The organism is Microbulbifer sp. THAF38, from assembly GCF_009363535.1.
Lineage (GTDB): Bacteria > Pseudomonadota > Gammaproteobacteria > Pseudomonadales > Cellvibrionaceae > Microbulbifer.
Window position 1 is genome coordinate 2,527,463 of record NZ_CP045369.1, and the last position, 115,343, is coordinate 2,642,805.

Annotated in this window: 106 protein-coding genes and 2 pseudogenes (1 of these 108 cut by a window edge); 34 read left to right on the top strand and 74 right to left on the bottom strand. The window is 48.2% G+C overall.

Annotation, left to right across the window (positions count from 1 at the left end):
* Window positions 1-263 precede the first annotated feature (263 nt).
* The 3 genes from FIU95_RS10690 to FIU95_RS10700 are packed head-to-tail and all read right to left on the bottom strand — an operon-like array spanning window position 264 to window position 3,424.
* Window positions 264-1,097 (bottom strand): SDR family oxidoreductase, encoded by an 834-nt coding sequence (locus FIU95_RS10690; protein WP_152453758.1) that lies wholly within the window; start codon window positions 1,095-1,097, stop codon window positions 264-266.
* A 1-nt stretch (window position 1,098) separates the two neighbouring features.
* Complete coding sequence (locus tag FIU95_RS10695) at window positions 1,099-2,067, bottom strand: SDR family oxidoreductase (protein WP_152453759.1); 969 nt, start codon at window positions 2,065-2,067, stop codon at window positions 1,099-1,101.
* A gap of 13 nt (window positions 2,068-2,080) precedes the next feature.
* Window positions 2,081-3,424: an NAD(P)/FAD-dependent oxidoreductase gene (locus FIU95_RS10700; protein WP_152453760.1), complete on the bottom strand. Its 1,344-nt coding sequence runs from the start codon at window positions 3,422-3,424 to the stop codon at window positions 2,081-2,083.
* A 117-nt stretch (window positions 3,425-3,541) separates the two neighbouring features.
* On the opposite strand from FIU95_RS10700, the gene FIU95_RS10705 reads away from it, so the two are divergent.
* Together FIU95_RS10705 and FIU95_RS10710 are read left to right on the top strand one after the other, a co-directional pair.
* The gene (locus FIU95_RS10705; protein ID WP_152453761.1) at window positions 3,542-4,561 is read left to right on the top strand and encodes an AraC family transcriptional regulator; all 1,020 of its coding nucleotides are present in this window, start codon (window positions 3,542-3,544) and stop codon (window positions 4,559-4,561) included.
* 508 nt (window positions 4,562-5,069) lie between these two features.
* Complete coding sequence (locus FIU95_RS10710; protein WP_216646235.1) at window positions 5,070-5,624, top strand: BON domain-containing protein; 555 nt, start codon at window positions 5,070-5,072, stop codon at window positions 5,622-5,624.
* A gap of 179 nt (window positions 5,625-5,803) precedes the next feature.
* Here the strand turns inward: FIU95_RS10710 and FIU95_RS10715 are convergent, their stop codons facing one another.
* The 12 genes from FIU95_RS10715 to FIU95_RS10765 all read right to left on the bottom strand — a co-directional run bounded on the left by FIU95_RS10715 (window position 5,804) and on the right by FIU95_RS10765 (window position 16,134).
* On the bottom strand, window positions 5,804-6,691 hold the full coding sequence (locus FIU95_RS10715) for an SMP-30/gluconolactonase/LRE family protein (protein ID WP_152453762.1): 888 nt from the start codon (window positions 6,689-6,691) through the stop codon (window positions 5,804-5,806).
* 83 nt (window positions 6,692-6,774) lie between these two features.
* Window positions 6,775-8,148 carry a glutamate decarboxylase gene (locus FIU95_RS10720; RefSeq protein WP_152453763.1) on the bottom strand — a complete coding sequence of 458 codons (1,374 nt, stop codon included), beginning with the start codon at window positions 8,146-8,148 and terminating at the stop codon, window positions 6,775-6,777.
* A 14-nt stretch (window positions 8,149-8,162) separates the two neighbouring features.
* On the bottom strand, window positions 8,163-9,680 hold the full coding sequence (locus FIU95_RS10725; protein WP_253868565.1) for an amino acid permease: 1,518 nt from the start codon (window positions 9,678-9,680) through the stop codon (window positions 8,163-8,165).
* Between the two features lie 74 nt (window positions 9,681-9,754).
* Complete coding sequence (locus tag FIU95_RS10730) at window positions 9,755-10,147, bottom strand: hypothetical protein (RefSeq protein ID WP_152453764.1); 393 nt, start codon at window positions 10,145-10,147, stop codon at window positions 9,755-9,757.
* 293 nt (window positions 10,148-10,440) lie between these two features.
* Window positions 10,441-11,244: a class I SAM-dependent methyltransferase gene (locus FIU95_RS10735; RefSeq protein ID WP_152453765.1), complete on the bottom strand. Its 804-nt coding sequence runs from the start codon at window positions 11,242-11,244 to the stop codon at window positions 10,441-10,443.
* Between the two features lie 35 nt (window positions 11,245-11,279).
* Entirely contained in the window at window positions 11,280-11,669 is a 390-nt protein-coding gene (locus FIU95_RS10740) for an STAS/SEC14 domain-containing protein (RefSeq protein WP_253868567.1), read from the bottom strand.
* 48 nt (window positions 11,670-11,717) lie between these two features.
* Window positions 11,718-12,266: a hypothetical protein gene (locus FIU95_RS10745; protein ID WP_152453766.1), complete on the bottom strand. Its 549-nt coding sequence runs from the start codon at window positions 12,264-12,266 to the stop codon at window positions 11,718-11,720.
* Window positions 12,267-12,559: 293 nt separating this feature from the next.
* Window positions 12,560-13,015 (bottom strand): hypothetical protein, encoded by a 456-nt coding sequence (locus FIU95_RS10750; protein ID WP_152453767.1) that lies wholly within the window; start codon window positions 13,013-13,015, stop codon window positions 12,560-12,562.
* A gap of 354 nt (window positions 13,016-13,369) precedes the next feature.
* Window positions 13,370-14,017 (bottom strand): OmpA family protein, encoded by a 648-nt coding sequence (locus tag FIU95_RS10755; protein WP_152453768.1) that lies wholly within the window; start codon window positions 14,015-14,017, stop codon window positions 13,370-13,372.
* 565 nt (window positions 14,018-14,582) lie between these two features.
* Entirely contained in the window at window positions 14,583-14,747 is a 165-nt protein-coding gene (locus tag FIU95_RS21145) for a hypothetical protein (RefSeq protein WP_172975379.1), read from the bottom strand.
* 17 nt (window positions 14,748-14,764) lie between these two features.
* A complete protein-coding gene (locus FIU95_RS10760) occupies window positions 14,765-14,992 on the bottom strand; it encodes a SlyX family protein (protein ID WP_152453769.1) in 228 nt (75 codons plus the stop codon).
* The gene (locus FIU95_RS10765; protein ID WP_152453770.1) at window positions 14,992-16,134 is read right to left on the bottom strand and encodes a serine hydrolase domain-containing protein; all 1,143 of its coding nucleotides are present in this window, start codon (window positions 16,132-16,134) and stop codon (window positions 14,992-14,994) included. Before FIU95_RS10765 ends, FIU95_RS10760 begins: the two co-directional genes overlap by 1 nt.
* A gap of 32 nt (window positions 16,135-16,166) precedes the next feature.
* Between FIU95_RS10765 and FIU95_RS10770 the strand changes: the two genes are divergently transcribed.
* Window positions 16,167-16,709, top strand: coding sequence for a PaaI family thioesterase (locus FIU95_RS10770; RefSeq protein ID WP_253868569.1), 543 nt, complete (start codon window positions 16,167-16,169; stop codon window positions 16,707-16,709).
* A 59-nt stretch (window positions 16,710-16,768) separates the two neighbouring features.
* Here the strand turns inward: FIU95_RS10770 and FIU95_RS10775 are convergent, their stop codons facing one another.
* Entirely contained in the window at window positions 16,769-17,602 is an 834-nt protein-coding gene (locus tag FIU95_RS10775; protein WP_152453771.1) for an ion transporter, read from the bottom strand.
* 200 nt (window positions 17,603-17,802) lie between these two features.
* On the opposite strand from FIU95_RS10775, the gene yciH reads away from it, so the two are divergent.
* Window positions 17,803-18,126, top strand: coding sequence for a stress response translation initiation inhibitor YciH (gene yciH, locus FIU95_RS10780; protein WP_152453772.1), 324 nt, complete (start codon window positions 17,803-17,805; stop codon window positions 18,124-18,126).
* Here the strand turns inward: yciH and FIU95_RS10785 are convergent.
* The gene (locus FIU95_RS10785) at window positions 18,123-20,720 is read right to left on the bottom strand and encodes a hypothetical protein (protein WP_152453773.1); all 2,598 of its coding nucleotides are present in this window, start codon (window positions 20,718-20,720) and stop codon (window positions 18,123-18,125) included. The genes yciH and FIU95_RS10785 overlap by 4 nt on opposite strands.
* Window positions 20,721-20,940: 220 nt before the next feature.
* On the bottom strand, window positions 20,941-21,594 hold the full coding sequence (locus FIU95_RS10790) for a TetR/AcrR family transcriptional regulator (protein ID WP_152453774.1): 654 nt from the start codon (window positions 21,592-21,594) through the stop codon (window positions 20,941-20,943).
* A 215-nt stretch (window positions 21,595-21,809) separates the two neighbouring features.
* Between FIU95_RS10790 and FIU95_RS10795 the strand changes: the two genes are divergently transcribed.
* The 7 genes from FIU95_RS10795 to FIU95_RS10825 all read left to right on the top strand — a co-directional run bounded on the left by FIU95_RS10795 (window position 21,810) and on the right by FIU95_RS10825 (window position 30,779).
* Window positions 21,810-22,703 (top strand): SDR family oxidoreductase, encoded by an 894-nt coding sequence (locus FIU95_RS10795; RefSeq protein WP_152453775.1) that lies wholly within the window; start codon window positions 21,810-21,812, stop codon window positions 22,701-22,703.
* Entirely contained in the window at window positions 22,703-24,310 is a 1,608-nt protein-coding gene (locus tag FIU95_RS10800; RefSeq protein ID WP_152453776.1) for an acyl-CoA carboxylase subunit beta, read from the top strand. The genes FIU95_RS10795 and FIU95_RS10800 overlap by 1 nt, the downstream gene beginning before the upstream one ends.
* A gap of 83 nt (window positions 24,311-24,393) precedes the next feature.
* Window positions 24,394-25,560: an acyl-CoA dehydrogenase family protein gene (locus FIU95_RS10805; RefSeq protein WP_152453777.1), complete on the top strand. Its 1,167-nt coding sequence runs from the start codon at window positions 24,394-24,396 to the stop codon at window positions 25,558-25,560.
* A 9-nt stretch (window positions 25,561-25,569) separates the two neighbouring features.
* Window positions 25,570-26,373 (top strand): enoyl-CoA hydratase/isomerase family protein, encoded by an 804-nt coding sequence (locus tag FIU95_RS10810; RefSeq protein ID WP_152453778.1) that lies wholly within the window; start codon window positions 25,570-25,572, stop codon window positions 26,371-26,373.
* Entirely contained in the window at window positions 26,373-28,397 is a 2,025-nt protein-coding gene (locus tag FIU95_RS10815) for an acetyl-CoA carboxylase biotin carboxylase subunit (protein WP_152453779.1), read from the top strand. Before FIU95_RS10810 ends, FIU95_RS10815 begins: the two co-directional genes overlap by 1 nt.
* 11 nt (window positions 28,398-28,408) lie before the next feature.
* Entirely contained in the window at window positions 28,409-29,572 is a 1,164-nt protein-coding gene (locus tag FIU95_RS10820; RefSeq protein ID WP_152453780.1) for an acyl-CoA dehydrogenase family protein, read from the top strand.
* A gap of 550 nt (window positions 29,573-30,122) precedes the next feature.
* Complete coding sequence (locus FIU95_RS10825; RefSeq protein WP_152453781.1) at window positions 30,123-30,779, top strand: YrbL family protein; 657 nt, start codon at window positions 30,123-30,125, stop codon at window positions 30,777-30,779.
* A gap of 203 nt (window positions 30,780-30,982) precedes the next feature.
* Here the strand turns inward: FIU95_RS10825 and FIU95_RS10830 are convergent, their stop codons facing one another.
* The 5 genes from FIU95_RS10830 to FIU95_RS21725 all read right to left on the bottom strand — a co-directional run bounded on the left by FIU95_RS10830 (window position 30,983) and on the right by FIU95_RS21725 (window position 37,236).
* Window positions 30,983-32,752 (bottom strand): DUF885 family protein, encoded by a 1,770-nt coding sequence (locus FIU95_RS10830; protein ID WP_152453782.1) that lies wholly within the window; start codon window positions 32,750-32,752, stop codon window positions 30,983-30,985.
* Window positions 32,753-33,002: 250 nt separating this feature from the next.
* Entirely contained in the window at window positions 33,003-33,374 is a 372-nt protein-coding gene (locus FIU95_RS10835; RefSeq protein WP_152453783.1) for a VOC family protein, read from the bottom strand.
* 589 nt (window positions 33,375-33,963) lie between these two features.
* Window positions 33,964-35,463: a vanadium-dependent haloperoxidase gene (locus FIU95_RS10840; protein WP_152453784.1), complete on the bottom strand. Its 1,500-nt coding sequence runs from the start codon at window positions 35,461-35,463 to the stop codon at window positions 33,964-33,966.
* Window positions 35,464-36,456: 993 nt separating this feature from the next.
* Window positions 36,457-36,915 (bottom strand): hypothetical protein, encoded by a 459-nt coding sequence (locus FIU95_RS10845; RefSeq protein ID WP_152453785.1) that lies wholly within the window; start codon window positions 36,913-36,915, stop codon window positions 36,457-36,459.
* 93 nt (window positions 36,916-37,008) lie between these two features.
* Window positions 37,009-37,236: a GNAT family N-acetyltransferase gene (locus tag FIU95_RS21725; RefSeq protein ID WP_152453786.1), complete on the bottom strand. Its 228-nt coding sequence runs from the start codon at window positions 37,234-37,236 to the stop codon at window positions 37,009-37,011.
* Between the two features lie 69 nt (window positions 37,237-37,305).
* Here FIU95_RS21725 and FIU95_RS10855 point away from each other — a divergent pair.
* A protein-coding gene (locus tag FIU95_RS10855) for an IS3 family transposase (RefSeq protein ID WP_152453787.1) occupies window positions 37,306-38,444 on the top strand; the annotation gives its coding sequence in 2 pieces (ribosomal slippage) (window positions 37,306-37,555 and window positions 37,555-38,444; 1,140 coding nt in all).
* Between the two features lie 304 nt (window positions 38,445-38,748).
* Here FIU95_RS10855 and FIU95_RS10860 read toward each other — a convergent pair.
* The 7 genes from FIU95_RS10860 to FIU95_RS10890 form a co-directional block, all read right to left on the bottom strand.
* Complete coding sequence (locus FIU95_RS10860; protein ID WP_152453788.1) at window positions 38,749-39,210, bottom strand: N-acetyltransferase; 462 nt, start codon at window positions 39,208-39,210, stop codon at window positions 38,749-38,751.
* 168 nt (window positions 39,211-39,378) lie between these two features.
* Window positions 39,379-39,846 carry a Cys-tRNA(Pro) deacylase gene (ybaK, locus tag FIU95_RS10865; RefSeq protein ID WP_152453789.1) on the bottom strand — a complete coding sequence of 156 codons (468 nt, stop codon included), beginning with the start codon at window positions 39,844-39,846 and terminating at the stop codon, window positions 39,379-39,381.
* A gap of 611 nt (window positions 39,847-40,457) precedes the next feature.
* Complete coding sequence (locus tag FIU95_RS10870) at window positions 40,458-40,871, bottom strand: hypothetical protein (protein ID WP_152453790.1); 414 nt, start codon at window positions 40,869-40,871, stop codon at window positions 40,458-40,460.
* Window positions 40,872-41,116: 245 nt separating this feature from the next.
* The gene (locus tag FIU95_RS10875) at window positions 41,117-41,623 is read right to left on the bottom strand and encodes a hypothetical protein (protein ID WP_152453791.1); all 507 of its coding nucleotides are present in this window, start codon (window positions 41,621-41,623) and stop codon (window positions 41,117-41,119) included.
* A gap of 513 nt (window positions 41,624-42,136) precedes the next feature.
* Complete coding sequence (locus FIU95_RS10880) at window positions 42,137-42,601, bottom strand: DUF2489 domain-containing protein (protein WP_152453792.1); 465 nt, start codon at window positions 42,599-42,601, stop codon at window positions 42,137-42,139.
* On the bottom strand, window positions 42,601-43,530 hold the full coding sequence (locus FIU95_RS10885; protein ID WP_152453793.1) for an AEC family transporter: 930 nt from the start codon (window positions 43,528-43,530) through the stop codon (window positions 42,601-42,603). The genes FIU95_RS10880 and FIU95_RS10885 overlap by 1 nt, the downstream gene beginning before the upstream one ends.
* Before the next feature lie 5 nt (window positions 43,531-43,535).
* On the bottom strand, window positions 43,536-44,933 hold the full coding sequence (locus tag FIU95_RS10890) for a DNA recombination protein RmuC (protein WP_152453794.1): 1,398 nt from the start codon (window positions 44,931-44,933) through the stop codon (window positions 43,536-43,538).
* Window positions 44,934-45,170: 237 nt separating this feature from the next.
* Here FIU95_RS10890 and murI point away from each other — a divergent pair, with 237 nt between their 5' ends.
* The 3 genes from murI to FIU95_RS10905 all read left to right on the top strand — a co-directional run bounded on the left by murI (window position 45,171) and on the right by FIU95_RS10905 (window position 52,241).
* Complete coding sequence (gene murI, locus FIU95_RS10895) at window positions 45,171-46,004, top strand: glutamate racemase (protein WP_152453795.1); 834 nt, start codon at window positions 45,171-45,173, stop codon at window positions 46,002-46,004.
* A gap of 82 nt (window positions 46,005-46,086) precedes the next feature.
* Window positions 46,087-48,786, top strand: coding sequence for a PD-(D/E)XK nuclease family protein (locus FIU95_RS10900; protein ID WP_152453796.1), 2,700 nt, complete (start codon window positions 46,087-46,089; stop codon window positions 48,784-48,786).
* Window positions 48,783-52,241 carry an exodeoxyribonuclease V subunit beta gene (locus FIU95_RS10905; RefSeq protein ID WP_152453797.1) on the top strand — a complete coding sequence of 1,153 codons (3,459 nt, stop codon included), beginning with the start codon at window positions 48,783-48,785 and terminating at the stop codon, window positions 52,239-52,241. The genes FIU95_RS10900 and FIU95_RS10905 overlap by 4 nt, the downstream gene beginning before the upstream one ends.
* Window positions 52,242-52,655: 414 nt before the next feature.
* Here the strand turns inward: FIU95_RS10905 and FIU95_RS10910 are convergent, their stop codons facing one another.
* Window positions 52,656-52,889, bottom strand: a complete 234-nt coding sequence (locus FIU95_RS10910; RefSeq protein WP_253868571.1) for a hypothetical protein — start codon at window positions 52,887-52,889, stop codon at window positions 52,656-52,658.
* Window positions 52,890-52,891: 2 nt separating this feature from the next.
* Window positions 52,892-53,353: a hypothetical protein gene (locus FIU95_RS10915; RefSeq protein ID WP_152453798.1), complete on the bottom strand. Its 462-nt coding sequence runs from the start codon at window positions 53,351-53,353 to the stop codon at window positions 52,892-52,894.
* Window positions 53,354-54,067: 714 nt separating this feature from the next.
* Here FIU95_RS10915 and csrA (FIU95_RS10920) point away from each other — a divergent pair.
* Window positions 54,068-54,256 (top strand): carbon storage regulator CsrA, encoded by a 189-nt coding sequence (csrA, locus tag FIU95_RS10920; protein ID WP_152453799.1) that lies wholly within the window; start codon window positions 54,068-54,070, stop codon window positions 54,254-54,256.
* Window positions 54,257-54,460: 204 nt separating this feature from the next.
* Here the strand turns inward: csrA (FIU95_RS10920) and FIU95_RS21150 are convergent, their stop codons facing one another.
* The 4 genes from FIU95_RS21150 to FIU95_RS10935 all read right to left on the bottom strand — a co-directional run bounded on the left by FIU95_RS21150 (window position 54,461) and on the right by FIU95_RS10935 (window position 57,203).
* Window positions 54,461-54,622, bottom strand: coding sequence for a hypothetical protein (locus FIU95_RS21150; protein ID WP_172975380.1), 162 nt, complete (start codon window positions 54,620-54,622; stop codon window positions 54,461-54,463).
* Window positions 54,619-55,152, bottom strand: coding sequence for a hypothetical protein (locus tag FIU95_RS10925; RefSeq protein WP_152453800.1), 534 nt, complete (start codon window positions 55,150-55,152; stop codon window positions 54,619-54,621). Before FIU95_RS10925 ends, FIU95_RS21150 begins: the two co-directional genes overlap by 4 nt.
* Window positions 55,153-55,200: 48 nt before the next feature.
* Entirely contained in the window at window positions 55,201-56,172 is a 972-nt protein-coding gene (locus tag FIU95_RS10930) for a 5'-nucleotidase (RefSeq protein ID WP_152453801.1), read from the bottom strand.
* A gap of 797 nt (window positions 56,173-56,969) precedes the next feature.
* A complete protein-coding gene (locus FIU95_RS10935; protein WP_152453802.1) occupies window positions 56,970-57,203 on the bottom strand; it encodes a hypothetical protein in 234 nt (77 codons plus the stop codon).
* 755 nt (window positions 57,204-57,958) lie between these two features.
* Here FIU95_RS10935 and csrA (FIU95_RS10945) point away from each other — a divergent pair.
* Complete coding sequence (gene csrA, locus FIU95_RS10945; RefSeq protein WP_152453803.1) at window positions 57,959-58,129, top strand: carbon storage regulator CsrA; 171 nt, start codon at window positions 57,959-57,961, stop codon at window positions 58,127-58,129.
* Window positions 58,130-58,312: 183 nt separating this feature from the next.
* On the opposite strand, the gene FIU95_RS10950 is transcribed toward csrA (FIU95_RS10945), so the two are convergent.
* From FIU95_RS10950 to FIU95_RS10985, 7 genes and pseudogenes are all read right to left on the bottom strand, one after another.
* Window positions 58,313-58,948, bottom strand: a complete 636-nt coding sequence (locus FIU95_RS10950) for a hypothetical protein (RefSeq protein ID WP_152453804.1) — start codon at window positions 58,946-58,948, stop codon at window positions 58,313-58,315.
* Between the two features lie 583 nt (window positions 58,949-59,531).
* Window positions 59,532-60,479: an IS30 family transposase gene (locus FIU95_RS10955; protein ID WP_152453805.1), complete on the bottom strand. Its 948-nt coding sequence runs from the start codon at window positions 60,477-60,479 to the stop codon at window positions 59,532-59,534.
* A gap of 101 nt (window positions 60,480-60,580) precedes the next feature.
* Window positions 60,581-61,015 (bottom strand): hypothetical protein, encoded by a 435-nt coding sequence (locus tag FIU95_RS10960; protein ID WP_152453806.1) that lies wholly within the window; start codon window positions 61,013-61,015, stop codon window positions 60,581-60,583.
* A gap of 137 nt (window positions 61,016-61,152) precedes the next feature.
* Window positions 61,153-61,863: pseudogene (locus FIU95_RS21460) on the bottom strand (DUF4386 domain-containing protein).
* Between the two features lie 780 nt (window positions 61,864-62,643).
* Complete coding sequence (locus FIU95_RS10975; RefSeq protein ID WP_152453809.1) at window positions 62,644-63,096, bottom strand: hypothetical protein; 453 nt, start codon at window positions 63,094-63,096, stop codon at window positions 62,644-62,646.
* The gene (locus FIU95_RS10980; protein ID WP_216646236.1) at window positions 63,083-63,757 is read right to left on the bottom strand and encodes a response regulator transcription factor; all 675 of its coding nucleotides are present in this window, start codon (window positions 63,755-63,757) and stop codon (window positions 63,083-63,085) included. The genes FIU95_RS10975 and FIU95_RS10980 overlap by 14 nt, the downstream gene beginning before the upstream one ends.
* A complete protein-coding gene (locus FIU95_RS10985) occupies window positions 63,757-65,028 on the bottom strand; it encodes a sensor histidine kinase (protein WP_253868573.1) in 1,272 nt (423 codons plus the stop codon). The genes FIU95_RS10980 and FIU95_RS10985 overlap by 1 nt, the downstream gene beginning before the upstream one ends.
* Before the next feature lie 190 nt (window positions 65,029-65,218).
* Between FIU95_RS10985 and FIU95_RS10990 the strand changes: the two genes are divergently transcribed.
* Window positions 65,219-66,046: a DUF2306 domain-containing protein gene (locus tag FIU95_RS10990; RefSeq protein WP_152453811.1), complete on the top strand. Its 828-nt coding sequence runs from the start codon at window positions 65,219-65,221 to the stop codon at window positions 66,044-66,046.
* A 306-nt stretch (window positions 66,047-66,352) separates the two neighbouring features.
* Here the strand turns inward: FIU95_RS10990 and FIU95_RS10995 are convergent, their stop codons facing one another.
* The 5 genes and pseudogenes from FIU95_RS10995 to FIU95_RS21730 form a co-directional block, all read right to left on the bottom strand.
* Window positions 66,353-67,495, bottom strand: a complete 1,143-nt coding sequence (locus FIU95_RS10995) for a serine hydrolase (protein ID WP_152453812.1) — start codon at window positions 67,493-67,495, stop codon at window positions 66,353-66,355.
* 277 nt (window positions 67,496-67,772) lie between these two features.
* Window positions 67,773-69,131 carry a serine hydrolase gene (locus tag FIU95_RS11000; protein ID WP_152453813.1) on the bottom strand — a complete coding sequence of 453 codons (1,359 nt, stop codon included), beginning with the start codon at window positions 69,129-69,131 and terminating at the stop codon, window positions 67,773-67,775.
* 716 nt (window positions 69,132-69,847) lie between these two features.
* Window positions 69,848-71,014 (bottom strand): acyltransferase, encoded by a 1,167-nt coding sequence (locus tag FIU95_RS11005; RefSeq protein WP_152453814.1) that lies wholly within the window; start codon window positions 71,012-71,014, stop codon window positions 69,848-69,850.
* A 564-nt stretch (window positions 71,015-71,578) separates the two neighbouring features.
* Window positions 71,579-72,100 (bottom strand): HD domain-containing protein, encoded by a 522-nt coding sequence (locus tag FIU95_RS11010; RefSeq protein ID WP_152453815.1) that lies wholly within the window; start codon window positions 72,098-72,100, stop codon window positions 71,579-71,581.
* A gap of 353 nt (window positions 72,101-72,453) precedes the next feature.
* Window positions 72,454-72,828, bottom strand: a pseudogene (locus tag FIU95_RS21730) (ketopantoate reductase family protein).
* A gap of 471 nt (window positions 72,829-73,299) precedes the next feature.
* On the opposite strand from FIU95_RS21730, the gene FIU95_RS11025 reads away from it, so the two are divergent.
* Both FIU95_RS11025 and FIU95_RS11030 read left to right on the top strand, forming a co-directional pair.
* Complete coding sequence (locus FIU95_RS11025; protein WP_152453817.1) at window positions 73,300-74,379, top strand: 3-deoxy-7-phosphoheptulonate synthase; 1,080 nt, start codon at window positions 73,300-73,302, stop codon at window positions 74,377-74,379.
* 920 nt (window positions 74,380-75,299) lie between these two features.
* A complete protein-coding gene (locus tag FIU95_RS11030; RefSeq protein WP_152453818.1) occupies window positions 75,300-75,908 on the top strand; it encodes an OsmC family protein in 609 nt (202 codons plus the stop codon).
* A 339-nt stretch (window positions 75,909-76,247) separates the two neighbouring features.
* On the opposite strand, the gene tnpA is transcribed toward FIU95_RS11030, so the two are convergent.
* Complete coding sequence (gene tnpA, locus FIU95_RS11035; protein WP_152453819.1) at window positions 76,248-76,682, bottom strand: IS200/IS605 family transposase; 435 nt, start codon at window positions 76,680-76,682, stop codon at window positions 76,248-76,250.
* Window positions 76,683-77,358: 676 nt separating this feature from the next.
* Between tnpA and FIU95_RS11040 the strand changes: the two genes are divergently transcribed.
* From FIU95_RS11040 to FIU95_RS11060, 5 genes are all read left to right on the top strand, one after another.
* Window positions 77,359-77,814, top strand: coding sequence for a hypothetical protein (locus FIU95_RS11040; protein ID WP_152453820.1), 456 nt, complete (start codon window positions 77,359-77,361; stop codon window positions 77,812-77,814).
* 307 nt (window positions 77,815-78,121) lie between these two features.
* Entirely contained in the window at window positions 78,122-78,541 is a 420-nt protein-coding gene (locus FIU95_RS11045) for an ester cyclase (RefSeq protein ID WP_152453821.1), read from the top strand.
* Window positions 78,542-78,637: 96 nt separating this feature from the next.
* Window positions 78,638-79,306, top strand: a complete 669-nt coding sequence (gene pcp, locus FIU95_RS11050) for a pyroglutamyl-peptidase I (RefSeq protein ID WP_152453822.1) — start codon at window positions 78,638-78,640, stop codon at window positions 79,304-79,306.
* A 224-nt stretch (window positions 79,307-79,530) separates the two neighbouring features.
* A complete protein-coding gene (gene hrpB, locus FIU95_RS11055) occupies window positions 79,531-82,107 on the top strand; it encodes an ATP-dependent helicase HrpB (RefSeq protein WP_152453823.1) in 2,577 nt (858 codons plus the stop codon).
* Window positions 82,108-82,285: 178 nt separating this feature from the next.
* The gene (locus FIU95_RS11060; RefSeq protein WP_152453824.1) at window positions 82,286-83,284 is read left to right on the top strand and encodes an endo alpha-1,4 polygalactosaminidase; all 999 of its coding nucleotides are present in this window, start codon (window positions 82,286-82,288) and stop codon (window positions 83,282-83,284) included.
* Window positions 83,285-83,352: 68 nt separating this feature from the next.
* Here the strand turns inward: FIU95_RS11060 and FIU95_RS11065 are convergent, their stop codons facing one another.
* The 13 genes from FIU95_RS11065 to FIU95_RS11125 all read right to left on the bottom strand — a co-directional run bounded on the left by FIU95_RS11065 (window position 83,353) and on the right by FIU95_RS11125 (window position 95,728).
* A complete protein-coding gene (locus tag FIU95_RS11065; RefSeq protein WP_152453825.1) occupies window positions 83,353-83,787 on the bottom strand; it encodes a nuclear transport factor 2 family protein in 435 nt (144 codons plus the stop codon).
* Window positions 83,771-84,646 carry a patatin-like phospholipase family protein gene (locus tag FIU95_RS11070; RefSeq protein ID WP_152453826.1) on the bottom strand — a complete coding sequence of 292 codons (876 nt, stop codon included), beginning with the start codon at window positions 84,644-84,646 and terminating at the stop codon, window positions 83,771-83,773. The genes FIU95_RS11065 and FIU95_RS11070 overlap by 17 nt, the downstream gene beginning before the upstream one ends.
* A 360-nt stretch (window positions 84,647-85,006) precedes the next feature.
* The gene (locus tag FIU95_RS11075; protein ID WP_152453827.1) at window positions 85,007-86,182 is read right to left on the bottom strand and encodes a CaiB/BaiF CoA-transferase family protein; all 1,176 of its coding nucleotides are present in this window, start codon (window positions 86,180-86,182) and stop codon (window positions 85,007-85,009) included.
* Window positions 86,179-87,366 (bottom strand): CaiB/BaiF CoA-transferase family protein, encoded by a 1,188-nt coding sequence (locus tag FIU95_RS11080; protein ID WP_152453828.1) that lies wholly within the window; start codon window positions 87,364-87,366, stop codon window positions 86,179-86,181. Before FIU95_RS11080 ends, FIU95_RS11075 begins: the two co-directional genes overlap by 4 nt.
* Window positions 87,363-88,157: an enoyl-CoA hydratase-related protein gene (locus FIU95_RS11085; protein ID WP_152453829.1), complete on the bottom strand. Its 795-nt coding sequence runs from the start codon at window positions 88,155-88,157 to the stop codon at window positions 87,363-87,365. Before FIU95_RS11085 ends, FIU95_RS11080 begins: the two co-directional genes overlap by 4 nt.
* 31 nt (window positions 88,158-88,188) lie before the next feature.
* Window positions 88,189-88,992, bottom strand: coding sequence for an enoyl-CoA hydratase-related protein (locus FIU95_RS11090; protein ID WP_152453830.1), 804 nt, complete (start codon window positions 88,990-88,992; stop codon window positions 88,189-88,191).
* 223 nt (window positions 88,993-89,215) lie between these two features.
* A complete protein-coding gene (locus tag FIU95_RS11095) occupies window positions 89,216-89,686 on the bottom strand; it encodes a MaoC family dehydratase (protein ID WP_152453831.1) in 471 nt (156 codons plus the stop codon).
* Window positions 89,687-90,168: 482 nt separating this feature from the next.
* Complete coding sequence (locus FIU95_RS11100; protein ID WP_152453832.1) at window positions 90,169-91,068, bottom strand: patatin-like phospholipase family protein; 900 nt, start codon at window positions 91,066-91,068, stop codon at window positions 90,169-90,171.
* A gap of 123 nt (window positions 91,069-91,191) precedes the next feature.
* The gene (locus tag FIU95_RS11105) at window positions 91,192-92,070 is read right to left on the bottom strand and encodes a patatin-like phospholipase family protein (RefSeq protein ID WP_152453833.1); all 879 of its coding nucleotides are present in this window, start codon (window positions 92,068-92,070) and stop codon (window positions 91,192-91,194) included.
* 35 nt (window positions 92,071-92,105) lie between these two features.
* Window positions 92,106-92,966, bottom strand: coding sequence for a patatin-like phospholipase family protein (locus FIU95_RS11110; protein ID WP_152453834.1), 861 nt, complete (start codon window positions 92,964-92,966; stop codon window positions 92,106-92,108).
* A 298-nt stretch (window positions 92,967-93,264) separates the two neighbouring features.
* Window positions 93,265-93,855, bottom strand: coding sequence for a Fe-S biogenesis protein NfuA (nfuA, locus tag FIU95_RS11115; protein ID WP_152453835.1), 591 nt, complete (start codon window positions 93,853-93,855; stop codon window positions 93,265-93,267).
* A gap of 118 nt (window positions 93,856-93,973) precedes the next feature.
* Complete coding sequence (locus FIU95_RS11120; protein WP_152453836.1) at window positions 93,974-94,654, bottom strand: type 1 glutamine amidotransferase domain-containing protein; 681 nt, start codon at window positions 94,652-94,654, stop codon at window positions 93,974-93,976.
* Between the two features lie 42 nt (window positions 94,655-94,696).
* Window positions 94,697-95,728: an NADP-dependent oxidoreductase gene (locus tag FIU95_RS11125; protein WP_305848660.1), complete on the bottom strand. Its 1,032-nt coding sequence runs from the start codon at window positions 95,726-95,728 to the stop codon at window positions 94,697-94,699.
* Window positions 95,729-95,977: 249 nt separating this feature from the next.
* On the opposite strand from FIU95_RS11125, the gene metH reads away from it, so the two are divergent.
* Window positions 95,978-99,673 carry a methionine synthase gene (gene metH / locus FIU95_RS11130; protein WP_152453837.1) on the top strand — a complete coding sequence of 1,232 codons (3,696 nt, stop codon included), beginning with the start codon at window positions 95,978-95,980 and terminating at the stop codon, window positions 99,671-99,673.
* A 10-nt stretch (window positions 99,674-99,683) separates the two neighbouring features.
* Entirely contained in the window at window positions 99,684-99,905 is a 222-nt protein-coding gene (locus tag FIU95_RS11135) for a DUF2970 domain-containing protein (RefSeq protein ID WP_152453838.1), read from the top strand.
* Window positions 99,906-100,816: 911 nt separating this feature from the next.
* Here FIU95_RS11135 and FIU95_RS11140 read toward each other — a convergent pair.
* Window positions 100,817-101,782, bottom strand: a complete 966-nt coding sequence (locus FIU95_RS11140) for a polysaccharide lyase (protein WP_152453839.1) — start codon at window positions 101,780-101,782, stop codon at window positions 100,817-100,819.
* A gap of 379 nt (window positions 101,783-102,161) precedes the next feature.
* On the opposite strand from FIU95_RS11140, the gene FIU95_RS11145 reads away from it, so the two are divergent.
* The gene (locus FIU95_RS11145) at window positions 102,162-102,464 is read left to right on the top strand and encodes a hypothetical protein (protein ID WP_152453840.1); all 303 of its coding nucleotides are present in this window, start codon (window positions 102,162-102,164) and stop codon (window positions 102,462-102,464) included.
* Window positions 102,465-102,760: 296 nt separating this feature from the next.
* Here FIU95_RS11145 and FIU95_RS11150 read toward each other — a convergent pair whose 3' ends face one another.
* From FIU95_RS11150 to FIU95_RS11160, 3 genes are all read right to left on the bottom strand, one after another.
* A complete protein-coding gene (locus FIU95_RS11150) occupies window positions 102,761-103,195 on the bottom strand; it encodes a hypothetical protein (RefSeq protein WP_152453841.1) in 435 nt (144 codons plus the stop codon).
* A gap of 320 nt (window positions 103,196-103,515) precedes the next feature.
* The gene (locus tag FIU95_RS11155) at window positions 103,516-104,076 is read right to left on the bottom strand and encodes a hypothetical protein (protein WP_172975381.1); all 561 of its coding nucleotides are present in this window, start codon (window positions 104,074-104,076) and stop codon (window positions 103,516-103,518) included.
* Window positions 104,077-104,242: 166 nt separating this feature from the next.
* Window positions 104,243-104,509, bottom strand: a complete 267-nt coding sequence (locus FIU95_RS11160; protein ID WP_152453843.1) for a hypothetical protein — start codon at window positions 104,507-104,509, stop codon at window positions 104,243-104,245.
* A 3-nt stretch (window positions 104,510-104,512) separates the two neighbouring features.
* On the opposite strand from FIU95_RS11160, the gene FIU95_RS11165 reads away from it, so the two are divergent.
* From FIU95_RS11165 to FIU95_RS11175, 3 genes are all read left to right on the top strand, one after another.
* Window positions 104,513-104,800: a hypothetical protein gene (locus FIU95_RS11165; RefSeq protein WP_152453844.1), complete on the top strand. Its 288-nt coding sequence runs from the start codon at window positions 104,513-104,515 to the stop codon at window positions 104,798-104,800.
* A gap of 124 nt (window positions 104,801-104,924) precedes the next feature.
* A protein-coding gene (locus tag FIU95_RS11170) for an IS3 family transposase (protein ID WP_152453845.1) occupies window positions 104,925-106,063 on the top strand; the annotation gives its coding sequence in 2 pieces (ribosomal slippage) (window positions 104,925-105,174 and window positions 105,174-106,063; 1,140 coding nt in all).
* An 80-nt stretch (window positions 106,064-106,143) separates the two neighbouring features.
* Window positions 106,144-106,488 carry a hypothetical protein gene (locus FIU95_RS11175; RefSeq protein ID WP_152453846.1) on the top strand — a complete coding sequence of 115 codons (345 nt, stop codon included), beginning with the start codon at window positions 106,144-106,146 and terminating at the stop codon, window positions 106,486-106,488.
* A 233-nt stretch (window positions 106,489-106,721) separates the two neighbouring features.
* Here FIU95_RS11175 and FIU95_RS11180 read toward each other — a convergent pair whose 3' ends face one another.
* Window positions 106,722-107,081, bottom strand: coding sequence for an energy transducer TonB (locus FIU95_RS11180; RefSeq protein ID WP_152453847.1), 360 nt, complete (start codon window positions 107,079-107,081; stop codon window positions 106,722-106,724).
* Between the two features lie 98 nt (window positions 107,082-107,179).
* Between FIU95_RS11180 and FIU95_RS11185 the strand changes: the two genes are divergently transcribed.
* The gene (locus tag FIU95_RS11185; RefSeq protein ID WP_152453848.1) at window positions 107,180-107,407 is read left to right on the top strand and encodes a hypothetical protein; all 228 of its coding nucleotides are present in this window, start codon (window positions 107,180-107,182) and stop codon (window positions 107,405-107,407) included.
* A 140-nt stretch (window positions 107,408-107,547) separates the two neighbouring features.
* Here FIU95_RS11185 and FIU95_RS11190 read toward each other — a convergent pair whose 3' ends face one another.
* From FIU95_RS11190 to FIU95_RS11215, 6 genes are all read right to left on the bottom strand, one after another.
* Window positions 107,548-107,880, bottom strand: a complete 333-nt coding sequence (locus FIU95_RS11190; RefSeq protein ID WP_152453849.1) for a hypothetical protein — start codon at window positions 107,878-107,880, stop codon at window positions 107,548-107,550.
* 124 nt (window positions 107,881-108,004) lie between these two features.
* Window positions 108,005-110,041 carry an RHS repeat-associated core domain-containing protein gene (locus FIU95_RS11195; RefSeq protein ID WP_152453850.1) on the bottom strand — a complete coding sequence of 679 codons (2,037 nt, stop codon included), beginning with the start codon at window positions 110,039-110,041 and terminating at the stop codon, window positions 108,005-108,007.
* A gap of 159 nt (window positions 110,042-110,200) precedes the next feature.
* Entirely contained in the window at window positions 110,201-110,371 is a 171-nt protein-coding gene (locus tag FIU95_RS21735) for a transposase (protein ID WP_152453851.1), read from the bottom strand.
* Between the two features lie 134 nt (window positions 110,372-110,505).
* Window positions 110,506-110,916, bottom strand: a complete 411-nt coding sequence (locus tag FIU95_RS11205; protein WP_152453852.1) for a hypothetical protein — start codon at window positions 110,914-110,916, stop codon at window positions 110,506-110,508.
* 88 nt (window positions 110,917-111,004) lie between these two features.
* Complete coding sequence (locus FIU95_RS11210; protein ID WP_152453853.1) at window positions 111,005-112,717, bottom strand: RHS repeat-associated core domain-containing protein; 1,713 nt, start codon at window positions 112,715-112,717, stop codon at window positions 111,005-111,007.
* 113 nt (window positions 112,718-112,830) lie between these two features.
* Window positions 112,831-113,154 carry a hypothetical protein gene (locus FIU95_RS11215; protein ID WP_152453854.1) on the bottom strand — a complete coding sequence of 108 codons (324 nt, stop codon included), beginning with the start codon at window positions 113,152-113,154 and terminating at the stop codon, window positions 112,831-112,833.
* A 135-nt stretch (window positions 113,155-113,289) separates the two neighbouring features.
* On the opposite strand from FIU95_RS11215, the gene FIU95_RS11220 reads away from it, so the two are divergent.
* A complete protein-coding gene (locus FIU95_RS11220) occupies window positions 113,290-114,237 on the top strand; it encodes an IS30 family transposase (RefSeq protein ID WP_152450975.1) in 948 nt (315 codons plus the stop codon).
* Here the strand turns inward: FIU95_RS11220 and FIU95_RS11225 are convergent.
* Complete coding sequence (locus tag FIU95_RS11225; RefSeq protein WP_152453855.1) at window positions 114,221-115,039, bottom strand: hypothetical protein; 819 nt, start codon at window positions 115,037-115,039, stop codon at window positions 114,221-114,223. The two genes, FIU95_RS11220 and FIU95_RS11225, sit on opposite strands and share 17 nt — an antisense overlap.
* 56 nt (window positions 115,040-115,095) lie before the next feature.
* Here FIU95_RS11225 and FIU95_RS11230 point away from each other — a divergent pair, with 56 nt between their 5' ends.
* A protein-coding gene (locus FIU95_RS11230; RefSeq protein WP_152453856.1) for a helix-turn-helix domain-containing protein crosses the window boundary here: on the top strand, window positions 115,096-115,343 show its 5' portion. 106 nt of this gene lie beyond the right edge of the window; 248 of the gene's 354 nt are visible here — the first part of the coding sequence; it begins with the start codon at window positions 115,096-115,098; its stop codon lies beyond the right edge, outside the window.

Consider the following 115,343-nt stretch of genomic DNA (forward strand, 5'->3'; position numbering starts at 1 on the left):
CTTCCTACCTCATTTGCTGGGCAAGGCGAAATTACTCCTGCTATATCCAAAGATGATTTAAATGGTAGATTTACGGAGTACAACCCCCAGATATACTTTATTTTCAGAATTGTAATTATTACTCAAAATCCCGCACTGAGTATCGAGCAGTATATGATAAATAAGCTCTATACCCAGGCGTACAATGCCAAGCTACTGGAGCTAACTTCTAGAAGCTTGAGATCTAAACATATTATTTCAGGCTCAATGTCATATTCAATGATTTAAGGACTTGACGCAGTCGCCAACTCAACCTGAAAACGCTTTCTTAGCTGTTTGAGAAATGTCGCCGGTGCTAACCTGTATAAATAGGCTCCAATCAGGCTTATATCTTTCGGAAACCAACGCCCCCTGCCCTTTTCCCAGGCTGTCACAATCTGATTGGCCATCCACTCAGGGCTACGCACCGCTCCCACGGTGCTCCTTTGGTGCCTGGCCTGCCCACCATCTCCAGCTAAAGCGCTTTGCTCAATCGTTGTAGCCAGGAAACTTGGGTAAACCATTAATACACCAACTCCATCGTTCCGCACTTCCTCACGGAATACCTCGAAATACTGGTGCAATGCACTCTTGGCTGCGCAATAGCCCGCGCGCCCCAAAACCGGCATCCATCCAGCCATTGAACTGATATTCACCACACAGCCAGAGGCCGCTTTCAGCTCTGCAAACAAGCCCTGAGTAAGTTCTACCGGTGCATGGTAATTGACCGCCATCACTTTTCGGATTACCGCACTAGACGTTTGTGTCGAGAGGCTTCGGTGCGTAATGCCAGCGTTGTTTATTAGCAGATCAACTCTTGGATACTCATTCCGTAAGGATTGAACCAATTCCGCCAATGCCAAGCTATTGGCTAAATCAACGGTATATGTTCTGGCTCGAATACCGCGCCCTTTGAGTTGTGCCTCTCTTTGACGGAGTTTTTCAGTGGAAACATCCAACAGAAGAAATTCCGCAGTGTATTTTCTTGATAGACATTCGGTAATTGCCCAGCCCAGTCCTCCGGCAGCTCCGGTCACCACAAAAGTTTTCTGTGATTTATCTGCCTTAATAGTAGCCATCTCAGCTCTCCCCCACTGACGGTGAGAGTTTGCTGGAGGGCGGTCTTATTCCGAGTGCTTTTTCTGCAAACAAATAAAAGACTTCCTTCGATGTCTTCTCTGGAATAAATCCCAGTTCTTCTTTCAATAGGCGGTTATCCAGAACCGGCCTGTATTGCAAAAAGGCTACATGATCTGGGTGGGAATCCGTTAGGTGGAGGCTATAACCTAGCCGAAGTACCCCTTTTACCATCCAGACTGGTGGCCTTATCAGTGGCTTGGAGAGAATCTGTGCTATTTCCTTTGGGTTAAGACTGCCATCACCGGCCAGATTGAATATGCCGCAGGCCCCAGTCTTCACGCCAAGGGATAACGCGCGAATCACATCCTGGTCCCAGATAAAGACAAAAGGTGAGTTATAGCCACCGGGGTCCAAAAGTATTTTTCGCTTATACAGTGAGCTGATTTTGTTATTCGTTTTTTCGCCCAATATAGAGGAAACTCGAAATACCAGCTGCTTAAGATATGGGTGCCGCTTACGATATTCAGCCAGCAGCTCCTCAATTTTGCGCTTGTTATTGGAATAACCAAATTCAGGATTACCGCGCAGAGGATGGTGCTCTTCGAGTTTTGGTGGGTTATCAGGATAATAACCATAGGCGGCACCACTGCTTGCCACAGTAATATGCTCAACTCCTGCGTAGAGACAGGCCTCGAGTACATTTCTTGTGCCCTCTACATCGACACGGTACTCAGCAGTATGATCCCGACCTGCAGCCATTACCGATGCTAAGTGAATCACATGAGTAATAGATTCTGCCTGCATTATTTTCCCAAGATCCTTATCACAGATATCCTTAACAAGGATTGGAAAGCTTGCGGTTTTCGTGTGAATATCAATCCCAGTTACTGGTAAGATCTTGCTCAGATACTCGCCAAGTTGGTTTCCGATATAGCCTGCCGCACCTGTAATCAAAATCCGGGGATTCATTCTGAATATCCTATCAAGAAGTTGCTTGTAATCCGCCGGCCTGATAGGTCAAGGCTCGAGGTGAGAGGTCTTTTAGTAGGTCGGCTTTATGCTTTTTGATAACCTTTAGATAAGAGTCTTTATGTACATAATACGCCATGCGTTCGAGGTCAAGGTATCGCATACCACCGTCTATACGTTTTGCCGATTTCTGCTGAATAACCTTCCTGAAACGATTAGCAGATGACACTCCAGCAATTAACTGGTGAACATAAAGCGCTACGAGCTCCGCTTGCATATTGCGCCCCTCCCACCCCAAACCAGCCGCTTCTATCATGCCCATCATAAAAAGGTTGTCTGATTTCGGGTGGAATATATTCAGGTACAGACTCGGCGCATAGCCGTTCCAATTTAACTCTGCTTTATCTACGAATGGATAGTGCAACTTATAGCCGGTGGCCTGCACAATCAGGTCATACTCTTCACATTCACCAGCTGAGAAATGCACTTTATGCCCATCGACCGATTTGATCGCCGGCCTTGGGTTGATATCTCCGTGGCCAATGTGGTGCAGCAATAAAGAGTTGACTACGGGATGGGATTCAAAAAGTTGATATTTGGGCTCAGGCAGCCCGTATTGAGATGGGCTCCCTAGCGAGAGCCGAATCAGAGCTTTAGTTAGGCGTCGCTTTAGAGTGAGAGGTAGCTTGAATTTGCCACCCAACTGATCAATAGGTCGACCAGAAAAATATTTAGGCAGGAAGTGATATCCACGACGCAGACTGATATCCACACTTCTCGCCCGATGCACCGCATCCACGGCAATGTCTGCTCCGCTATTGCCACAACCAATCAAAAGAACTCTTTTTCCGGCAAAGATCTCCGGGGACCGGTACTGAGAGGAATGTATTAGCTTCCCGGTGTATTGGCCGGGTAATTCCGGTTGGTTTGGATAATGTAATGTACCGCTGGCAATTAATAAGCCGCTAAACTCTCGTGTTTTTTCCTGCCAATTCCGGCGGGTAGTTACTAGCCAGCCATCTCCGCTACGCACACATTGCACAACTTCCGTATCAAACTCATAGTGACCGTAAAGACCAAATTCTCTTGCATAGGACCGGAAATAATCACCCATGTCTCGATGACTTGGGTAATCAGCGACACTCTCATCCATCGGGAAGTCGGCAAATTCGGTCATCCTTTTAGAGGAGATAAGATGTGCCGATTCATACATGGTACTAGTTGGACTGTTGATATCCCATAGTCCTCCCACATCGCTGTGTACTTCAAAACCGATACAGGGGATACCAAGCCTGAGTAGATTTCTTACTGTACAAAGGCCCATAGGGCCAGCACCTATAACCGCGTAAGGTTTCATGGCACTTCCTTTACCATAGCCATTCAATGCGAAACTAAGACAGGGGCAATATACCGTGACAAATCAAACGCAGATTGTCATTATCGGGCAGAAACTGGTTAATTTAGGACATCCTTAATGGATTTAACCGATTCCAGAAGTGTGAATCTCAGCTACTCAAAGGCTTTGATGGAAGCCTTGACCAGCTTGGGCCTACCCATTCCAATGAGAGCAAGTAAAGTGCTGTCTCAAATAAGTCGGCAAGAACGCGTCCCAATTCATCTGCAAGAACGACTTTGGAAGGCGATCATCGATAGCTATCCCGAACCGCTGTTGGGAATAAAGCTAGGGCTTGCCATGCAAACTAACCACATCGGGCTGGTCGGCCACTTGCTAATGACCCAGAAAGACCTCCAAGCAACCATAGATCAGTTAGTTAGCTATCACCCGCTGCTGGGAGAAGGCGGTCACTTTGAGGTGCACCGCGATACATTTTCAGTTAGCCTCTGCTACTATCCAAACTTTATCAACTTTGCACAAACTCGAGTAGAAACGATACTGGCTGCCTGTATCGCTCAAACCCAAGCTTTAACTGGTGGGAAGTTTCAGGGCTGCAAATTACTTCTCTCATACCCTGCTCCCAGCCTTGCCCTCCAACAGCAGTATCAGGAACTCCTGGCAATACCGGTGCAGTTCAATGCTCAAGTTTCGGCAATCCTATTCCCCGTTAAAGACCTGGCAATTCCTCTGGTAGCGGCAGATAAAGACGTTGTAAGCTGTTTAAAACCGAAAGCTGATGCCCTTTTACAAGCGTTCGAGAAAAATAGCTTTCACAGAAAAGTCACCCTGTTACTTCAACAAACTCCCTACTTAACTCGAGAGCAAGTTGCCCAGCACCTCTGCCTTAGCACTAGGCATTTAGGCCGCAAGTTGCAAGAGGAACACACCTGTTTTCGCACGGTCCAGGACGAAGTGCGCAGTTATTATGCAAGGCAATGGTTAGTGCAAGGAGAGAAATCCAATAGCGATATCGCTATAGCTTTAGGATATTCTGATGAGAGTGCATTTGGTAAAGCATTCAAACGCTGGGAAGGTATCTCTCCTAGCCTATATAATAAGCGCCAGAAAAGAGGCTCTAAAACGACTATAGATATCTAAGCTAAGATAGGTTAGTTAATATAGTTCAGCAAACCCCTTCCCATAAAACCACTTCAAATATCATACAAATATTCAGCGTACCGCCTGCTCAGAATTATTTACTTGGAGCCGTAATATTTAATAAATTTAAAACAGACAACGGTACATAATTGCATCAAAAAACCCAAAATCAAACAATATTCCAATAGCAATATGCCAACACTAACTCAATGAGTGTCACGCCGAATAGTTGACAAAACTACAACCTCTCACTATATGGCTCACAGGTTAAATTTTTGATATCGATTATTTGGCGTATGAAATCACCTTATATCCCACTAGACTCCAACACTAAATTTAGGTAAATATTTAATACGATCCCCATGCAAGCACCGCCTCAAGAAAGATTATTTGTCTAACTAGTGCATTGATCACCCTGGATTATTTATCACCCAGCCAAGATGATCCAGGAATCCCGAAAACATTCAAAGTACAAGCAAATTAAGCAACCCAAAACCAAGGAAGAACTATGAGCCTTATCAAAAAAACCCTAAGTTCCATGGCGATAGCTATGCTCGTGTCATCTGCAGCCATAGCCGAAGAAAATTCCAATCAGAAAAATTCGGCCATGAATGACATGTGGCTGGATGGAAAAGCAGAGACTGTACTCTTGCTAAATAAAAACTTAAATAGCTTTACTATTGACACCAAAGTTAGCAACGGCATTGTGACCCTGTCTGGCCAGGTAGATAGCGAAATTGACAAGCGGCTGGCTGGGGAGCTGGTTTCAGGGATAAAAGGCGTCAAGAGCGTTAAAAACGAACTGACCGTTACAAACAAAAAGAGTATTAGTGACACTATCTCTAGTGAGTATACAGACGCCAAGATTGCAACCGTCGTAAAAACCCGGCTATTGCTGGATCAGGAGATCCCCGGAACTAAAATTGACGTCTCAGCCCAAGGTGGAACCATCACCCTAAAGGGGTCAGTAAAATCCAGTGCCCAGAAAGATCTCGCTCAGGCGATTGCGGAAAACACTGAAGATGTAAAGAAAGTTGTGAATAATCTGACAGTTGTTAAATAGTAAATCCTGAAAAATCACTACACATCCAAATTGCTTGGAGTAATTCAGACCAAGCCATCAGGTATGGCTGAAAACATGGCCAATTAAAGAACATAATTGCACCACTAAAAAATCATCTTCCAGGGAGTTCTCACATACACCAAACCAGACATTTATATTACATTTGCGAGGCCCAGGGCCTATACCCGGGGACGGTAAAGCAACCTGCCACGGCAAGCCAGATTTAGCCATTCCAGGCAGCCAGTATCCAAAACCGTCACCACCGCCCCACCCTTTTGATCCTCACAAAATGCGATATTTGTTGGGCGCATCCCACAGGTCGGGATACGCTCGGCTATCTTGCCATCACAATCGAGAACGCTCACATCGCCCTGGCCAAATACGGCACAGTAAAGCCGGCCATCATCACCAAAAGCCATTCCATCCGGCCCACTAAAACCTTCGGGTGACCCCAGGATAACATTGCCAAAAAGCTCCGCCTCCAAGGGTACTTGAGAGGCGAGATCATATCGATAAATATTCCCTGTTACAGTTTCGCTCACATATAGTCGCTCATCAGTATCAAATGCGATGCCATTTGCAAAAGACAGGCCAGTGTCGATTAGCCTTAAGACGTGGCCATTACGTGGATCAATTTCAAATACCCTTCCGTCATATTGACATTGCCTGAAGTCAGCACGAACTACCTGCCCCTCAACAAACTTATCTGGATCAATGCCAGAATCAGTCAGATAGAGTAAGCCATTTTTCCCAAACGCTAAATCATTTGGCCAAAGATAAGGGTAATCCTTAGGCCCTTCATAGATATTAAGTACCGTACCATCTGGCTTCATGCGTACCAGTTTTTTACCTCCACCTCCGGCTATCCACAGATTGCCATCGCCATCGATTGCTATGCCATTTGGACGCCAACCCGGCTGTCCCACCAGATGGTATCGCCCATGTTTATCAATACGGCTCACACAATTGCGCGCATTCGACATTTCTGCAATATATACTTGGCCGTCAGGTAAACAGACCGGTCCTTCCGGTTCCTGCAAATCATTGAAAAGTATGCGCCTTTCCATAGGATTCACCGTGTAATTCAATCTACGTAGCAACTCGAATTAATAGAGCAATCGATTAATCATTTTCGATTGCCCTACAGTACTTAACACTTACTCGTTGCCACCTTATGGGGATCATGCAATTTTGGAGGTGTAGCATTTCCACCATGCTTCTCCAACCATTCACACGCATGAATAATGTCATCAGCCAGACCATTGATAGCATTCAGGTTTAAATGTGGGCGCACCACGATACGTAAGGAATTTACTGATTGAGCATTTGGAGGCATTGAATAAGCCGATAACACCCAGCCCCGTTCACGCACCTTGTCGGATATATCGTATTCATTAAAATTAGTTATTTTATCATTCAAGGTCATTGCGACTACAGGAATACGTTGCGTTTTGTTCATAATCTCGAAGTAACCGCTATTCACCAACCTACCACGTAAAGTCTGAGCATTAGACAGGGTGTGAGACATAATATCTCTATACCCCTTAAAACCCAGGCGGATAAAATTGTAATATTGATAAGCAACCGGTGATGCATTTCTGCTGAAATTTAATGTGGCCGTGGGCATTTCGCCGCCCAGATAATTGACATAGAACATTAAATCTTCATCGAAAACGGACCGCTCACGGAAAATTATCCAGCCCAACCCCGGCGGTACCAAACCAAATTTGTGTCCCGATGCGTTAATGGATTTTACCCGTGGCAGGCGAAAATCCCAGTGATAGTTGGGATATAAAAATGGATTTACAAATCCTCCAGAAGCACCATCAATATGCATGGGAATGTCATGGCCGGTTTTCTCCTGGTGGCGATCTAGCCAGTTATGAATTGCACGAAAGGAGTCATCTTCACCGGTGAAAGTCTGCCCGGCAATCGCCACCACAGCGATGGTATTTTCATCAACCAACTCATCCAGATGTTCGCTATTAAAGCGATAGTGCCCAGGCTTTAGGGGAGCTATACGCGGTTCCACATCGAAGTAGCGCATAAACTTTTCCCAAACGATTTGAACATTGGCTCCGGTAACCAGGTTTGGCCTGGATGTATCCTTACCAGCTTTCTCTCTCTGTTTGCGCCAATTCCATTTGTGGGCCAAGCCCGCCAGCATACAGGCTTCAGAAGAACCAATGGTGGCTGCACCATAAGGCTCCACACCTTTGGGCCCATTCCACAGCTCATGCAGCCATCGCACCATACGCGCTTCCATAGCGAATAACTGTGGGTACATATCGTGGTCGATATAGTTCTTCAAGTAGTGGTTCTTGGCTACATCGAAAGCTTCTGGCTCAGTAAAGGTAGTAACAAAAGAGGAGAGATTCATAGCCGGTTTGGCATCAGACCAGGTTTCGCTGGTCACTATGGATTCCGCTGCATAAGCTGAGATGCTGTCCCTGGGGAAGTGATCCTCGGGGATATCCTCATTATATTCATCAAAGAACATATCGAATGGCGACTTCTGTTTCACGACCGACCTCCTTGTCACTCGTCAATATCGGAAAAAGACTGCTGTTCATGTCCACCCTCTTGGCGCCAAGAGGGTTTACGCAAATAGAAAATCAGTAACGGAATAGACACTGTAATCACAATCCCGGTAAAGACTAAGGCTACATAAGTTTTGGGATCGGCAATTGTCAGCTGCTGAGGGGGGAAAAAGGACACCAGCAGCGCAAATGAAACGGCGGCAATACCAGTGCCAGCGGTAATCCAAACGCCAGTGATTCCACCGGGTATTTTAAAGCTTCTGGGTAGATCTGGCTGGGTGTAACGCAAACGAATAACCGCTGCAAACATCAGCAAATACATAATGATATACAAACTTATCGCCATTACTGAGATCAACACAAAGGCTGTGGAAACGTTATCCACCAAGACATAAATGGATGAAATCAACAAAACAATCAGGCATTGGGTGTAGAGGATATTTTTTTGTACGCCGCGGGCATTCTCCCGCTGAAACCAGGGTGGCAACATACCGTCCTGAGCGGTGGCCAGTAGCCCCTTACTGGGCCCAGCTAGCCAGGCTAAAGCTCCTCCCAAAGCCCCATAGGCGATTAACCCTGCCAGAATTTGCACTGGCCATCCAATACCCAGTAACTGTGAGAACCCCTGGTTGAACGCGGTGAAAAGGCCCGTCTCTATAGAGATCTGCTTATAGGGAAGAATCGCAGAAATAGCCAGCGCACCGAGGGTAAAGACCAGAAATGACACTAGGGCGGCAATACCGATCACTATCGGGTAACCGCGGCGTGCATTGGGCATTTCAGATACATGGCTGGCCTGGGCCTCGATGCCAGCAAAAGAGAGTAGTATCCCCCCGAGAAAAGCAACTGCTCCCAGGCCGGTAATGTGTGGAAACCAGCGCGGGTGCGCCTGCCCTTCCTCCCTTACAGCCACAGCTGGGTCTGTGGCCGTTTCCCAGCCCAAAGGATGTCCCAACATCACCCAACCTATTGCCAAGGCAATGAGAATTACACAAGGCATCAGCGTGCCCAGCAGGAATCCATATTTGGTAACTTCTGCCAGAAATTGGGTTCCCGAAAGGGCTACCGCGGTAGCAATTAGGTAGGCAACTATACAAAAGCCGCCAATATAATAGGTGTTACCAGCGAGACTCTGATCACCGAAGGCATAAGCAATGGCTGCCGCGGCAAATCCCAGCTCAGTGGGATACCAGACAACACACTCCGCCCATTGCAACCAAATAGCGATAAAACCCACTTTGGGGGTGAAGGCCTCCCCCACCCAGGTATAAACTCCACCGGTGCGGTCGGAAAAAGCACTGCCCAATTCGGCGGCCACCAAACCCGCCGGAATTAAAAATAACAGAGCGGAAATGCCAATGTAGAAAAACATCGTCATTTCTTCCTGCGCCATCATCGGTAGATTGCGGAGGCTGGTTACGATAGTTGCTGCGGTAAGAAAACCCAGAGCACTCGCAGAGAATATTTTGCGATTGGAAATATCTGGCTGCTGCGATTCGTCGGTCTCACCTCTCACAGCCAATACCCCGCTCTATTAAAGGATGCCACCAGGTAAACGTGGCCTGGCACGATAGAGTTTGCCCACTGTTTTTAAGCACTGACCAACTTACGGAGCTTAAATATTAAGTAGACACCGGTCATAAATGGGCTAGAAATACAAAAAATAATTAAGGTAGGAACCAGCCAATTTTTCATGCCTAGCGTAAACATTAAAACAATAGCGAGAACCGCTGAAATCAAACCGAAGCTCAGAAGTTTTATTACACGCCTTGCCTGAATAGGATCAGAATATGCGCGATCAAAACTCGCGAGAAATAGGCCAATCACGCCGAGAAGGCCAAATACGTAACAAATAATAATTAAACTATCTTGCCACGAATTATAGCCACCGATGAGCTGTTTCGAGATTATGAGAACATACATGCCACCCCCAACTAACATTGGGACTACAGGCAGAATTGAAGAGGTAACTCGTAAATCCATTTCAAGTCTCACTGGCACTTAACGCTTTTGAGGAAAATCCTGGCCCACAAAACAATGGTCCAGGCCTTCTTCTGGCCATCTATAAGCATGTATAGGCATGCACCGTCACGACTTGCAGCAACACATCCCTATGTTGCTGGGGCGGCAAAATGGTGAGGATCTCTAGAGGACTCCTCACTAAAGGATTCTTATCTAATCACCATCAGCCATTGTAGATAAATTGGATAATGAATTTTAAACCTTAGAGTATCGGGAGAACCTTGTAGGCGTGAAGAGTATTAAAAAATCGCCTATCAATTGGGCACACCATGTTTGGTATAAATATCGAAGCGCCCCGACTTCCCCTCAAAAGAAAGCGCTGGCTTCTTCTCTGCGAGATACGGCGCCAGCTTGGGACGCTTGACCACGGTGCGGTAGTAGCAGGCCCTGAGAGCGGGCTCTAGTAGATCATCGGCATCCTGATCCTCTCCAACCAGATGATGGAAAGCCACCATTTCCTTTTTTACCTTGGCACTCTTACCCCTGGGAGGAAACATGGGGTCGAGGTAGACAACCGGCCAGGATTCCTCATCCTGCTGAGCTAGCCATTCCGCGGCGGGCACATCCTCATCAGCAAGCGATAAAAGCCTGGCAATCTCAGCCAACTCCGAATCGGTAACGGAAGCCTCCCGCAATCGCCGCAGGCCATCCAGCAATAGCAGGCGCACAACTGGGTTACGCTCAAGCATCCGCACCTCACAGCCCTGGGCTGCCAGAACAAAAGCATCGCGGCCAAGTCCTGCGGTGGCATCCAATATGCGGGGATGAAAGCCGGGCCGTAAGCCTACGGCTTTGGCGACTGGCTGAGCTTTACCACCACCGTATTTACGTCGGTGTGCCAGAGCCCCGCCAACAAAATCGACAGAGATCGGCCCTGGAGCCTTGCGTCCGGTAGCGCAGAGCTGTAGCTGTTCGCCACAGGACAAGACCTGGGGAACATCATTGACTTCCGATGGGGGGACTACCCCTAGACAGGGAAGATTGAGTCGACTGGATAAATCCTGGGCGGCAGGCAGATCTTCTGTTGCCACCGCAATAATGGCCAATGCTGGGCTCACCGGCGCTCCATGTAACAGTTAAATGGTGCGCGATGCTAACCTGGATTTTCCAGCCATGCCAGAGCTTCGGAGTATTCATCCTGCGGGAAAGGCCGCACTTCTGCACTGATAAAATGGCAGACCAGATGCGGCATAAATTTTAATACCGGATTGTCTGACACTACGGCAATTCTTTGAATATGTTTCTCGTGATCCTGCACAAATCGAAAGTGTGAGATCATCGCGACAAAATCTTCCCATCCCGCAAAATCTTGAGCGTCGATCAGCAGCCCCTCTATCCTGCCCTGCTCCCGAATAATGGGATCTATTTTTTCTGCCAGCTGATGAAAATCCTCTGCCCTAAATTTTCCTCTAGGCCGAATTTGTAAAACGGTATGTCCCTGTAGCCACTTATGTTCGATCATTTTGCAAAAGTTGCGGGCCACCTGAACCGGTAGCCCGCAGTGCCTCCTTTATATCTAGCAATCCATTACTTAGGGCTCATCTTCGTTAGTCTTCATGCCCTGGTCGATTTCACTATCGCTATCCGGTGTACTGTCATCCAGATTATCTGCACCTTCCACTTCTCTCTGGGCCTCTTTAGCGGCATCTTCTACCACATTATCCGTTGAAGTGTCGGAATCTGCATCGGGCGTATCCGCCGCATCCCCATCGGCACCAGGAACTGGAGGGGGACCACTGGCACCGCTATCTCCTGATGATCCCGGCATGGGGCCTGCACCCATAGTGTCAGGGCCCTCTCCGGCGCTGGCATCACCACCGGGAGGTGCGGGGTCGGTTTGCTCAGAATCCTGGGGCATTTGGGCATCGGGATTCCCCATACCGTCCGGGGGCGTGGCGGTACCATTTGGAGAGGTTGAATCACTTCCGCTGCCAGATGGCTTGGAATTGTCATTCATCTGCTCACTATTGGGTGAATTCATCGAATCGTAAGCTTCTTTGGCTTTATGCTCGCCACTGCGAGACATAAAGTATCCGATGATCAACAGCAGGATGATCAGTGGAATCAATAACTTTTTCATATGTCGACCTCTCGACCCCGGGCAGTTTCAAAAATTGCGCTCTTGCATGGCCAGCACCCAGTACTCTGGGAATCTACTTATTGCGCGAAACTGGCTGGCCTTACAGCCTTTTGACGCCGAGCAAAGCATAATCAACTGCTATCGGCCAAAGAAGGTGGCGCCAATAATGATAAGAATAACCCGCCATGAAAGTTCTTCAAGGCAATGGACTTGAACAGAAGAGTCTGGATTGCTGTAACTGGCTGACAACTTACAACCAAATGTTCTAATGAGTGCGAGATTTACTGAAGGTGTCAGCCCTGGGAGCTAAATGCTTTGAGCTCCGCCAACAGTGCCTCAGCTTCGGATTCAACAACCGCTGAATCGCAGCTGTGCAATTGCAGCCTGCCATAGCTGTCGAGCCTGGCGAAAATCAGATAACTCTCACCTTTCTCAAGTTTCTTATCGCAGTATTCCAAGCCCAGACGAAAAGTAATTTGATCCGCCACTATGCCTTTCCAAACCTGGCCAGGCACCGCGGAATAGACATAACCGGAGATCGCCGTTACACCCGGCTCCGAGAGTGCACTGTCCACATCCCGATGGATACCAATCACTTCTACCTGCGCCACTACGGCCGCTTCGGTAAAACGGACCTCCAGGTTAGTGCCAGATTCAATCGCTGCACCCTGCCAGGTGAAAGCCTGAATAGCCACTAGCGCCAGGGCAAAACCCCATATGGTACTCCACTTGAACAAGCGATGACTCACGACTCTGCTCCACTTTTCTTTTCTTTGTTGATCTAGGGATAGCACAGCCACCCAATAGATCGCCGGTTTTTTTATCTTGAAAGGATTTATCGGTATTTCATTCCTTGAGAAAACCTACATCCGTATAAAAAACAACCAGGCAAACAATAATGTGGGGCCTGTGAAGATCGGTGATTCACAGAGACAGAGGGGGCGTGAATTATTACAGGAGAATGGGGAATCTCTGCTGAGATGGCGCAAGGCGCAAATAGGAAAGAAAGGCTTGTGTCACTGCGTACAAGATCATCATTGAGGCCAAGGAGCATCTAGACGCAGTGACATGCAACTGTTTATCAGTTCAGCTGCACAAAAGAATTACAGTGGCAGTAATTCCAGCTCAACCCGACGGTTGGCCTGACGACCAGACTCAGAGTCGTTGCTGGCCAGCGGGTAGCGCTCACCATAACCAACGGCCTGCACGCGGCCGACAGAAACACCATTGTGGCTAAAGAAGCTCGCCACAGAATTGGCCCGCTGCTCACTCAGGGACTGGTTATATACATCGGAACCCGTGCTGTCGGTATGGCCACTCACACGGATAGCGGTCTTGTTGAATTCCTGTAAAACCACAGTAACCGATTCCAGGGTGTCGTAAAAATCGGTACGGATATCTGAGCGATTGGTTCCGAAGGTGATATTGCCCGGCATGATCAGGCGAATATTGTCACCTTCACGCTGAACTCGCACACCGCTACCTTCCAGGCGCTGACGCAAAGCCATTTCCTGGCGGTCCATGTAGTAACCAATACCGCCACCAATCGCAGCACCACCCAGGGCACCGGTAAGAGCCCCCTTCTTGCGGTCTTTCTTACTCGCAGTTGCCACGCCAACAATAGCGCCAGCTACAGCGCCCATTCCAGCCCCCTTGGCGGCATTACTGGTTTTACTCTCGCCGGTGTAAGGGTCCAGAGTGGAACAGCCTACCAGTGAGCCCATAGCGAGAATTGCTACCCAATGTTTCATTATTGGTTCTCCTAACGCACTTTTAATAAACGGGTATCGAGACGCACTGAGTTCAGTGCTCCTGCACAGTGCCGGCATTATCCAGCTAAAAGCTGACCGGCGGCTGAATCAACCCAACCAAATTATGTGGAGAATACGACGAAGCCAATTCCAGTTCTATTGACCAGTCCCCATTGCAGGCTTCGAAGCTCTCAGTTGCAGTATCTTCTTGCGATGCTTTTCTACGATATTTCTGTGATATTTCCTGTGGTCCAGAGATCCACAGCAGTTGAATAAAAAGCGATCAAACCAGACTTCTTCCACAGGTTTTGTGGATAACTCTGTGCACTAATAAACAGAGGTACGCGCCAGGCGGCATGCAGTCTCGCCTGCAGCGATTTGCATATTTTTTAAACTCTCTAGTTTTTGCTTTAAAAACAATAAGTTAGAACCAGTCTAAAATTTATGCACAAACTGTATTGATAAATAATCAGACGTCAAGCTGCCCAGTTTTAAGTGTGGAAAAGTTTGTCAATAGCAAAGACGTCACAAGACAGACTTTTTTTAGACACTTTAATACTTACGGTCATAGTGAAGTGGCGCCAAAATATTTTCGATAATTTTTGACGATTCTTGTCAGGGCAAACTCTTTAAATTTGCGCCATATTTGTTTTCTAGCGCCACTCATTGATGGAGCAGTGAATAATGAATAGTCACCGAATTCACCGCCCATTTTTTCAACACCGCTCAACTATTTTTCAACACCGCTCAATAGTGGGGTGGCTTTTCGTCAGCTTGCCTGCCCCCACCCTGCATTTCGAAGGTGAGAGCACTGTACTTATCTCCAAGTTCACGCAGTCTCGCCACCACTGAGCGAATATCCGCATCTTGGCGCGTAATAACGTCATTTAATTGGGAGATCGTATCCTCTTGAAAAGCCAAGCGGCTCTCCAGCTCATCGATACGCTCCATGAGTTTTAAAACTTCTTCTGTCATTACAATAATCCGTACAGTGTCTCAACCAGGCCAACCGCACGGCGATCCATAAACAGACTTTGCCCCAGTCGTGTAGTGATGTAACCCACTCCCAGGCCCTGCTCTGGGTCGGCAAAACCGACACTGCCGCCCGCACCTGGATGGCCAAATCCCTGCTTTCCGCCGAATCGCAGATCTGCGGAGTGACTACTGCGAATAAAGCCGCAACCAAAGCTCACCTCAGCCTGAAGCACTTTATCCCGCCCACAACTCTGTTCTTGCGAGGCTTCATCCACCCATTTTTGTCCAAGGGTTGTTGGATTTCCCCCTGCCAGATCACCGTAAACCGTCGCCAGATCCCGCGCACTGAAATGACCATTGGCTGCGGGAATCAAGGCATTGCGCCACTCGGGGCTGTTAGTTCCCATCATCAGGCTCACCGGATTACTAAACGCCATAGCGACCGGGCCTTTGCGATCTTCTTTGATCGCCCGGCCAATGGCATTCTCACGCAGCTCCGGCAATGGTTGTTTCAGCGGGCTCACATCGGCGATGCGGCTCGAAAGATGTCCCACTGCACCAAAGCCGCCATCGAGATTGAGGGGTTTGGCTAGCATTTCCCGATAAAGTTCCAATAATGGTTTTTCTGCAACGCGCTCTATCAGGCCGCCCAAGCTCCAACCGTAAAGAAACGGCGCATAGCCCTGCTCACTGCCTGGTTCCCACCACGGGGCTGTATGGGCAACCGCATCGCAGGCCGCCAGCCAATCATAAATAAGACTGTCCTTAACCCGCTCGCGAAAGGCGACCAAGCCACTGCGATGACAGAGAAGTTGGCGCGCGGTGACAGTTTTCTTATGCTGTGCAAATTCTGGCCAGTAATCTGAGACTGGGCGATCCAAATCCAACGTGCCCGCTTCTACCTGCTGCATAGCGAGCAGTGCTAAAACCCCCTTGCTGGACGAAAACACATTGACCAGTGTTTCTTCCGTAAAGGGTTTCTCCCCTTCCCGGTCGGCACTGCCCGCCCACAAGGAGCAGATCAACTCACCTTGCCGTCGCACCGCAAAGGCGGCACCAGTGTCTCCACACTCGCGAAAATTTTTGCCGAAAGCCTCGAACAGGGCTTCGAAACCGGGGGCGCAAAAGCCGTATATTTCCATGTATCTAGGTCCAGATAATTCGGGTAACTCTATTGCAAGTCCGCAAGGTTAGTTTCTTCCCCTCCCTGGCGCAAATCGTTACTATGGCGCGTCCACAGCGAGGGATAGTTATGACTGAGCAAATCGCCATTCAGGATCAGATTCAGGGCAACCATTGTTTTGGTTGCGGGTCGGACAACGACCAGGGCCTGCGTATTAAAAGCTATTGGGTAGAGCCGGATAAATCCCGTTGTGAATTTACACCCAGCCCGTACCACAATGCCGGACCCGCTCAATATTTGAACGGCGGTATTATCGCTACGGTGATTGATTGTCATACCATTTGTACCGCCATCGCCGATGGCTATCTGCAAGCGGGTCGCAATGTGGGCAGCGGGGATAAAATCTGGTTTGCCACTGGCAAGCTGGACATCAAGTACCTGGCGCCCGCTGCCATCGATAAACCGGTAATCCTGGAAGCCTCTATTGTCGAACGCGGCCCCAAGAAGACCATTTTGCACTGTGACCTCCGTAGCGACGGGCGCCTTTGCGCAAAGGCAGAAGTGGTTGCTGTAAAAGTGCCAGACGAATGGTAGCCCGCCGAACTAGGCCTCACATGACAGTAGGAAGCCCCTTTGGGGCACCCACAACCAGGTCACACCTTTTCCGCTGATGTGGGAAGCTCCAGCCGGTACCCACAAAACTTGCAGTATTCCGCATCTGGATCATGGGTGCTGCGGCCACAGTTATTACAGCGGTGATGTTTGCGCTCGCGATGCATCTCACCCGCCAGCTCAGCGGTAAGGATGCCCGTTGGTACGGCAATAATTGAATAACCAATCAACATGGTCATGGCTGCTATACCCTGCCCCAATGGCGTTTGAGGAGAAATATCCCCATAACCAACGGTGGTAATGGTCACAATCGCCCAGTAAACACTGGTGGGGATACTGGTAAATCCGTTTTCCGGCCCCTCCACTACAAACATCAGCGAGCCGAAGATAATACACATCACCAGGACGCTGGAGTAAAACACCAGAATTTTCCGCCGGGCCAGCCCCAAGGCCCGCAATAGCAGGTTGGCATCCTGCAGGTAGCGCACCAACTTTAAAATCCTGAAGATACGCAACACCCGCAGCAAGCGGATCACCAACAGATAGGTGGCCCCGGTATAGAGAAGAGCCAGGTAACTGGGCAGAATCGCCAGCAGATCGACAACGCCATAAAAACTGAAAATATATTTGCGCCGATTAACCGAACAGTAGATACGGGCAGCGTATTCCAAAGTAAAAAGACCGGTGAAAAGCCACTCCAGTGTGGTCAGTAGCGCCCCGTAACGTTGTGCGATTGGGCCAATCGAAGCCAGTAGTACCAGCCCAACACTAATTAAAATTGCCCAGATCAAGAACACATCGAAGTTACGCCCCGCGGGCGTGTCGGTGCCAAAGATCACTTCATTGAGCAGTTTGCGACGTCCAGTCAACGCCATGGATTAACCTCTTCTACCAGCTGCTAGGGATTTGCCTCGAAATTTTACCCGCTGGCGGCTGGCGGGTCGCCCCCTATTCCGCTTCTTCCGCTTGTTCCGCTTCCTTACAGAACTGACGGCGACCTCTTTGACTTCCATCGCGCCTCGGGCACAATCGCGCCCAAGCTATTCAGTGCAAAGTTTTTTAGGAGCCCAACGCTATGGCCAAGGAAAATCGTCTTGTCTACTCCACCGACCGCGGTCGTATCAAAGAGGAGCCCGCAGCGGAAAAGCAGCACCAAGGTGATGGGATCGTACGTATCCAAAGAGAGACCAAAGGGCGCAAAGGCAAGGGGGTCACTTGCGTGCGCGGCGTAGACGGCACAGATAGTGAGCTGAAGTTACTGCTGGCAGAATTGAAGAAACGCTGCGGCTGTGGCGGTGCCCTGAAAGACGGGGTAATCGAAATCCAGGGCGATAAGCGCACCGAAATCAAAGCACTGCTGGAATCTAAAAACTACAAAGTTAAGCTCGCCGGCGGCTAGACTGCCTGCAGGAGACGCAAGGGATTCACTTCCAACTGCCCCTCTCTGTCCAAGCAGCGTTGCAGCAGAGCCGCCAGTTGAATCTGGTAGCGCTCCAAAATTATCGAAATCGCGTATTTGCAGCGGGACTCCATAGTATGCACCACCGCCAAGGCTTCCTGATGTCGCTGGGGTAACTGCTGCAATGGCTCACGCTTGGCCTTAATACAAAGCGCGCTATCCAATCCCTGTGCTTTTAACAACTCAGATGACTCCACCGTAGCGAAGGTGGCATCCAGCTCCCGCGCGGAAAGGGCCAGATATTTCTGTACCAGTTCCCGCTCGGCCAGGTCCGGGGACAGTCGACCCGCAAAGATTGCGAGACTGGTACTGTAACCCGCAAGGCGCTCAATGTGTGTTGCCAGCGCTTCATAAGCCGCCAGCTGGCTCAGCAGACTCCGTGCCTGCTGGCGCTCCCGCGCCGGCATCGCCACAACGGCCAAGCAAAGCCTTTGATAAAATACTGAATAGATATGCTGGAGCTGCCGTTCGATTTCCTCCAGCTCAGACCTTTTTACTGCCGCGGCTTCCTGAGCCGCTGCGAGGCTGGCACTATTCAAGGAGTAATCCTGCGGTTCGATACGCACCTTGGCTCGAATCAACGCCGCCCCCAGCTGTATCGTCACCATCAGCAGGCGCGCGCTCTCGCGCTGCTCGCGTAACTCACGCAGCTCAATTAATTTACTGCGCAGCCAATCGATACTGCTCTGCAAATCCATCGCCTGCAGTTCCTGTGAGGCTGGCCTGCGCAGGGGCATTAAAGTCAGAGGCGGCAGGCGGTTAAAATAAACATCCATCACCTCTAATGCCTCTTCCGCCTCACGGCTGGAGCTGAGTAATCGGCGATTCTCCACTACCTGACAGTCGGGAGCACTCGCCTCCGCACTGATGTTCCTGGCCAATGTGGGGAAATCGACAAAGAGGTTTTCCAGGGAAAACGCCCTCTGCAGGCGCCCATTCACATTGCTCTGCTGAACACTCTCAATACGTTCCAGATCTGCCGCTTCAAAGACATCCCAGGGATCACTGGCCTGACTCATCGAAAGCTCGATGGTTTTACCGGTTTCCTCATCGAGATTTTCCAGGGTCCAGGCCACAGCGGCAGGAATATTTTCAAAGCACTGCCCCACTGCTGATGCCTCTCGCGCAATCTCGGCAACCATTAGGTCTGCATGCACCAGGCGATGCCAATTCCCGGCAAACTCGGTGAATGCCTCACTGCCAATCAAATCTGCGGCCCAGAGGTCCGCACGGGATTCCAGATAAAGGGCACTCCTCCGGGTTAAGGCACGGTGCAGATTTTCGAGTCGCTCGATCAATGGCAACAGGAAATACCCACAGGTAACCAGCATTTGATGGAAGAGTTTCAGCGGCCCCGGCTCACCACGGCTGCACAATACACTTCGCTCATTTTCCAGAGCCCACTGCATCAGTTCCAGGCGGCGCACTCCATCCAAAACCAGCCAGGCCAGCAGACCATTGAGCTTTCCCTGGTAAAGGCCAAGGTTGCGCACCATCAATGCCAGGGTCTCACTGCCACGCAGGGAAGTGACACTGGCCAACCCCAAATTTAGTGGCAGCTCTTGGCGCATCACCTCAGAAAATCTGGGGGCACAGTAGACACGGGCATCCGGGCTTAATATCAAAGCCTGTACCCTTGGTAACTTTGTTGCGTTTGATAGTTGTTCAAGCAAACGCCACAGGTCTTTGCTTTCAGAATGCTTTAAGAGTTTTTCACCAGGCTGAGTACGAGCATCCCTGGGAAAGCAGAAGTAGGGCAAAGCCAACAACAGCATTAAGAAAACAATGACTGTCACTCCCCCCAAACTGAACAGCAAAGTAGCGCCAGTTAATTCCCCCTGCCAAACCGCCTGAGGAATTTGCCATAGCAGTGCGCCGGCACCATAAAGGCACAGTATTGCCACACAAATAAAAACGGCAGGAGTCACTATCGCGGGGAGTAGCCCAAGGAGAACCCTTACCCCTGAAGTGGTCACGGTTGGCTTCTTACTACTGAAGAGAGGCTTTTCTTTTCCTTTCGCCTCTGGCATTTCTGGTTTTGATTTGGTCTTTTGAGGGGTTAGTCGGGGTTCTGGCCGCTCTGTAGCACTTCCGCCTCTCACTTTTGCGGAAGTCACAGTAGGGCTTTCTAAATCCTCCCCACTCTGAAGCGCCTTTTCCTCTTTCAAAGCCTGTTCTTTCAGAGCCTTACCATTGGAAGCAGTTTCCAATGCGGTTTGGGTTGACGGCTTCGCCTCTACACTGGCCCTACGTCGCTGGGCTACTTTGATTTTTGCGATCAACTGCTGGTTATCGAACTTTCCCGCAGGACAAACCTCGGCACGCAGCCCCATCTTGTGCAGACGAGCCCTGTACTCCAGGGCCTGTGACGATATCAAGCTATCTTTAATCACCCAGCCCTTTAGCAGTAACCTGCGAGCCTGTGCTTCTGGAATCGAGAATAGTTTGGCGATATCCCGAGTCACCACTTCTGGTTTTTTGGCGTGAAGCATCCGTCCTGTGGAAACCACCTGGTATAAATCCTGGCCCGCCATTTCCCTCTCCTGTCACCAAGTGACACTTATTGTCACAATTATTACATCTTGCGCGCAGAGTAAAAGATTCGGGAAAAAACGGGTGCGCACCAGTTCTCAGGAAAGTCTTTAAAGAGGAGAAATTGGCAGGAAAGGTGGCAAAGTGCACAGTTTTATTGGCACATTGCCGGTAATTAGTATTACTTTCGTGTTTAAGACTTAAAGTTCTTAAATCTAGAGTTTAAATCTTCGGCGCGAAGATTTGATAGGCCCGATCGGCCAGCTCAGGAATGGTCAATCCATTCTCCCTGGCTTTAAACCAGCTATAGGTATGGCTCAGCGCACCGACCATAAGACGGCGTACCACTGTGGCATCCCCGCCGGGGCAATGAGCCGAGTTGATCGCATCCAGCCATATTTGCTCGTACTCATCACGCAGTAACAACACTTCTTTCTGGCTTTTTTCTGACAGACTGCGCCACTCCATCACCAAGATGGAAAAGCCCGGCACCGCCCGCTCGTGAATGGCCTCAAGTTCAGACTGGATACAGGCGCGCAGCTTCTCCTGAGGTGACGCGGCCAGCTCCACCGCGCTGCGCATACGGGCACTGGCGAAAATCGTTACCTCCTTCATCACTTCGCAGAGAATCTGCTCCTTACTGGAGAAATGATGAAAAATACTGCCGGACAGAATACCCACTTGCGCAGCCAGATCTCGCACGGTGGTACGTGAAAAGCCCTTTTGCTCAAACAGGCGCGCGGCGGCATTAAGTAGACGCCCCCGTGGAGAAGCCGGGTCTGTAAGCTCCCCCGCCTTTACCAGGGTTCCAATTAGCTGCTGTGGTGACATAGCACTTTGTACTTCACCTAACTCCACCTGTGCGCTCTCTTGCACGAAACACTCCCAACTCTTTGCTTTCTTTTTCGCATTCTTTTGCAGACTGATCGGCAACCTAACAATCACATGATTAAAAAGAAGCCAACTCTTGAATACCAAGCGCTTGCTTGGTAGCGTTAAGCTATTCTGCGTTTTCCCACACGCGGGCGCAAGCGCCGACAAGAACAATAAAAATTGAACAGGCCTGACAGGCCCAAGAAAAGGAAACTTTCATGCGCTATCAAAGCCAGCTGCGCTCCGGCAGCTTTAGCGAGCAAACCCATATCGTCACCGGCGGCGGCAGTGGTATTGGCCGCTGTATCGCCCACGAACTGGCTAGCCTTGGTGCCCATGTTATATTGATCGGGCGCAAGTTGGACAAGTTGGAACGTGTTGCCGGCGAGATCAACAACGATGGTGGCGAGTGCAGCATATTCAGCCTGGATATTCGCGACGAAGAGGGCGTCCAGGAAACCGTTGGGCAAATTGCCCAGGCCCGAGGCCAAATTCACGGCTTAGTGAACAATGCCGGTGGCCAGTTCCCCTCCCCCCTTGAGCAGATCAACACAAAAGGCTTCGATGCTGTTGTGCGCAGCAACCTGCTCGGTGGCTTTTTAATGTCCCGCGAAGTCTTTGTGCAGTCGATGAAGCAGCACGGCGGCAGTATTGTAAATATCACGGCGGATAATGCGGGCGGTATGCCGATGATGGGCCACTCCGGTGCTGCCCGCGCCGGCATGGAAAATATTACCGAAACGGCTGCACTGGAATGGGCATCTTTTGGCGTTCGAGTTAACGCTGTAGCACCGGGCTATATTCTCTCCAGCGGTTTTGATACCTATGACCCAAAATTCCTGCGCGAGCTACTGCCGGGCTTCCGCGACAGTATCCCCCTCTACCGGCTGGGAGAGGAAGCCGAAGTCAGTGGCGCCGTGTGTTTCCTGCTGTCCGATGCAGCCAGCTATATCACCGGCCAAACCTTGCGCATCGACGGTGGCTCCAGCCTCAAGCATCACTCCCCGCTTTGGCAACCACAAGCCGCCAGTAACTCCAAACGCTATAACGGATTCCACCGCAAGCGTCGGCCCCAGGTAGTGGAAGAGTTGGAAGCGGAGGGCAAGCTCTAATGCAGCCGATTGACTCCCAGCTCGACAACCGCTCGGCAGAGTTCAATGACAACAAATCTGCCATGTTGGAACAGATCAACCAGTTTCGCGAGGCCGAGCAACGCCCGATACAAGCGGAAAAAAGCAAGGCTGCCCGCTATCGTGATCGGGGCTGGCTGCTGCCAAGGGAGCGCCTAAATTTGCTCCTCGACTCCGGTGCTCCCTTTGTAGAGCTGTGCTCCCTCGCCGGCTATAAATTGTTTGACGACCAGGATGGCACCGGCGCGGGTGGCGGCGCCATTTGCGGCATCGGTCAAATCAGTGGTCGACGCTGTATGGTGCGGGTAGATAACTATGCCGTGAAAGGCGGCACCATCTCACCTGCCGGTATGGATAAAGCCCTTCGAATGCAGCGGATCGCACTGGAAAACCATCTGCCAGTAGTCGCTCTGGCACAAAGTGGCGGCGCCAACCTGATGTATGCCACCGATACTTTTGCCCCAGGAGGCCGCGGATTTGCCAACCAGGCGCGCATGTCCGCCGCCGGTATTCCGCAAGTAACCGTAGTACACGGCGGCGCTACTGCCGGCGGCGCCTACCAGCCTGGCCTGTCAGATTATGTCGTTATGGTGCGCGGGCAAACCGGTATGTACCTGGCCGGTCCACCACTGTTGAAAGCAGCCACCGGTGAAATTGCCGATGCGGAAAGCCTCGGCGGGGCGGAAATGCACTGTACCGAATCCGGCAGTGGCGATTACTTAGCAGAGAACGATGCCGATGGGATTCGCATCGCAAGAGAGATTATTGCCGCACTACCCTCACCAATTAAACGCTCTGTAGAAAAAGATTACCTGGACCCACTACACCCTATTGAGGACCTGCTCGGCCTGATTCCAGCAGACAGTAAAAAGCCCTACGACGTGCGCGAAATTCTCGCACGGATTGCCGACGGCTCCGCCATGCTGGATTTTAAGCCGGAATTCGATCGACAAACCGTGTGCGGCCATATTCGTATCGAAGGCTTCCCTGTGGGAATTATTGGGAATAACGGCCCTATCACCCCCAAGGGCGCCAACAAGGCCGCGCAGTTTATTCAGTTGTGCGAACAGAGTGGCACGCCACTGCTGTTTTTGCATAACACCACCGGGTTTATGGTGGGTACCGAGGTGGAGCGCAACGGCATTATCAAGCACGGCGCCAAAATGATTCAGGCCGTGGCCAATGCCAGCGTACCAAAACTCAGCATTGTCGTGGGCGGCTCCTATGGGGCCGGCAACTACGCCATGTGCGGTCGCGGATTCGATCCCCGCTTTATTTTTGCCTGGCCTAATTCCCGCACCGCCGTTATGGGCGCAGCCCAGGCCGGCAAGGTAATGCGCATCGTCACCGAGCAAAAAATGCAACGCAGCGGCAATGTGGATGAGACGGTGTTGGACAAATTGGAAAACGACACCAGCGCCTTTATGCAGGGCAATTCCGATGCTCTCGCCTGCAGTGCGCGCCTCTGGGATGACGGCATTATCGATCCCCGCGATACGCGCAAACTTTTAGGCATGTTGCTAGAAGTTTGCAATGAGGCCGAGCAGAGCAAACTGAATAAAAACACCTTCGGGGTAGCAAGGTTTTAGATCGAAAAACCTGGGCAATAAGGAAGTGCGGTTGCCCATTCACATCATCACCTGGTTCACACTTCAAGGCAGGGAAAATAATAATGATATTTAGCGATCAACACCGGGAACTGCAGCGCACCGTACAAAATTTTGTACAGCAGGAAATTAACCCCAATGTGGCGGAATGGGAAAAGGCCGGCCGCTTTCCCATCCGCGAAATTTTCCAACAACTAGCCGGTCTGGGCCTGCTAGGCATCAGCAAGTCCACAGACTTCGGTGGCCTAGGTCTCGACTTCAGTTATGAAACCGTTTTCCTGGAGGAGCTGGGCGGTGCCCACTGTGGCGGTGTCCCCCTGTCGATTTCAGTGCAGACCTCCATGTGTACCCCTGCCCTAGCCAACTTCGGCAGCCAGGATCTCAAAGAGCAGTTCCTGATTCCCGCCGTGAACGGAGAGATGGTCGGCGCAATCGCCGTATCCGAACCGGGCGCCGGTTCCGATGTCGCCTCAATTAAAACCACTGCCAAAAGCGATGGCGACGACTATGTGATCAACGGCAGCAAGATGTGGATCACCAACGCCCCCTGCGCAGACTTTTTCTGCACCCTGGTCAATACCAGTGAGGGCAAAGCCCACAGCAACAAATCCCTGATCATTATTCCGGCAAAAACGCCAGGGGTACGCATCGGCGAAAAGCTCGACAAACTGGGCATGCGCTCATCAGAAACCGCCCCTATCTTTTTTGACAATGTGCGGGTGCCCAAACATTTCCGTATCGGCGATGAAGGTGCCGGTTTTCTGTTGCAAATGCTGCAATTCCAGGAGGAGCGCCTCGCCGGCGCCGCGCTGAACTTAAAAGGACTGGAGAACTGCGTAAGTAGCACCATCGACTATGTGCGCGAGCGTCAGGCCTTTAAAGCCCCCCTGATCGACAACCAAACCATCCATTTTGCTCTCGCAGAAATGCAGACTGAAGTGGAGTGCCTGCGCTCATTAACCTGGCGTGCAGTGGAAGCCTATATAGCCGGTGAAGATGTCACCACCCTCGCCTCTATGGCCAAGCTCAAGGCTGGCCGCCTGTCCCGCACAATTCCAGACCAATGCCTGCAGTTCTGGGGCGGTATGGGCTATATCGAGGAAACGATAATCAACCGCGCTTACCGGGATAGCCGCCTCACCGCTATCGGCGGCGGCGCGGATGAAGTAATGCTCGGTATTATCTGTAAGCTGATGGGCATACTGCCCGGCAAGCATAAACCCAACGCGTAAGGTCAGGCCATGCAGACAATCATTGAAGAAACCATCGGCATCGCCTGCCATCTCACGCTAAATCGTCCGCAGCAGCGCAACGCCATCAGTTTGCAAATGGTGGATGAGCTTCTGCAAAAGCTCGCAGAAGCGGAAGAAGACCCACAGGTACGAGCACTGGTGCTGCGCGGTACAGAACACAATTTCTGCGCCGGTGGTGATATTGCCGATATGCTCAACGCACAACAGGGCGCGAGTGATGGAAATAGCGATGCGTTCTTCCAACTCAACCGCCGCTTCGGCGAATTGATGGAGCGATTTAATCGCACTCCCCTGGTCGTCATCGCAGTATTGGAAGGTGCCGTAATGGGCGGTGGTTTTGGGCTCGCTTGCAGTGCCGATATTGCCATCGCCGATCGCAGCTGTCGCTTTGCCCTGCCGGAAACCCGCCTGGGTTTACCGCCTGCACAAATTGCTCCCTTTGTCGTGGCACGGGTCGGCCTCTCCCAGGCCCGACGCCTCGCCCTCAGCGGAGCAAAAGTCAATGCACAGCAGGCCTTGGAAATTGGGTTAATCCACCAGTTACTCGATAATTCCGAAGCCCTCGAAGGCGCGTTGCAGGAACACCTGGGCGCGATCAATGCCTGCGCTCCCGGCGCCCTGGCAACAACCAAGCAGATCTTGCTGGATGCAGCGCGGGTGAGCGATGAGACTGCACTCGGCCAACTACTCGACGGCGCCGCGCAACAGTTTTCCCGCGCAATTCAAGGCCATGAAGGGCGCGAAGGCGCCCGTGCATTTCTGGAAAAACGATCACCGGAGTGGCAGCACTGATGTCGACAACAGAGACCCTGTTAATCGCCAATCGCGGCGAGATCGCACTGCGAATTATGCGTACTGCCCGAGCGGAAGGCTATCGCACAGTCGCCGTCTACAGCGATGCGGACTGCGATTCACTTCACGCACAGACTGCCGATATCGCCGTAGCCATTGGCGGGCAGACTTCGGCGGAGTCCTATCTGGATATCCAAAAAATTCTCGCCGCAGCTAAAAAATCCGGAGCCACTGCCGTCCACCCCGGCTACGGCTTTCTCGCTGAGAATGCGGAATTTGCCAGCGCTTGCGAAGAGAATGGACTGAGTTTTGCTGGCCCGAGTGCAGAAGTCATAGAACTAATGGGCAACAAACGCAAAGCCAAGGAGTTTGTTGCCGCTGCCGGCGTACCCTGTATTCCCGGCTTCCAGGGTGCCCAGGACGACGACACCCTGATCGCCGGGGCGCGGCGCATTGGCTTCCCGTTAATGATAAAAGCCGCCGCAGGTGGTGGTGGGCGCGGCATGCGCCTGGCTCACGGAGACAGCGAACTGGCCTCCCAGCTGCGCGCTGCCCGCAGTGAATCCATGAGTGCATTCGGCAGCGACGAGTTAATTCTGGAAAAGGCACTGGTCAACGCTCGCCATATCGAAATCCAGGTATTTGCGGATCGTCATGGCAACTGTATTCACCTCGGGGAGCGAGATTGCTCCGTACAACGACGCCATCAAAAAGTGGTCGAAGAGTGCCCCTCCCCTGTGGTCGACACCCAGCTGCGGGAAAGAATGGGGCAAGCCGCAGTCGACGCTGCGCAAGCCTGCGGTTATCTAGGCGCGGGCACCGTAGAGTTTCTACTCTGCCCCAACGGCGAATTCTATTTCCTGGAAATGAACACCCGCTTGCAAGTAGAGCACCCGGTAACAGAAATGGTAACCGGTTTTGACTTGGTAGCTTGGCAACTGGCAGTAGCACGCGGCGAAGCCCTTCCAGCCTCCCAACAGCAAATCACCCAGCATGGCCACGCCATTGAAGTCCGCCTGTATGCCGAAGACCCGGAACAACAATTCCTACCCCAGGCCGGAAAAGTGCTCCACTGGAAGACGCCAAAGGGGCAAGGAATCCGTATCGACCACGCTTTGAAAAGTGGTTGCGAAATTACGCCATTTTACGACCCCATGCTCGGCAAATTAATTGCCTGGGGGCAGGATCGAGAAGAAGCTCGGCGCAAGCTAACCCAAGCCCTAAGCCAGCTGGAATTTATCGGCCCTAAAAACAATATCCATTTCCTGCAGAAGATCCTGGCCGAATCACAGTTTATCGCTGGCGATGCCGATACCAGTTTTCTCGACCAAAACAGCACACTGACATCCGCAGAATCGGTTCCAGCAGTAGTTGCAGCCCAAGCCGCATTACTCAATCACTTGCACCAAGCCAACCCTCAGGATCGGCGTAGCGGCCGCAGTGACTGGCGCAGTGGCGATAACAGCGTGCCGATCAACTACCGACTGGAAATTTCCGGGCAAACCCTAAACTGTGAGCTGCTGGCGTTAGTAGATAATTCTTATCAAATCTCAGTAGGCGAACAGCAGTTCTTGATTCAGTGGGTCCATTTTGAGAAATCAAAAAAAGAAAGTGGAGTTTATAGATCTGAACTCCTGCTGGATGGCCTTAGCCAAAAGAGATTGTTCCTAGCCAACCAAAGCAATCTGCATCTCCTATTAGACGGCAGGCAATTTCATTTTGTCGATATCACCCACGCTCCGGCCAAATCGAGCCTTAATGAAGGCAGTGGCCGCATCACAGCCCCTATGGACGGCTGCCTGGTGCAAGTATTGGTTGAACCCAATCAAAGCGTTCAGCGGGGAGACACTATCGCCTTAATGGAAGCCATGAAAATGGAGCACGCCCTGCGCGCAGACCGCGACGGTACCGTAATTAAACTGGGCGCCTGTGAAGGAGACCAGGTACGCGGTGGCCAGCTGTTAGTTCAGATCGAAGCCGCTCCCACGGAAACCGCCAAAATTCCCAGTGATGCTACTTCCTAAAGGAGATCAGCATGTACGATATTGATGCCTCCCGTATGGCAAGCCCCTTTTATGACGAAGGCCATCAGGAATGGCGCACCCAGTTACGCCGCTTTGTCGACCGCGAGATTACTCCCCACATCACTCAATGGGACGAAGACGGCCAACTGCCCGCCGAGCTTTGGAAAAAAGCGGCAGAAGTTGGCCTTCTGCAGATGAGTTATCCGGAAAACTACGGCGGCATCGAAACCGATGTCTTCCATATGATTGTTGCCGCAGAGGAGTTAGCCCGCCCCGGCGCTGGTGGCCTCTACGCCAGCCTGATGGTCCACGGCATTGCCCTGCCCCCATTACTGCACTATGGCAGTGAGGCCCTAAAAGATCAGGTTATTCCCTCGGTATTACGTGGCGAAAAGCATATTTCCCTGGCAATTACCGAACCAGGCGCAGGCTCCGATGTAGCCAATCTCCAGTGCCGCGCAGAGCGTGATGGGGATGACTATATCGTGAGCGGCGAAAAGACCTATATCACCGGCGGCATGCGCGCTAACTGGTTTACTGCTGCCGTGCGCACAGGTGAAGGAGGCTTCGGCGGTATCTCCTTGCTCTTAATCCCTGCGGATACCAAAGGGGTAAGCCGGCAGCTACTCGATAAAAAGCAGGGCTGGTGGTGCTCCGACACGGCCAGTATCTTTTTTGATCAGGTACGCGTGCCCGCGAGCAATCTAATTGGTGGTGAGAACCAAGGTTTCTTACCAATAGTGCACAACTTCAATCGTGAGCGCCTGGGCATTGCCGCTTCCTGTGTAGAATTCAGCCGGGTCTGTTTGCAAGATGCCATTGAGTGGGCCCAGGAGCGCCGAACTTTCGGAAAGCGCCTCGCCAATCACCAGGTGATTCGACACAAGTTTGCCCAGATGCTTCAACGCATCAATGCCACTCAAGCCTATCTGGACCTCTGTGCCTGGGCGGAGCAACAACAGCAGCTCAAGGTAGCCGATATCGCACTGCTCAAAGTTCAAGCCACAGAAACCCTTGAGTTCTGCGCTCGGGAGGCTATGCAAGTGTTAGGTGGTGCCGGCTATATGCGCGGCAGTCGGATTGAGCGAATCTATCGCGAAGTACGAGTGAATGCGATTGGTGGTGGATCTGAAGAAATTATGCGGGATCTGGCTTCCAGGCAAATGGGAATCTAATCATTCAAACAGGCCCTTGTTAAAACATATTAAAAAAATTAATCGTCAATATCTGGATAGGGTCAGCATATAACTCCCTATTCAGCTGATAGTTTGTTTGTTGATATTTCTATTCATCCAATACTCTAGCTGATGCCGGTAGCGTAATTGAATTCAAACTACTTTGCCTTCAAAAAGCTAGTTAAGGTTAGAAATCTTACAACTGAAAACTACAGTATGAGTCCGAACTCCTACGTTCTCTCAGTGGGTGATTTCTCAGTGAGTAATCTGGCAAGATCGTAACGCTAAATGCTCAGGTACAACCACTGGTATTTCCTAAACCCACTCTTAGTCTATTTCTTTCTATGTCATGAAACTTTAATTTAAAGTTAAAATCTGGCATCGTTGCCCTCGCTCAATTACCGGCTTATTTATGCTGTAATTTAACTACTTTTCAGGGAAAAAAAGTGAATGTTATCTATACTTAGGTGATACGTCCCAATTTGTCGGCAGATAAACCCAATAGTTGAGCAAAGGGATAAGAAAGGAATTGATTTTTGAGTAAGCAATTATGGATCTGCAATTAAGGTTAGACCAGGCTATCGCCAACGGCAATGAGAGACTAGTGTTTTCTCACCCCGAATCTGATGATCTACTTATTAAGGTAATCAGCGATCGATTTAGGAAAAGAATGGATCATAAGTATTCCATCTCTACCCGACTACGCCGACTAACCTACTATTGGCCATATATGAAAGAAGTCTCTGAACACATCTACCTACGCGAAGGTCAGGTTGAAAATACTCATTTTGTACAGGAATTTAAAGGCTTTGTAGACACCAATTTGGGGTTAGGCATCACCGTAAAAGCAGTGAAAAAGCACAATGGAGAACTTGCAGATACTCTAAGTGCGTTAATCAGCAGTAAACAATTCAATCAGGAACATGCAGATAGACTTAATGATCTGTTTAAGTGGCTGGAGAGAACCTTCATCGTCGTTCGTGATTTAAGAACGGTCAATATAGTGTGGGATGAAATCAATGGCCATTTTGTAATCATTGATGGTATCGGTAGTCGAAGATTACCATCTCTGCGTTCTGTTTCTCGCCTCTATAACCGGAGAGCAAATCGCAGACGTATAACTAAGCTGTGTCAACGCCTTAAAAATGACCTAGAAAGCTTCGGGCACAACCTAAACCTTAATTTTTCTCAGACCTTACACTATTAGCCCCCTTTCTGGGAGACATTTGAACCAAGCCATGCTGCTTCCATGTCAGCCTGATTTGATCAGGCTTAAATATAACCAATAATAATTTGATTTCTTTGGGAGTGCTGGGCAAAAAGCAAAACAGGCGGTGATAGAAAGTTTCACTTGAATACTAATTCGGCCCCATTAATTTACGGGGCAGAATTAGTATTTATCACGGTTAATTAACCGCGTTTCTTTTCTTTAATGAATCCCACAATCTTCTCACTAAGCCTGGGTAGAGGAAGACTACCATTCTTCAAAACAATTTCATGAAAATCCTTAATATCAAAATCCTCACCCAGTTCGTTTTGCATTAGCTCCCTTAAGGCAAAGATTTCTAACGCGCCAGAGTCATAGGATGTTAATTGAGCAGGCATCACCGCCATTCGGTCCATCAATGAACTGGGATCTCTTGCGAAAGAGGCACCCGACTCTTTTAAAAATTTCGCAACTTGATCGTTACTCCAACCGAGCATGTGCATTCCAGTATCAGCCACCATTCCCCTTGCTGGCCACGCACGTCTTAAGATTTTAGTTGAGCCATACTGATAAATGCCGGCCTCTTCAGCGAGGTGCTCTGCATATCTCCCCCACCCTTCAACAAAAGCACCGTTCATAAAAGTACTTTCAATCGGATGAAAACTATCCTGCTCTTGACTCAAAGCTATTTGCAGGTGATGCCCCGGATACCCCTCATGAATTGTCACAGTCTCAGCTGAGGCATAAGACTCATCTTTGAAAGTAGTTGGATCATAGGCAAACCTAGCAGAACGTACCTCACTGCCTGGTGTATAATGGGCGCTTCTGCCTGAGCCTTGCTCATGTTCAGGTATAGGTCTTACCTCCAACGCTATGGAAGGCATATCATAAAAATAATCCGCAGTAAGATTTTTAGATTTAGCTACTAGCGCCTCATAAAACTCATGCATTTCTGATGAGCTATTAAATTTCTGAGAATCATCAGCACTAGCCTTCTCAACCGCTTCTGAGAATGAGCTGGAATCATAAAGAATCGATCCCAAACTGACTATTTCGTTCTTATTTTCATTTACAGTGTTAAGACCCAGCTGGAAAACCTGTTCGGGCGTTCTCTTTAGACCAGTGTAAGCCCGATATTGAGCCATATAACATTCACGACCATTGGGGATGGCATGAATTCCCAGCTCCTCCCTTGCCTCCGGTAAATATTCAGATTTTAAAAAATCACTATAGCGCTCCATTGATGGAATCAATTCAACAGCTAAAACCTGCTTAAAATCAGCGGCAAACTTTGAATCATCTGTGCGCTCGGACAAGCTATTGAATGGATGGTTATCAATCGGTATCTGAGTTAATCCGTCAATTTGTTTAATTACACGGTTTACTACACTTTTCGGAGCGGAATACCCCTGCTTGAGACCATTCCTGAGATTAATAATCTCCTGATCGTAGTAATTGGCAGCACTACGCCAACGCTCAATTGCATCAGCTTTATTTTGGGCCGTCTCAACTGGCTGAAACTCACTGATGAGACTCAACCTAATATGGGGACCAAACATATGATTGACTGACCACAATTCAGACTTGCAGATTCTCAATCCGACATTCGCGTCCAATTGTTCCTTGAGCTTAAAATAAAAAGCACGCTCTTGATCATTCTTCAGACTACCTGGATCTATGGCCGCCAACCTCTCCAGCAATTCATCTTCGAAATTAATTAAGGCTGATAAATTATTAGGTGAGTTATTAAGAAACAGATTATGCCTTTCCGGCTCCAGATTTAAAAAGTAAGCATCTGTCTGATAGCTCTTTAAGAAGACATCATGATATTGATCAGCAATATCATCAAGCTGCTGAGCACTACCCATAGTAGAATTTGAGCTTAGCTGAGTCATATCACTATTTACAGAGCACCCAAATAAAGCAGAACTGAAGACCAGTAAACCTATAGCTATATCTTTCTTATACATCATTCTTAAACACCAAAACGTAAAAATTAAACCCAGCAGAAAAAGCCGTCATTAACTATCAGGAATGACACACCCTAACTAAAGTAGGCGCTCTAACAAAGAAAATTTCAATACGTAATGACTATAATATCGACGAATTGACGTTATTTTTCGGTAAAAAATTTAGATGGCACTATAGTTTAGTATCGTAACTACCCCATATATATTGAAGTCATAACCAGAGCATATAATTAGCCGCATAGGGAGCTTTCAATTAGTCAGCAGATGAAACCCGGATGATATGTCCGTCTGGATCTTTTACCAAGAAAGTTCTTCCGAACACATCTGTATATAATTCTTTGTGAATGTTTACAAAAGAACTATCCATCCATTGTAAATAGAGCTCTTCAACCTCATCATCCGTTTTTAGGTTAATACCAATTTCAGTATATCTTGGGGATCCTTTATCAGGTACTTCACCGCCGGACCATATTGCAAAATCAGCCTCACCGTCAACTTTGAAGACGACATATCTGGAAGAAACAAAGTAAGGCTCTAGATTAAATAGCTGTTTATAATATCCAGTTGAAACTTGAATATCTGAGACATAAATAAGCTGTAGATTTGGTTTATAGAATTTTGCCAAGTTTAAGTTTCCCGTATTTTATTTGTCTATCAGCAACTTAGGAAGTAAAGAAGATAATCAGTATAGAGAAAAGTATCACAATGGAGTGTAGTGAATCTCCTCGAACACCATTGATCTAATGGATGAAAAAATCGAGATGGTACACTTTCTTGTTTTCATCATACTGCCAAATGCGACACTTGAAAACTCAAGTTATCAGTCAAGCACTAGCCTGTAAAGCCCTCAACTATTATTCAGAAATCAGACGATGTCTATAGATTTAGCCTAGCTCTCAATCGTACAACAATCAGACTGAGCTTTCCCTCGACTCACTGCACTCTTTTTAACCACTGCGACTAAACTATTTTTACTGAATCCAGTTATTGTCATTAACACTCCATCTATATTGTCTGGGCAGCTAAAAAAAAGCGCAAATATAAATACCAGAAAACTCCCTTTTTATAAAAATCTATGGACTAGGAATCAGCGATTATTTTCGGGATAGATGTTTCTATATTCAGCTAGGAATAGCGAGATCTAAAATAGAACAGAGACCATGAAAATTGAGCAAATGGCTCAAAATTATAGCCTCCATTCCAATTAATTATCTTTACTGACCTGCTACTTTTGAAAGATAAAATTGATAGGCACGGTTAGCAATTTCGCGCCCAATCGCCTGACCCGCTGGAACAGAAGGCTCAAAATGCACACCACCCCAAACTCGACTATTACCACAATCCTCCTCAAAAGAAGTCCAAGTAGGGAAATACAAATACAAATCATTTTGTGGTGTTATACCAGGCTCAATTTGTGAACTGCCAGCAAGCGCTGGTACCGTATAGCCCAATACATCCCCTTCAGGTAAAAAGAGTCTGCTTGTTTCTGCATGTGCTGCACAAAAGCTAGCGGAAGCAGATGGGTATTCTGGATGGTCAGCCACAGGCAGATAGCTAGTCCACTGGCTAGCAGGTAAATCATTCACTGTTCCTTTTCCTACTCCTCCCCAAGCAGTAACGGGTTCATCTTTATAAATAAAGCGAACGGCGGAAAATGGTCTCACGGAGTTATGTCGACGCTTCTCTTTCCAAATTGCAATTGCTGTATCAAAGGCGGCCATATTGGTGAGGAAATCATAGTGAATGAAATCCATTAATGATAAGCCTTGAGATTCCGATGCAAATACCGCAGCAAAGCCTAAGCTGAATATCTTCATATCAAATAACTCAGCTTTCATCTTCTGCTCATCAGTTAAGTTGGCAGATGTATTTAGCACGTCATTTACTTGCGCCACATAACTTGGATAATTCCAAATTTTGGATTTCAGAGGTACTGGTGAAGTAAATTCGTCTGGAGACTCATAACTATATGGTCTTGTTAAGGCGATTTGAGGGGTGACGAACTGCTGAACCCGGTATACACCAGGGCGCTCCATCAGAATTGCTGGCTGCCACTTCGAAGGAAAACGTAATTTGTATGCAGTATTTGCCGGTTTGAAATCAGTGTAATCGGCATAAGGTAAACGATGATATAACTGACCACCCTCGTTACCCAATTGATTCATACCGTCATTTGCACGCCCTTCCAGAACCTTTCTACCTGCGTAGTTTCCTATACCAATCGGCGTAGTTGTGTCTTCTGACAGATCATGAGGGTCTAAACCCATTTCAGCCAACATGCTATCCCATTCAGGGGTTAAATGTGGAAACAGTCCACTTAATACTTTATGAGATGCATAAGAAAGCGCAACATTTAACTCTCTGTTGTCTTCCGGCTCCGGCAATCGCGCGATATCAGAATATACTCCTTTCGCGGTAGGGTGAAAAGGTGCTGTGGCATCATACCAAGAGTTAGTGATCAACGTCGTAAAACGAAGTACTAATGTAGCATCATTGGCAGCGGGCGATACTTCAAAAATTGCACAAGCTGCCGCTGGGATTATATTCTGCACTGCGGCATTGCAACTTTCCAAGTCCATAGAACTACACTTTGGTGGCAATGGCACATTTGTAAGCTGCGGACAGGTAAGGGCTTGTGTCTGCCAGCTTACCGAGACCAACAACACCCCTAAAACACTCCTTAAAGCACGCTTATAAGTTTTATTTATTAACATTGGTTTTCCTTTTCACCTGACTAATGCGCCTAATAGACAATTCCATACATTAAGCGCTTTTAATAAATACAACGCATCAAAACCTCAATGATCAACTCAAATTTCTCTACCCTCCCTTCTTTCCCATATAAATTGTAAGACAGTTAGATATGTCGAGAACCACTCCATGTGAGCATACTATGACACTCTATGAGGAGTGACTGAATTTACTTAATTGCACGCCGTTACAAAAAAGGAGCACAGCACCATTATTATAAAATCCCTAGGGATCTGAAATTATCGACAAACTCTCAAAAAAACAGATTTTAAATTATTAAAATGAAAGGTAATTTACAACGGCATTACTTTACATAAAAACAAAGGTAATACGCCACCTAAAACAAATAATTATCGCTAAATTATCTGCTATCTATTACTAACTAGTACATATTTGCTGAAGTATAAAATCATTCACTAACGCCAAGGATAAAGAAAGCAAACTACAAGCTTTAGAGATAAGTCCCGTAGCAGCTGTTAAAAAAGTAAGTAGATATAATTTAACTAACCAATCAATCAACAAATTGACTATTATCAGAACGGTATGTATTAATTAGGCTTTCTGGTCATCCATTGAATTGATATCGAGATCTCGATAATGTCACAGATCTAGCGAGCAAGTGATATATCAATCATTTATGATCACAATAATTCCCCTGGCCCTGGATTTCTAGGTGAAGGATTAAATCTGTCTTTTAACTCTATAGTTCTGTATCAAAGACACTCATAGCCTTTCCCCAGAAAAATATTAGGCTTAATGTGAATTACCATCTAGATGGTGCGATATTATCTTATACCAGACGGCCTATCCCAGAATCAATCAAAATCAACAGACTACTTTTTCGTTAACATCCAGTCTGCTTCTGATGCGCAATTAATTTAATGATAGTTTTTGTGAGCGCCGACAACAAAAAGTATGCTGAAGATTGAACAACCAAACTGTCCTCCAATATCCATCTATCTTTCGCTACTTTGTTTAGCCCTACTTGATAAACGGCTCCATGACTGACTCAAGCCTAGCAAGTAGGTTAGGCCTAAGGTAAAACACAATGCTGAACTAACAAGCCAAAAATTTAATGAGTTATCCGGAAAAGCCGGCATTATAAAGTAAAAACCTAGTGCCCTCGCAAGCAACACTAGAGATATAAGTGTCAGCCCTGTGCGTAATAATGGGAGTCTGAGAATATGGCCAGCACCGGAAAAAGCATACGCAGACCAAACTAGCAAAACACTCACAATAATACCTGTAACTTTTGTAGGATAAGAATCTCCAGCTTCAGCCATTTGAGCCATTGCCTCTCCGGCACCTAAAAATCGATACCATTCCGCACCAAACAGAATACAACCAACATGCAACCCTGCAACGATCAGAGTAAGCACTCCCGCCAATTCCAAATAATTAAGCCTATCAGTCATATTTGATTCCTTAGAAAGAGCTAGCCCAGCGCTTGGTGAAGCTTGGGCAACCTCTGGGAGCCCTGTAGGGTCGGAGTAATAAGGATCGAGAGGTTAACACTTCTTATTTGAACAAACCATTTCGACAGCCTGCACCGGCGTACCATTGTATTCAGCAGTGAACTCTTTAGTTGTTTCAAATCCAACCTTTTGATAAAACTTGATTGCAGGCCAATTAGATTTTGCAACGAACAACTTAGCTTGGCCACTGATCTTTGTTAGCAGAAACTCAAGTATCGACTTCCCTACCCCTTCCCCTCTGGCACTCGGGCACTCGGGCATACAAACTGTAGTGGTCTAATACTTCCGGACACTTCGCTAAGATGGTAAAAACACCAAGCGAGGTGATGTATGACAACGAAAGGTACACGCCGGCAATTCAAGCCGGAGTTCAAGAAAGACGCCGTAGCCCTGGTCTCTGAGCAGGGATATTCTATTTCTAAAGCCGCAGAGGCTGTAGGAACCACTGCCAACAATCTGCGACGCTGGATAAAAGAGCTGAAGCAGGAAGAGAGCGGAGAAAGGCTGGATGTCGGCGAGCGCGCAGAATTGGACCGGTTACGACGCGAAAACAAGCAGTTGCGGATGGAGAAAGAAATCCTAAAAAAGGCCAGCGCTTTCTTTGCGAAAGAAATGAAGTAAAGTACAACTTTATTAAAGAACAGCAAGGCAGCTTTCCAGTTAGGACACTCTGCCGAGTGATGCAGGTAAATAAGAGTAGCTATTACGGGTGGTATCAGCGTAGTAATAGCTCAATAGATAGCCAGACATGGAAACTATGCCATCGTTTGAAGGCCTTATTTTCTGAATCTCGACAGAGTCTCGGAAGCCGTCGGTTAATGAAACTGTTACGCAAAGAAGGCTTTAAAATTGGTCGCTATCGTGTCCGCAAACTAATGAAAAAGCTAGGTTTGAGAGTAAAACGCAAGAAGCGATTTACACTGACGACAGACAGCAAACACCAACTACCTACCGCGGAAAACCTTTTGAATAGGGAGTTCTCACCAAGTGTTAAAAATCAAGTTTGGACTACTGATATCACGTACATCTGGACTGCACAGGGCTGGCTGTATTTGGCGGTAGTGATTGATCTCTATTCACGTAGGATTGTTGGTTGGCATCTAGATCGCCAGATGGAAACGGCCCTGGTAAGTCGTGCATTGATGATGGCTGTTAATTTGCGTACACCGCCAAAGGGTCTTCTACACCACTCTGATCGAGGCAGTCAGTATGCCAGCCATACCTACCAAGCGCAGTTGAAACAGCATGGTATGGTGTGCTCAATGAGCCGCAAGGGAAATTGTTGGGACAATGCACCGACTGAACGCTTTTTTAGCAGCCTAAAACGAGAATGGCTGACGGGAAATATCTATCCGACAAGGGAAGATGCGATAGCCGATGTGAGGGCCTATATTGCTTATTACAACTCACGCAGGATACATTCATCACTGGAGTATATAACCCCTATCGAATTTGAAAAATGTGCTTAAAGAGGTGTCCGGTTAGACTTGACCACAACAAACAGAGCTCGAATTTCTTGCTGGAACATTGCGCCATAGCCAAGAATTGTTTCATCTTCGTAGACGAAAATATCTGACTCCCTTAGCGCTGACAGCCTCTTCGCATCTTTTTCCAACGGAAGAAACTCCAATTCCACAGCTTCAAATCTAAGCTCATCTAGCTTAGAGAGAGTATAGATCTCCAAGATTCTTGGAAAGTCTGTAGTAATGAACGTTCGAATCATCCTGAACACTAAATTTTCTAGTCTCTATCAATATTGATTTTTGAACAATGTCATTTCAACTTAATTTTATACGTTGTAAATTTACTGCCATACATTTCAGATTCATAAATATTCTCAGCGATTTTTCCCAAGAACTTATAAATAGGACGAGTGTGATGGAAGCTAACTAATACCTCATCATGATTAAGCTCCCGCGCCCACCTCATTAGATCTTGAAACACTATTCTACCTACCCCCCAAAACTGGTCATCAATGACAATCGCGATCTCATACTTTCCACATTCTTGTTGAATCCCACACCAACCAGCTAATTCATCATCAACAATAATGGCTCTAACTCTACAACCTACCTCTTTATCCGCCTCTATTTTTGAATGCATCCATTCTTTTACTGTTTTAAGTGTAAATATCTCATGCTCAATCAAATGCTTTCTTGTCTTATAGCCATTTAATATAGGCAAAAATTTGTGCGGATTAACCTCGCTAAATTTTAGATATTCGATAGCTTTCATAGTATTTTCAGCTTTATTGTTCGCAATGGTGTATCAACCCCCATTACCAGCACACCCCTTGTGTAGTTTCAAATGTATGGAATTGCTAAGTTTAGCCCTTGAAAGTTTGTATTTTGATCATAATCACCCCCTTACCAATCTAATCACACATCACCATTTGATATGGAATTACTGACAAATTTCAGAAAAAACTCCACTGACAAGACTTGCCAAGTCATCAGGAGCCAGCTCTATTTCAAGCCCCCTGCGGCCCGCACTAATATAAATCGTAGCGTTATTTCTAGCCGAAGAGTCAATGATGGTTTTAAGTCGCCTTTTTTGACCTAATGGGCTAACACCTCCTAATACATAACCAGTTGATCTTTCTACATCTGATTTTAAAGCTATTGTGGCTTTCTTAGCGCCAACATATTTTGCTAAGAGCTTCATACTGAGCATTGATGAAACAGGAATTACCCCGACGGCCAGCTCTTTGTTTTCCAGGCTAACAACTAGTGTTTTGAAAACCCTAGACTCGGGCACCCCTAATTTTTCAGCAGCCTCCAATCCGTATGATTCACTCGATGAATCATGCGTGTATTCATGTACTTTATGAGAGATTTTAGCCTTTTTGGCCATAGAAATTGCTGGTGTCATTTTACTCCTGAGCCTCTAATATCCGTAACTGGGGCGACAGGTAAGTAGCATTACTATCTCATTGAAAACCAAAGGTCTGCTACAACCTATTAGTGTTTATGCCTTGCCATACCTTATCAATTAGCCACCATAACAGATTGCAGCTCTCAAACGAATGGAGAAATCTAAAGAACCCTGATCAATTAGTTTTAGAGTAAAATTTTTACGGCGAGAAAGTTTTCATAGATACCAAAGAAACTCAAGCTAAGATGAATTCCTATTTTCTTAGATTCAGTCGTTATATTGTCTCAAACTACATACAGCCCAATACTGAAAATTCGCACCAGGCATCCCCCATACGGCACATAAGCGAAATAAAGCTGCGATTAATATCTTGTATTAAGAGGACTGATTGATGCGTGGTATCGCCCAACGTACAACCCCTGCAATCCATGGACACTTCACTGATTTTAAAATTTGAAGAATAACCTCCCACCTCAGATAAAATAGAGTACTCATATCAATTTACGTATAACACCAACCCCAGGCACTGCTAAAATTCATCAGCCCTTGAGGTCTAAACGCAACGTCCAAAAAAGGCTTCCGCCAAGGAAGTCATGATATAATGTCTTTTAGGTATTTTGTGCTTTATACATAGCCAGATCATACTGCAATAGCAAATATTCATATAGCTCTGCTAAATAGCTACTTTTTAGCAAAACGATTAAAGCAATACCCAGGATTGGCATTAGCGGCACTAAAATGGTACTTAGCCGGCTGAATGGCGCAACCTCTAAATATGCAAACTCATTTATCTTTGGATTTACCCTAACCTCAACAACGTCCCCTGGTCGGTATTTCTTTGTAAGGTAGGATTCATACTCTAAACTTGGAAACAGATCATAACCCCGCAAGACTGGCGTTTCAGATTTGTACACCTTCCCTTTAAATTTATAATTGAATGCAATTATTGCTTCAGTTACATTCTTGCCATTAAGATCCAATTGATTCAATAATCTGGAATGCGTTATTTCTCCAACTACCACAGGCCAATTACTGAATGTTTAATGTAGCTTCAGATAAATGAATGCCTGGAAAAACCCAAACAAAATCATGAGCACCGGAATAAGTAGCTGTACAAATTTAAAAATCATCAATTTACTCCCCTAAAGTCGTTGGTAACAACAGCCGGCTCCGAATACTTTATATGTACAAATAGGAGTGAACCTAGCGTAAAACAGATACAAGGTTTCCGAAAAAGCGTCTACTTAACCACCGGCAATAGTTAACGTTACTCAAAACGACCCCCACCGATCAACTCACGGAGCCTATCAAGAATAATTTTTTTCTGTTTTTCTTTATCCAAATCCTTTTCTGGAGGAATATATTTACTAAGAATCTCCCTTGCTTCTAGTGAGTACTTTGTATCAATTGCATTGCCAGGGTATTTTTCTCGATAATCTTTTGCTCGCGATAGAAAAGTGTGCAAATGATATTTATCTTCCTCAGGAATTTTCATCTTCAGCATCTTACTAGCACCAACCACTGCGTAATCAATACGCAAGTCATAGTTATTTAAAAGGGTTTCTACGCCCCCCAAATGATAAACCTCCAAATGATTTAGCGCATCAAAACCAGGGGTTAGCGTTATTTCAAGCATTTCACTATAAGTATTTTCTGCCACTTGCACGCAAACTTTTGACGCAATCTCCAGCTTTTCTTCACAACTCTCTTTTGCGGAAAGTAAGACTGGGCTACCCCCAAATAAAACCAATATAAATACACACAACCTGCTCATATCAAAGCTCTATTGGTAAATTTAAAAAATCGCTCTTATGTCACTCTTCTCTGCATTTCTGGTCCGAAAGATACACAGAGGCTAAAAAGGAAACCCCTTCAGCAAATGAAAGCTATTGACGAAAGAGTAACCAGGCAGACAGATAACATCGGCTCTAGAGACATCCGCTTCCTTTACTTTTGATAAATCTGCCAATTTCATTAAAAATCAATGAGTTAGCCCACTTCCAAGTGATGCTAACAGACGAAACTGTTTTTGGCTTTAGATACCTTGAGCGGGATTAGGCTAAAAAGCCGGCTAGATGTCAACTTATAAGCATATCTACGCTAGCTTTTACAATTAATAGCAGCTGAATTAATTGGGATATATTTTCATAAATATGAGATTTAATAAAAAATTAATCCGAGAGGAAGTTCAGGCTTGCTTAAAGGGAAAGGCTTCCCCTAATCTCAGCGAGCAGATTTCTTCTCGCTGAGTACTTTTCAATAAGGAATCACTTGTCAGTTTTTGAGTTCAAAAAGTACGACCCAAAATACGCTTAGCTGCATCTAGGGCGAAATCTTTATAGTCCGCTTCCACCTGCGCCATCTCCAGCTCATATTGGAACTGTTCTTTCCGCGGGAGTGCTTTCCATTCTTTTAAAATTGGAATATGGCTGGTTTTTTCTGCGATGGTGTAGAAAGCGACAAACTCTTCACGCACGCTATCTCCCACTTGAAGCGCATCCAGGAGTACGCGAATACGAATTGAGGCTTCAGTAAGCCCTACCCCATCATCCAATAGGGAACGCGCGATAATCTGGATGCTGTCGTTTACTCTTTCTCGCTGATCTTCTGCGGCTTGCTCTAGCTCCGCCAGTTGTTCGGCCTGCTTCTTCTGCGCAATCGATAATTTACGCAGATAATAGCCAGCTACAATCGCCAGGGAGAAGATAATCAGAGCTGCAACAACCAGCAGCCAAGTGGGAAACATCGTCATCAAATATACACCTTAAGTAACGCCAGCCCGATGCTGGCCGAAATAACAGAAAGCACTGTACTGAGGCCAACAATATTGGCCGCCAGTTGGCTATTGCCACCCATGGTGTGGGCCATCACAAAAGCCGATATTGCACAGGGCGAGCCTGTAATCAACATCAGATATCCCAAGTAAGTTGGGCTCATACCCATAGCCCAGCCTATCAGCACTGAGAGTATCGGCACTCCAAACAGCTTGAGCACTGAAGACGTCAGCGCTGTTGGCGAACTACGCAGCAGCTGCCCCAACTTCATACTCGCACCGATACAAATCAGCCCCATTGGCAAGCTCGCTGAACCCAGTATTTTAACGGTATCAAGTACCATTTGTGGGAGTTTGATATTCAGCACTCGGCAAAAAATTGCCAGGAATACCCCGATGATTAATGGGTTCTTTGCCAGTTCCTTCAGCAGCAAACCAAAGCTAAACTTCTTTTCTTCGTTGTAAAAAACAAACAGTATTACCGCAAATACATTGAACTGGATCGTCAGCGCAGCAACCAGTACTGCAGAGTGCGAAACCCCCGACTCACCAAAGGCCTTCTCCACCCAAGCAAGCCCCACAATGGCAACGTTTCCGCGAAATGCCCCCTGAATAAACGCACTGCGATCCTTCACAGCTATAGGCCGAGCCATCAGCCAAGATATGGGGACTATCGCAAAGGTACCCAAAATTCCCGCTGTTAAAAGAGGAATCTCATCTGCGGGCTTTGCATTCGAAGAGTAAATACTGTCGAACAGCAGCGCTGGCAACATCACGTTGAAGACCAACACCGTTGCATCATCGATGAACGACTTGTGCAGCATGCCCTGCCTGGTTAACAGGTAACCACCGATAATCATCAAAAAGATCGGGCCAGTAACCAACAAGGCAAAGGCAATATTTTCCATGGGGATTAATCTTCCGCAGCAACTCCCTCTTCCTGAGGAAGTGCCAATTGTCCAGAGTCATCAGATTTCTCGCGCACCTGAGCAGAAATTTGCTTGCGGGTCTTGGCGCCAAGCTTACGCAAGCTATCAATTCGCTTCACCGCATTACCACGGCCTGTCGCCAATCGCTTGTACGTCTGCTGGTAAGCGTCATCCGCCTGGCGCAGACGGTCACCAAGAACGTCCAGTGACTCCAGCACCATAGCAAACTGGTCGTGCAGTTTGCCGGCCTCGTCGGCGATTTTTTCTGCGTTCTTGTTTTGTTTCTCGTAGCGCCAGATATTCTCGACCGTGCGGAGTGTCGCCATAAGGCTGGTTGGGCTCACCAAGACAATTTGCTTCTCATATGCGAAACGGAACAGATCCGGGTCCGCCTGCATGGCCAGCATATACGCGGCTTCGATGGGCACGAAGATAAAGACGAAATCCAGGGTGCGCACACCCTCCAGCTGCTCGTAGGCTTTCTTGTTAAGGCCGGTGATATGGGCGCGCAGGGAGTTCACATGCTGCTTCAGGGCCTGGGTGCGCTCCTCGTCGGACTCTGCCGAGCTGTAGCGCTCGTAATCCACCAGGGAGACCTTGGAATCGATAATCAGGTCTTTGTTTTCCGGCAGGCGCACAATCACATCCGGCTGACGCCTGCGGCCATCACTGGTGAGAGTTACCTGGGTTTCGTATTCACGGCCCTTTTGCAGGCCGGATTCTTCCAGCAACCGCTCCAGTACCACCTCCCCCCAGTTACCTTGGATCTTGCGGTCTCCTTTCAAGGCCGAAGTCAGGTTCAGGGCTTCGTCGCTGATGCGCTGGGTTTGCTCGCGCAGGGCTTTTATCTGCCCAAGCAGGCTGTTGCGCTCGGCATTTTCGCGATCGTAGACATGCTCTACCCGCTTGCGGAAATCCCCTAGCTGGCGCTCCAGCGGGTCGAGGCTCTTGCGCAGGCTATCTTCGCTGCGGCGAACAAAACTCTGCTGCTTCTCCTCGAAAATCCGGTTGGCCAGATTCTCGAACTGTTCCCCCATGGCAACGCGCATCTGCTCCATCAACTTGCGCTGCTCTGCCAGGGCCTGCTCACCTTTTTCTACCAGCACCTGGCTGCGGGTGAGCTGCTGTAATTTAGCCGCCAGCTCACTTCGCAAAGAATCTACCTCTTCACTCAACTGAGATTCCCGCTCGCGGCTGTTATCCAGGCGTGCCTGTATCACCTGCTGCGCTGCTAATGCTTCTTGCTGCGTCGTTTGCGCTTGCAGGATACGGCGGCGCCCAGCAGAACGGCCCACCCAAAAGGCAAAACCCAGCAAAACCAACAAGGCGACAGCCGCCAATAGCGCGTGATCGGCATTTAGTTGCAGCGGGAACGCTGGCATATAGAGGTACTCCCAGACCCGGAATAGAAGTGTGAAGCAGGCTTCTGCTCAGACCAAGCGCCCGCAATCGACATACCCACTACTAGCCGTGGGTGAGGCGGCCATTCTAACAGCTTGGCCAGGGAAAGTACCCTTAACCCCAATGCGTCCCATTGAGATCCGTGGCGCAGCAGTAACTTACAAAGGGTTTTAGGGTATTCTTGGAGGATTGGTTTCGATGTTGGTACTCCTGAACGCATGCACAAACACAGCGCCCACCCAGACAGCCCAGCCCCCAGCGCCCTGATCTTTGATTCCGGCGTGGGTGCCATCAGCATTGCGCGGGAAATCCGCCGCCTGATGCCGGGCCTGACCTTGCACCTGGGTGTGGACAACGGCTTTTACCCTTACGGCAATAAAAGCGAAGAGGAGCTGCGCCCCCGGATTGTCGAGCAAGCCCAAGCCATGATGGAGCACTGCAGTGCCGATATTTTAGTGGTGGGCTGCAATACCGCCAGCACCCTGGCCCTGCCCCAGCTGCGTGAATCTCTAGATAAACCCGTAGTGGGCGTTGTGCCCGCAGTCAAACCCGCCGCGGCCGCCAGCCGCACACGCACTATCGCCCTGATTGCCACCGAGGGCACCGTTAACCGCCGCTACACCCGCGAACTGATCGAACAATTTGCCAATGGCAACCGGGTGATCAATGTGCCCGCGCCTGAGCTGGTGCACCTGGCAGAGAGCAAGTTGCGTGGAGAAGCCATCACCGCAAAGGATTTGGAGCCGGTATTACACCGGGTATTCCACACCGCCGGAGGCGATCAGGTGGATATAGCCGTATTGGCCTGCACCCACTTTCCCCTGCTGCGTGAAGAGCTGGATCAGTTCGCCCCGCGTTCGATCCAGTGGCTGGATTCCGGCGAAGCCATCGCCCGGCGCGTGCGCTGGTGGCTGGAAGAACTCAAACTCGTACTGCCAGATGCCCCAGGCACCGGCCGCCTGATTACCAGCAGCGCTGACCAAACAGGAAATATCGAACTCGCCTTCCGCGAATTCGCCCCGATTGCCGAACCTCTCGTGTCGAGCCCCTAGGGCCGCCAAAATCAAGGTTGACAGCTCCGTCACAAACCGCGACCGTTCCCCGAATAACAAGCCCTAACCGGTACCCGAATTCATGCTGAAGCCGGCATTTCCCGCTCTCGAAATATTTGCGCAGCTGCCCCCCGGAGGACTGCTGCTCACCCCCAACAACCGTCTGCGCAACCGCTGCCAACAGGTGTTTGCCGCGCAGCAGTCGCCCGGTGCCTGCTGGATGCCGCCGCCGGTGGAATCCCTGCGCAGCTGGCTAGACAAACTCTGGTTCCAGCTGCAACAGCGCAACTGGCAGCCCGCCTTGCAGCAGGTATTGAATCGCGAACAGCGGCAGTTACTCTGGCAGCGCGCCCTGGATGAATCCCTGGACCGGCAACTGCTCAACAGCCAGCAGTTGTGCCGGGATGCCGATAGCGCCCTGGCGCAGCTGCTCCAATGGCAGCTGATCTCTGATCTTTCACAAATAGATGAAGCGCTAACTCCCCTACTGGAACAGTTCGCACTCTCTATGCGCAGCGACGAACTGCCGTTGTGCGCCATGATCAAAGCCTTTGCCACTGAGCTTCAGGCCCACAGCGCCATCACGCCAGACCAGCGCGATCAATTGATCCTGCGCGCATTCCAGGAAGGCATTCTGGAACCCGTCGCGCAAATTGATACCGCCGGTTTTGCCCAGATTTCGCCCCTCGCCAATGCCCTGATTCACGCAGGTGCCGCAGCTGTAAATGAAAGGCCGGGACTCACCCAGCAGAGCGAACTATCCGTAGCCGCCTGCGCCGATTTGGATGAAGAACTCTACCAAGCAGCTCTTTGGGCCGGACAAAAGCTCGCCGAAAATCCCGGCCACAGCGTCGGCATAGTCGTGAACAATCTCGGCCAATGTCGCGCCCAGGTGGAAGCGGTATTTTCCCGCGTGCTCGAACCCCAATACCTGGACCCGCAGCAACCGCGCTACACACTGCCGTTTAACTTCTCTGCCGGTACGCCCCTGGCGCAGACACCGGTCGGCAGCGCCGCCCTGCAATTGCTATCGCTACTGCAAGACGAATGGGACTATCCCCAATTGCAAAATATCCTGTTCAGCCCTTTCTGGGGCGACGACAGTGATACCTGGCTGCGCAGTGCACTATTCCGCCGCCTACAAAAACTGGAACTGCGCCGCATCGACGGCGCAACCCTGCGCTATTGGGCCGAGCGCACCGCAGAAGTGCTCCACTTGGAATCGCCACAACTGCCCCGCCAGTTGGAACAAATGGCCGAGCGCGCCCGCCGCTGGCAGCGAGCCCCCGCAGAAATTTGGGCCGCGCGTTTTTCCGAAACACTTATCGCATTAAATTGGCCCGGCAACCGCAACCCGGACAGCCAGGAATACCAGCAGCTGATGCAGTGGGAATCCATCCTGGAAGAGTTCGCCGCACTCAGCGCCTGTGGTGGCAACCTTACTCTGACCCAGGCCCTGCAATTGCTGCGTCAGATTGCCAGCCGCACCCCCTTCCAGGCGGAAACCCGCGATGGCCCCCTGCAAATTCTCGGGGTACTGGAAGCCGGAGGCCTCGCCTTCGATCACCTGCGCCTGGTCGGCTTCGGCCAACAACAGTGGCCGCCGGCACCGGCACCCAATCCGCTGCTGCCGATTCAATGGCAAAAACACTGGAAAATGCCCCGCGCCAGCGCCGAGCGGGAATTGGAACTGGCCCGCGAACTCACCGCCGACCTGCAGAATGCCAGCGGCGATGTCGTCGTGAGTTACACCTGTGAAGAAGACGGTGTGCAGCAGGGGCTGAGCAGCTTGTTTGAAAGCCCGCAACATGCCCAGCACTTTGCCGAAGGCGCCCTGCACCATCATTACAGCCAACTGGCGCAAGCCTGCCAACTGGAAAAAATCGAAGACAAAAAGCTACCGCCACTTACCCCCGCCGAATGCGAACGGGTGCGCGGCGGTGCCTCGGTACTCAAGGCCCAGGCCCTGTCCCCGTTAAATGCGCAGTTGCGCTTCCGCCTCGGCGCCAGCAGTTTTACCCAACCGGATATCGGCCTCGGCCCCGCCGAGCGCGGTAATGTGGTGCACCAGGTGCTGGCGGAATTCTGGCAACAGTGCGGCACCCTCACACAACTGCAAGCCATGAACGACGAGCAACGCCAAGCGCAAATCGAACGCGCGGTGGAGCGCTCCCTCGGCAGTGTGCGCAAAAAATATAATCACCTGCCGATCGGATTTTGGGCTATGGAAAAGCAGCGCCTGGAGCGTCTGCTGCAACAATGGCTATCCGTCGAACTGGACAGGCCCAATTTCTCCGTAGAAAAAGTCGAATGGGAACAAGCCGTGGAAATCGGCGGACTGCACTTTAACCTGCGCCTGGACCGACTGGACCAACTCGCCAGCGGCGAGCAACTGGTAATCGATTACAAAACTGGTATTCCCAGTATTCGCGACTGGCTTACCCAGCGCATCCGCGAACCCCAGCTGCCACTCTACGCCCTATTCCAACCAGAGGCCCACGCCATCACCTTCGGCCAGGTGCGCAACGGCGACAGCAAATGGAATGGTTGCGGAGACCTGGAGCACCCCATCACCGGCATTAAAGCCGTGGGCGATACCGAAAAAGAATCCCCCTACGGCTCCTGGAGCAATCTGGTGGAGCACTGGCGCTACAGCCTGGAATCCCTCGCCACCGAATATCGCAGTGGCGTAGCCACCCTCGCCTTTGATCGCCCCACCGATAACAACAGTGAACTCTGGCCCCTAAACCGCTGGCCGGAAAGGGAACAAATAACCGAATGAACGAAGTCGTGACCACTCCCACCCTGCGCCGCCCCATCGATGCCAACGCCCGCAGCCAAGCCCTGGATATCAGTCGCAGCTTTGCCGTTTCTGCCCCGGCGGGCTCCGGTAAAACCGGCCTGCTCACCCAGCGCGTATTAAAGTTGCTCGCCGCCTGCCAGCAACCGGAAGAGGTGCTGGCCATTACCTTCACCCGCAAAGCCGCCGGTGAAATGCGCGAGCGCCTCATCGACGCCCTGCACAGTGCCCGCGACCAAGCCCGGCCAGACAACCCCCACGATGCCATCACCTGGGATTTAGCCCGCGCCCTGCTGGAGCGGGATCGCGAACTGGAATGGGAACTGCTGCAAACACCCCAGCGCCTGCGTATTCAAACCATCGACGGCCTCTGCCGCAGCCTTGCCAGCCAACTGCCGATCGAGAGCGGCCTGGGCGCACCGGGTGAACCCCTGGAGCGCACCCAAATCGCCTTCGAACTGGCCGTGGTGAACCTGCTCAAACACCTCGATGGCGAAACCCCAGACGCAGACCTACAGCAACTGCTGCTCCATCTGGACAACGACCTGGGCCAACTCAATAAGCTGCTGCGTATTTTATTGGACAAGCGCGAGCAATGGCTCGGCCCACTTTTGAGCGTCAACTTTGACGGCGCCCAGGATTATTTTCATTTTGTCATCGACGAATTGGTAGCAGAAAAGCTGCAAGACCTCACCACAGCCCTCGGCAGCTACGCCGGGGAACTGCTGGAGCTGGCCAGTTATGCCGGCAGCAACTTACAAAAGGAAAACCCCAGCCACGGCCTGTGCCTCTTCGCCGAACTGGACGATTTCCCCAGCACAGACAGCAGCGGCCTGCCCGCCTGGCTCGCCCTAGGTAGCCTGCTCCTCACCACCACTGGTGATCTGCGCAAAGGCGGCGGCATCAATAAAAAACTCGGCTTTGGCCTGCCGGATAAAAAAGATCCCGAGCGCCCCATCGCCGAAGAATACAAGCAGCGCATGAAAGACCTGCTGGCAGAACTGTCCGGCAACGAACCGCTGCTCTCCGCACTGCGGGAAGTGGGCAAGCTCCCCAGCGGACTGCAACAGAGCCAGTGGCAACTGTTGCAAGGGCTCGCCCAGGTACTGCCCAAATTGGTCGCCGAATTAAAATTGGTCTTCCAGCAGCTGGGCGCCACCGACTATACCGAAGTGGCTCAAGCTGCACTGATCGCCCTGGGCGATAGCGATAACCCCACAGACCTGGCTCTAAAACTAGACCTGCAAACCCAGCATATTCTGGTGGACGAGTTCCAGGACACCTCCCACACCCAGCTACAACTGCTGGAAAAACTCACTGCCGGCTGGCAGCAGAGAGACGGCCGCACCTTATTTATTGTCGGCGACGGCATGCAATCCTGTTACGGCTTCCGCAATGCCAACGTGGGTATTTTCCTGGATGCGCGCGAACGCGGTATCGGTGAAGTGCCCCTGGAAACCCTCGACCTCCAGGTAAATTTCCGCTCCGAAAGCGCAGTGGTGAACTGGGTCAACGAGACTTTCCAAAGGGCCTTCCCGCAAGCGGACAATATCGGGCGCGGCGCCGTGCGCTATCTGCAATCCGAAGCGTTTAAAGGCAGTAAATGGGCCGAGCCCTCGGTGAATTTCTATGGCTGCATCGATGACGAAGACCGCAACCGCGAAGCCACCCAAGCGGTTGAACTGGTGCAGCAATTACAAGCGCAAGATCCGGAAAGCCGCATCGCTATTCTGGTGCGCAAGAAAAAGCATCTACAAAAGATTCTGCCGGCCCTAAGTACTGCCAATATCGCCTTCCAGGCCCCAGAGCTAGCACCGCTCGCCAGTAAAATGGTGGTGCTGGATTTACTCAGCCTCACCCGCGCCCTGCTCGATCCCAGCGACCGAATCAGCTGGCTGGCCGTACTCCGCGCCCCCTGGTGCGGACTGCAACTGCCAGACCTTTACACCCTGGCCAACTGGGGCAATGGGGATATCACCGTAACCGATACCAGCGCACGCCCACTATTAATGGCCTTGCAGGAAGTAGACGATATCGCCCTGCTCAGCGATGAAGGGCAAACACGCCTGGCCCAAGTGGCTCCCAAACTGCTGCACGCCTGGCAACACCGCGGCCGCAAACCCCTGCGCACCTGGATTGAAGGCCTCTGGCTGGAACTGGGCGGCCCCGCCACCGTAGCGCAAAAATCTGACCTGAATAATGTGCAGGACTTTCTGCAATTATTAGAAGCCTTCGATACCGGCGGAGCCATTACTGACTGGCAACAGTTCACCCTGGCCCTGGAGCAGCTCTACGCCCGCCCCGCCCAGGATGCCAAAGTGCAGGTGATGACCATTCACAAATCCAAAGGGCTGGAGTTCGAGCACGTACTGATCCCAGGCCTCGACCAAGGCGGCAAACCCGGCAGCGACCAACTACTGCGCTGGAGCGAATGGCTCAACCGCGAAGGCGAAAGCCGCTTCCTGCTCGCCCCCAAAAATGCGCGTGGCGGCCGCGACCCGGTATTTGAATACCTGAAGCACGACAACAGCGAGCGCGAACGCCTGGAAGGCACGCGCCTGTTGTATGTAGGCTGCACCCGCGCCATCCGCTCACTGCATCTTTTGGCCTGCATCAACCGGGATGAAAAAAAGGGCCACCTAAAAGCCCCCGGCAGCGCCGCCCTACTCGCCGGCATTTGGCCCAGTGTTTTGCACCATCAGGAAAGGGACTGGTGCCACTGGCTGGAAGCGGAAGAACCCCTGCTCAACCAGGACGAAGCCAGCAGAGATCACGACTACCTACTGCGCCTGCCCAGCCAATGGCAACCCCAAGCCATGCCCCGGCAGGAATGGCTGGCCCAATACCGCATGCCAGACTACCAACCCAAAACTGAGGAAGAGGACAATATTCCCGAGCTGGGCCAGGTAGCCCTACGCTGGTTGAAACACGCCGGCACCATAGCCCACGAAACCCTCGCCACCATTGCCGAGACCAATATTAACGACTGGACTCCCAGCAAACTGAAAGCCCAACGCCCCTTATGGCAACTGCGCCTGAAACAATTGGGGCTATCCGCCACCAGCCTGGACCGCGCCGCCGAGAAAGTGGAAATCGCCGTACGCAACAGCCTCAACTGCCCAACCGGCCGTTGGCTATTAGACGGCTCACTAAGGGAATCCGCCTGCGAACTGGAACTTCATAGCGGCGGCCGACAATTGCGGCGCTCCATTGTGGACCGCACCTTTATCGATAACGAAGGCACCCGCTGGATTGTCGATTACAAAACCGCAGAGCCCAGTGGTGAGGAAAGCCAAGAAGAGTTTATTGCGGCTCAGCTGGAGCAGTATCGGAATCAGCTGGAGAATTACCGCAAGCTCTTTTATGCGCGGGGAGAGAGGAATATTCGGTGTGCGCTGTATTTTCCGTTGATGCAGAGGTTGGCGGAGTTGGATTAGGGGACGCTAGGCATGGTGCAGGGCTGGTACCTGCACCTCCAATAAAGTAACAAGAGATAAGCTATCCCCAAAACTACGCCTATTAGATTTGACTCGAATCGTGCGCCAGAGAAACCTGAGTTACTGGCCAGCCTAATAGCCGTGGCAGATTAGCCATATAGTATCTGCAAACTTTGTCAATTTTACTCACTTCCGCTAGAGAAATACTGATAAAGCTTTAAAACAAAAAGCAGGGAGTCAAATGATGAACACAGAATTTTGAACACCCTCCCAAAGGATGGAGGCTACTCTCGAGCCTCCATCCATCTAGTGCCTGATTCTTATCAAACAACGCAACATCGATTTTTACGTTAAGTCTTTAAGCATGGAAAAAAATACGGCAAAGCAGCTGCTTTTCTCCAACACCTTAACTCGTTAACTTTTCCCAATTAATTCTATGTAGTCGTCATATTTTGGATAAACAGAGTAGTCGGGGTTCTTGCCCTCATACATTTGTTTAAGTTTTTTAGACAGGTTTTCAGTCTGAATTACAATTTCACCAGCATTATTTCGTGTTTCTTCGTCTTCAGACTCTAATTCTTTATATATTTTTTGTAACTCGAGTTCGTTCAATCGTACCAAGTTTAAAATATCGGCTATATCAAGCATGTTCATACCTTCTGTAAACATTCTGCTAGGTTGTCAAGCAACATACAAAATTTGGTAACCGGCATATCCCAATTTGGGCGAATCGTGTAATGAAAACACTTAAACTTTTTATGCCAATCATCCTTCGTAATCACTAGCCCCTTAGGGATTTTGGTATTATCGAGTGATAGAAGGAAGTATTCCCAGGACTTAACTGGACACCCCTTAGCATCAAATAGTGAGATTCCACCAGATTTACAGTCAACCCATAGTTCTCCATTCCTTCTGTATGTCTTGATATCTTCATTTCTAACACGGCCATTAGATAGAAGAAATGACTTCAAAATTGGATACAAGATTGGATCACTATTATTAGGATTTCTTCCTCTAAATAGATTCACATTCAAATCAAAGCTAGAGTCAAAAAGCTCCCCTAGCTCTCGCTTATCAATAAAAAATTGATCTTCCTTCTCATCTTCTTTCATTGATTAAAACTGTCCTTGTATTCTTAAACTTTCGATTTGCTTAGTCCTCTCCGCTTTGCACTAGTAATAAAATGCAATACTTGGCGAGCAGAGCGCAAAGATGATCCTGCACATTCAGCAAACCGAAGTATAAATCTTCGAGAGTTTTGACTAAAGAAGAAAGTCACAAAACACTGGCCACACAATAGAAATTTGATAGTTCTTATACAAACACATAGAAAATATCGGCGTTAAAAATATCTTATTAAAACTTATTAGGTTTTTCTAAGCATCAATTCTGCGTAGAATTGGCGGATAACTATTAGAATTTTGAACTGTGGGTAGGCAAATTCTGTAAGGCCTACCCTAAAGATAGCTCCAGAAAGTTTCTAAAAAGCCAGCTCTTCAATAGGGGAACGGTAGCGAGAAGTAAGAATAGAGAAAAGGCGCTGACCCAAGGTGCTGCAACACCAGGGGCCAGCTAACCAAATTGATAAGAGTCCTATCAAGATGGCTGTATGCATACTACGCTAGAAACCCGCTCGTCTTCAATAAAGTGGAGCACAATCAGCAGCTTGGAGCGATTCCCCAAGCTCTGGGAGCCTAGCGCCCGCCTTTTCCTATTCTGCGCCCACCGCCCCCGCGCCCCACCCCACTCATCCACCAAGTATCACCTACCAAGCTTCCCCACCAAGGAATGCCCACCCACAGCTTGAGTATCGCTAGGAAACAAACATGTTGATCCTAAAGCGCCGAACAGGCGAGAACCTAAGAATTGGAACCAATGTCTCAGTCACAGTGCTGGCAGTGAAAGGAAATCAAGTAAAGATAGGCATCCGTGCCCCCAAATCTCTTCCCGTCCACCGTGAAGAGATCTATGTGCGTATCGAGAGAGAACGAAAAGTAAGCAATGGAAGGGGTTGAAAGGAGGTTCTCCAAGGAAGGAGGCTCCAGCTCAATAAAGGCGCTATTAATAGATAGTTATCTTCGAAGTATGGAGCAGTGAAATTATACAGCCCTCTTCACTACTACAAAAAGTCACCTCTCCACAGAAAGGTAAAAGTCAACACAAATTGGATCGAACAAGGAGTATAACTAGTTCGCAGAAGACTGTGATCATTTTTCAACCTATTCTTCTTCATCACTACGATCTATTAGGTTTTCCGGTGAGCCCAAAGTACTATCTTTTTCGAGCTCTTCCTTAATATCTTCAGGAAGTGGCTTGAACAACTCTTTTGCCCTCTCTTCGGCTTTCTTTTTTGCTAGTTCGTATCTTTCTTTATCATTCATAAGTCTCTTACCAGATAATGTGGATTGCCTTTCTTTGAACCAACCAATTTAAACCCACCATAAGACATATAGTACTTTATGAGCTTGTCATTCATAGGCTCCATGATGCGAATTTTCTTTGCACCAATTAAATCCCCATAAATTTCATACGCCAATAGAGAAATACTGAACATTTCACCGGCGTATGGACAATTCTTAGGGGCTCTCTCTATAAAATCTAAACGCATTTCGGTGCCCTTGAATGTAGGGCGACCAAGGGACATTGAACATAGAGTATTTCCTAACCAAACTGACATATCGAATGACTTCGGGTAGAAAATCTTATAGCTCCGGGAAAATTCCCAATCCCATGAAACCTTTCGTTCAGCGATATCCTTCCAAGCCTGGAAAGCATTTAAGGTTTTGTGATCTATACCTTCAACATTTAGAACGCCCTTCAGGTTTCCGGGCAGGCTTTCTTTTGCTATATCTCTTGCTTGCGCTCGAAATACATCATACCGTTCTAGTGTTTCCCCATGTGACGGCTGCATGTTTCCTCCTTAAATATGCTTACTGAGATTAATGATAATCATTCAGCTTTAGGGAACCAACTCTAGCTGGTCACCAGCACTTTCGTGTTTAAGATCTGAGTTATTAGCAATACCAAACGGAATATGCACCATAGGTATATCACCAGTATCTGATTTAAGGTGACTTCTTTGGTCATCAAAAAACATGTGAGGTTTAAGCCTGGTTAATATCCTCTCTTTTACCATCCCACCTAAGAAGAACATTTCATTAGCACTTACCCCCCAATCTTCAAGAGTCGTAATGACCCTTTCATGTGCAGGTGCATTACGGGCAGTTACAATCGCAGTCCTAAGTATACGCTTATAGTTTCGGTCTCTTTCAACCTCTCTATCCTCTAATTCTTGCAGAGAGGATAACTTTTTAAATAAATCTGCCAGTGGCCCCGGTTGATGAGGAATTGCAGACTTTTTTACTTCATATTCATGAAACTCTGGTAAGTCCCCATCTTTGAATATGGCTTCCGCCTCATCATCAGCAATCACACCATCAAAATCGAATGCGATTCTTAACTCATCATCACCATCATCGTTTACAATCTTACTCGGCAATACAACACCAGCAGGGAATCCTGCATCTATTGCATTTTGGACATCCACTTCGTTTGCTGAAAGAAAGAGTGATGCATTAAACGCTGGAACATACTCATAAGGAGACTTCCCTTCGACAAAAGCAGCCCTAGAAATATCAAGCTCATAGTGTTTAATAGAGCGGAATACCCTTTTGCCAGTAGCAGCAGAATTTCTCGACAATAAAACTACTTCAACCGGGAGTTCAGCTTTAAATCTCTGATTTATCTGAAGGAACCGTCGGATAAATGGAAAAGCAACACCTTTTTTAAGAACATTATTCAGATTCGCTTCTTGAAATTCTTTGTAGGCTTTTGGCCCTTGATTTTCAAAAACGGCATTTGATTCTGACAGGTCAAACAATGCACTTGACGATACTGCTATCACAAGCTTACTTTCAATTGGATACGGCATCAACTACCCTTCAGGTTGATTAGATGTCCTGCGCAGCAACCGTAGAAACAGCACCTGCAACCATGGACATCCACTAATAAAAGTATAAACCGGCAAGAATCATAATTGAACAGGGAAATTGTACAGAAAATATAGATGCACCAAGAAATATAAAACCAAATAAATAATTAAAAAAACTCAGTTATCTTGTATTTATCTTTCTATATTCTGCGTGTACTCAACAGTTCTGGACACCCACCAAATAGAGTGGCGAGCAAGGCAATATTAGCCAGGTCAAAACTTGTCATTGAGCATATAAAAATCCTTTAGATTCAATAAGTTATAGTAAAATACCAGCTCAGAAAGACTAACACCTGCGGACCCCTACTCTGCATTGTTGCAGCCATTCCCCACCCGAAAAGCGTTGCTTAACAAACGCCCCAACAAGGGATATCCGTCCACGGCTTGAATATCACAAGGAAGCAAATAAGTTAACCATAAAGCATTGAACCGGCGAAAGCCTTTGAACTCGAACAAATGCCCTAATTGCTGTACTGGAAGTGAAAAGCAACCAAGAAAAGATAGGCATCAACGTACCAAATCACTCTCAACCCATCGTAAAGAGATCCGTGTGCGTATCGAAAAGAAGGCAATGGATGGCGTTGAGGCAAATTCTCCAAGGAAGGAGGCTCCTTCCTTAGTTACCAAATCTAGCTCTTTGCTGAGCCATAACCAAATAGTTAGGGCTTGAGTTTTGTTAATGCTTGCTCGGATAAGCAACATTGAGGGCAATACATCAGCACAATAACTTGTTAGAGCTAAAGTGGTTCCCTACTGAAATTGGTAATTTGTTGACCAAAAACTTCTATTGCTTGATTTTCTAAACGTTCCTTGAGGCCAATAACTTCTAGATAATCATTCCCAGCATCTGCCACTTCATCCTCAGTTTCACAAATAGACTTTAAACGCTCAGCTTCATGAGTTATTGCTTCAAGTATTATCCGGGCTTCCCAATCACATAGTGATGAGTTCATTTCTTTTATATGTGTCATAACGCAATCTGCTTTTTGAATACATTCTGACATTTCAATGCTAGTTTTGAAAGTAGCCCCTTGAATTCATCGAGGGGCATATTTGCTGTTGGAGCGATACTATAGTGCCCGGGCCTATCATTAAGTAATTTTAGACCCGGTGGAACTGGTGTCCCTTTAGAGATCTTCCATACCCAGCCCGACATAGGTGTTGATTCAATCCTGCTCTTTGTTGATAGTGATATGCCTTTCCCATTTGCAATCACTATTAAGATTCCATTAATTTCGGTTGTATCAATATCCTTCGGTCGACGGATATGATCTAACCTTGGGCTAGTGGAATTTCCCAGCCTAAATTAATCCTCTGGGGCCATAAATAGATCTTCGACATTCATTCCATTCTCCTTTGTCGATAGCTTACCTTGCTAGGGCGTCTCGCTATTGAAATACCCTATGGATCAACAGAAATCCCGCATCCGGCTACTGGTAATTCTGGACACCCACTAAATAGCAAGTATAAACCGCCAAAGCTATTGACTGAAAAGGAGGGTCAAACAAAATACTAGGAGGCAGCTAACTAAACTGGCATAAACACTCTGATATAAAAGTACATTTATCAGCTTGGATCGACTCCCCAAGTTCTGGGAGCCTAGCACCCGACTTTTCCTTTTCTGCGCCCACCACCCCCACGCCCCACTCTTCCACCAAGTATCACTTAACAAGTTTTCCCACTAAGGAATGCCCACCCATGGCTTGAGTATCGCTAGGAAGAAATTATGTTGATCCTAAACCGCCGAACAGGCGAGAATCTAAGAATTGGAACGAATGTCTCGATCACAGTGCTGGAATTGAAAGACGATCAAATAAAGATAGGCATCCGCGCCCCCAAATCCCTTCTCACTCATCCTGAAGAGATCTATGTGCGCATAAAAATGAATAAAAAATAGACAGTGGAAGGTATTGAAGAAAGGATCTCCATGGAAGGAGGCTACCACCTGTGCTATCACTCCTGCGGTAGCCGACCTTTTGGACTGCGATATGTATATCTGTGGTCATCGCACTAATGCATTGCTCAGCTTCTACCTGAATGGGGAGCTTCATGCGAACGTAAGGTAGAACTCAAGGTAAAACTAGGGACTATTCGTTTCCTCTGCATCCACTTTCAGAGGTTGGTAGTAGATCACTTCAAACTCTTCTAGTCCTGGAATCATTTTTTTAGCAGTATTGACGTCCCGATCCCATCTATTCGCAAGTACTACATTCTCATTAATCAACGGCTTATCCAAAGCTACGATTTCTCCTAGGTAGTTTAGCTTTCCTCCCTCCAGCTCTATTTTCATCATAATTGGGGTTTCTTCATTGCTATCTGGGAGCGAAACAAACATCCCGCCTCCCGCGACCATTGAGTTATAACCGCGTCCACTACGACCCGATAAGTAATAGATTCCTTCAGGAACTTCCAATATATGCATAAAGCCATAGTAACCTTTATCTAAATCACCCGTGGGCCTATATAGACGAACTTTTTCGGCTTGCAGGAAAGCCACTTTTTCTAGCACATTACTATCATCAAGGCGGAGTAAATCATAGCTCACAAAAACACCCCCTATTCCTTTGTTCTTTCTTCCATGAGTTAACACTACGAGGGCGATATCGTCTGATATTTCCCCAACTTCATTTAAATTCGGTTTATAGGTGGGGGCAGCGCAGCCTACCAACATAAAGAAAAATAGGCTTGCGACATACAAATAAACTTTATTACTCATATAGATTCTCTCTTTTTATTGGTATAGGTTTATCAATTTAGAAGTACGTATTTTTAATCTACAATCTGATATTTATCCACAAGAATCACTTATTAAAATCTGCCTCCACAAAATGCTTGCCTCCGGCATAGGCGGTAGTTTGGGAACCTTTTTAGCCCTAAAAAATAAGGTCAACAATTCGGGACACCCACCAAATAGAGTGGCGAGCGGAGCAGTAGAAGCCAGATTAGAGAATTGATATTAGTCCTACAAAAATGATTTAAATTCAACAAGTTATGGTGAAATACCAGCTCAGGAATGATAGCCCCCACCCTTCCCTATTCCGCATCACCGCGGCCATTCCCCACCCGAAGAGTATTACTTACCAAACTCCCCCCACCAAGGAATACCCACCCACGGCTTGAATACCACTAGGAAGCAAATAGGTTGACCATAAAGCACCAATCCAGCGAAAGCCCTCAAACTAGAACAAGCGTCCTAGTTGCTTTACTGGAAGTGAGAAGCAATCAAGAAAAGAGGTGCGCTCGAACGCCCAAATCCTGCTCAACCCGTCGTAAAGAGACCTTTATGTATACCGAAAAGCCTAGATTGCCAACATAAGTGACACACGTTTACCCACCAAAAATTCCAGTGGGCTCAAGTAATTTAACACCTTCCTGGGGCGAGTATTGATTCGAAACACTGCATCATCAATACGGCTTTTTGGTATCTTGCCTATTTCCACTCCTTTCGGGAAGAAGCGCCTCAAGAGACCATTAGTGTTTTCGTTCAGCCCACGCTCCCAGGAGTGGTAAGGTTTCGCAAAATATATTCTGCATCCTAGCTTCTGCGCAATCGATTGATGACCTGCAAATTCTCCTCCATTATCGAAGGTGATCGTTTTACAGATGGCCTGATATGGCTTCAACATCTGCTTGATCGCCCGACTCACTGTTTTCTTGCTCTTATTTGGGACTCTGCGAGTGAGCAATAATTTGGAAACTCGTTCAACCAGTGTCACCAGATAGCCATCTTGACCATAAACTGTATCGCCTTCCCAGTGACCGATCTCAGTGTTTTCATCGACAATCGCAGGTCTTTGATCAATATCTATGCGCTCTGGAATAAGCTTTACGCCTGCCTCGGAACCTGCCCGTTTCTGATAAGGTTTGGCTTTCCTTGGCAGACGTGACCTCCAGTTAAGTCGACTGGCCCAGCGGTAAATTGTTGAACAACTAACCGTTTTCGCACACCTCTCAAGCTGCATTCGCCCAGCGATTTGTTCAGGACTTGCATTTTTTAGCTGGTGGTCGATTTGTACCTGCATGGCAAAGTCGAGCTTGGTATGTTTAATAGCTCCGTGCCGTCGTTGCAGTGCCTGACGGTGGGCACTCTCGGCACAGTAAGGGCTGTAACGACCAAGCTCACGAGAGATGGTCTTATTGGATCTATTGAGGCGTAGTCCAATGGCTCGGGCTGAATAGTTCTGCCCATTAAGGACCTCAATCTGGTATCGTTCTTTCAAGGTCAGCTGGCTGGTACGGGTTCCCATGAGGTTCCTGGCTTGTTTGTGTGGAAGCTTACTAGCCTACAGCCAGCTGACCTCTCTCGCTATTGCCAAGTGTGTCGGTTGTTATGGGAATCTAGGCACCATCATTCCCAATACTCAATGATCTTAGAAACCTTATTACCTTCAAATTCAAAAACTGATAGATGAATATTCCCGCTAGCAACCTCAAGTCTCTCTACAGCTGCGGCACCAAATCCAGGTAAAATCCTCAACACTTTATATCTACCTTCAGTAAGCTTGTAGTGTTTGGTAGTAATATATTTAGCGGCATTGCCGTAGAGCTCTTTTCTTGTGTAGGTTCCACCATAAACTTCATGCACATAGACGAAATTATCCGTATACATATCAAACAATTTGTCTAAATCATTGATAGATGCAGTCGCAAGTATTGCTTTATTTTGTGCTTCATTTACGGCCTTAACTAAACTTTCAAGATTAATTGAAGAAGTAGTTTTCGCCCCAGCACTAACAGAAATGCCGAGAATTAGAAAAAGAGTAAAGGTACACAGTTTGTTCATGATTAATTCCTTTTTATTCCTGAATCGCAATGGACATAACACCGCATTCAGCCGCCGCCGAGCTGTGTAAATTTTGCATTATAATCGCAGCGACCGCCAAAGCTCCACAGCTTTGGCGGTCTTGCAGTAATGCCTTCTTAAGCATTACCTTTGTATAACCCTGGAACATCGATTGAATTAGGTTTGATATTAACCCCTTTGATTAATAACCACAGGCCAAATGTGATTTCAAAAAAAGCGCCTGGAAGCATGAAGTGTTTTAAAACTTGGGGCGGGTCGATTAACAAAATGTTTGAAAACCCATAAACCACCATCGACATATATGTGAAAGCACCCCAAAGAACCAACCACCTAGGCACGTACTTTGAAACATAAAATAAATACATGAAAATAGTCGCGCCTATACCCATTATAATTAAAAGCACATCCCACATCGAACCACTCATTTACACAAATACACTTGCTAATGCATGCAGCTGCTCCTCTTGGAATACATTTGAGTACTCTTGATTTCTTAAAACTACCAACACTGTCAATGTGATAATTGTTGCGACAAAGCCGAGAAGCCCCTCTCCAAATCTAAAAAGCAGTGCTAAAAAGGCAATATTTTTGTTTATTGTTTTTGTAACCAAATACTGTGCCCAAGATGCCCAAATAACGGCGATAAACATGACTATATCTATAGTCTGAGCAAACCTGAACCTCACCTCTGTCTCAGCAAAAGCCCCAAAATCATAGATTCCCTTCTTAAAAAGAAGCGAGTTGAGCATCCCTAAAATGATATAAATCAAGTATGCAGCACCTAAGTGCTTAGCATATAGGCTAAGTGATGATTGTGTATTTTCCATTAGTTAGTAATTATCCTTTAAAGGTCACATGCAACTAAAATGCCCAACGCTCTGCTAAACAACTGCCTGGACGCATTTAGGCGGCTCAATAGAGGTGCAATTTATGTGCTCGGAACGAATTTAAGCAAGTTGTTATCACAAGCTATCGTTAATTTCTTAGAAACAAAACCAAGGAAGCAATAAATATAGGAAAAAATATTAATCCATAAATTGCGGAACGTCTGAAATTCATTATTCGTTGCTCGTCCATTCTTTCAATTTCTTCGCAGCTGAAATCAGTATGGCAAACATGGCAATCAAATCTGCGCTCCTCATGTGCAGCTCCACAGTGAGGGCAATTCGCAGTACGTTTTTCATACAGCCACTGAGCTTGATCAAATAAGTGAAACATAAGCTGCTTCCCAATTATCAAACACTATAAGTAATAATAGTTAATTTATAAGCAACATCTATATATCACGCTTCTCCCTAATTCCAAAGCTCATCGGTCCGATCACACCAAAATTGCTGAATTTCAAGAAGCTCCCTTTAATTGCTAAACATATTCAAAGAAACATCTCGATAGTACTAGCGTACAGACATTTCACTTTAGAAGTCTTGATGGTGAGAAAAATCATTGTGATGGGGGAAGTTGTTTTTCGAAAAGTACGACCTGGTTAGGACCTCAAAGGTACAAAGAGAAATCTATTTGTCTGACTTCGAAAAAAGAAACTAGCAAGTTAAAAAACAACCTTGAGGTTTAAGACATCGGGTAGCTGGTACAGTCCCCGAGCGCATACATTACTGCATGCCCTTCTCAACCGGCGCTTCTGTTACCGCAGGCCAGACCAGTCCCGCCCTTGTTACTACGAGCAGTAATACAAACGACATCTCCAGCGCGAGGAAAACACCAATAGGGTGGTTAGGTACGCCGCGTATCATCAGGTAGAACAAGTAGCTCATAGTAAGCAGATTACTTGCAAGTGTAACGTTGAGCGCGTAGCCACGTTCTTGCCAGAGTGGTTTACATAGCAGGAGGTTTAACACCGCTGCGCCAGCGAGCATCATGCTAGGCAACATCAGTAGCAAACCGTGGGATAAATCCGTTCCTTCGCTGGTTACCATTGGCCAGATTGCAACAAGGTGGCCCTGGGCTCCGAGGGTGAGGAACAGCCCCAGAATTACTGCGCTGATGGCTGCAAGACGATACAGTGCGTTGCGTTGCGAAACGCGTGTTGATCTAGAATCCGACATCGCGCTCCCCCACAGTGGCCAGACCACATTCGTAAGCGAACACGACCGCCTGTGCGCGATCACGCAGCCCGAGTTTGGAAAGCAAGCTGGAAACGTGGGTTTTCACGGTGGCGGGTCCAATAAACAGGGCTTCGGCAATCTCGGCATTACTCTTGCCGGCGGCGATGGCCTCCAGTACTTCACGCTCGCGAGTAGTGAGGCGCTCCAGGCGTTCTGACAAGTTGCGCCCTGCCCCCAATTTCTGTGCGAACTGGCTGATCAGGCGTTGAGTGATGCCCGGTGCAAGCATGGCACCGCCCTCTGCTACGGTGCGTACTGCCTGTACCAGTGCCTCAGGGGGAATATCCTTAAGCACAAAGCCACTGGCTCCAGCTCGCAGCGCGCGAAACACATATTCATCGGGATCGAACGTGGTCAAAATAATAACGCGGCAAGTTGCATCACTAGCTTCCAGGATACGCGCTGTGGCTTCCAGCCCGTCCATCTCCGGCATGCGGATATCCATCAGGATGATATCCGGTTGATGCGCTCGTGCGGCTTCAACTGCCTCGATGCCGGTACCGGCCTCTGCGACCACTTCAATATCGGGCTCGTTATCCAAGATTAGGGCAAAGCCGCGTCGCACCAAAGCCTGGTCGTCCACCACCATCACTCGCAACATTATCTTTTCACCATTCCTGTAGGTAGTTGTGCATATACCTCAAAACCACCACTATCGACCGCACCCGCATACAGATAGCCACCGAGTAGCTCCGCGCGCTCGCGCATGCCTGCAATGCCGTGTCCACCGCCGGGCTGCTCGTCACTAGTTGTTTCCACCATGGGCCGCTCACCAGTGGTGTTGCCGTCATCGCGCACATGAACCGTAAGAGAGCCATGCTCTGCGCGTACATTCACTTCCACCCGCGCTGCGGCACCAACATGCTTTATGACATTAGTGAGGGATTCCTGAACGATGCGATAGGTGGCGAGCGCGATGCTAGTCGGTACATTCTTCAGCGTGCCGTGGGTTTCGTAGTCGACCTCGGTTAACACTTGCCGGACCTTTTCAATCAGAGCTGGCAAATCATTGAGGTCCGGTTGCGGGGTGAGTGCAGTGTCGTCACTGGTGGGGCGCAGTACGCCGAGCAAATGGCGCATTTCTGTCATGGCCTGACGGCCTGCAGCCTCCACAGAAGCCATGGCCTCACTGGCGGCTTGCGGGTTATTGCGGCTGATGGCCCTGGCGGCACCAGCCTGTACAGTCATAAGGCTCACCTGGTGCGCCACCACATCATGCATCTCGCGGGCGATTCGAGTGCGCTCGGCCACTACCGCGCGCTCGGATTCGGCATTGCGTTCGCGCTCTAAATATTTAGCCCTCTCTTCCAGCAAGCGGAGATATTCGCCGCGAAAACGCAGCCGGCGACCGATATACCACAACGCCCATACCAGCATCACCGTTACCGTGCCTGCCGCCGTTGGCTGAACCGGAATCCCCTTGTCAAACGCCACAAATACCAGAGTTGCGATGGCCACAATAAAGCTGGCCCGGGTATTGGCCTCGTAGCGGCCAAGGCTATACAGCGAAACCGCCATGGCAACGATGCCATCCGCCGGTAAACCCAGCTCCAGCAATATTGTTGCGCCGAGAATAACGGCCTGTACCTGCCAGGGGTGTGTGCGACGCCACAACAGAGCGAAGGAGCCGATGAACGCACACTGGAAAGCAATGACATCCCACAGGTTCTGCAGGGCCAACACCTCACGCGAACCGCCGCGCGACCACAACAGCAGCGTCAGCAAGAACATGAGCAGAGCAATGAGCAGGTCGGTCAGGTGCGGCCAGCGCTCGAAGGGCCCGCGAAAGGGCTGCCATACAGGAAGCTTGGGTAATTCCAGGCTGGCGTTGGGCGGATTCGACGTAGGTGTACTTAGGGACGAGGTTTTCATTTCCGCATGCTAAACCAGGTGCAAACAGCTGTCATTGGACTTTCAGGGGAGGCGGGAGCAGGAACATCTCCACCTTTTGGGGGAGGTCCGATTCCTGCCTGTGGCCGATGTGCGTAGGTCTGAAAAAGTCGAACATGCTCGGCAAGCACACTCAGACCTAACACGGACCATCATCGCCTGGAGAAGCCCCATGAACGACGCTGTACTCAGCCAAACACTGCTGCGGCCATTAAATGCCCGGCGGGCCGTTAACCTGTCAGTAAAAACCTGGTTTTATGTCGCCGCCATTGGCCATGCGATCTTCCTTACCTATATCCTGGCCGTATTTTACCCCCCCATCGCCGAGTCTGGATTGTACGGCTTAAAGGGTCTGCACCTGCCGACGGGCTTCCGCGAGGGGGATACCCTGGGCAACCTGGCTTCGGTTAGTCACGTGTTATTGGCCGTGATTGTGATTGGCGGCGGGCCCCTGCAACTGATCCCCTCGGTGCGGCGGTATGCCCCCAGATTCCATCGCTGGCTGGGGCGCAGCTATCTGCTAGCGGCCGTTATCACAAGTGTTGCTGGGATGTACATGACCTGGACGCGGCACACCTTTGGTAATCTGGTATCGCAAATCAGCATCACCATGGACGGTATACTGATTCTGGTTTTTGCCTTTTTGGCAGTGCGCACCGCGATGACCAAGCGCATTGCCGAGCACCGCCGCTGGGCCATGCGCCTTTTTTTGGCTGCCAGTGCAGTGTGGTTCTTTCGTGTGGCTCTGATGGGCTGGGCAATGCTCACCGGCGGCTGGGGAATCGAATGGAAATCTTTTACCGGGCCGTTCCTATATGCCCTGGGCTTCGGTCAATACCTGCTCCCGCTGGCCATGCTGGAGTGGTATTTTCACTGTCAAAAGCGTGGAGCCGGACAGGGTACCCAAATTGCTTTTGTCAGTACCCTGATACCTCTGACTGTGTTTATGGCCATTGGTATTTTTGCCGCTACGATGGGCCTGTGGTTGCCACGGATCTAAGGCTGCTCGGCCAGATTATCCTGAAATTTTTCTGATGATTTGGCTGTAGAGCTCTACGATTAGTGGAATTCTACAGCCGCTATGATTCTGGATACCCACCAAATAAAAGTGTAAACAACAAAAAATCTTATCTGAAACAAAGGATTAAAAAATACTAGGAGACAGCTAGCTAAATGGGTATGGATACTTAAAGGTGAAATATATTTATCACATTGAAGTGAACCCTCAACTCTGGTGAGCCAACCGCTCGCCTTTCACTATTCTGCACCCAGCGCCTCATCCCCACTTTACCAACCAGCTCCACTGTCACATGTTATGTGAAACTGCCAACGGCTCGGCCAAACGCTTGATTATTTCCCAAGAAGCCTGCTGGGCGGACTGAAATTTTCCATCATTGGAGGTAATAACTATCAAAGAATTAGTGTCTGGAAAAATTGCAAGTAATGAATACCACGTGCCATTTGAACCGTTATGCCAATGAACATTACCAATATCTAAGCCTTTAGGCGACCCAATTACCCACCCATAGGCATAGTTATTAAGGTTGGGAGAATGTAAACGATGAAAGGATTCTTTCTCCAGAATCGTACCTCGCCCTTTCAACCCTTTAAGGTGTTCACTGGCATATAAAGCCAAATCATAGAGAGAGATATGAATGGTACCAGCAGGCCCAAGAATTGGTGAATTATCTTGTTTCGTGCTTATTTTAAAGCCAAGAATATTTTTATGCCCCCATGGCTGATCCAACTTATCTTCTGAATCATTTGGCACTCCAAAACCCCCACTCTTGATCCCCAAGGGAGCAAAAACCTCTTGCATGATTAAATTTTCCCACGGAATTCCTGTCTTCTTTTCAGCCATTACCCCAGCAATCGTATATCCAATATTTGAATACATAAAAGTATGACCAGGTGTCGTTTCAGGCTTTTTGGCAAGTACATTTTTTACAGCGGTTTCTCTCGCTTTCATTCTAGCAGCACCCGCTTCAGGATTTTTAAAAAAAATAAAGGGTGAGAAATCGCGTGCAACTCCAGATGTATGAGTGAGCAAATCTCTTAAAGTTACACTTTTCCATTCTAAGTTAATTTTACTTTCATCTGGAAACACATCTTCAATAGAAGTACCCCAGTCTAAATCGCCTCTTTCAATCAGACGAGCAATCATTGTGGCAGTGAAAGATTTCGTAATAGAACCGATATGCCACTTGTCATCTAGGCTAACAAACGAATCACTGCCTTTCTTACGCTCACCACTGACGGAAAGGCCAACGACCTTACCATCCTGAATAACTATGGCACCAAGGCCGACCAAATCTGAAAGTCTTCTTTTTTCGTCAACTGCGTCTTCCAAAATTTTCTCTACCGTCTGTACGGGACTTCCTTCAGAGGCAAAGTTATTAATCGAATAAAGAGCCAAAATAGCGATTGAAAGTAAAACTTTTATGTTCATTGTTAAATCTCAAAGTGTATAGCTAGCTTACGCAATGAAGGCTGATTGAACATCAATATATTTTATATTTTGAATTCCCAATCTCTAAGTACCTAACCCCCTACTTTCTATTTGAACCCATCGCCCTCGCGCCCGCCCCAATCCGACTACAAGCATCACTTACCAAGGTCCCCTACCAGAAAATGGCAACCCAAGGCTTGAGAAGAAGTAAGGATTTCTATTTTGAAAAAAATGACATCCACCCTGCCCCTACAGACAGGGAGGAGATAAGTTCTAGTTATATTTTTATCGCTTTCTGAGGCTCTAAGGCAAGATCACTATAGAAATTCATGATCTGCTCGCCCCCTTCACCATTCTCAATGACCATGTAAGTCAAAGTGCCTTCAAAATAAAAACTATTCTCTGACATCGGAGTGATTTCAAATTTTGGCCCATCATTTCTTTGTGAAAAGACTTTTCCATTTTCTAGCGACAAAGTCCGCACAGAGCCTGCATCCACTTTATAACTACCCATAAAACCCTTGACCTTACTTTCATCAAGTGGGACGGGTTCAAATTTAGGTACGGGTATGTCAAGCGCTTCGGCTGCCAGTAGCTTGCTGATAAAGCTAGGATTGCGGCTACTCAAATTACTTAAAACAGCGACATATAAATCTTCCGATGGAGCATAAAAAGCATCAGTAACAAAACCAGGTATACCACCACTATGTGCAATAATGTCATACTTGTTAAACTTGCTGACACCCAGCCCGTAACCATAGTTTGATATTGAACCATCATTTAATTTAAACGGTTCAGTCATCATTTTATAGCTTTTTTTAGATATCAAACCACCTTCCCGCAAAGCACTAAACCAAATATTCAAATCACTCACGGTAGATAAAAGGGCTCCCGCTGCATGAGGCCACATCATATCTATATACATCGCATTAACAACACCATTCGGCGTCAAATCATAACCATTTGCTCTATTGGGGATGATTTTAGAGCTAGCGTAATAGCTCGATTGCATACCTAATTTTTTAAAAATATTTTCCTCAATGAAATCAGCATATGATTGCCCACTGACAACCTCAATAATTTTTCCCAGCAGAATATACCCGGTGTTCGAGTAGCGCATTTCTTCACCCGTTTTGAACTGCATTGGGTGTTTAGCAAAGCGAACCAACATATCATCGATAGTTGTTGGAACCTGTATTTCTTTAGCAAAAATTTCCTCATCTTCAGTGTAATTAGCAATACCAGAAGTATGAGTTAAGAGATGCTCAATGGTTACGTCGTTTCCTTCAGTTGGAAAGTCAGGTATATATTTATGAATATTATCCGTTAGCGAAAGCTTATCCTGTTCCTGCAGCATCATTATTGCCGCTGCAGTAAACTGTTTAGTGATAGAGCCCAGACGAAATACACTATTAGGTGTTAGTGGTATATTGTGCTCTAGATTTGCGAGGCCATGGGCCCCTTGAAAAAGCACTTTACCTTTTTTACTGACAATAACAGCAACGCCAGGCTCATCAGCTTCAATATTTTCTACTAAAATCTCTTTGTAACGTTTCTGTTCACTCTCCATCACACCCGCAAAAGATACATTTAAATTTAACAGCAACAAAAATGTACCAAGCATTAATCTTTTCATTTTACCCCTTTCCTTTTGAAACAAAGCTAGACAAATAAGTATCTCGACAATCGATTATAACATTGACTTGAATCATGGCTCGCAAATTATTCGTTTTTTTTCGAACTATTGACATCATAGCACCTGCCTTGTTCAACACTATCAACTTAAAGGGGTTAGCTTCCAAATCAGTAAAGATAGAGTGGGATAATGAGTAGCCTAAGCTTGCCTTAAAAATATAAATTGGCACCATAGCCTTACCTGGCGGCTTCTAGACTGAAGATTTGTATTAGATGTAATGAGATGCTCTTTTATAGAGTAAATCGACATTCATGGCAGGTGAACATTCGCAGTTCAATTAATCGTGCAATATTTTTTCTTGATGGTTCCCTCTCTGATTTGTGACATCTATGTACATCTATAGTTTACGGGATCACCACACTCCTCCAGAAAGCCTCTTATCGCAGAGCCACCCACAGCTTTGTCATCGGTAGGAATTTGACATGCTAGTGCTAACTCTCAGAACCAGTGACATCCAAAAAATAAAACAGACGCTTACCTACAACATTAGACGTGAAAGGCTATCGATTAGAGATAGGTACCCTCCCCCAAAGCAGCCCCTATGAATTACTACCTGACCGGTCTCCTCATAAATTTAGTGATGCTCGTTAAGCCCTCATCTGCTCCTTATGATTACCACGTCTTACAGGGGAGAAGCTGTAATTCTCATACTCATATTACGTTTCCCTGGCAGGCCGGCGAACAGCTTTATTGTAAGCAATACCATCACTGACGTTACTCCTTCTAGGCTTAAGCCCGAAGAATCTACGTGTTAAATTAAATGGATAAATAACTAGCAAACATATGGCTGCGGTTATAAAAAAAGCACTAATAGCTAATATCATAGCTTTATAGGTCAAAGAGATGGGCAAGCTAATGACATGGTAACCAACCACCACGATGACTGTTTGGTGGAAAATATAAAAAGGAAAAATTAATTCATTGCTTAATTTTAGCCATTTAGGAGTAGTTGTTAGGTGGCGCTGAGCATACCCCAAAAGGGTCAATAGCGCTGACCAAGCGACCAAACAGCACACAAACCACCAAATCGACCAACGAGTTTGCAATGATAGATACTCGCTTAAGTCTGGCGAATAGTAATAACCATAGAAAATAAATGAGCTGACCAGCAACCACGTAAAGTTTTTTCGTCGGTACTTTTCCAGCGATAGCCAGACCTTCTGGGATTGTATGCAAATCATACCTGCAGCAAAGAAAAATAAATAAAACAAGGAGGAAGATAGGTTATCTATACCATGACCATTATCAGGAAAATATAATTTCAGGCCCACTCTGAGTATAATTAATACCAAAACTAACCCAAATAGACCACAGGATGTATCTGATAACCACTCCAAAAATTCTTTAAGTGAGCTTGCCCATTGCGACTCTAAAAACAAATGAAACGGTACGGCTAGCAAGGAAAAGACGACCAAGTACTCAATAAACCAAAGATGATTTGAATCAAACTTAAGTGCTAGCTTAGGGAATGCCTGTAAAAATGAATCATATTTGGCAATGTCCTCAATGTAACCCTGAGGAGGAACAACAATCAACACCCCGATGAGTAGCGGAACAAACAATCTAAGAAATTTATCATGTAAAAATTGATATGGATGAACCTTGCGAAGTAGCAACACACTTCCGACACCAGCAATAAAAAATAGTATTGGCAGCCTAAACTGCTCGAAATATACCATGATATCATCAAGCAGCTTGCTAGACTGTGCATTCATGATATGCCATCCATCTCCGTTAAATGGCATTAATACATGATGAAGAAATACCGCCAGGATCAATATGACTCTTAACCAGTCCAACTCTGAAATTCTATTATTATTCATTTCATACTCTTGATAAAACTCAGATTTAAAAACTTAGGCTTTATATATTATCATTCCTGCATGCGTCACCAGTAAATCACCACAGACCAAGAAAACTGACCAATTTATCCATAGATAATATCAACCTACTCTTCTGGGTAATATTCTAAATTTAAAGCTGGTACGTGATTTGGTACTGGAGTTACTTTTAGCATAAAAACAAGTCTAAACAATACAATAGCTGCTATAAAGAGCATGTTTCTTCTCAGATTTTAATGATGCCCTCGATCAACCTAGCTTCGCTGATACAGTGAATAAATTCAAACCATGCCTGCCAGTAAGTTCGGGTTACATTTTCTTATGCTTATTGTTTAACTTATCTACCACTTCATCCAAAAAATCACAAACATTATACTTTTTTGCCATTACCATATCAGAGCCTAATGATAAATAAATTAAATTACATGACGAACCATTGAACGAGAGCGCTTTAACTCTTTTTAGTGATCTATCGGGTTGAAAAGCTGGCCAATATAGGAAGAGCGTACAATTTATTGTCCGTACATAGTTTAGTAATTCTTCGCTTCAATTAGCCGCACTTCTCTCTAACCGATTATGGCCTTCACTCGCAATAGCCTCAAAGCAGAGATCAAGCTCTGGGAATACATCCCAACGATCTGCGCCTAAGGTATGAGATATTCGATCAATCAATTGCAGCTCAAGCTCTTCTACGCGCTTACCTTTCCACAATTTGTCTGAGAGCGCAATCGTTAGCTCTTCTATCGTCCATTCCATATCACTCCAACGAGCATGAGAAAGACAGCATCGCGCAATTGCTGGTGCAAAACCTCTCGAGAGTAATATCCTTTCACCTTCAGGTTCATGTTGTGATCCTGGGCCATACATTTCATTGGTATGTGTAATTTTCCCAATATCATGTATTACTACACCAATACGGACAAAGTCTGGATCGAGGTTCACTTTCATTTCCATAAACTTTTCGATCAGGAGATCGGCCGCCTCACCAACCAGTGCTACATGATTAATAAGATGCTGAGGTGCATTCAGATGATCTAGTAGCTGAAACGCTTCTTCTCTAGTTTTCAGAACCTAGCCCTCTAGTTGTTGGAGCGTGCCTTTACTTGGATTCCCTGCGAATGCCTTCCTTTTGTTTACCTGCCATCAACTATTGGTAGTCCAGGCTGAAGCCCTCTTCTAGGTGAGGTATATAGTCACAGGTTCCTCAGGGTAACATTATTACTATGACAACCGTATTCGATGATGACACCATACTGATTCGGTAGCTCCAGGAGATTCCGGATATGCGAGACCATTGAGACAGGGTTGCAATGGGGAGAGCGAGCAAGGTCACTACATGACCACACTGGAGGTAACTAGCTAAACGGAAGTTGTCGGCTACCCCAAACCGTTAACCCATAAAATTCCTGATTGTATTTTTATCAAACACCACTGCATCCGACGTAGACAAAACTGTTAACCGGTGTTGCTACCTTCAGCAGCTTCCCTCTTCGCACAACAGCACCATTTAGGGGCTCAAGCTCCAGGCGCCTTCCAGATACTATATCGAAATACATCGAACCAGGAGCCTTATTGAGCACTCCAGGAGGCAACTTCTTCTCCATATGCCTAAGTGTACGCTCAACCGTATACTCCGAAAGCTCTATTCCACTTTGCCGAGCTAAGACAGAAACCTAACGCATGATATCAACGAAGAGCTCGCGAGAGGCTTGGCAGGCTAAAAGTGTGCCTGCAGGCAACCGTGTGAGCGCTGTCATTCCGTTCACCGCACAGATGAACAAAAACTTCTCCCAAATTTAGTGGGCCACTACAACAGACTAAATTTTTCCCCTTAGTTAAGTTATCTAGGCGGTTGACATTAGATGTATCAAGGTGGTTACTTGGATTGCTATTCCTATCTCTGTAAAACTGAGCTGCTCACATAATGAGTGGCTCATCAAAAGCTGGCCCCTTTGAACATGAACAACTCTGAAAGGGAGCCACATTGATCACCTATCAATGATTCAGTGCTCATGGGCAAGATTGAACTCAACTGATGAAGCTCCAAATCATCACTTCTTCCACGCCAAAACTCTCCTAAGCAACTTCCTCTAAACGTCCCTGAAGTGCCAAACTGTCATGGGAAAAATACAAATGTGCACCCCAAAATCAGACCTATTATTTGGTTGCAAATGAAACCCTCGCCCTATTCTTTGCAGCACAGTAGGATAAGTCATCCGCCTGCAGGTGCAGAGCGGCACTAAGGAACAGAGTAATCAGAAGACGCTATGACTACACAGCAGTTCGACGACCTGAATGTCGTCTCCCAGGAAGTCCTGATCAGCCCGGAGATGCTGAAAGCAGAGCTCCCCATTAGCGATGCCGCCGAAGAGACTGTCGCCAAAGGGCGCAGCGCCGTGCGTGATATCCTCGATCGCAAAGACCACCGCTTGATGGTGGTTATCGGACCTTGCTCCGTTCACGATGTGGACGCCGCAATGGATTATGCCAAGCGCTTGAAAGCGGTGGCTGACAAGGTTTCCGATACCCTGCTGATAGTAATGCGAGTCTATTTTGAGAAGCCGCGCACCACAGTTGGCTGGAAGGGCCTGATCAACGATCCCCACTTGAATGATTCCTTCAAGATTGAGGAAGGCCTGCATATCGGCCGCAAGCTACTTTTAGATGTCGCCGAGCTGGGGCTACCCACTGCTACCGAAGCGCTGGACCCAATCTCTCCCCAGTACCTGCAAGACCTGATCTCCTGGTCTGCCATTGGCGCTCGCACCACCGAATCCCAGACACACCGTGAAATGGCCAGCGGCCTTTCCTCTGCCGTAGGCTTTAAGAATGGTACCGATGGCGGATTGGAAGTGGCGATTAATGCCTTGCAATCTGTCGCTAATCCCCACCGATTCCTGGGTATCAACAAGCGCGGCCAGGTGGCCATTATTCACACTTCCGGCAACTCTTATGGCCACGTGGTGCTGCGTGGGGGTAATGACAAGCCAAATTACGATTCGGTCAGTGTCGCTATGTGTGAACAGGAGCTGCGTAGCGCCGGAATTACCCCCAATATCATGGTCGACTGCAGCCACGCCAACTCCAATAAAAACCACGAACTACAGCCCCTGGTGGTAGATAATGTGACCCACCAGATTCTTGATGGCAACCAATCAATTATTGGCATTATGGTGGAGAGTAACCTGAAAGCCGGTAACCAAAAGATTCCCGCCAATCTGGATGATCTGGAATACGGTGTCTCAGTTACCGACAAGTGTATCGATTGGGAAACCACGGAGTCTCTCTTACTGGGGATGGCGGAGCAGTTGCGTGAACCTCTTCAGGGTCGAACAGCCCAAGTTTGATCTTCTACGGGGGTTAATAACCCCCATTCTTCTTTTTTGGCAGAATTTTATTCCTAGCAATTGCTGTAACCCCCAACCAAATATCCACAAACCGCACCTGGCCTCTATAACCCATCTAAAACTCACCGAGAGGCTGACAAAGGAGCGCGGTGAGAGTATTCTCACCTTCGCAAAAGCCCTTAGGGAGAGATCTTCCCATTTTTTCCATTCATTATGGATAAAAATTCTGTGTATGCCCGGCGTACCCAGAAAGCTTTTAGGATAGAAGCAATAAAATGGAACTGCAGTCTAATAGAATAATTACTTACATACTGGGTGGTTTTGTACTGATTTGGCTGTTTGTGAGCCTTAGCTTCGCCTTGGACACTGGCTCCATCTTCGCCTGGGCCGCCACAGCCGTACTCTGCCTGCTCGCCGTAATCACATTCTCTTTTAAAAAGAGTCACTACATTGATTTAGATAGTAAACAATATATATCTAAAAACCGGATCCTCTGGTACAGCTGGACTAAAAAAAAATCTCTCAAAATTTTCAAGGGATTTAAAATAATCTCTTACTCCCGCCATTAGAAAGAGAACAGGAGAAGCGAAACCAGCTATCAGGTAGTTCTTGTCTTCAAATACGCGAAATCTAATGAGGGCATTATGGTAAGGGCTTTTCACAGTCGAGGAGAGGCAAAAAATTATCTAGATGTACTAGAACATAGAACAGGGCTGCCATTGTTAGCCTAAAATCAGCCCGTAAATACTGCTCAATTTCTTGCAAAAACCCACCTGAATCACCGCCAACAAAATATCTTGATTCTTTTCCTAGAATTGGGGACCCATTTCATAAACTCTTAAACTAGCAACGATTTTATTAGCTGTCATGAGATTTAGCTCTCTCAAGGCAAAATTATTCATTGTTGCGAGGTGCCTATTATGGAACCCATAGAGTGGGACATGTCCTCAACAACCATCGTCCGCAAGCTCAGTGAAGATGCTGAGCAGGCCACATTTCCCCCACCCCATCTGGATAAGGTGAAGCAAGGGGAATTGTTAAAATTTCATGCCCATATCAATGTGGAGCAAATGCCCCAGGGTCATCACCTGAAGAAAGCTACCATTTTTTCCAATGTACCCAATGGAGGAACCTGGGAGCTAATATGTGATGAGGGAACTGCGGTTGGAGGCCGTGGGAGCGCCCCATCTCCAATTATGTATTTTTCTGCTGGGCTAGCGCTTTGCATGATGTCTCACGTAGAAATGCTGGCACAGCTATCTGGCATTCATCTGAAGAAAGTAAAACTCGAGCAAAAGACTGAATTTTCAACCACCTTAAATTTTGGTGGAATTGAAGCCGAGAAGGTATTCGGCAAGGGAGAACGAGTAGAAATTCACCTGATGATCGAAAGCGATGAGACCGAGGAAAAACTTGTGGAGTTTGCCCACTGCTGTCGGCAAGCCTGTATGTCACTACAAACGGTAGCTAATGCCACACCAGTCACTACCTCCCTCTACCTTAACAGCAAGGCTATAACCTTTGAGTGAATAACACCATCCATCTAACCCACGAGTGCACACTTTAAATACGATGATTTCCAGAGCAAACTCTTAAAACTGTAGCCCTTTCTTTTAATATCAGATTAAAAGCAGAGAAGGGGTTTTGTGTGTCCGTTGTTTATGGGTAGGATCATAGCTCAAGAAAGCTTTGAAACCACCTTCATCAATATGCCTGCCCCCATTGATCGTGACTCCAGGCTCTTAAACATCAAATTTTGCAACTAAAAATCCGCATTCTTAGAATGCGGATTTACCCTCTGCCCCCTAAAAGGGGGCTATTGAGTCAGCCTTCCTAGAAGGCTAACTGGGAGTCATCCCAAAGTAGAATCATCCGCGTAAATCTAACTGAGATTGACGCTGCTCAATTTTCTCCTGATACTTTACATACTTCCGTATCATGTCTGCATCAACTCCAACTGTATCTACACAGTAACCTTTCGCCCAAAAGTGATTACCCCAATATGGCTTCTTCCTAAGGTAAGGGAAACGCGTAAAGACCCTCAATGCGGTTTTCCCTTTTACTACTCCTAGAAGCCTAGAAATTGAGATCTTCGGTGGCACCTTAACCAGCAGATGCACATGATCTACCTGAACATTCAGCTCCACGACACTGCATCGCAACTGACTGCAGTAGACTTGAATGCAGTTGTGAACTTCATTTGCAATAGGACCTTTTAGTACCCTGTAACGGTACTTTGGAACCCAAACGATATGATATTGGCAATGCCAAAGCACATGCGTTAACTTTTCAAAACGGCTCATGTTATTTCCTTTTATTCGAACTGTGGGGACAACTCGAACCTAGGTGTAACATGGGCCGCCCCATTCGTAATGGGCAAAGCCAATTACTCATAACCACGTCCTTAGGACGTGGGTTTCTACATCACACTAAAGAAGATAGGACCGAATAATGAGTAGTGAAAGTACCAGTTAATCTTCAAACCCTCAAAAACTCGACTACCGGATATTGCCCTTCAATCTAGCCCTTTCTCACTGGCCCTTTCTCAGCCCCCCCACAAACTCTTTAAGGTCCCGAGAAAAGCCAGAGTAACACTGAACGAAGCAGTAATTCCCAAAAAGCAATCAATAACACAACCCATGGAGTGCAATGGCTCCCCAAGCGAAACCTCATACCAACAAGATCAAGACGGTGGGTACGATCAACTTTCTAGCGAGCAGCCAACACGAAACCCATACAAATCTGTTGTTATTACCTAAGCTTCCAGCTGGAATTTAAATTCCAAAAGAATGCCTTTAACTAGAGCAGGTTTTGCACCCTTTAAAAATAACAGAAAATTTTACTATTGGTTTATTTTTCTTTATTTCGTTGAAGTCTTTAAAACCTATGGTGAAGCAACCGAAACTTCCAATAGACCACATTGGGACACAACACACATTTGAGTAGACTTGTTGCCAAGTTGGGAGAAGGAGAAATGTTATGCGATATTTATTTTCAATGATCTTGTTGTTCTCTCTTGCGGGATACGGTGTAGCCCAAGAGCGACTTTCTCAGTTGCCAGCTGGCTCTTCACCGGTGCAAATACTTGGTAAGACTTACTATCAAAGTGGTAACACCTTCTATGCCTTTAATGAGCAGGGCCGTTATTTTTACCCGGTAAATCCGCCCACCCGTATCCGTCAGTATGAGCAACCGAGAAGCATGTATTGGCGCGATTCTCGCCCCCGTTATTATTCACGTGGCACGCCTAGCTACTATTGGCGCAGTTCGCCTAACTACTATTGGCGCGGTACTATGCCTCGTAACTACGGCCTAACTCGCGACCAGATTGAAGGTTGTATGAATTTCGCGGCAGACAAGGCTAATGCCAACCATGCGAACGGTGGTAAGGTTTATATCCGCGAATATAACCAGTGCATCAGTAATTATCGCTAACAAAGTTAGACAACTGATGACGCATTGACAGAGTTTCTTGAGAAACTCGAAGGGGCCGCAAGGCCCCTTTCCTGTTTATACCGGATGCCCGAAATATATCTCATTATTTCATTATCTTTCCAAGGCCCTGAAATAGAAATGTCACCTTATTCTCAGCAGTACTAGCCGGAACAAAGGTTTGTTTCTTTCCGACCCTATCAGGCAGTTTTCACTCTCTTCATTTTCTTTCTCTACTCATTCTTTCTTTACACTATGCTTGCCCTGCCTGAGAACCCAAATCTTGCCGACCATAAAACTGGAGAGCACTATGTCCGCCAACCATAAAGCGACATCTAAAAAGTTACTCGAGCTATGGGGGGACAACACCCCACATGAAGCCTCTGATTATTTATCTGCCAATTACAAAAATCACCAAATGCCAGATGCCTCTGGCGGCACTTCAACAGATACGCTAGAAGAGTGGCAAGATTTAGTGAAGGAATTTCACAATAGCTTCTCCGATGTGAAAATGGAGATTTTACTGCAAGTTGCAGAAGGTGATTATGTATGTACCCGTTGGCGCATCACGGCTACTCACACAGGTAAATTCATGCAATATGAGGCCACCAATAAAACCAGCAGCTGGACAGGCACCCATACCGACCGATACGAAGGTGGAAAGATGGTAGAAAGTTGGGTGGATTGGGATAAATACTCCTTCCTTGAAGAGCTGGGGCTGATCAAGTAAACCCGACTAAACTAAAACCCCGGATCTAACGAATGCGAATTCGGGGTTTTAGTAAGATGCTGACCTCATCGAATGACTACCAACAATTAAGCTGCCATGACAAAAGTTCTCGTTACTGGATTTGAGCCCTTTGGCCATACACCGATCAACCCGGCCGAATCCGTGATGCGTGTACTGGACGGCACCCGTATCGGCAGCGCTGAAATCTACGGACTGCTCGTACCAAATAACTTCTTCGAAAGTATTGATGTTGTGACCGCTGCAATAGGAGAGCTTCGCCCACAAATTGTGGTGATGCTCGGTGAATATGCAGGCCGCGCGGTCATTACGGTAGAGAGAATCGCACAAAATTTAAATGACTCAACACGCTACCAACTGAAGGATAACCGGGGTGTTGAAATGCAGGGTGAGCCCACCATCCCCAACGGCCCTGTTGCTTATCGCAGCAACCTCCCCCTTCGAGCTATGGTGAAAGCGATGCGCAGTGCCGGTGTTCCAACAGACATTTCAGACACCGCCGCCACCTTCTGCTGCAATCACCTGATGTATGGAGTACTTCACCACATTATTACCAATCAGTTGGAAATTCGCGCAGGCTGGATACACCTTCCTCAATTACCACAAGTAGCGGCGTTGGCAGAAAATATTGGCACCCCCAGCATGTCCAGGGAGACAGCCGCTCTCGGAGTGCATGCCGGTATTGAAGCCGCACTGGAGCACACTGAGGATATTGATGAAGCCATTTTATCCAAGCCGCAGATTTAAAATGCCTTAATCTCAACCAATCCCGATTCTAAATCCAAATACTTGCGGAGCCAGCAGCAAAGAATTGGCAACTCTGGTCGCCAACATTCATGAACCGGCGTGGTTTTCAATTAAGGCTCAATCCCAGCTAACCCTAGCCATAAGCCTCGCCAATCCATTCTTTACCAGCCTTTGACTCGGCGCCCCTTATAACTTCCCCTGCCCAGCCGCTATAATCGCTCCCCATGTCAGAGTTACCTATTTATTCCGCCCTACCCGAGTTACTGCAAAGCCTGAATAAGCACAACAATGTGGTGCTACAGGCTCCACCAGGTGCCGGTAAGACCACTGTTGTTCCTTTAGCCCTGCTCGACACCGACTGGCTGGGCCAGCGCAATATCATTATGTTGGAGCCCCGTCGCCTGGCTGCACGCACCGCTGCGGCACGTATGGCTGCCCAGCTTGGAGAGAGGCTGGGTGAAACAGTGGGTTACCAGGTACGCGGGGAACGCCGGCTGAGTGCGAAAACCCGCATCCTGGTTGTTACCGAGGGAATTCTTACCCGATTGTTGCAGTCTGACCCCGAACTGTCAGAAACCGCACTGGTTATTTTTGATGAGTTTCACGAACGCAGTCTGCAGGCAGACCTGTCCCTGGCACTGTGCCTGCAATCCCAGGAGTATCTGCGCGAAGATTTGAAGCTGCTGGTAATGTCAGCAACCCTGGAAACCGAGGCAGTAGCCAGGGTGCTCGGCGGCGCGCCAGTGGTCAGTAGTGAGGGGCGCAGCTTCCCCGTACATATCGATTACCTTGACCAGCGGGAGGAGCCCGAAGATCACCGCTCTGTGCCCGCGCTCATGAGCCGCAAGATTCTCGAAGCGCTACGTAAAGAGGCAGGCAGTGTGCTCGCATTCCTTCCGGGAGTGGCAGAGATTCGCAAGGTGGAGGAGCTACTGCGCGAACAGCTCGCCTCTGTGAGTGATCTCAAACCAGATAGCATTATTCTCGCCCCGCTCTATGGAGATTTGACCCGCGAACAGCAGGATCAGGCCATCTCACCGGCCGCGCCTGAACAACGCAAAGTGGTACTGGCAACCAATGTGGCAGAGACCAGCCTGACCATTGAAGGGATTCGCATCGTTGTGGATTCCGGCTTAATGCGGGAGTCTCGCTTCGACCCCAACAGCGGCATGAATCGGCTGGAGACCTGCCGAATCTCCCAGGCCTCTGCGACCCAGCGCAGCGGCCGCGCCGGACGCCTCAGCGAAGGGAACTGCCTGCGCCTGTGGAGCGAGGGACGCCAGCGCAGCCTCAGTGGCAAGACCACTCCGGAGATTCTACGCAGTGATTTGGCCCCGCTGGCACTGGAACTAGCCCTATGGGGAGTCAGTGATCCCACCGATCTCTGCTGGCTGGACCTTCCCCCCGCGGGCCCTCTGGCCCAGGCCCAAGCCCTTTTACAACAACTGGGTGCCCTCGACCAGGATCTGCGTATTACTCCACACGGCAGTGCCATGCTTACCCTTGGCTGCCACCCGCGCCTCGCCCATATGATGCTTCGCAGCCTCGATTGGCAGCTATCGCAACAGGCCTGCCTGCTGGCGGCACTGCTGTCAGAGCGGGATATCTTCCGCGGTGAAGCGCGCTGGGACAGGGATATCAGCAAGCGTATCGAGGTACTACAAGGCCGTGTCAAAGGCCAAAGTATCGATCGGGGTGCGGTACAGCGAATTCGCCAGCAGGCCAAAACCTGGCAGGCCCAATTACAGAATTTCAAAGAGCAAGGGCCACAAAACAGCGAAAGTATTGACCAAGCCGATGGGATAGGAGCGCTACTGGGGCTCGCCTATCCCGATAGGATCGCAAAAAGCCGCAACGACAGCGGCCGCCGTTTCCTACTCTGTAGCGGCCGAGGGGCACATTTCTCCCACGACGATGCCCTCGCGCTGAGCGAATTCCTGGTTATTGCAGAACTGGATGGCCAGGGCCGCGATGCGCGAATACAGCTAGCCGCTCAAATTTCAGAGGGTGCGATACACCGCTGCTTTGCCGATCGAATTGAACGCAACACAGCCATTCGCTGGGACGATACGGCCGGGCGCGCAGAGGCCCTGGAGCAGGTCACACTGGGCAAACTGGTGTTGCAGCAACAAGTCGCCAAAGATGTTCCCGCAGAATTATTGAGCCGGGCACTACTTGATGCCATTCGCCAGAAAGGACTCTCGCTACTGCCCTGGAGTAAAGAAGCCCTGCAGTTCCGCGCACGGGTGGAATTTTTGCGAACAGAGGAAAGTGGTCAATCTCTACTGGGAGGCACTCCGCTACCCGACTGGAGTGATGATGCGCTGTTGCAGGAACTTGAGAACTGGCTACTTCCACACCTAACTGGCTTCAATAAGTTGGAGCAGCTCAAGCAGCTGGACCTGCTCAATATTCTGCGTACACAGCTCGATTGGGACCATATTCGACAAGTTGATGAGCTGGCTCCCAGCCACTACACCGTACCCAGCGGTTCGCGCATTGCTATCGACTACGAGACATCCCCGCCAATCCTGGCCGTGCGCCTTCAGGAACTCTTTGGCTTGGCACAGACTCCGGCAGTTTTGCACGGGCGCTACCCACTAATGATTCACCTGCTTTCCCCGGCTCGCCGCCCGGTACAGATCACTCGCGATCTGGCTAACTTTTGGGCAAGCACTTACGAAGAGGTCAAAAAAGAATTGCGGATCAAATACCAGAAGCACTACTGGCCAGATGACCCCTGCACTGCGGTCGCCACCAACAAGACCAAAAAGAGAATGGATAACACCAGGGGCTCCTAAGAGACCTCAAAGCAGGCATTTTCACCCCTGTTAAGTCGGCATTCAGCAATCAACCACTAAATTGCAGCAATTTAAGTTGGCGTTTGATAATCGGGAACAATATCTGTACTTTTCTGCCAATAGATTACTAACAGACAGTCCATCTAAACTTACCCATACATCCAGTTGGAGAACGACCTTGCACCGGAAGCTAGCACTATTTTTCAGTCCACTACTCTTTCTCGGCTGTAGTGATGATTTACCCGACATCATTATCCCCGCAAATATCGATTATGATCAGGAAATGCGCCTGTTTGTGGAGGATATCAGCGACTATGCAAAGGGCCTTGACCGAGACTTTATTATCGTCCCGCAAAACGGTATTGAGCTGATCACCACCAATACCAAGACTAATGGCCCGGTAGATGACGCCTATGTGGACTCTACCGATGGCATCGCCCAGGAGGCGGTCTTCTTTGGGCAGGATGGTAAGGTAGACCAACCCACCAGCGAGACCGAAAGCGAGCGCCTGCGGGACTATCTCAACTTGGCTAAGGATGAAGGCCGTGAAATCCTGGTGACCGATTACGCCTATAGCGAAGACAAGGTTAAAGAGTCTTACGAGGAGAACGAGAAAGCCGGCTACATCTCCTTCGCCGCCGATAATACGCTTCTGAACAATATTCCTTCCTACCCGGAAAAACCTTTCAATGTGAACAATGACGACATTGATAGGTTGGAAGATGTCAAAAATTTCCTCAATATCACCAATACTACAAGCTTCTCCACGCCCCAGGAATTCGTGGACGAGCTATCCGAAACCGACTACGACCTGCTGATTATCGACTTATTCTTTAAGGATGGCTCAACTTATACCGAAGAGCAGATCAAGCAGTTAAAAAAGAAGAACAATGGCGGGGACCGCCTGTTGATGGCCTATGTCAACATTGGCATGGCCCAAAGTAACCGCTACTACTGGCAAAACTCCTGGCCCACCAATCCACCGGCTTGGTTGCTAGATGAAATTGATCGATCGGGCAACTATTACGTGGAGTACTGGAAAGCCGGCTGGCAGGACATCATCTATGGCAACAACAGCTCCTATATCTTCAAGATCGTAGATGCGGGCTTCGATGGTGCTTATATGGATGGCATCGACGTTTTTGAGTATTTCGATTCCCTCGAAACCGAGGAATAAGCGTAAATTTCGCTTTATTGGTGCCTAAATCTCCACCCATCGCCAACTGGATGGGTGGAGATTGGAAATCAAGCCGGCTGGGAATCCTTGTACTGAGTCACATACTGGGACAGGCGGCCGGACATCTCTTCCGCCAGCTTCTGCAGGGCGTTGAGGGGACGTATCATCACCTCAAACTCCACGATCTTGCCATTCTCATCAAAGCGAATGATATCCAGCCCTTTAAGGCTCTTGTCACCGATGCTGGCCTTAAACTCCAAAGCCAGATCGCGGCCTGACTCAGTAGTGAAGCTGCGATCGTATTCAAAGCTTTCAAATACCTGCATCACCGTATTGAGGATCAGGCAGACTGCCGCAGCGCTGTGATAAGGCTTAAAGAACGCCGGAGAGCGGAATACCGCGTCCTCCGCAACGATTGTGGGCAGCCGACTGAGGTCCCGCTCCGCAACCATCTCGTGCCACAGGGCGATTGACTCCGCTATTGGATTATTGGTATTGCTCATTGAGCATCTCCTGTTCAAGCATGTGTTTTTGTAAAAACTCCCGGCCATCGGCACGACCGAGCTCATAAGTCTTTTGCGCCAATTCGGGATTGGTGTAATCCCAAACACTGATAAACGGCGGCTGCGAGGGTTGCACATAGGTCCACAGCTGCTCCCCGTGGCGCCTGGTAAAGCAGTTTGGATAACGGGGATAGCAGCGACTGAGCAGTATCAACACCCGGCCCGTCCCACGGTCCAGCCCAGCCACCGGGATATTGTCCACCACCCCACCATCAAGAACGGGAGCGCCGGACCGGCGCAAACGCGGCGTGAACGGCGGCGTACAGGATGAGCAGAGAATGAGCTCCACCAACTCCTCAACACTCTGGCAATCCTGTGCACGATAGAAGTTCTGCTTAAAGCCAAGGCCCAGAGCTATCTTCGGGTGCAGACTGCGCAGCAAATGCTTATCGGTGTAATAGGCCAATGCGCCAACACCAAATGCCAACCCGGCAGGTAAAAGGCTTGGGGGGTGGACAATACCAATTTGCAGATCGGCGGCCGCGCGCAATGGCTGCATACCATCGCGAAACAGCTCCAACATGGCATTGCGAAAAATCCCGTATTGGGGAAACACCCGCTCTCTCTTTACCAGGTTGCCCCAGTAAGCGTTCTTGCGGTTGGCCGCAAAAGCCGACCAGAAGTGCTCACGGCCCTCTTCAATTCGCCCCATCAGGATCAGGCTTGCCATCAGCCCACCAGCAGATACCGCGGTTACCCGCCTCGGCGATAGCCCAATTTCACCGGCAACAGACTCCCAAAAACCTATTTGCCAGGTACAGCGCCCGCCACCACCGGCAAAAACAACCTGATCAAACATGCGTCCCTTTCCTGTTCAATGGGCTAATCACCCTGGCAGGCCTATAGCCGGCCTTCACAGTTGATTTAGCAATATGTAATTTATATGCAACTAATTGCATAAGCTAATGGAATCAGCGGGTTAGTGCAACCAGAGGATTCCCGACACCCAATCTTGCAAAGCTTATGTGACAGTTAGGCACCAACCCATGCCTAATGTCCCTAGCCAACAAGTCGAACACTGCCAATGAGGGAGGCATGTATGAAAGTAGGTGGGTAAATTTCGCTTAAAAAGTTGGCCGAGAGACACACTGACCAGACTCCCCGACCGCCTTAGAGCATGATTAGAAGGAGGTTCATTTCCTCCTCTTGTAAAGAAAAGCTAGGTTTTGAAAAGTTTGATAATTGTGTCGCGATCACCATTCAAAAATGGTGGTGGTGGGCGTGTCTCAGATTTATCGGGATAGGCCGATAGTTTAATGGGGTTACCAGCGGTACTAATCCCCTCAAAATCAGGCGAAGTCAAAGAGACAATCATATTTCTAGCTTTCAGCTGCTCACTATCAAATAGGTCGCTGACATGGTTAACCGGGCTCACAGGAACTCCGGCTTTCGCCAGGGTCTCGAAAACTTCAGACACTGGCATTTTGCTTAGTATTTTATTAATTTCCGCCTTTAGTTCATCGCAATTTTTAACACGTGCTTGATTATCAACAAAGCGTGGGTCTTTAAGTAAATATTCACAACCCAGCGCACTACAAAATTTCTCATACAAGCTTTGATTACCGCATACAATGCCCACCTTCCTATCTTGACATTGATACAAGTCAAATGGAGAGGTAGCCGGTTCCTTATTCCCCTTTGGTTTAGGTATTTCGCCATTCGCCGAATAATTCAGCAGTGTCCCCTCCATAATCGCAGCGAGGGAATCCAGCAAACTCACATCAATACAAATACCAGGACTTTGATTTTTCACTCGCTCATAAAGACTGGAGACAATGGCAATAGCCATATAAGTAGCGCCAGTAACATCGCCAATTTCTGCCCCCACCCTTACCGGGCCAGCATCTGGATATCCTGTCACACTCATAAGGCTACTCATAGCCTGAATAACTACATCATAGGCAATCGTGTTATTTTCGATGTTCTGACCAAAACCAGACAAACTAGCACATACTAATTTAGGATTTAGTTCAAGAAGGGATTTAGCTTTGAAGCCAATTTTTTCAAGATAACCAACCGGCATATTCTCAAAAAAAACATCAGCCCGCTGAATCAGGCGTTTAAAAATATCTTTATCCGCTTCATCTTCAAGATTCAGGGCAATACTTTTCTTGCCATAGTTTACATGAGAAAAATAAACAGAATTCCCGTGAAAAAACGGTGGCATAGAGCGGGCTATATCACCTTCAGGTTGCTCAACTTTAACAATTGTAGCCCCCAACTCCCACAATAATTTAGTACAGTAAGGACCGGCAAGAATTTGCTCAAGACTGACCACCAACATTCCATTTAAAGGGCCAGGATTCGCCCCAGAGAAAAAATCTTCCTCGTTCATAGCGAACCCCCATTGCTTAACCAAGAAAGTATCTCACTCCTATGCCCATCTAACTTAGGTGGTGCTGGCCATAGGTCGGGATCTTCATATCGATCATATTTCATTGGGTTCCCAGATATAAATACGCCATTCTTCTGATAAACCGGATCATTGAAGCCTTTCATCAGCTTACGTTTTACAGCAATATCGCTTTTGATAAGCTCTTCAACATTTTGCAAAGGCCCACAAGCCACTCCAGCATCATTTAGAGCCTGCTCCAAGTCTGAGGATTTCCACTGAGAAATTTTCTGCTGCAAAATTTTATCAAGTACAACCCGGTTTTCGACACGATCATGCATGGTTGCAAAGCGTGAATCTTGAATCAAAGGAGTCAAATCAAGCACTAGACAAAGACTGGAAAATTCACTATCCGTGATTGCGGCCAAGGCAATAAAACCGTTCATTGCCCGGTAGAGTCCCAAAGGTGAGAAAGTTGGATGTGCAGCCCCCAAGGGGATTGGATCAATTTTAGTGACCGAATAGTGGGCAATGAAACTTTCCATAACCGCCATTTGGCAATCCAGCATTGAAATATCAACTTTACTGCCTTTACCACTTTTCTCTCGGTCAATCAGTGCCGCATTTACTCCCAGCGTACACATTAGCCCCCCGTAGATATCACTGAAAGAAGTACCTGGACGAACAGGTCTTTCAGGCTCCTCGGGGCCAGTTACACTGACTATTCCACACATACATTGCACAATCAGGTCATAAGCGGGATGACTTGCTAATGGCCCGGTATGACCGAATCCAGAGATACAGGCGTAAATCAACGAAGGATATTTTTTATGTAAATCCTCCCACCCAAAACCCAGTCTTTCCATCACTCCAGGACGAAAGTTTTCCAGAACAACGTCAGCCTTTTGTAGGAGTTTAACGAACACATCAATATCATCAGGGTCCTTAAGATTCAGCGCTATGCTCTTCTTACCGTAATTAATCGAATCGAAATACCCCGGTTTACCCTCAACAAAGGGAGGAAATGCCCGGGAATCATCACCAGTATTGGGGCGTTCAATCTTTATTACGGTTGCCCCCAGATTGAAGAGAGCTGCTCCACAAAATGGCCCCGCCAACACTCGGCTCATATCGAGAACTAGAACTCCTGATAATGGGCCACGAGATTTTTCACCTTCATCTTTCATTTCTGATTACCCCGCCATGCTGCAGGACGTTTCTCAAAGAAAGCGCTCAAACCTTCCTGCCCCTCTTTGGAAACTCGTATATCAGCGATAGCCTCTATCGTATATTTACGTGTTTTCTCACAATAGGGGTCAACCTCTATGGTATCTATTAGATCCTTGGCTGCTCGCAACGCAGCCGGACTATTATTTAGTATATGATGGCTAATTCGCTCAGCTTCTGCATGCAGATCATCTTGCTGAACGACAGCATGTACAAGTCCTATACGCCTCGCTTCATAGGCATCAATCATTTCTGCAGTAATAAAATACCTGCGCATATTACCAGCGCCAATTCTTTTCCAAATATAAGGACTGATAACGGCAGGAATAAGACCTAACTTAACCTCTGAGAAACAGAATGTTACCGCGGGAGAAGCCACCGACACATCACAACACGCCACCAATCCACAGCCTCCTCCGTAAACCGGCCCCTGCACCAATGCAAGAGTGGGGATACGACTTTTACGAACGGCCTCCATTAAGCGTGATAGATGTGTGGACTCCTCAACATTTTCCTCTTTGGTAAACTTCACCATCCTTTTCATATCGTTAAGGTCAGCACCTGCACAAAATGACCTGCCTTTAGCCTTTACAATTATTAAGCGTACGTCTTTATTACTTTGCACCTTCTTGAAGGCATCCTCTAACTCCAATACCATTTTGTCATTTAAGCAATTATGAACTTCTGGACGATTGAGAGTTATCGTTAAAGTTGACTCCTCAACATCCCATAAAATGGTTTCATACGTCATGTTATGTCCCTGGCGATTGATAGTAGGTTAACTACTTCCCTTTTTGCTGACGTCGCTTTTCTATCTGCGCAACGATTTCAGCTACTGCATCACGGTGCTCCTGGGTAAAATGCAGCCCAGCTTGTATTGAAGCGGCCAAATCCAGACCTCCCTCAAGTGAGGAGTTGGCCCCTTCACGGATCAACCTTTTAGTTGCTCGAATAGCTGCGGGAGGGTTCACCGCAATACGACCGGCATATTCCATGGCTTTTTCAAGCAACTTATCTTCGGGGACAACCTCTACAACCATCCCCATGGCCAAAGCATCCTCTGCCTTTATCCAATCACCCGTCAGTGCCATCATATAGAAATTTTGCAGCCCCATTATTCTGGGCCAGAGCCAGCAACCACCATCACCAGAAATAATCCCCAATTTTATGAAACGTTCAGAAAAAACTGCAGTATCTGCCGCTAGGCGTATGTCGCAGGAAGCTGCCAAATCCGCACCTCCACCCACGGCATAACCCTGTACTGCAGCGATGAAAGGAACTTCTACTTGGGCCATTACTCTCGGCAGCCGTTGAATCCCATAGCGATAATTGTGTCGAATTTGTGACGGGTCTCCGCCAAACATACCCGTCCTTTCATGCATACTTTTTACGTCACCACCGGCAGAAAATGCCTTTCCATTTCCAGACAAAACAGCGACTTTTACTTGAGGATTATTATTGGCATCTATAATTGCTGCCGTTAACTCAGTCACCATCGCGTCATCAAGTGCATTGAGTTTCTGGGGGTTATTCATAGATATGTGGATTACACCCGAGCCATCAAGTTTACTTTCTACTAAAGTCATAATGAGTCCATTGAGTTATAAGTCGAAATTACCTCGAGTGAGCAATACGCCTCGCGCCCCATGGTACGGCTTACGACATTGTAGGCAACCTAATATTTATCTTCATTACCCAACAGAAGACATATACGCCTTTCCAATTTATCTTTACTCAGCTAGAATTTCTTCGCTTACCCCATAAACCCTCCAACTTCTTCAGCATAAACATCTAACACCAAACCACTCATCACTGAATATCATCTGTAAATTCTAGAATTAACCAATCGGCAACCATAGCTGGTTTTTCCTCCCCCTCAATATCCATGGTTGCTCTCAGAGTAAACAGAAACTGGCCAGGTCTTTTCTCTAAAATATCAAGGATTTTTATTCGCATCCGAACTCGACTGCCACAGCTAACGGGATAAATAAACCTCACCTTATTCACCCCATAATTTACTGCCATCTTAAGCCCTTCGATTTTGAACTCTAACTTCTCCAAAAAGTGGTGGACAAGTGACAGCGTTAGAAAGCCATGGGCAATAGTGCCGCCAAACCGCGTTTTCTTTGCTTTCTCAGGATTTACATGTATAAAATTCTCATCCATTGTGCATTTAGCAAAGGCATCTATACGCCACTGGTCAACTTCCATCCACTCTGTAGGCCCAGCATCAAAACCAATAAAATCCTGTATTTTATCTCTGGGAATTATGTTTGGCACCAGACTCTCCTCTCCGACACTCTCAGAATGCAATAGTGATATTTACATTGACGGCATGAAGCTTCAGAAAAAACTACGCAGCTAAAACTTCCCTTATAAAACAGCACTCCACTAATAGCCCACCCCTCAACTAAAACCTCTTAATTTTTTCTTAAGCTTTGCTAACTCCGGACTTAAGCACCCTCTCTGTCATCAACGACCACCAAGCTATAAAGTGACAACTCACAGCCCTAGTGAGCCATTCACGATGCTATAAGCAACAAGGCACTTCAATGATTGGAAATGCAAGCAAAATACACATCAACCAACATAAAAGGCGCAAAACACACCCAAACGACATTATAAACCCCCAGTTAGGGACACCATTACTTACCTACCGAAACTATCAAAAATAATTGCGTCACTCTCTACCAAAGTATTTCCATTGAAGAAGTTGGCCCCAATTTTCGATTAACCATAAATGCACCAGGATTATCTTATTACTAAATTTGAGTAGAAGATTCTGGGCATTCCTGTAGACCCATCCCCAAAGAAACTGCCCCCTTAAGACTCTTTATTACCGCTCTGCCATCGGCGCGGCCGATTTCCAGTGTCTCCATAACTGCTTCTGGGTTGGTGAAATCCCACACTTTAATCGGCAGAGGTTTAGAGGGCTGAACATAAGTCCAGAGCTGGGTGCCCCGGCGTTGGGTGAAACAATCGGGAAAATTGCGGAAACGATTAGTGAGCAGAATCAGTACCCTGCCCTCTACAGTATCCAGGCCACCAACCGGAACATTGTCCACGATCCCCCCATCGAGAATTTCCCTGCCATTAAGTTGGAGCCTTGGTGTAAAAGGGGGAGTGCAGGAGGAACTTAGTATCAGGTGTTCCAGTTCATCCATATTGCTGCAATCCTGGGCGCGGTAAAAAGTCTGGCGAAACCCAAGCTTGGTCGCTGCCATGGAATGAAGATTGCGGGGGAAGCCTTTGTCGGCATAATAAATTACCGCGCCAAAAGTCAAAGCCAGGGGGCCGTACATCCAGGCGGGCGGATGACTAACTGCCAGGCGCAGTTCCGCCACCCCCTGCAAGGCCTGTGGGCCATTCTCGAACAGCTGCCGAATCCCATTACGGCAAATAGCATATTGAGGAAAAACTGCTTCCTGCCTGAATAAGTTGCTCCAATAAATATTTTTGCGATTGGTGCTAAATACCGAGCGGACGTAATCTACCGCCTGCTGTTCCCTACCGATCAACAGCAGGCCAGCCACAAGGCCACCCGCCGATACGGCGCTCACTACTCGGGGAGATAGCTGGATTTCATCAACCACAGATTCCCAAAAACCAATCTGCCAGATACAACGGCCGCCGCCGCCGGCAAAGACTACCTGATCAAACATGAACAAACTCCCTTTCAAAACCAAGCCACCCTTCCCGAGCTGGCCCTAATCCAATTCCCCCATTTAAAAATATTGTCAGTAGTAACCCTGTATTCCAGAGGATATTGATGCAGAAGCGCAAAACTACTTCTCTTGCATCCCAGTGTAAAAACCGCGCTCCGCTAGCATATTTTGTAAAAATAAGCGGCCATCTCGGCGTCCAATTTCATAGGTGCGGACAATCCCTTCAGGGTTAGTAAAATCCCAAACGCTGATGGGTGGCGGCTCTGAGGGCTGCACATAAGTCCAGAGCTGCTTGCCCATAGGCTGGGTAAACCAGTCGGGAAATCCCCGGTAGCGGCGGGTCAGCAAAATAAGTACCCGCCCCTCCCCCGGATCGATCCCCTCAACCGGCACATTGTCCACCACCCCACCATCCAAAGCCTGTCTCCCGTCTAGGCTAAGCCTTGGAGTGAAGGGTGGAGTGCAAGATGAGCTCAAAATCAGCCGCTCAAATTCACCAACATCAGCACAGTCCTGCGCCCGAAAAAAATCTTGTTTGTAACCCAGGCGCCGCGCAGTTTTAGAGTGCAATTTGTGCAGCAAATATTTGTTGGAGTAATAAATTGCCCCGCCAACGGCCAGTCCCAGTGACGCCGGCAGCCAAGTGGGCGGTCGGGATACGGCAACCCTGAGTTCGGCTGAAGATTTCAAGTTTTTAAAGCGGTCACTAAAAAGCTCTCTAATGCCCTTCTTGTAGATTTCATACTGAGGAAAAACCGGCTCCTTACCCAAGAGGTTTCTCCAATACACATTGCGGCGATTTGCACTGAAAACTGAGGAGAAATAGTCCACCGAAGTGGTTGCCCTGCCAATCAATATCAGGCCCGCTATCATGGCTCCTGCGGAAACCCCGGTGAGCACTCTCGGCTCGAGCTTTATCTGATCCGCGATCGCTTCCCAAAATCCTATTTGCCAGGTACAGCGGCCACCCCCACCGGCAAACACCACCTGGTCAAACATGCCCTAATTTCCCCGCCCGGCGACTATCCAACTTTTCATTTGGCACTTCCCTCAGGGGAGTGTGCTGCCAGGAACGCCTCTCCATCGGCAAAACCCGCATCAAAGGCCTGCCACAATCTCTGCGGATTGGAGAAATCCCAAACACTGACCGGTAGGGGCCGGCTGGGTTGCACATAAGTCCACAACTGCTCGCCCTTCTGACAGGTGAAGCAGCTCGGGTATTGCGGATACCTGCGAGTGAGTAAGATCAATACCCGGCTTGGCCCCGGATCGAGTCCGGCAACCGGTACGCTATCCACAATGCCGCCATCCAGTACTTCTGCTCCCCGATGCTGTTGACGGGGAGTAAAAGGCGGTGTGCAGGAGGAAGAGAGAATCAGCCTTTGTAGATCCCCGACATTGCTACAGTCCCGCACCGAGTAAAATGACTGCTGATAACCAAGGCGTCTCGCCGTATTGGGATGAAGCTCACGGGTTAGGAAGGTATCCGAGTAATCAATACCCGCCCCAATGATCAGGGCCAGGCGGCCGTTCAGCCACTGGGGGGAGTGGCTGACAGCTATACGCAGCTCGGTAGCGGCTCTCAGGCGCTCAAAGCCGCCTTCAAACAGTCTGCGCATGCCATTGCGATAAATATGATGGTGAGGAAAAAGCGGACCTTTGCGAAAAAGATTCCCCCAGTGGATATTACTGCCGTTCTCCTCGAATGCTTCAGCGAAGTACTCCACCGCATCCAGGGACTTACCCATCAATATCAAGCTGGAAACCATGGCACCGGCTGAGACGGCACTTACGATCTTGGGCCTGAGCCGGACCCTATTCGCGACAGACTCCCAAAACCCGATCTGCCAGGTACAACGCACTCCACCACCGGCAAATACCACTTGATCGAACATAGAACCTTTTCCCGGCCTACCCGCTGCAACCTGTGGTGCCAGAGCACCCATAGAGCGCCAACCACCTCCACTGAGGCGGGATACCCAACCCAGCGATACATCTTAGGGGGTCTTTAAAATATATACGGGATGGGCAAGGTTCGGGGCGGCTAATGCGCCTTCAGAAGCTCACTAGGAAGTTGGGTGACAATGACTGGCCAGTAACTTAAAGAAGCGGGATAGCAAGAAAAAAGGCGAAGAGATACTTCGCCTTTTAATCCACTCAATAAGAGAATGAAGAAGAGAAAAGAGCTATTTTTTAGTAATAAGCCTGAGACTTATCCGTGTGATCGGTAATATCTTTAACGCCGGCTAGCTCGGGGATTTTCTCTTTCAGGGTTTTCTCAACGCCCTCTTTCAAAGTCATATCCACCATGCCGCAGCCCTGACAGCCACCACCAAATTTCAAAATGGCAAACTTGTCCTCCGTGACCTCCACCAGGCTCACTTGGCCACCGTGAGCCGCTAGACTGGGGTTCACCTCATTGAAGAGCACATAGTTGATACGGTCTTCAATGGGGCTGTCATCGGTGATCTTGGGCATGCGCGAGTTGGGCGCGCGGATAGTGAGCTGGCCACCCATTTTATCGGAGGAGTAGTCAACTCGGGCATCATCCAGGTATGGCACGCTGCGGCCTTCGAAATAGGCCTTGAGACCGTTCATCTCTATCATCACATCCTCTGGCTCTTCCTCTCCAGGACGGCAGTAGGCGATGCAGGTTTCGGCACTGGGTGTACCGGGGTTGGAGACAAACATACGAATCGCGATTCCCTCGCAGTCCTGCTTGGCTAGCAGCTCTTTCAGGTACTCCTGCGCGGATTCGGTGATGGTGACATTCAGTTCTGACATAAGCCTTCTCAAATAACCGAGCTTCTTTGTCGGGTATTTTACTCTCAGAAGCGCTTGAGTGAAACCGGTGTGTTTTTCGGGAGGTGACAGCCCTTGGCAACCCCCTCCCGAGGACGCCTCAAACGGGAATCATTCCCATCAGGGTTTGCGCCACATCTTCCGAGGATGCGGGGTTCTGGCCGGTGACCAACTTGCCATCTACAACCACATAGGGTGCCCAATCCTCTTCGCTGGAATAGTTGCCGCCGCGATCTTTGAGCATATCCTCCACCAGGAAAGGCACCACATCCACTAGCCCCACCGCTTCCTCCTCGGAGTTGCTAAAACCGGTGACACTCTTGCCGGAAACCAGGGGATGTCCATCTTTGCGCCGGGTATGGCGAAACACGGCAGGGGCATGACACACGGCGCCTACCGGCTTTCCGTCCCCGTAAAACGCTTCAATCAGGGCGATGGAGTCCTTGTCCTCTGCAAGATCCCACAGGGGACCATGACCTCCGGGATAGAAAACCGCATCAAAGTCCGACGCTTTCACATCCGCAAGCTTACCGGTATTGGCCAGCGCCTGCTGGGCTTCAGGGTCCTGGCGGAAACGCAGCGTGGCGTCGGTCTGGGAGTCTGGCTCGTCACTTTTGGGGTCTAGTGGCGGTTGCCCTCCCTTGGGAGAGACCAGGGTAACTTCCGCCCCGGCATCCTTGAAGGTGTAGTAAGGCGCGGCAAACTCCTCCAACCAAAAACCGGTTTTCTTGCCGGTATCGCCCAACTTATCGTGTGATGTCAGAACCACTAATATTTTCATCGGCGACCTCCCTGGTGCCCTTTGATTTATAAAAGCCCGCAATCAGTCATCGGTGCCCAAGCGCACCACGACCTTGCCAAAATTCTCTCCCTTTAACAGCCCCATCAAGGCTCGGGGTGCTTTTTCCAACCCCTCGACCAAATCTTCGCGGTATTTGATCTTGCCTTCATTAACCCATCGACTCAAACCGGTAATAAAATCACCGAAACGCTCGTATTGATCAAAAATAATGAACCCTTGAATTTTCAGACGTTTCGTCAGGACTTCACGCATTAACAGGCTCAGGCGATCCGGGCCTTCAGGCAGGGAAGTGGCGTTGTAATGTGCAACCAGTCCACACACCGGAATCCGAGCAAAGTCGTTGAGAAGCGGTAAAACCGCATCAAATACATCTCCCCCCACATTCTCGAAATACACATCCACACCATCCGGACAAGCCTCCTCCAGTTGCTCGGGAAACTCTTCGGCGCGATGATTGAGGCAAATATCAAAACCCAACTCCTCCACCGCGTAGCGGCATTTTTCTGCTCCGCCGGCAATACCAACCACCCGGCATCCTTTTATTTTGCCGATCTGCCCCACGGTGGAACCCACCGGGCCGGTGGCTGCGGCGACAACCAAGGTGTCCCCTGCCTGGGGCTGGCCAATTTCCAGCAGCCCGAAATAGGCGGTGATACCCGGCATGCCCAAAACGCCAAGGGCATAGGAAGGATGACTGGGATTTTTACCCAAGTTGACCAACCCCTCGCCATCGGAGACCGCATAGTCCTGCCAGCCGCAGTAACCCAGCACCCAGTCGCCCTCTTCGAAACCTTCCAGGTGTGACTCAAGCACCCGACTCACGGTACCCCCCACCATAACGCCGCCCAGGGGTACCGGCTCTGCATAAGACTTGGCATCACTCATACGGCCGCGCATATAGGGGTCCAGAGAGAGGAATACGGTACGCAACAACACTTCGCCACGAGCAGGCTCAGGCAGCCCCACTTCCTCAATACTGAAGTTATCTTCGCTCGGCGCCCCTTCGGGCCGGGCTGCCAATACTACCCGGCGATTCTTATCCTTTGATTGCACGATTTTTTCTCCTTCCTGGAGCCAACCTTTCAATTGGTACAGCCTTCTGTACCATTAGCGAAGCAGGCTCTCCCCTGGGTTTTTATGTCTGCTGAAGGCCAAACTATAGATAGAAATTGCACACCCTTAGTAAAAAATTACCGGTTATTGTGTCGCAGCAGTTTTTATCCATAAATTTAGCCCCTGTTGGCAAGCATCCCTGTGCTAAGATTGATGCCTTTCCCGCCATCGACAAATAAGGATTGGTCAATGTCTGCGCTGTCCCGCAATCAACGTCTGCAGCAACTCAAAGTCGCGCTCACTCAGCGCATCCTGATACTGGACGGCGCTATGGGGACCATGATCCAGCGGGAAAAATTGCAGGAGGAAGATTACCGCGGCGCTCGCTTCGCCGACTTCCACCGGGACCTGAAAGGCAATAACGATCTGTTAAGCATTACCCGCCCAGAGTTAATCGAACAGATCCACCGGCAGTACCTGGAAGCCGGCGCCGATATTATCGAAACCAATACTTTTAATGCGACCGAGCTGTCCCAGTCTGACTACGACATGGAACATTTGGTGGTGGAGCTGAACCGCACCTCAGCGGAACTGGCCCGCCTTGCGGCAGACGCCCTCTCCACTCCAGAGCGCCCCCGCTGGGTGGCCGGCGTGATCGGCCCTACCTCGCGCACCGCGAGTATTTCCCCGGACGTCAACGACCCGGGCGCGCGCAATGTGACTTTCAACGAGCTGGTCCACAACTATGTGGAAGCCGGCCGCGCCCTGGTCGAGGGCGGCAGTGACCTGATCCTGATCGAAACTATCTTCGACACCCTCAATGCCAAGGCAGCTATCTACGCCATGCAGCAGCTGTTTGAGGAACTGGGCTTCGAATTGCCGGTTATGATCTCCGGCACCATTACCGATGCTTCCGGGCGTACCCTCTCCGGGCAGACCACCGAGGCGTTTTACTATTCCATCGCCCACGCCAAACCCATTTCCGTTGGTCTTAACTGTGCCCTGGGCGCCACCGAACTGCGCCCCTATGTAGAGGCTTTATCTGGCGCCTGCGCCACTTATGTTTCCGCACACCCCAATGCCGGCCTGCCCAATGAATTTGGCGAGTACGACGAAACCCCGGAGCAAACCGCGGCGATTGTGGCAGAGTTTGCCCGCAGTGGTTTTATCAATATTCTCGGCGGTTGCTGCGGCACCACGCCAGAACACATCCGCGCCATTGCAGAAGCGGTATCCGATATCCCTCCGCGCCAACTGCCCGAGATCAAGCCGGCTTTGCGCCTGTCCGGCCTGGAGCCGTTTGTCGCCGATGAGACCGCCCTCTTCGTCAATGTGGGTGAACGCTGTAATGTCACCGGTTCCGCCCGCTTCAAGCGACTGATTCTGGAAGAGGACTACGATACCGCCCTGCAGGTCGCCGCCGCCCAGGTGGAAGATGGTGCGCAGGTAATTGATTTCAATATGGATGAGGCGATGCTCGATGCACACGCCGCCATGCGCCGCTTTCTCAACCTCGCTGCCACCGAACCCGATATCGCCAAAGTGCCCTTTATGGTGGACTCCTCCAAGTGGGAGGTGATTGAGGCCGGCCTGCAGTGTATTCAGGGTAAACCCATCGTGAACTCCATCAGCCTCAAGGAAGGCAAAGAGGAGTTTATCGAGAAAGCGCAACTATGCCTGCGCTACGGCGCCGCCGTAGTGGTGATGGCCTTTGATGAGCAGGGCCAGGCAGATACTTTTGAGCGCAAGATCGAAATCTGTAAGCGCAGCTACGACGTTCTGGTGAAGGAAGTCGGTTTTAACCCCAGCGACATTATTTTCGACCCCAATATTTTTGCCGTCGCCACTGGCATTGAGGAACACAACAATTACGCGGTGGACTTTATCCAAGCCTGCCGCTGGATTCGTGAAAATCTACCGGGTGCCCAAATCAGTGGGGGCGTCTCTAACGTCTCCTTCTCCTTCCGCGGTAACAACCCGGTGCGCGAGGCCATCCACTCGGTATTCCTATTCCACGCCATCAAGGCCGGCCTGAATATGGGCATCGTCAACGCCGGTCAGCTGGCGGTCTATGACGAGCTGCCTGAAGAGCTGCGGGAAAAGGTGGAAGACGTCATTCTCAACCGCAATGCTGAATCCACCGAAGCCCTGCTGGATATCGCCCCCAAATATATGGGTGAAGGCGGCGGCACAACGCGCAAGGAAGACCTAAGCTGGCGTGAGCTGCCGGTCAAAGAGCGCCTGGCGCACTCCCTGGTAAAAGGCATCAACAACTATATCGAGGAAGATACTGAAGAGGCCCGCGCCAATAGCACTCGCCCCCTGGATGTGATCGAAGGTCCGCTGATGGACGGCATGAATATCGTTGGCGACCTGTTTGGCGAGGGCAAAATGTTCCTGCCCCAGGTGGTGAAATCCGCGCGGGTTATGAAGCAGGCGGTCGCCTATCTGCAACCATTTATCGAAGCGGAAAAAACCGAGGACAGCCGGCCCAACGGACGTATCCTGATGGCTACGGTTAAAGGCGATGTACACGATATCGGCAAGAATATCGTCGGAGTGGTGCTGGCCTGCAACAATTACGAGGTGATCGACCTCGGCGTGATGGTGGCCGCAGAAACTATTTTGCAAACCGCCCGGGAAAAGAACTGCGACATTATCGGCCTATCCGGTTTGATCACCCCCTCCCTCGATGAGATGGTGCATGTCGCCGCAGAAATGGAACGCCAGAAGTTTGATATTCCACTGCTGATTGGTGGTGCCACCACTTCCAAGGCACACACCGCAGTGAAAATTGATCCCCAGTTCAATCGCAACCAGGTGGTCTATGTAGCGGATGCCTCCCGCGCCGTGGGGGTGGCCAGCAGCTTAATTTCCGATGAACTGCGCCCGGCCTTTGTTGAAAAGGTCCGCGCCGAATACGAAAAGGTGCGCACCCGCACCGCCAATAGAAAGCGTAACGACACCCGCCTTACCTATGCGGAAGCCCGCGATAGCGCACCACAATTCGACTGGCAGAATTACCAACCCGTAAAGCCCAAAAAACTGGGCATCACCGTGATCGATGACTTTCCCCTGGAAAACCTGCTCGACACTCTGGATTGGACACCGTTCTTTTTATCCTGGGACCTGGCGGGTAAATACCCGGCAATCCTCAAGGACAAAGTGGTCGGTGAGGCTGCCAGCGATCTCTATCACAATGCCCTGCGCCTGCTGAAAGAGATGATTGCCAAGAAGCAGCTGCGCGCCCGCGCCGTGTTCGGCCTGTGGCCCGCCAACAGTGTCGGCGACGATATTATCGTGTACAAAGATGAAGAGCGCAGCGACGAGCTGGCGCGTCTGCACCATATTCGCCAGCAGGTACACAAGCTAGGCGGCGATGGCCTGTGCCGCTCCCTGGCGGACTTTGTCGCCCCGCTGGATTCCGGCTATCTCGATTATGTCGGCGGCTTCGCGGTAACCACCGGCATCGGTGCCGACGAATTGGCGCAGAGTTACGAAGCCAAACACGACGACTACAACGCGATTATGGTGAAAGCCCTGGCGGACCGACTGGCGGAATCTTTTGCCGAAACCCTGCATCGCCAGGTACGCAAGGAGTACTGGGGCTATGCGGCGGATGAAGAATTGAGCAATGAACAGCTGATCAAAGAAGCCTACCAGGGTATCCGCCCCGCGCCCGGCTATCCCGCCTGTCCGGACCATTCGGAAAAAGCTACGCTGTTCAAACTATTGAGTGCCGAAGAAAATGCCGGGGTCAGCCTGACCGAGCATTTCGCCATGATGCCGGCGGCCGCAGTCAGCGGCTGGTACTTCGCCCACCCGCAGGCCAAATACTTTAATGTCGGTAAAATCGGTCGGGACCAGCTGCAAAGTCTGGCCAAGCGCAAAGGAATTGGTGAACAGGAACTGGAGCGCTGGCTGCGCCCAAATCTCGAAGAGTGAGGATCCCCCCATGCAGGAAAATAATAAGAAACGAGCAAGGAAGCCCGGACTTGGCCAGATTGTACTGAGCACTCTAGCGGGGGCCATTGGAGTTCAGAGCAACAAGAACCGAGAGAAGGACTTTCAAAGCGGCAGCATGACCCACTATGTTGTCGCTGGAATTGTCTTCACCATTTTGTTTGTCTTGACTCTGATACTGATCGTAAAGACTGTACTGGGCAATATGGGTTGAATCCTTGCCCTTTCCGAATGCGGGCATCCAGCCCGCTACATCACGCACTCTTCGCACAAATACCTATCGACCCGGGTGGCTAGCCCCATAGGGTAGTATTGCTTAGAAAATTTATAAGCTTTAAGGGGGGATTGACCCGGTACGGCTCAGCTCCGGGCCTGGGCTATTCATTAGCGGACGAATAGCGGATCAGCGGGTGGAAACCCAGAAAATACAGGTGACAACAAAGATAGCGACGAGAGCCACGGCGGCGATGGCATCTACAAAATTGTCTTCTTCAGGGGTAACAGCTACTTCTTCATTCATCGAATTTCTCCGATTACCATTATTGTTATTCAAAGTAGGTGAGCCGCAAGTAGCGACATATCAAGTAGAGCAAATTGAGTCTTCAGTTGCAAGGCGAGCAAGAATCGGAGCGTAGACCCATCCATTCATATGGATCAGGCACACCTGCAATCTATTTCCAGCTCAGGCATTGCGGCGCTTAGCCCAGGCACCAAAGCTGTAAACCAGCTGGTTGCCTATAGATATGCCGACAATATCCATGCTAAATCGAACATCATTTAGGTCGACATTGCTACACGTAGCTTAAATTGCAGAATGAAACCAAAGTGGGCTTAAACTGTTATGAATGGGTGTTCTTTTGTTACAGCTCTTAAGAGTCTGCATGCCCAAGCACGGTAGATTTACCAGTTTAGAAGGCCGCTTCATAAATGGATCGGCCATTAGCAAAAATGGAGGATAAAAATTCCTACACAGCCATGATGATATGAAGTTTGACAACTATTATTATTTAGCTCAAATGTAAAAATCCGGAATCCATATTAGGAATTCCGGATTTCTTTTAACCAGATCAACAAACCAAAGGGTTCAATTGAGCGGATTTAAACATACCTAGTAAAAATTAACGTTTACAAAGAGCATGGGGCACTTGTATCGGGGTAGGAGCAAAGAGGCGCCTCGTTTACTACCTTAACACTACAGCAGGCACTCGCACCACCTGGCAAGGCTCCGCAACCACTTCCACCGCAGGAACCACAGGAGTTCTTACAGCAGGCACCATTAGTTGTATATATTCCGCCTTCTTTATATTCACACCTCCAAGCATCCTTACCGGCGATACGTTTACCATTTTTTACAGTAAAGTTATCGAAGTATGCCTTAACGGTCTTGGTTGGTGCCCACTCCTTAGTTGAGCCTCCATGAAAAGTACTGAACAAAAAGGTATCTACCAGTGCATTCATGCTGCCTGTTAGACGTAGCCCATGCTTCTCGCTAATTTTTTTACCATCCACATAAAGCTCGGCGTAGCCATCCGCATTATTGGCAGCAGTATTCATTTGTACAAAAAGTTCTACTCGATACCATTTGTGTAAATCAAATTTAAAGTCTGTTAAGTTGGCAAAGCTATCACCGCAGGCTCTCTGTCTATCCTGGTGATAAACATATAACTTTGGACTACCCTCACCATCAAACATGACGCGAACACTCCAGCCTTTAGGATCTATAGGTTTACACCCTGTCGTACCTGTTCCTCCACCTAAACCGTGAAGCTTGCCTCCCCTAACGAACTGGAAATCACTATGAAACTTCACGTCATAACTTAGGGTTGCTGAACTAACAGAATCGGTCAGCGGTAATCTGCCTGTGATACGCTCAGAACCTTCGCTATAAGGCACATAGCTAGCCTCAAGTAATCTGTTGGGGCCTGTAGTAGGAAAAGTAATCACTTTTAAGTGATTATTTTTTATTTTGAGCGGTGAGTTATACTCAAAATTCATTCTAAATAAAGCATGGTCTGTATATTCACTTGCAATTGAAGCGTTTGAAACCATTAAAACAGTTGCAATCGTTAAAAAGGTAAAAAGTTTCTTCATAATCCTTACCACTCAGAAAAGTCCCTAAGGCTAGCCAACTTCGCACAAGAAGCTAACGCCTCACTCCATGATTGATAATCGAGCAACCGATTATCACGTTCTGAATTTTAACAGCTTCAAGGCCTTCCTTCGACAACAACCTTAAAACAAGGAAATATCTTCTCGACCAATTTCAATATGCTTCAAACCCACCCATATTTTCACTTCAGATTCAACTACAGAAGGAATAATATTTGGCAAGACAACTAGTGCAATCTAATTTGCGCGACCTTAGTCACATTTTAATAATATTAATCTGCAAGGTGTTCACTGTGCTTTTGCCATTGTCGCCCACCCACTTAAGGCGGCTGCGGTTCGGGCCGTAGGTAAAGCGTGTATCGTGACTGCCCTTAGTGACCAGACTAGGTTTATCAAAGACGGTGTAGTCCAGCGTACGGCCGCCCGAGTCGCTACCCACGTTGCCGTTGTTGTCGCTGTTGTCGTAGTGATAGCTGGTATTACCGGCTTTGGTTACCGCATGGGAGCGTGGACCATTGTATTCATAGCTACCAACGCCCGTTTTATAGGTGATATTACCAGCATCATCATAGCGAACCTCCTGGGTAGCCGTTTGGCTGCCGGCCTGATAGAGGCGGGCATAGCGCAGGCGATTGAGGCCGTCGTACTCAAGATTTTCCTGTAGGTCCTTACTGTAGTTACCATCACCACTGAGGTCGGCTTTGGACAGTATTATAAAGTTTAATTAAAAGACCTGACGCCGAACTCGGTCAGGGAGAGATACACTAAAAACAACCCCCCGGCAGATTACTCTGCCGGAGTTCTTGAAGAATTACTCAGCTAGATAGAAAGTTTATTTTGGAGTCAATAATTTACTCTGACCCTAATTATTAGTATTGCTCAGTCAACTTTTTAAGAACCTTACTTCGAATCAACCCTCTCGTTCACCTGCCCTTATTAAAATTTAATGTTCACAAATACCTAAAGTAATGATTGAAAATTTTCAATCTTAAACTTCTTTGGGCGACCATCTTCAGCCCCATAAATAACCACGATAAAAACTTGCTTTAGATTCTTTTTCTCTACTCTAAACCCTGAAATATATTTAGCATCATCGCCAGAAACGTACCCCTCAATAGGCACCCTTAAAACCTCAATATTTCCAACTTCTTGCCCAACATATATACGGTTTAATTTCCCAATACTCTCCAACTTCACAGGAAAGAAGGACTCAACCCACATATATGAACCTTGCATATCACCAGGAGAAGTACGAAACAAGCAATTAATTTTCTGACAATTCGATACTTCCAACCTCTCATATTTATCACCCCAAGGTAATATCTCCCCTACGCATGAAAAAGGAATTGAGATTATTCCAAGCAACATTGAAAACCTAATCTTTCGCAAGCTCATTCAGCTTACCCCCCAATCCAAACTGACCACCAAAATGATTTAATTTCTTGTAGTTGAAATCTGTCACAGTAAAGGGCTCATATATTACCTCTATTTGACCCAGAGAAACCCTTACATTTCTTTAGCCGTGAAAGCAAGGTACCTGAGTCACCGCTCTGCACAGATTCATTCTCATCTTGAGACAATAGCTAAGCAAACTTAAGGAGCCTCTGAATTATTCAGAGGCCCCTTTATTCTTACCGAATCAAATAACCCTCGCACCTTTTCCCCAAGGTGTTGGGACAATCTTTGATCTATAGGTATTCTTAATTGCTGTCATCTTAAATTTTTATTTTAAATTTTTTGTCACCCACCCGGCTTGGCTCAACAAAGGGAGCATCAACGCAGCCAGAAGCACCTGTTTCCTTAGACAAGTCAATCTTCGACTCAATGTCTGCAACATTATAGTAAAGGGTGAGCTCCTCTATGTTCTCAACCAATGGTATAAAGGGAAATCTAACAAAAATATTACCATCTCCGACCACCAACTCACTATTAAAAAACACTTCATAAGACCAGTATTTTTTATCGCTATCCTTCCCAACCAGCGAAACCTGAATATCTTTTCTTAGCTCGCTACCATAACTCATAAGCGGCGGGTCCAATCTATACTTCTTGAAATATGATTTTGGAATACAGAATGAAACAACCTTTCGAGGCCCATCGATAGTACCCATCCCGATTCGCAAACCCTGATATATATCACTATCAGCCAGACTTGCAATACTTATTGCTTGAAAAACAAGCAACATGAAGAAACTTGACAACACCATTTTCATTTTAACACCTATTATAAGCCCATTTATTTTTTTGAATTTCGGTAAACTCTGGATTCTTAACATGGCCTATTTCATGAATAACAAAAAAGCGAGCAGACTGATAAGCATTAAAGTCTACTGCTAGCCAGAAAGAATGAGAAAGCCGTATCTCCGTTATAGTACTAGAGAAAGCCTGCCTATAAAGCATCGGGACTCCATCTACTTTCTCGGCAGCAACTGTGCCACCCAGCTAACTACCCCAAAGCTCTTCTTTAAACATAAAGGAACAGTTCTTTCCGGTCGCTGTGGCGCCATTCAAATCTCTAGCATACGCATTTACAGACTGAAGCTTATTTGCTTCATTAGCTCCTTTTTTAACCAGGTCAGCCTTTAAAGCAACAAATTTTCTCTGTGCCTCCTCAGCAGATATTTCACTAATAGAATCGTCTCTGACATACTCATCATCAGCGGCCAGTCTTTTTACTTCTTTTTCTCCATTAACGTCTGTACGGCGCACTTAGTGAGCATCTCTGTAAAGGCTGCAGTCGTAGACCCGTCCATTCATATGGATCAGGCCCACCTCATCCAGCATTTCATGGCCGGTATAACCTCGATTGCTACTCAGGTGATTAAAGGCTCCCACACTGAGGGCGCTAACCGTATTTGCAGGCGCGCCGGCAATCTGTTCCCAGCTCAGGGCGTTGCGGCGTTTGCCTCAGGCATCAAAGCTGTAAACCGGCTTGTTGCCAGCAGTATCTTTGGCAACCTGACCGGTGCTATCGGTAATAACATCCAGGGAGCCCTGTAAGTCTTTGTGTAAGTACTGGGTGTTGGTACTGGCAATTTCATCGGATGCATTCAGCTCGACATGTAGTGGTCTAATACTTCCGGACACTTCGCTAAGATGGTAAAAACACCAAGCGAGGTGATGTATGACAACGAAAGGTACACGCCGGCAATTCAAGCCGGAGTTCAAGAAAGACGCCGTAGCCCTGGTCTCTGAGCAGGGATATTCTATTTCTAAAGCCGCAGAGGCTGTAGGAACCACTGCCAACAATCTGCGACGCTGGATAAAAGAGCTGAAGCAGGAAGAGAGCGGAGAAAGGCTGGATGTCGGCGAGCGCGCAGAATTGGACCGGTTACGACGCGAAAACAAGCAGTTGCGGATGGAGAAAGAAATCCTAAAAAAGGCCAGCGCTTTCTTTGCGAAAGAAATGAAGTAAAGTACAACTTTATTAAAGAACAGCAAGGCAGCTTTCCAGTTAGGACACTCTGCCGAGTGATGCAGGTAAATAAGAGTAGCTATTACGGGTGGTATCAGCGTAGTAATAGCTCAATAGATAGCCAGACATGGAAACTATGCCATCGTTTGAAGGCCTTATTTTCTGAATCTCGACAGAGTCTCGGAAGCCGTCGGTTAATGAAACTGTTACGCAAAGAAGGCTTTAAAATTGGTCGCTATCGTGTCCGCAAACTAATGAAAAAGCTAGGTTTGAGAGTAAAACGCAAGAAGCGATTTACACTGACGACAGACAGCAAACACCAACTACCTACCGCGGAAAACCTTTTGAATAGGGAGTTCTCACCAAGTGTTAAAAATCAAGTTTGGACTACTGATATCACGTACATCTGGACTGCACAGGGCTGGCTGTATTTGGCGGTAGTGATTGATCTCTATTCACGTAGGATTGTTGGTTGGCATCTAGATCGCCAGATGGAAACGGCCCTGGTAAGTCGTGCATTGATGATGGCTGTTAATTTGCGTACACCGCCAAAGGGTCTTCTACACCACTCTGATCGAGGCAGTCAGAGTGCCAGCCATACCTACCAAGCGCAGTTGAAACAGCATGGTATGGTGTGCTCAATGAGCCGCAAGGGAAATTGTTGGGACAATGCACCGACTGAACGCTTTTTTAGCAGCCTAAAACGAGAATGGCTGACGGGAAATATCTATCCGACAAGGGAAGATGCGATAGCCGATGTGAGGGCCTATATTGCTTATTACAACTCACGCAGGATACATTCATCACTGGAGTATATAACCCCTATCGAATTTGAAAAATGTGCTTAAAGAGGTGTCCGGTTAGACTTGACCACAACAACACGCTCGATAGCGACGCCTGCGATATTGCGGCGATAGAAGCTCTTGATATGAGCTCCGGAGCTGCTGCGCCCAATCACTTTCTCAACGCTGTCAATCTGCAAGGTGATCACAGTGCCTTTGCCATTATCGTCCACCCACTTGAAGCGGCCGCGGTCCGGGCCGTAGGTGAAGCGCGTATCGTGGCTGCCCTAAGAAACCAGGCAGGATTTATCAAAGACGGTGTACCGCTTACGGCTGCCCAGGTCTCCACTCATGCTGCCGTTGTTATCGCACTGATAGCTGGTATTGCCGGCATCATAGTAGTGCATCTCTTGAATAACAGTTTGAATACAAGCCTGATAGAGGCATGCTTGGCACAGGCAATTGAAGCCATTCTATTCAGTGCTCTTTAGCAAGTCCTAGCTATAGCTGTGATCGCCACAAAGATCGGTTTTTGGCAAGATTATGGAACTCAAAACTTATTACTGAGTTCGAAAAGGGGATATATCTTAAAAGCAGAGCCCCAGCGAGTACTTTGCCGAGGCTATTTAGTAGTGGTTCCGTTAGATAGAAAGTGTTATTTAAGCGCCGGGAATTCAATCTACTCTTTATCACTAGGGACAAAATAAAGATCTAGCTTTCCTTTCTATCCTTTATATCTTGGGTGCTCTTCACCTAACTCAAAAATTAATAGAAAGTAATAACCCTTAAGGATAGAGGCCTTACCTTTCTGCTTATAGGGTTCAAACTGTGAGTCCCTTAGATATCTTATTGCAGCTAAATTAAATACAGCGCTCGGACTGAAATCTACCACATTAAGATTATTCGCTATTCCTTGCTTACTTATATCTCCTCGAACAAGCACCCAACCTTCTTGGCCTTTATCAAACTCAGTTTTAGGGTAAAGCATTTTCGGTGAAATAGTTCTTCGAATCTTCCACTCAACCCCCCTATTCAGCATTTGTATATTTGGCTTTTCGCTGACAGGCATCACATTTAGTGACATGCAGGAAGCTAGAAATAGGTAGCACAAGAGAATTAATTTAGTTTTCGATAGTGACACAATCTTAGTTCTCCACTGGTATTACCGGCTTTGGTTACCGCATGGGGGCGTGGGCCACTGTACTCATAGCTACCAACGCCCGTTTTATAGGTGATATTACCGGCATCATCATAGCGATCCTCCTGGGTGGCAGTTTGGCTGCCGGCTTGATAGAGGGGCGTGCTGTACAGGCGGTTAATACCCTCATGCTCAAGGCTTTGCTGGAGATCTTTATAATACTGCTTGAATTGTTTATCGATAGAATTATTAAGCTCCCCAATATGGCCTGATAATAAACTTAACCTGAGTGAAATACAGGTTAAAACAGAACTCTATCAGATGACCCTGCCAAAGCTCTACCAATAGTCAAATAAGTTAGTTTCCCAGATATCGATACTCTATTTCTCTATCAACAATTCTGAAACCCAGGCTAAGACTTCCTTTTAAAGCCAACTAAAAACCCAATAAAACACACAATAAGGATTAATACTACCGGAAATACAAAGCCCACAATAATGTCATTCAAGAAGTACGTCCAACTATAAAACCAAACCCACAATATTGAAGAAACACTAACCCTAAAGTAAATCCCCAGACCAAAAAACCCATAAAAAAAGTAAGAAAAATAGAACATAATAAGAGCAAGACCTATCAACTTGATCACATCTTGAATTGACAATCCTAAATACCAAATAACAAAAGCACCTAAAAATGCGGCGACATACTCAGGTAAAGGTGCTATTAACTCTTCTTTCCAATCCATACTACTATACCCAAAAATTAACTTTATCACCCTTTTGTGTGATGACATCAGAGAATCTACCCATTAAAAATTTCTTCACCAATAGTTCACTCAACAAGAGAGAAAGAAGATCTTGCCAAAGAAATCAATATGCTGGCCATCGCATCCTCGGTTTTAAGACTCTTGAAGCTGAATAAACGTGACCTGCTGCCCCACCAGATGTAGCCCAGATATACTCATATTTCAGCATCTGATACCCTACTGAGGTCACCTCTCCACTTAAGAGTTCTACAGCAAGAAAAGCATTTCTCCCACTTTTCAGAGCATGCGGCGCAGCCATTCTAAGCCCATGCGCGCCCAGTCCCGCACCTATTAAATAGCTTGGCAACTCCGCCCCAACGAAATTAGCCGCATTTGCAAACCTTACCCAGGATTGGTGTTGAGCGAAGGCCCTTGAATACCTTGCTATCATAGCATTTTGCATTCTTCTTGCCGCTAGCCTTTGATAATAAATGGCTACCGGCCCAGAAAAATCATACTTGATAGGGTTAGCAACAACACTCACCTCCTCCATAACTCGTCTTTCTGGGGGAGAATACAAATGAGGCACGTATTCAGGGGTTTCTGGAGGTACAACTTCCAAATCCACTGACACCTCCCCTTGGAACTCAAACTCTATCTCAACCTCAATACTTGGCGTAGGGAATGAGGGATTTGGTGAACTCCCCCCTCGCTTTACAGCCCCCGCAAGTGCCGTAAAGGCAGCGGCCGCCGCTCCATTTACAAACTTCCCACCAGTAGCCTCCGAAACCAGTCCAGAAGCCAGCATCCTCACTGCAATATGAGTATCGTTCGCAAAACCACCACCGACTCCCGCCGAGATAAAACCGTGCGCAAATTTTCCACCACCCAGTTTTGCCAATATGCCTCCGGTTACTCCACGGATTGCAATATTGGTCGGACTCCATCCACCCGGCATACCGGAGAAGGCCGCCGCTGAAGCGGCTGCGAGTACACCATTGGCAAAAGCCAGGCCGATCTCACCGGTAATATGGTAAGTCTGCGCCGCATTGTAAGCTGCCAGCGCGCCAGGACAGCCGGGACCAGAAGAGATGCAAAGTGCGATCTGGGCAACTGCATTTAGCACCGGCTTTCCGCCGAGATAGCGCATCACATCTCGACCATTGACGAAAGCGTCCCGGTACTTATTCCAAGAACTGTACCCAGATGGATCCGTATAAGTCAGCGGGTTATTGTGCACATAGGCATAGCGGTTGTAGCCCTGGACCGAGGTGACCCCATCAATCATTGGATCCGCAGAGACAAAACGGGCCAGGGTCGGATCGTAGACCCGTCCATTCATATGGATCAGGCCCACCTCATCCAGCATTTCATGGCCGGTATAACCGCGGTTGCTACTCAGGTGATTAAAGGCTCCCACACTGAGGGCGCTAACCGTATTTGCGGGTGCGCCGGCAATCTGTTTCCAGCTCAGGGCGTTGCGGCGTTTGCCCCAGGCATCAAAGCTGTAAACCAGCTTGTTGCCATCAGTATCTTTGGCAACCTGACCGGTGCTATCGGTAATCACATCCAGGGAACCCTGCAGGTCTTTGTGTAAATACTGGGTACTGGTACCGGCGATTTCATCCGATGCATTCAGCTCGACACGCTCGATAGCAATGCCTGCGATATTGCGGCGATAGAAGCTCTTGATATGAGCACCGGAGGTGCTGCGCTCGATCACTTTCTCAACGCTGCCGATTTGCAGGGTGGTCACTGTGCCTTTGCCGTTGTCATCCACCCGCTTGAAGCGGCTGCGGTCCGGGCCGTAGGTGAAGCGTGTATCGTGGCTGCCCTTAGTGACCAGGCTGGGTTTATCGAAGACGGTGTAATCCAGCGTACGGCAGCCCGAGTCGCTACTCATGTTGCCGTTGTTATCGTAGTAATAGCTGGTATTACCGGCTTTGGTTACCGCATGGGGGCGTGGGCCATTGTATTTATAGCTACCAACGCCAGTTTTATAGGTGTTATTACCGGCATCATCATAGCGAACCTCCTGGGTGGCAGTTTGACTGCCGGCTTGATAGAGGCGCGCATAGCGAAGGCGGTTGAGGCCGTCATACTCAAAACGTTCCTGCAGGTCCTTGCTGTAACTACCATCACCACTGAGGTCGGTTTTCAAAAGTATTATGATGTTCCTCAAGTACAAGACCTGGCGCTGAATTCGGTCAGGGTGATATACACTAAAAACAACCCCCCGGCAGATTACTCTGCCAGAGTTCTTGAAGAATTACTCAGCTAGATGGAAAGTTTATTTTGGAGTCAATAATTTACTCTGACCCTAATTTTTCTCAATCAACTCAATACCCTTTTGACGGCATAGGTCTCGAAATATCGCTCCGATCTCCCTTCTCAATGCTCCAAATAATGCTTTCTTTCGATACTTAGGCACAAATACCACATGGTACCTGCAATAATGCTTCACGTGAGCTTGCCACTGCCAATCTCGCATATGGCCTCCTTTATAGAACTTGCCGGTTCATGGAGGCCATATTTTTCATTCTGCACGCCGGAACGGCAGAGCCCTGTCAAGTCTCACCGCCAGAGGCGGTGGTTTACCTATGTATTAATTATATTTAGCCTACCTTAGCGCTCAAACTTCACATCCAACTGAAATAGTTGCTCATCCTTTTCACCGGAGGAATAAGAAAACCCATATAAAACCACCAAAGACTTTGTTTCATCTGGAATGTTATAGCGATATAAATCATACTCCCCACCCTTCTGAAGCTCCCCAAAAACAAAATCTAAATAATTCACATTAAAAATATAATTTCCATGTGATATATCCACTTTTTTTAGGTTTAAATCATCATAGAATTCAAAAGTAGGCTTTGGCTCTAATAGAACACCATCCGCATAAACCCTCTCCACGTTTAATGTCCATTTTGCATCCATATAGACGCTACCTTTTGAATCTGCTGCGATCAAAAAAGGGACTTCTCTGCTACCCAGGTTAACATTAGCTCCTACCTTAACAATTTTCTTTAAGCTCACATTTCCACCTACACTATACCCAAAGCAAAAAAATGAACTAAAAAGAAAGAATAATATACAAAAAATTTTCTCTCTCAACATACAACTCTTAGTACGTTGGCACTTCCCATTCACCATAATGTGTCCTCTGAGGTAGATTCATTACTTTTCGATGTCTATTTTCGAAGGCTGTAGCTGAAATTTCAGCAAGCTTGCGAGTATCAGTTCTTGAAATGGAGCCCTGCTGAAATTCATAAACATGATAAGCCTCATGAATAAGGGATGCTTCTGGGCTTCTTTCAATCCCCCCTGTAAGAAAACCCTTTTTCCATGGATTAAACCGAATAGTTCCTGAGGAGCCTATATCTGGATTAACCGCTCCAGAAGGTAAGCTAGGTGCTGCACTATTTCCTATATCACCAATTAGTATAATCGTCTCTAATTTACTAGTTTCTAAATCTATAATTAACCCCGTTGCCTCACCCACTCTACAACGGGCTGCCTCCCATAGTTTTTGGGCTTGAGCCAAGTCCTCACTCGTTGCACCCTCCTGCAGGCTCCAAGTCACTCCCTCTTTACCTCCCGCTTCCGCTCCTCCTTTAATGGGTCCATCGTCACCAAAAGCATTCTCCCCAAATGAGCCTGCAATATGGCTAAATGCAGCAGTCGCCGCCCCATTAATGAACTTCCCACCAGTAGCCTCAGATACCAGCCCTGAAACCACCATCTTAACGGCTATATGCGTATTTTTCCCAAATCCACCACCGACTCCCGCCGAGATAAAACCGTGGGCAAACTTTCCACCACCCAGTTTTGCCAATATACCTCCGGTCACTCCACGGATTGCAATATTGGTCGGACTCCATCCACCCGGCATACCGGAGAAGGCTGCCGCTGAAATTCCAGCGTGCACACCATTGGCAAAGGCCAGGCCAATCTCACCGGTAATATGGTAAGTCTGCGCCGCATTGTAAGCGGCTAGTGCCGCTGGACAGCCAGGACCAGAAGAGATGTAAAGTGCGATCTGGGCGACGGCATTTAGCACCGGCTTTCCGCCGAGATAGCGCATCACATCTCGACCATTGAAGAAAGCGTCCCTAAACTTATTCCAAAAACTATACCCAGAAGGATCCGTATAAGTCAGCGGATTATTGTGCACATAGGCGTAGCGGTTGTAGCCCTGGACCGAGGTGATCCCATCAATCATTGGATCCGCGGAGACAAAACGGGCCAGGGTCGGGTCATAGACCCGTCCATTCATATGGATTAGGCCTACCCCATCCAACATTTCATGGCCGGTATAACCGCGGTTGCTACTCAGGTGATTAAAGGCTCCCACACTGAGGGCGCTAACCGTATTTGCAGGCGCGCCGGCAATCTGCTCCCAGCTTAGGGCATTGCGACGCTTACCCCAGGCATCAAAACTGTAAACCAGTTTGTTACCTGCAGCATCTTTGGCAACCTGACCGGTGCTATCGGTAATAACATCCAGGGAGCCCTGCAAGTCTTTGTGTAAATACTGGGTGTTGGTACTGGCAATTTCATCCGATGCATTCAGCTCGACACGCTCGATAGCAACGCCTGCGATATTACGGCGATAGAAGCTCTTGATATGAGCACCGGAGGCACTGCGCTCAATCACTTTCTCAACGCTGCCGATTTGCAGGGTGGTCACAGTGCCTTTACCATTGTCGTCCACGCGCTTGTAACGGCTGCGGTCCGGGCCGTAGGTGAAGCGTGTATCGTGGCTGCCCTTAGTGACCAGGCTGGGTTTATCAAAGACGGTGTAGTCCAGCGTACGGCTGCCCGAGTCGCCACTCATATTGCCGTTGCTGTCGTACTGATAACTGGTATTACCGGCTTTGGTTACCGCATGGGGGCGTGGGCCATTGTACTCATAGCGACCAACACCAATTTAATAGGTGATAATGAAGATTACAAATCGATACAGTCAGGATCATCTTTATCGCGAGTAAAATAGCAAACTTTCAAAACTTTTCCATTATCTGCACGGTTAACTAAAAAACCTACCTCCTCACCCCTCTCATAATTTTGCTCAAGAACTACCACCCCTTTATCATTTACAATTTCTTGCTTTCCATGAGGAACATCTACTCCATCTATATTCATGAGACAAATTTTATATACATTACCACCTGCAGAGTAGTTATCACATTTTACCCCGCTGACATCTTCTGCAATAACTGAAATTGTATAAAAATAAAAAAGTAACGCAGTATAATTTATCGCTTTGATCATTTAGATTACTCATTCCGTTCTTTCGTCTTTCATTTTCATCCTAGATTCTCACAATAACCGACACACTTGGCGATAGCGAAGGAGGCCAGCTGGTTGTAGGCTAGTAAGCTTCCACACAAACAAGCCAGGAACCTCATGGGAACCCGTACCAACCAGCTGACCTTGAAAGAACGATACCAGATTGAGGTCCTTAATGGGCAGAACTATTCAGCCCGAGCCATTGGACTACGCCTCAATAGATCCAATAAGACTATCTCTCGTGAGCTTGGTCGTTACAGCCCTTACTGTGCCGAGAGTGCCCACCGTCAGGCACTGCAACGACGGCACGGAGCTATTAAACATACCAAGCTCGACTTTGCCATGCAGGTACAAATCGACCACCAGCTGAAAAATGCAAGTCCTGAACAAATCGCTGGGCGAATGCAGCTTGAGAGGTGTGCGAAAACGGTTAGTTGTTCAACAATTTACCGCTGGGTCAGTCGACTTAACTGGAGGTCACGTCTGCCAAGGAAAGCCAAACCTTATCAGAAACGGGCAGGTTCCGAGGCAGGCGTAAAGCTTATTCCAGAGCGCATAGATATTGATCAAAGACCTGCGATTGTCGATGAAAACACTGAGATCGGTCACTGGGAAGGCGATACAGTTTATGGTCAAGATGGCTATCTGGTGACACTGGTTGAACGAGTTTCCAAATTATTGCTCACTCGCAGAGTCCCAAATAAGAGCAAGAAAACAGTGAGCCGGGCGATCAAGCAGATGTTGAAGCCATATCAGGCCATCTGTAAAACCATCACCTTCGATAATGGAGGAGAATTTGCAGGTCATCAATCGATTGCGCAGAAGCTAGGATGCAGAATATATTTTGCGAAACCTTACCACTCTTGGGAACGCGGGCTGAACGAAAACACTAATGGCCTTTTGAGGCGCTTCTTCCCAAAAGGAGTGGAAATTGGCAAGATACCAAAAAGCCGTATTGATGACGCAGTGTTTCGAATCAATACTCGACCTAGGAAAGTACTAAATTACTTGAGCCCGCTGGAATTTTTGGCGGGTAAACGTGTGTCACTTATGTTGGCAATCTAGGCATAATATCCATTTTCCTCAACTCATGATAGGAGCTCAAAATTTCATAAAGCTCTCCATGAATCGGCTGAACCTGAAACCTAGACATAATTTTTCCCGGTATCATCAGAGATGTTCCAGGTTGTGTCACACGACCTCTTACTTGACCAAAACATCCTAATGAATTACTCCCAACTTCCGTTGATGCTACGCCACAAGCATTCACGTTTGGTAAACCCGGTAATGTAATGGATATCTCTTGATCATACGCAAAAGTTCCGACGTCAGTTATTATAGTTTTGGAATCCTTAAATGTAATAGCACATCTATATTCACATCGCTTTACAACTTCTCCTTTGTACTCATAGCGTTTCCCTCCCCCAGTGACAGTGCAAAAAGCTATTAAACTTCCACCAGCCGGTATTGAGCAATCATCGCTCTCTCTTTTTCCTTCACCTCCATGCTCATCATTAAAAGCCCGAGCAAAAGCAGCTGTTATGGCCCCATTGGCAAATTTCCCTCTGGATACAACTGAAGTTGTTCCTCCTAAAAGTGCTGCTGCAACAACTCTAGCAGGACTAAAACCAGTATTTCCTGCATCAATCAAGTCAACAGCCCCTGAGAATGCCTGAGCCACACCCGCTGCAGCAAAGCCATGCTTAAGCTTTCCTCCCTGGGCTTCAGATAACAGACCACCGGCTACCGAGTGGGCGAATACTTTTGCAGCATTACCATACCCATTTAAGCCGGTACCCATAATACCTTTACCAACCACGCCTTTTGTTGCCCAGCCAGCTCCCTGAAAGGCATTGCCAATTCCCATAAATGCCACTGCGCTGAAGGCACCAAAAAAGGCTCCCTCAACTTAGCCGGTTTGAGATGACGGAAGACGATCAACTATTTTTTAAGCAACTCGGCCAGCGTACCGCCGGCCTGCGCAAAGAACTGCGCATGACCCAGGTGCAGCTTGCAGAGTACTTAGGGATTTCCCAACAACATATGCAGTCCTTCGAGGCCGGGCGGCGCAAGGTGTCCGCTTCCATGCTGCCGAAGCTGGCGCAGCTGTTTGGGATCAGTGTGGATGAGTTGGTAGGTATGGAAGATAAACCAGCCAAGCGTGGGTTGGT

Bases quoted from the DNA above. Each gene is read 5' to 3' on its own strand.
- FIU95_RS10690 (WP_152453758.1), bottom strand. From the start codon at position 1,097: ATGGCTACTATTAAGGCAGATAAATCACAGAAAACTTTTGTGGTGACC.
- FIU95_RS10695 (WP_152453759.1), bottom strand. From the start codon at position 2,067: ATGAATCCCCGGATTTTGATTACAGGTGCGGCAGGCTATATCGGAAAC.
- FIU95_RS10700 (WP_152453760.1), bottom strand. From the start codon at position 3,424: ATGAAACCTTACGCGGTTATAGGTGCTGGCCCTATGGGCCTTTGTACA.
- FIU95_RS10705 (WP_152453761.1), top strand. From the start codon at position 3,542: ATGGATTTAACCGATTCCAGAAGTGTGAATCTCAGCTACTCAAAGGCT.
- FIU95_RS10710 (WP_216646235.1), top strand. From the start codon at position 5,070: ATGAGCCTTATCAAAAAAACCCTAAGTTCCATGGCGATAGCTATGCTC.
- FIU95_RS10715 (WP_152453762.1), bottom strand. From the start codon at position 6,691: ATGGAAAGGCGCATACTTTTCAATGATTTGCAGGAACCGGAAGGACCG.
- FIU95_RS10730 (WP_152453764.1), bottom strand. From the start codon at position 10,147: ATGGATTTACGAGTTACCTCTTCAATTCTGCCTGTAGTCCCAATGTTA.
- FIU95_RS10745 (WP_152453766.1), bottom strand. From the start codon at position 12,266: ATGAAAAAGTTATTGATTCCACTGATCATCCTGCTGTTGATCATCGGA.
- FIU95_RS10755 (WP_152453768.1), bottom strand. From the start codon at position 14,017: ATGAAACATTGGGTAGCAATTCTCGCTATGGGCTCACTGGTAGGCTGT.
- FIU95_RS10760 (WP_152453769.1), bottom strand. From the start codon at position 14,992: ATGACAGAAGAAGTTTTAAAACTCATGGAGCGTATCGATGAGCTGGAG.
- FIU95_RS10765 (WP_152453770.1), bottom strand. From the start codon at position 16,134: ATGGAAATATACGGCTTTTGCGCCCCCGGTTTCGAAGCCCTGTTCGAG.
- FIU95_RS10775 (WP_152453771.1), bottom strand. From the start codon at position 17,602: ATGGCGTTGACTGGACGTCGCAAACTGCTCAATGAAGTGATCTTTGGC.
- yciH (WP_152453772.1), top strand. From the start codon at position 17,803: ATGGCCAAGGAAAATCGTCTTGTCTACTCCACCGACCGCGGTCGTATC.
- FIU95_RS10785 (WP_152453773.1), bottom strand. From the start codon at position 20,720: ATGGCGGGCCAGGATTTATACCAGGTGGTTTCCACAGGACGGATGCTT.
- FIU95_RS10795 (WP_152453775.1), top strand. From the start codon at position 21,810: ATGCGCTATCAAAGCCAGCTGCGCTCCGGCAGCTTTAGCGAGCAAACC.
- FIU95_RS10800 (WP_152453776.1), top strand. From the start codon at position 22,703: ATGCAGCCGATTGACTCCCAGCTCGACAACCGCTCGGCAGAGTTCAAT.
- FIU95_RS10805 (WP_152453777.1), top strand. From the start codon at position 24,394: ATGATATTTAGCGATCAACACCGGGAACTGCAGCGCACCGTACAAAAT.
- FIU95_RS10810 (WP_152453778.1), top strand. From the start codon at position 25,570: ATGCAGACAATCATTGAAGAAACCATCGGCATCGCCTGCCATCTCACG.
- FIU95_RS10815 (WP_152453779.1), top strand. From the start codon at position 26,373: ATGTCGACAACAGAGACCCTGTTAATCGCCAATCGCGGCGAGATCGCA.
- FIU95_RS10820 (WP_152453780.1), top strand. From the start codon at position 28,409: ATGTACGATATTGATGCCTCCCGTATGGCAAGCCCCTTTTATGACGAA.
- FIU95_RS10825 (WP_152453781.1), top strand. From the start codon at position 30,123: ATGGATCTGCAATTAAGGTTAGACCAGGCTATCGCCAACGGCAATGAG.
- FIU95_RS10830 (WP_152453782.1), bottom strand. From the start codon at position 32,752: ATGATGTATAAGAAAGATATAGCTATAGGTTTACTGGTCTTCAGTTCT.
- FIU95_RS10840 (WP_152453784.1), bottom strand. From the start codon at position 35,463: ATGTTAATAAATAAAACTTATAAGCGTGCTTTAAGGAGTGTTTTAGGG.
- FIU95_RS10845 (WP_152453785.1), bottom strand. From the start codon at position 36,915: ATGACTGATAGGCTTAATTATTTGGAATTGGCGGGAGTGCTTACTCTG.
- FIU95_RS21725 (WP_152453786.1), bottom strand. From the start codon at position 37,236: ATGCCCGAGTGCCCGAGTGCCAGAGGGGAAGGGGTAGGGAAGTCGATA.
- FIU95_RS10860 (WP_152453788.1), bottom strand. From the start codon at position 39,210: ATGAAAGCTATCGAATATCTAAAATTTAGCGAGGTTAATCCGCACAAA.
- ybaK (WP_152453789.1), bottom strand. From the start codon at position 39,846: ATGACACCAGCAATTTCTATGGCCAAAAAGGCTAAAATCTCTCATAAA.
- FIU95_RS10875 (WP_152453791.1), bottom strand. From the start codon at position 41,623: ATGAGCAGGTTGTGTGTATTTATATTGGTTTTATTTGGGGGTAGCCCA.
- FIU95_RS10880 (WP_152453792.1), bottom strand. From the start codon at position 42,601: ATGACGATGTTTCCCACTTGGCTGCTGGTTGTTGCAGCTCTGATTATC.
- FIU95_RS10885 (WP_152453793.1), bottom strand. From the start codon at position 43,530: ATGGAAAATATTGCCTTTGCCTTGTTGGTTACTGGCCCGATCTTTTTG.
- FIU95_RS10890 (WP_152453794.1), bottom strand. From the start codon at position 44,933: ATGCCAGCGTTCCCGCTGCAACTAAATGCCGATCACGCGCTATTGGCG.
- murI (WP_152453795.1), top strand. From the start codon at position 45,171: ATGCACAAACACAGCGCCCACCCAGACAGCCCAGCCCCCAGCGCCCTG.
- FIU95_RS10900 (WP_152453796.1), top strand. From the start codon at position 46,087: ATGCTGAAGCCGGCATTTCCCGCTCTCGAAATATTTGCGCAGCTGCCC.
- FIU95_RS10905 (WP_152453797.1), top strand. From the start codon at position 48,783: ATGAACGAAGTCGTGACCACTCCCACCCTGCGCCGCCCCATCGATGCC.
- FIU95_RS10910 (WP_253868571.1), bottom strand. From the start codon at position 52,889: ATGCTTGATATAGCCGATATTTTAAACTTGGTACGATTGAACGAACTC.
- FIU95_RS10915 (WP_152453798.1), bottom strand. From the start codon at position 53,353: ATGAAAGAAGATGAGAAGGAAGATCAATTTTTTATTGATAAGCGAGAG.
- csrA (WP_152453799.1), top strand. From the start codon at position 54,068: ATGTTGATCCTAAAGCGCCGAACAGGCGAGAACCTAAGAATTGGAACC.
- FIU95_RS21150 (WP_172975380.1), bottom strand. From the start codon at position 54,622: ATGAATGATAAAGAAAGATACGAACTAGCAAAAAAGAAAGCCGAAGAG.
- FIU95_RS10925 (WP_152453800.1), bottom strand. From the start codon at position 55,152: ATGCAGCCGTCACATGGGGAAACACTAGAACGGTATGATGTATTTCGA.
- FIU95_RS10930 (WP_152453801.1), bottom strand. From the start codon at position 56,172: ATGCCGTATCCAATTGAAAGTAAGCTTGTGATAGCAGTATCGTCAAGT.
- FIU95_RS10935 (WP_152453802.1), bottom strand. From the start codon at position 57,203: ATGACACATATAAAAGAAATGAACTCATCACTATGTGATTGGGAAGCC.
- csrA (WP_152453803.1), top strand. From the start codon at position 57,959: ATGTTGATCCTAAACCGCCGAACAGGCGAGAATCTAAGAATTGGAACG.
- FIU95_RS10950 (WP_152453804.1), bottom strand. From the start codon at position 58,948: ATGAGTAATAAAGTTTATTTGTATGTCGCAAGCCTATTTTTCTTTATG.
- FIU95_RS10955 (WP_152453805.1), bottom strand. From the start codon at position 60,479: ATGGGAACCCGTACCAGCCAGCTGACCTTGAAAGAACGATACCAGATT.
- FIU95_RS10960 (WP_152453806.1), bottom strand. From the start codon at position 61,015: ATGAACAAACTGTGTACCTTTACTCTTTTTCTAATTCTCGGCATTTCT.
- FIU95_RS10975 (WP_152453809.1), bottom strand. From the start codon at position 63,096: ATGTCGGATTCTAGATCAACACGCGTTTCGCAACGCAACGCACTGTAT.
- FIU95_RS10980 (WP_216646236.1), bottom strand. From the start codon at position 63,757: ATGTTGCGAGTGATGGTGGTGGACGACCAGGCTTTGGTGCGACGCGGC.
- FIU95_RS10985 (WP_253868573.1), bottom strand. From the start codon at position 65,028: ATGAAAACCTCGTCCCTAAGTACACCTACGTCGAATCCGCCCAACGCC.
- FIU95_RS10990 (WP_152453811.1), top strand. From the start codon at position 65,219: ATGAACGACGCTGTACTCAGCCAAACACTGCTGCGGCCATTAAATGCC.
- FIU95_RS10995 (WP_152453812.1), bottom strand. From the start codon at position 67,495: ATGAACATAAAAGTTTTACTTTCAATCGCTATTTTGGCTCTTTATTCG.
- FIU95_RS11000 (WP_152453813.1), bottom strand. From the start codon at position 69,131: ATGAAAAGATTAATGCTTGGTACATTTTTGTTGCTGTTAAATTTAAAT.
- FIU95_RS11005 (WP_152453814.1), bottom strand. From the start codon at position 71,014: ATGAATAATAATAGAATTTCAGAGTTGGACTGGTTAAGAGTCATATTG.
- FIU95_RS11025 (WP_152453817.1), top strand. From the start codon at position 73,300: ATGACTACACAGCAGTTCGACGACCTGAATGTCGTCTCCCAGGAAGTC.
- FIU95_RS11030 (WP_152453818.1), top strand. From the start codon at position 75,300: ATGGAACCCATAGAGTGGGACATGTCCTCAACAACCATCGTCCGCAAG.
- tnpA (WP_152453819.1), bottom strand. From the start codon at position 76,682: ATGAGCCGTTTTGAAAAGTTAACGCATGTGCTTTGGCATTGCCAATAT.
- FIU95_RS11040 (WP_152453820.1), top strand. From the start codon at position 77,359: ATGCGATATTTATTTTCAATGATCTTGTTGTTCTCTCTTGCGGGATAC.
- FIU95_RS11045 (WP_152453821.1), top strand. From the start codon at position 78,122: ATGTCCGCCAACCATAAAGCGACATCTAAAAAGTTACTCGAGCTATGG.
- pcp (WP_152453822.1), top strand. From the start codon at position 78,638: ATGACAAAAGTTCTCGTTACTGGATTTGAGCCCTTTGGCCATACACCG.
- hrpB (WP_152453823.1), top strand. From the start codon at position 79,531: ATGTCAGAGTTACCTATTTATTCCGCCCTACCCGAGTTACTGCAAAGC.
- FIU95_RS11065 (WP_152453825.1), bottom strand. From the start codon at position 83,787: ATGAGCAATACCAATAATCCAATAGCGGAGTCAATCGCCCTGTGGCAC.
- FIU95_RS11070 (WP_152453826.1), bottom strand. From the start codon at position 84,646: ATGTTTGATCAGGTTGTTTTTGCCGGTGGTGGCGGGCGCTGTACCTGG.
- FIU95_RS11075 (WP_152453827.1), bottom strand. From the start codon at position 86,182: ATGAACGAGGAAGATTTTTTCTCTGGGGCGAATCCTGGCCCTTTAAAT.
- FIU95_RS11080 (WP_152453828.1), bottom strand. From the start codon at position 87,366: ATGAAAGATGAAGGTGAAAAATCTCGTGGCCCATTATCAGGAGTTCTA.
- FIU95_RS11085 (WP_152453829.1), bottom strand. From the start codon at position 88,157: ATGACGTATGAAACCATTTTATGGGATGTTGAGGAGTCAACTTTAACG.
- FIU95_RS11090 (WP_152453830.1), bottom strand. From the start codon at position 88,992: ATGACTTTAGTAGAAAGTAAACTTGATGGCTCGGGTGTAATCCACATA.
- FIU95_RS11100 (WP_152453832.1), bottom strand. From the start codon at position 91,068: ATGTTTGATCAGGTAGTCTTTGCCGGCGGCGGCGGCCGTTGTATCTGG.
- FIU95_RS11105 (WP_152453833.1), bottom strand. From the start codon at position 92,070: ATGTTTGACCAGGTGGTGTTTGCCGGTGGGGGTGGCCGCTGTACCTGG.
- FIU95_RS11110 (WP_152453834.1), bottom strand. From the start codon at position 92,966: ATGTTCGATCAAGTGGTATTTGCCGGTGGTGGAGTGCGTTGTACCTGG.
- nfuA (WP_152453835.1), bottom strand. From the start codon at position 93,855: ATGTCAGAACTGAATGTCACCATCACCGAATCCGCGCAGGAGTACCTG.
- FIU95_RS11120 (WP_152453836.1), bottom strand. From the start codon at position 94,654: ATGAAAATATTAGTGGTTCTGACATCACACGATAAGTTGGGCGATACC.
- metH (WP_152453837.1), top strand. From the start codon at position 95,978: ATGTCTGCGCTGTCCCGCAATCAACGTCTGCAGCAACTCAAAGTCGCG.
- FIU95_RS11135 (WP_152453838.1), top strand. From the start codon at position 99,684: ATGCAGGAAAATAATAAGAAACGAGCAAGGAAGCCCGGACTTGGCCAG.
- FIU95_RS11140 (WP_152453839.1), bottom strand. From the start codon at position 101,782: ATGAAGAAACTTTTTACCTTTTTAACGATTGCAACTGTTTTAATGGTT.
- FIU95_RS11150 (WP_152453841.1), bottom strand. From the start codon at position 103,195: ATGAGCTTGCGAAAGATTAGGTTTTCAATGTTGCTTGGAATAATCTCA.
- FIU95_RS11155 (WP_172975381.1), bottom strand. From the start codon at position 104,076: ATGTTAAGAATCCAGAGTTTACCGAAATTCAAAAAAATAAATGGGCTT.
- FIU95_RS11175 (WP_152453846.1), top strand. From the start codon at position 106,144: ATGAGCTCCGGAGCTGCTGCGCCCAATCACTTTCTCAACGCTGTCAAT.
- FIU95_RS11180 (WP_152453847.1), bottom strand. From the start codon at position 107,081: ATGTCACTAAATGTGATGCCTGTCAGCGAAAAGCCAAATATACAAATG.
- FIU95_RS11185 (WP_152453848.1), top strand. From the start codon at position 107,180: ATGGGGGCGTGGGCCACTGTACTCATAGCTACCAACGCCCGTTTTATA.
- FIU95_RS11190 (WP_152453849.1), bottom strand. From the start codon at position 107,880: ATGGATTGGAAAGAAGAGTTAATAGCACCTTTACCTGAGTATGTCGCC.
- FIU95_RS21735 (WP_152453851.1), bottom strand. From the start codon at position 110,371: ATGCGAGATTGGCAGTGGCAAGCTCACGTGAAGCATTATTGCAGGTAC.
- FIU95_RS11210 (WP_152453853.1), bottom strand. From the start codon at position 112,717: ATGAGTGGCGACTCGGGCAGCCGTACGCTGGACTACACCGTCTTTGAT.
- FIU95_RS11215 (WP_152453854.1), bottom strand. From the start codon at position 113,154: ATGATCAAAGCGATAAATTATACTGCGTTACTTTTTTATTTTTATACA.
- FIU95_RS11220 (WP_152450975.1), top strand. From the start codon at position 113,290: ATGGGAACCCGTACCAACCAGCTGACCTTGAAAGAACGATACCAGATT.
- FIU95_RS11225 (WP_152453855.1), bottom strand. From the start codon at position 115,039: ATGGGAATTGGCAATGCCTTTCAGGGAGCTGGCTGGGCAACAAAAGGC.